At 70.0% G+C, this 110,797-nt stretch carries 106 protein-coding genes and 1 tRNA gene (1 of these 107 cut by a window edge); 44 read left to right on the forward strand and 63 right to left on the reverse strand.

Features of this window, described 5'->3' with window-relative positions; translation table 11 throughout:
* Positions 1-535: 535 nt before the first annotated feature.
* The 4 genes from IEY70_RS05315 to rpsL all read right to left on the reverse strand — a co-directional run bounded on the left by IEY70_RS05315 (position 536) and on the right by rpsL (position 4,415).
* Positions 536-973 (reverse strand): hypothetical protein, encoded by a 438-nt coding sequence (locus tag IEY70_RS05315; protein WP_189063978.1) that lies wholly within the window; start codon positions 971-973, stop codon positions 536-538.
* Positions 974-1,120: 147 nt separating this feature from the next.
* The gene (gene fusA / locus IEY70_RS05320) at positions 1,121-3,214 is read right to left on the reverse strand and encodes an elongation factor G (RefSeq protein ID WP_189063979.1); all 2,094 of its coding nucleotides are present in this window, start codon (positions 3,212-3,214) and stop codon (positions 1,121-1,123) included.
* 165 nt (positions 3,215-3,379) lie between these two features.
* Complete coding sequence (rpsG, locus tag IEY70_RS05325; RefSeq protein WP_055363464.1) at positions 3,380-3,850, reverse strand: 30S ribosomal protein S7; 471 nt, start codon at positions 3,848-3,850, stop codon at positions 3,380-3,382.
* Between the two features lie 163 nt (positions 3,851-4,013).
* The gene (gene rpsL, locus IEY70_RS05330) at positions 4,014-4,415 is read right to left on the reverse strand and encodes a 30S ribosomal protein S12 (protein WP_046843219.1); all 402 of its coding nucleotides are present in this window, start codon (positions 4,413-4,415) and stop codon (positions 4,014-4,016) included.
* 482 nt (positions 4,416-4,897) lie between these two features.
* Here rpsL and IEY70_RS05335 point away from each other — a divergent pair.
* Positions 4,898-4,987: transfer RNA gene (locus tag IEY70_RS05335), tRNA-Ser, on the forward strand.
* Positions 4,988-5,084: 97 nt separating this feature from the next.
* Here IEY70_RS05335 and IEY70_RS05340 read toward each other — a convergent pair.
* Entirely contained in the window at positions 5,085-5,537 is a 453-nt protein-coding gene (locus IEY70_RS05340; protein ID WP_189063980.1) for a hypothetical protein, read from the reverse strand.
* A gap of 274 nt (positions 5,538-5,811) precedes the next feature.
* On the opposite strand from IEY70_RS05340, the gene hflX reads away from it, so the two are divergent.
* Both hflX and IEY70_RS05350 read left to right on the forward strand, forming a co-directional pair.
* Positions 5,812-7,533: a GTPase HflX gene (hflX, locus tag IEY70_RS05345; protein ID WP_189064128.1), complete on the forward strand. Its 1,722-nt coding sequence runs from the start codon at positions 5,812-5,814 to the stop codon at positions 7,531-7,533.
* 138 nt (positions 7,534-7,671) lie between these two features.
* On the forward strand, positions 7,672-8,613 hold the full coding sequence (locus IEY70_RS05350; protein ID WP_268243898.1) for an endonuclease/exonuclease/phosphatase family protein: 942 nt from the start codon (positions 7,672-7,674) through the stop codon (positions 8,611-8,613).
* A gap of 6 nt (positions 8,614-8,619) precedes the next feature.
* On the opposite strand, the gene IEY70_RS05355 is transcribed toward IEY70_RS05350, so the two are convergent.
* Positions 8,620-8,793: a P-loop NTPase family protein gene (locus tag IEY70_RS05355; RefSeq protein WP_229777661.1), complete on the reverse strand. Its 174-nt coding sequence runs from the start codon at positions 8,791-8,793 to the stop codon at positions 8,620-8,622.
* A gap of 30 nt (positions 8,794-8,823) precedes the next feature.
* Positions 8,824-9,960, reverse strand: coding sequence for a PQQ-dependent sugar dehydrogenase (locus tag IEY70_RS05360; RefSeq protein WP_189063981.1), 1,137 nt, complete (start codon positions 9,958-9,960; stop codon positions 8,824-8,826).
* A gap of 124 nt (positions 9,961-10,084) precedes the next feature.
* Here IEY70_RS05360 and IEY70_RS05365 point away from each other — a divergent pair, with 124 nt between their 5' ends.
* Positions 10,085-10,297 (forward strand): hypothetical protein, encoded by a 213-nt coding sequence (locus IEY70_RS05365; RefSeq protein ID WP_189063982.1) that lies wholly within the window; start codon positions 10,085-10,087, stop codon positions 10,295-10,297.
* A gap of 197 nt (positions 10,298-10,494) precedes the next feature.
* On the opposite strand, the gene IEY70_RS05370 is transcribed toward IEY70_RS05365, so the two are convergent.
* From IEY70_RS05370 to IEY70_RS05395, 6 genes are all read right to left on the reverse strand, one after another.
* Positions 10,495-11,187 (reverse strand): M48 family metallopeptidase, encoded by a 693-nt coding sequence (locus tag IEY70_RS05370; RefSeq protein ID WP_229777662.1) that lies wholly within the window; start codon positions 11,185-11,187, stop codon positions 10,495-10,497.
* 88 nt (positions 11,188-11,275) lie between these two features.
* Positions 11,276-12,142: a KPN_02809 family neutral zinc metallopeptidase gene (gene ypfJ / locus IEY70_RS05375; protein ID WP_189063983.1), complete on the reverse strand. Its 867-nt coding sequence runs from the start codon at positions 12,140-12,142 to the stop codon at positions 11,276-11,278.
* Positions 12,143-12,304: 162 nt separating this feature from the next.
* On the reverse strand, positions 12,305-13,354 hold the full coding sequence (locus IEY70_RS05380; RefSeq protein ID WP_189063984.1) for an ABC transporter ATP-binding protein: 1,050 nt from the start codon (positions 13,352-13,354) through the stop codon (positions 12,305-12,307).
* Complete coding sequence (locus IEY70_RS05385; protein WP_189063985.1) at positions 13,351-15,000, reverse strand: ABC transporter permease; 1,650 nt, start codon at positions 14,998-15,000, stop codon at positions 13,351-13,353. The genes IEY70_RS05380 and IEY70_RS05385 overlap by 4 nt, the downstream gene beginning before the upstream one ends.
* 164 nt (positions 15,001-15,164) lie before the next feature.
* Positions 15,165-16,160 carry an extracellular solute-binding protein gene (locus IEY70_RS05390; RefSeq protein WP_189063986.1) on the reverse strand — a complete coding sequence of 332 codons (996 nt, stop codon included), beginning with the start codon at positions 16,158-16,160 and terminating at the stop codon, positions 15,165-15,167.
* 91 nt (positions 16,161-16,251) lie between these two features.
* The gene (locus IEY70_RS05395) at positions 16,252-17,271 is read right to left on the reverse strand and encodes a D-alanine--D-alanine ligase family protein (protein ID WP_189063987.1); all 1,020 of its coding nucleotides are present in this window, start codon (positions 17,269-17,271) and stop codon (positions 16,252-16,254) included.
* Positions 17,272-17,630: 359 nt separating this feature from the next.
* Between IEY70_RS05395 and IEY70_RS05400 the strand changes: the two genes are divergently transcribed.
* The 3 genes from IEY70_RS05400 (at position 17,631) to IEY70_RS05410 (ending at position 21,719) form a co-directional block, all read left to right on the forward strand.
* Positions 17,631-19,352: an ABC transporter substrate-binding protein gene (locus IEY70_RS05400; RefSeq protein ID WP_189063988.1), complete on the forward strand. Its 1,722-nt coding sequence runs from the start codon at positions 17,631-17,633 to the stop codon at positions 19,350-19,352.
* A gap of 278 nt (positions 19,353-19,630) precedes the next feature.
* Positions 19,631-20,653 carry an ABC transporter permease gene (locus tag IEY70_RS05405; protein ID WP_189063989.1) on the forward strand — a complete coding sequence of 341 codons (1,023 nt, stop codon included), beginning with the start codon at positions 19,631-19,633 and terminating at the stop codon, positions 20,651-20,653.
* Positions 20,654-20,699: 46 nt separating this feature from the next.
* Positions 20,700-21,719, forward strand: coding sequence for an ABC transporter permease (locus IEY70_RS05410; RefSeq protein WP_189063990.1), 1,020 nt, complete (start codon positions 20,700-20,702; stop codon positions 21,717-21,719).
* 88 nt (positions 21,720-21,807) lie between these two features.
* On the opposite strand, the gene IEY70_RS05415 is transcribed toward IEY70_RS05410, so the two are convergent.
* The 6 genes from IEY70_RS05415 to IEY70_RS05440 all read right to left on the reverse strand — a co-directional run bounded on the left by IEY70_RS05415 (position 21,808) and on the right by IEY70_RS05440 (position 27,312).
* Positions 21,808-22,260 carry a hypothetical protein gene (locus IEY70_RS05415; protein WP_189063991.1) on the reverse strand — a complete coding sequence of 151 codons (453 nt, stop codon included), beginning with the start codon at positions 22,258-22,260 and terminating at the stop codon, positions 21,808-21,810.
* The gene (gene ygfZ / locus IEY70_RS05420) at positions 22,261-23,136 is read right to left on the reverse strand and encodes a CAF17-like 4Fe-4S cluster assembly/insertion protein YgfZ (RefSeq protein ID WP_189063992.1); all 876 of its coding nucleotides are present in this window, start codon (positions 23,134-23,136) and stop codon (positions 22,261-22,263) included. It lies immediately after the preceding gene.
* A gap of 108 nt (positions 23,137-23,244) precedes the next feature.
* Entirely contained in the window at positions 23,245-24,342 is a 1,098-nt protein-coding gene (hemA, locus tag IEY70_RS05425) for a glutamyl-tRNA reductase (protein ID WP_189063993.1), read from the reverse strand.
* Complete coding sequence (locus tag IEY70_RS05430) at positions 24,339-24,899, reverse strand: precorrin-2 dehydrogenase/sirohydrochlorin ferrochelatase family protein (RefSeq protein ID WP_229777664.1); 561 nt, start codon at positions 24,897-24,899, stop codon at positions 24,339-24,341. The genes hemA and IEY70_RS05430 overlap by 4 nt, the downstream gene beginning before the upstream one ends.
* Positions 24,900-25,122: 223 nt before the next feature.
* Positions 25,123-26,655: a uroporphyrinogen-III C-methyltransferase gene (cobA, locus tag IEY70_RS05435; RefSeq protein WP_189063995.1), complete on the reverse strand. Its 1,533-nt coding sequence runs from the start codon at positions 26,653-26,655 to the stop codon at positions 25,123-25,125.
* 9 nt (positions 26,656-26,664) lie between these two features.
* Positions 26,665-27,312: a hypothetical protein gene (locus tag IEY70_RS05440; RefSeq protein ID WP_189063996.1), complete on the reverse strand. Its 648-nt coding sequence runs from the start codon at positions 27,310-27,312 to the stop codon at positions 26,665-26,667.
* Positions 27,313-27,439: 127 nt separating this feature from the next.
* Here IEY70_RS05440 and IEY70_RS05445 point away from each other — a divergent pair, with 127 nt between their 5' ends.
* Positions 27,440-28,261: a GNAT family N-acetyltransferase gene (locus IEY70_RS05445; protein WP_229777665.1), complete on the forward strand. Its 822-nt coding sequence runs from the start codon at positions 27,440-27,442 to the stop codon at positions 28,259-28,261.
* A 183-nt stretch (positions 28,262-28,444) separates the two neighbouring features.
* Here IEY70_RS05445 and IEY70_RS05450 read toward each other — a convergent pair whose 3' ends face one another.
* From IEY70_RS05450 to IEY70_RS05470, 5 genes are all read right to left on the reverse strand, one after another.
* A complete protein-coding gene (locus IEY70_RS05450; RefSeq protein WP_189063997.1) occupies positions 28,445-28,726 on the reverse strand; it encodes a hypothetical protein in 282 nt (93 codons plus the stop codon).
* Positions 28,727-28,829: 103 nt separating this feature from the next.
* Positions 28,830-29,723: a P1 family peptidase gene (locus tag IEY70_RS05455; protein WP_189063998.1), complete on the reverse strand. Its 894-nt coding sequence runs from the start codon at positions 29,721-29,723 to the stop codon at positions 28,830-28,832.
* A 121-nt stretch (positions 29,724-29,844) separates the two neighbouring features.
* Positions 29,845-30,861: a TerC family protein gene (locus tag IEY70_RS05460; protein ID WP_229777666.1), complete on the reverse strand. Its 1,017-nt coding sequence runs from the start codon at positions 30,859-30,861 to the stop codon at positions 29,845-29,847.
* Positions 30,862-31,220: 359 nt separating this feature from the next.
* On the reverse strand, positions 31,221-31,889 hold the full coding sequence (locus IEY70_RS05465) for a response regulator transcription factor (RefSeq protein WP_088246968.1): 669 nt from the start codon (positions 31,887-31,889) through the stop codon (positions 31,221-31,223).
* Between the two features lie 352 nt (positions 31,890-32,241).
* Positions 32,242-32,550 (reverse strand): hypothetical protein, encoded by a 309-nt coding sequence (locus IEY70_RS05470; RefSeq protein ID WP_189063999.1) that lies wholly within the window; start codon positions 32,548-32,550, stop codon positions 32,242-32,244.
* Positions 32,551-32,660: 110 nt separating this feature from the next.
* Between IEY70_RS05470 and IEY70_RS05475 the strand changes: the two genes are divergently transcribed.
* The 4 genes from IEY70_RS05475 (at position 32,661) to IEY70_RS05490 (ending at position 35,908) form a co-directional block, all read left to right on the forward strand.
* Positions 32,661-33,629 (forward strand): alpha/beta fold hydrolase, encoded by a 969-nt coding sequence (locus IEY70_RS05475; protein WP_189064000.1) that lies wholly within the window; start codon positions 32,661-32,663, stop codon positions 33,627-33,629.
* Between the two features lie 76 nt (positions 33,630-33,705).
* Positions 33,706-34,743, forward strand: a complete 1,038-nt coding sequence (locus IEY70_RS05480) for a sugar phosphate nucleotidyltransferase (RefSeq protein ID WP_189064001.1) — start codon at positions 33,706-33,708, stop codon at positions 34,741-34,743.
* Between the two features lie 152 nt (positions 34,744-34,895).
* Entirely contained in the window at positions 34,896-35,081 is a 186-nt protein-coding gene (locus tag IEY70_RS05485; RefSeq protein WP_189064002.1) for a hypothetical protein, read from the forward strand.
* Positions 35,082-35,179: 98 nt separating this feature from the next.
* Entirely contained in the window at positions 35,180-35,908 is a 729-nt protein-coding gene (locus tag IEY70_RS05490) for a YebC/PmpR family DNA-binding transcriptional regulator (RefSeq protein WP_189064003.1), read from the forward strand.
* A 68-nt stretch (positions 35,909-35,976) separates the two neighbouring features.
* Here the strand turns inward: IEY70_RS05490 and IEY70_RS05495 are convergent, their stop codons facing one another.
* Positions 35,977-37,476 (reverse strand): amidohydrolase, encoded by a 1,500-nt coding sequence (locus tag IEY70_RS05495; RefSeq protein WP_189064004.1) that lies wholly within the window; start codon positions 37,474-37,476, stop codon positions 35,977-35,979.
* Positions 37,477-37,628: 152 nt separating this feature from the next.
* Between IEY70_RS05495 and IEY70_RS05500 the strand changes: the two genes are divergently transcribed.
* From IEY70_RS05500 to IEY70_RS05520, 5 genes are all read left to right on the forward strand, one after another.
* Positions 37,629-38,663 carry an AfsR/SARP family transcriptional regulator gene (locus IEY70_RS05500; protein ID WP_189064005.1) on the forward strand — a complete coding sequence of 345 codons (1,035 nt, stop codon included), beginning with the start codon at positions 37,629-37,631 and terminating at the stop codon, positions 38,661-38,663.
* 104 nt (positions 38,664-38,767) lie between these two features.
* Entirely contained in the window at positions 38,768-40,588 is a 1,821-nt protein-coding gene (locus IEY70_RS05505; RefSeq protein ID WP_189064006.1) for a CHAP domain-containing protein, read from the forward strand.
* Positions 40,585-41,103: a hypothetical protein gene (locus IEY70_RS05510; protein ID WP_189064007.1), complete on the forward strand. Its 519-nt coding sequence runs from the start codon at positions 40,585-40,587 to the stop codon at positions 41,101-41,103. The genes IEY70_RS05505 and IEY70_RS05510 overlap by 4 nt, the downstream gene beginning before the upstream one ends.
* A gap of 190 nt (positions 41,104-41,293) precedes the next feature.
* Complete coding sequence (gene alaS / locus IEY70_RS05515; RefSeq protein WP_189064008.1) at positions 41,294-43,969, forward strand: alanine--tRNA ligase; 2,676 nt, start codon at positions 41,294-41,296, stop codon at positions 43,967-43,969.
* A gap of 114 nt (positions 43,970-44,083) precedes the next feature.
* The gene (locus tag IEY70_RS05520) at positions 44,084-45,478 is read left to right on the forward strand and encodes a serine hydrolase domain-containing protein (RefSeq protein ID WP_189064009.1); all 1,395 of its coding nucleotides are present in this window, start codon (positions 44,084-44,086) and stop codon (positions 45,476-45,478) included.
* 16 nt (positions 45,479-45,494) lie between these two features.
* Here the strand turns inward: IEY70_RS05520 and IEY70_RS05525 are convergent, their stop codons facing one another.
* The 4 genes from IEY70_RS05525 to IEY70_RS05540 are packed head-to-tail and all read right to left on the reverse strand — an operon-like array spanning position 45,495 to position 47,269.
* Positions 45,495-46,067 (reverse strand): hypothetical protein, encoded by a 573-nt coding sequence (locus tag IEY70_RS05525; RefSeq protein ID WP_189064010.1) that lies wholly within the window; start codon positions 46,065-46,067, stop codon positions 45,495-45,497.
* Complete coding sequence (locus IEY70_RS05530; RefSeq protein ID WP_229777667.1) at positions 46,064-46,630, reverse strand: class I SAM-dependent methyltransferase; 567 nt, start codon at positions 46,628-46,630, stop codon at positions 46,064-46,066. Before IEY70_RS05530 ends, IEY70_RS05525 begins: the two co-directional genes overlap by 4 nt.
* Positions 46,627-46,992: an MmcQ/YjbR family DNA-binding protein gene (locus IEY70_RS05535; RefSeq protein ID WP_189064011.1), complete on the reverse strand. Its 366-nt coding sequence runs from the start codon at positions 46,990-46,992 to the stop codon at positions 46,627-46,629. The genes IEY70_RS05530 and IEY70_RS05535 overlap by 4 nt, the downstream gene beginning before the upstream one ends.
* A gap of 16 nt (positions 46,993-47,008) precedes the next feature.
* Positions 47,009-47,269 carry a hypothetical protein gene (locus IEY70_RS05540; RefSeq protein WP_189064012.1) on the reverse strand — a complete coding sequence of 87 codons (261 nt, stop codon included), beginning with the start codon at positions 47,267-47,269 and terminating at the stop codon, positions 47,009-47,011.
* Positions 47,270-47,304: 35 nt separating this feature from the next.
* Here IEY70_RS05540 and IEY70_RS05545 point away from each other — a divergent pair, with 35 nt between their 5' ends.
* A complete protein-coding gene (locus tag IEY70_RS05545) occupies positions 47,305-48,306 on the forward strand; it encodes a metallophosphoesterase family protein (RefSeq protein WP_189064013.1) in 1,002 nt (333 codons plus the stop codon).
* 66 nt (positions 48,307-48,372) lie between these two features.
* Here the strand turns inward: IEY70_RS05545 and IEY70_RS05550 are convergent, their stop codons facing one another.
* Both IEY70_RS05550 and IEY70_RS05555 read right to left on the reverse strand, forming a co-directional pair.
* Positions 48,373-49,707 carry an alpha/beta hydrolase family protein gene (locus IEY70_RS05550; RefSeq protein WP_189064014.1) on the reverse strand — a complete coding sequence of 445 codons (1,335 nt, stop codon included), beginning with the start codon at positions 49,705-49,707 and terminating at the stop codon, positions 48,373-48,375.
* Positions 49,708-49,922: 215 nt separating this feature from the next.
* Positions 49,923-50,783, reverse strand: a complete 861-nt coding sequence (locus IEY70_RS05555) for a sulfurtransferase (protein ID WP_189064015.1) — start codon at positions 50,781-50,783, stop codon at positions 49,923-49,925.
* A 154-nt stretch (positions 50,784-50,937) separates the two neighbouring features.
* Here IEY70_RS05555 and IEY70_RS05560 point away from each other — a divergent pair, with 154 nt between their 5' ends.
* Positions 50,938-51,387, forward strand: coding sequence for a SufE family protein (locus IEY70_RS05560; protein WP_189064016.1), 450 nt, complete (start codon positions 50,938-50,940; stop codon positions 51,385-51,387).
* Positions 51,388-51,506: 119 nt separating this feature from the next.
* Here the strand turns inward: IEY70_RS05560 and IEY70_RS05565 are convergent, their stop codons facing one another.
* The 9 genes from IEY70_RS05565 to IEY70_RS05605 form a co-directional block, all read right to left on the reverse strand.
* Positions 51,507-51,833: a hypothetical protein gene (locus IEY70_RS05565; RefSeq protein WP_189064017.1), complete on the reverse strand. Its 327-nt coding sequence runs from the start codon at positions 51,831-51,833 to the stop codon at positions 51,507-51,509.
* Between the two features lie 46 nt (positions 51,834-51,879).
* A complete protein-coding gene (locus IEY70_RS05570) occupies positions 51,880-52,443 on the reverse strand; it encodes a hypothetical protein (RefSeq protein ID WP_189064018.1) in 564 nt (187 codons plus the stop codon).
* A gap of 96 nt (positions 52,444-52,539) precedes the next feature.
* The gene (gene rdgB / locus IEY70_RS05575; protein ID WP_189064134.1) at positions 52,540-53,139 is read right to left on the reverse strand and encodes an RdgB/HAM1 family non-canonical purine NTP pyrophosphatase; all 600 of its coding nucleotides are present in this window, start codon (positions 53,137-53,139) and stop codon (positions 52,540-52,542) included.
* An 85-nt stretch (positions 53,140-53,224) separates the two neighbouring features.
* The gene (locus IEY70_RS05580; RefSeq protein ID WP_189064019.1) at positions 53,225-54,682 is read right to left on the reverse strand and encodes a D-alanyl-D-alanine carboxypeptidase/D-alanyl-D-alanine-endopeptidase; all 1,458 of its coding nucleotides are present in this window, start codon (positions 54,680-54,682) and stop codon (positions 53,225-53,227) included.
* A gap of 156 nt (positions 54,683-54,838) precedes the next feature.
* Positions 54,839-55,852: a 4Fe-4S binding protein gene (locus IEY70_RS05585; protein WP_189064020.1), complete on the reverse strand. Its 1,014-nt coding sequence runs from the start codon at positions 55,850-55,852 to the stop codon at positions 54,839-54,841.
* A gap of 9 nt (positions 55,853-55,861) precedes the next feature.
* On the reverse strand, positions 55,862-56,827 hold the full coding sequence (locus tag IEY70_RS05590; protein WP_189064021.1) for an alpha/beta fold hydrolase: 966 nt from the start codon (positions 56,825-56,827) through the stop codon (positions 55,862-55,864).
* On the reverse strand, positions 56,824-57,213 hold the full coding sequence (locus tag IEY70_RS05595; protein WP_189064022.1) for a YbaN family protein: 390 nt from the start codon (positions 57,211-57,213) through the stop codon (positions 56,824-56,826). The genes IEY70_RS05590 and IEY70_RS05595 overlap by 4 nt, the downstream gene beginning before the upstream one ends.
* A 41-nt stretch (positions 57,214-57,254) precedes the next feature.
* On the reverse strand, positions 57,255-57,782 hold the full coding sequence (gene rraA, locus IEY70_RS05600; protein WP_189064023.1) for a ribonuclease E activity regulator RraA: 528 nt from the start codon (positions 57,780-57,782) through the stop codon (positions 57,255-57,257).
* Between the two features lie 92 nt (positions 57,783-57,874).
* Complete coding sequence (locus tag IEY70_RS05605) at positions 57,875-59,062, reverse strand: XdhC family protein (protein ID WP_189064024.1); 1,188 nt, start codon at positions 59,060-59,062, stop codon at positions 57,875-57,877.
* A gap of 130 nt (positions 59,063-59,192) precedes the next feature.
* Between IEY70_RS05605 and IEY70_RS05610 the strand changes: the two genes are divergently transcribed.
* Entirely contained in the window at positions 59,193-59,786 is a 594-nt protein-coding gene (locus IEY70_RS05610) for a hypothetical protein (RefSeq protein ID WP_189064025.1), read from the forward strand.
* 244 nt (positions 59,787-60,030) lie between these two features.
* On the opposite strand, the gene IEY70_RS05615 is transcribed toward IEY70_RS05610, so the two are convergent.
* Positions 60,031-60,819: an enoyl-CoA hydratase-related protein gene (locus IEY70_RS05615; RefSeq protein ID WP_189064026.1), complete on the reverse strand. Its 789-nt coding sequence runs from the start codon at positions 60,817-60,819 to the stop codon at positions 60,031-60,033.
* A 46-nt stretch (positions 60,820-60,865) separates the two neighbouring features.
* Between IEY70_RS05615 and ruvX the strand changes: the two genes are divergently transcribed.
* From ruvX to IEY70_RS05650, 7 genes are all read left to right on the forward strand, one after another.
* Entirely contained in the window at positions 60,866-61,303 is a 438-nt protein-coding gene (gene ruvX, locus IEY70_RS05620; protein WP_373290749.1) for a Holliday junction resolvase RuvX, read from the forward strand.
* A 161-nt stretch (positions 61,304-61,464) separates the two neighbouring features.
* Positions 61,465-63,168 (forward strand): long-chain fatty acid--CoA ligase, encoded by a 1,704-nt coding sequence (locus IEY70_RS05625; protein ID WP_189064028.1) that lies wholly within the window; start codon positions 61,465-61,467, stop codon positions 63,166-63,168.
* A gap of 136 nt (positions 63,169-63,304) precedes the next feature.
* Positions 63,305-64,312, forward strand: a complete 1,008-nt coding sequence (locus IEY70_RS05630; protein WP_189064029.1) for an alpha/beta hydrolase — start codon at positions 63,305-63,307, stop codon at positions 64,310-64,312.
* Between the two features lie 136 nt (positions 64,313-64,448).
* The gene (locus IEY70_RS05635; RefSeq protein WP_373290750.1) at positions 64,449-65,462 is read left to right on the forward strand and encodes a C39 family peptidase; all 1,014 of its coding nucleotides are present in this window, start codon (positions 64,449-64,451) and stop codon (positions 65,460-65,462) included.
* Positions 65,463-65,498: 36 nt separating this feature from the next.
* Entirely contained in the window at positions 65,499-66,371 is an 873-nt protein-coding gene (locus tag IEY70_RS05640; protein ID WP_189064031.1) for a hypothetical protein, read from the forward strand.
* A gap of 52 nt (positions 66,372-66,423) precedes the next feature.
* Positions 66,424-68,094 (forward strand): adenine deaminase C-terminal domain-containing protein, encoded by a 1,671-nt coding sequence (locus IEY70_RS05645; protein WP_189064032.1) that lies wholly within the window; start codon positions 66,424-66,426, stop codon positions 68,092-68,094.
* A gap of 276 nt (positions 68,095-68,370) precedes the next feature.
* Positions 68,371-69,963, forward strand: a complete 1,593-nt coding sequence (locus tag IEY70_RS05650) for a sensor domain-containing diguanylate cyclase (RefSeq protein WP_189064033.1) — start codon at positions 68,371-68,373, stop codon at positions 69,961-69,963.
* A 275-nt stretch (positions 69,964-70,238) separates the two neighbouring features.
* Here the strand turns inward: IEY70_RS05650 and IEY70_RS05655 are convergent, their stop codons facing one another.
* The 5 genes from IEY70_RS05655 to IEY70_RS20910 all read right to left on the reverse strand — a co-directional run bounded on the left by IEY70_RS05655 (position 70,239) and on the right by IEY70_RS20910 (position 73,108).
* Entirely contained in the window at positions 70,239-70,871 is a 633-nt protein-coding gene (locus IEY70_RS05655; RefSeq protein WP_189064034.1) for an SDR family NAD(P)-dependent oxidoreductase, read from the reverse strand.
* Positions 70,872-70,942: 71 nt separating this feature from the next.
* Positions 70,943-71,395, reverse strand: coding sequence for an SRPBCC domain-containing protein (locus IEY70_RS05660; protein ID WP_189064035.1), 453 nt, complete (start codon positions 71,393-71,395; stop codon positions 70,943-70,945).
* Positions 71,396-71,476: 81 nt separating this feature from the next.
* Positions 71,477-72,100 (reverse strand): NUDIX hydrolase, encoded by a 624-nt coding sequence (locus IEY70_RS05665; protein WP_189064036.1) that lies wholly within the window; start codon positions 72,098-72,100, stop codon positions 71,477-71,479.
* Positions 72,101-72,110: 10 nt separating this feature from the next.
* Complete coding sequence (locus IEY70_RS05670; RefSeq protein WP_189064037.1) at positions 72,111-72,644, reverse strand: 2'-5' RNA ligase family protein; 534 nt, start codon at positions 72,642-72,644, stop codon at positions 72,111-72,113.
* Complete coding sequence (locus IEY70_RS20910) at positions 72,641-73,108, reverse strand: DUF6979 family protein (protein WP_229777668.1); 468 nt, start codon at positions 73,106-73,108, stop codon at positions 72,641-72,643. Before IEY70_RS20910 ends, IEY70_RS05670 begins: the two co-directional genes overlap by 4 nt.
* Before the next feature lie 72 nt (positions 73,109-73,180).
* Here IEY70_RS20910 and gcvT point away from each other — a divergent pair, with 72 nt between their 5' ends.
* The 3 genes from gcvT (at position 73,181) to gcvP (ending at position 77,700) form a co-directional block, all read left to right on the forward strand.
* Positions 73,181-74,251 carry a glycine cleavage system aminomethyltransferase GcvT gene (gene gcvT, locus IEY70_RS05680; protein WP_229777669.1) on the forward strand — a complete coding sequence of 357 codons (1,071 nt, stop codon included), beginning with the start codon at positions 73,181-73,183 and terminating at the stop codon, positions 74,249-74,251.
* 59 nt (positions 74,252-74,310) lie between these two features.
* The gene (gcvH, locus tag IEY70_RS05685; RefSeq protein ID WP_119674173.1) at positions 74,311-74,673 is read left to right on the forward strand and encodes a glycine cleavage system protein GcvH; all 363 of its coding nucleotides are present in this window, start codon (positions 74,311-74,313) and stop codon (positions 74,671-74,673) included.
* 159 nt (positions 74,674-74,832) lie between these two features.
* Positions 74,833-77,700, forward strand: a complete 2,868-nt coding sequence (gene gcvP / locus IEY70_RS05690; protein ID WP_189064040.1) for an aminomethyl-transferring glycine dehydrogenase — start codon at positions 74,833-74,835, stop codon at positions 77,698-77,700.
* A gap of 307 nt (positions 77,701-78,007) precedes the next feature.
* Here the strand turns inward: gcvP and IEY70_RS05695 are convergent, their stop codons facing one another.
* From IEY70_RS05695 to IEY70_RS05705, 3 genes are all read right to left on the reverse strand, one after another.
* The gene (locus IEY70_RS05695) at positions 78,008-78,763 is read right to left on the reverse strand and encodes a sugar nucleotide-binding protein (protein WP_189064041.1); all 756 of its coding nucleotides are present in this window, start codon (positions 78,761-78,763) and stop codon (positions 78,008-78,010) included.
* Between the two features lie 100 nt (positions 78,764-78,863).
* Positions 78,864-79,430 carry a type 1 glutamine amidotransferase domain-containing protein gene (locus tag IEY70_RS05700; protein ID WP_189064042.1) on the reverse strand — a complete coding sequence of 189 codons (567 nt, stop codon included), beginning with the start codon at positions 79,428-79,430 and terminating at the stop codon, positions 78,864-78,866.
* Between the two features lie 189 nt (positions 79,431-79,619).
* Entirely contained in the window at positions 79,620-79,949 is a 330-nt protein-coding gene (locus IEY70_RS05705) for a cupin domain-containing protein (protein WP_189064043.1), read from the reverse strand.
* A 262-nt stretch (positions 79,950-80,211) separates the two neighbouring features.
* Between IEY70_RS05705 and dnaG the strand changes: the two genes are divergently transcribed.
* Positions 80,212-81,984 carry a DNA primase gene (gene dnaG, locus IEY70_RS05710; protein WP_189064044.1) on the forward strand — a complete coding sequence of 591 codons (1,773 nt, stop codon included), beginning with the start codon at positions 80,212-80,214 and terminating at the stop codon, positions 81,982-81,984.
* 309 nt (positions 81,985-82,293) lie between these two features.
* Here the strand turns inward: dnaG and zapE are convergent, their stop codons facing one another.
* The gene (zapE, locus tag IEY70_RS05715; RefSeq protein ID WP_189064045.1) at positions 82,294-83,295 is read right to left on the reverse strand and encodes a cell division protein ZapE; all 1,002 of its coding nucleotides are present in this window, start codon (positions 83,293-83,295) and stop codon (positions 82,294-82,296) included.
* A 40-nt stretch (positions 83,296-83,335) separates the two neighbouring features.
* A complete protein-coding gene (locus IEY70_RS05720; protein ID WP_189064046.1) occupies positions 83,336-84,034 on the reverse strand; it encodes a S4 domain-containing protein in 699 nt (232 codons plus the stop codon).
* 95 nt (positions 84,035-84,129) lie between these two features.
* On the opposite strand from IEY70_RS05720, the gene IEY70_RS05725 reads away from it, so the two are divergent.
* The 3 genes from IEY70_RS05725 to IEY70_RS05735 all read left to right on the forward strand — a co-directional run bounded on the left by IEY70_RS05725 (position 84,130) and on the right by IEY70_RS05735 (position 88,624).
* Positions 84,130-84,621 (forward strand): DUF3197 domain-containing protein, encoded by a 492-nt coding sequence (locus IEY70_RS05725; RefSeq protein ID WP_189064047.1) that lies wholly within the window; start codon positions 84,130-84,132, stop codon positions 84,619-84,621.
* Positions 84,622-84,791: 170 nt separating this feature from the next.
* A complete protein-coding gene (locus IEY70_RS05730; protein ID WP_229777671.1) occupies positions 84,792-87,422 on the forward strand; it encodes a sensor domain-containing protein in 2,631 nt (876 codons plus the stop codon).
* 209 nt (positions 87,423-87,631) lie between these two features.
* The gene (locus tag IEY70_RS05735; RefSeq protein ID WP_189064049.1) at positions 87,632-88,624 is read left to right on the forward strand and encodes an MBL fold metallo-hydrolase; all 993 of its coding nucleotides are present in this window, start codon (positions 87,632-87,634) and stop codon (positions 88,622-88,624) included.
* A gap of 187 nt (positions 88,625-88,811) precedes the next feature.
* Here IEY70_RS05735 and IEY70_RS05740 read toward each other — a convergent pair whose 3' ends face one another.
* The gene (locus IEY70_RS05740; RefSeq protein ID WP_189064050.1) at positions 88,812-91,781 is read right to left on the reverse strand and encodes an insulinase family protein; all 2,970 of its coding nucleotides are present in this window, start codon (positions 91,779-91,781) and stop codon (positions 88,812-88,814) included.
* Positions 91,782-91,927: 146 nt separating this feature from the next.
* Here IEY70_RS05740 and IEY70_RS05745 point away from each other — a divergent pair, with 146 nt between their 5' ends.
* From IEY70_RS05745 to IEY70_RS05765, 5 genes are all read left to right on the forward strand, one after another.
* Positions 91,928-92,962, forward strand: a complete 1,035-nt coding sequence (locus tag IEY70_RS05745) for an Ig domain-containing protein (RefSeq protein ID WP_189064051.1) — start codon at positions 91,928-91,930, stop codon at positions 92,960-92,962.
* Positions 92,959-93,507, forward strand: coding sequence for a hypothetical protein (locus IEY70_RS05750; protein WP_229777672.1), 549 nt, complete (start codon positions 92,959-92,961; stop codon positions 93,505-93,507). Before IEY70_RS05745 ends, IEY70_RS05750 begins: the two co-directional genes overlap by 4 nt.
* Positions 93,504-94,043, forward strand: a complete 540-nt coding sequence (locus IEY70_RS05755; protein WP_229777673.1) for a hypothetical protein — start codon at positions 93,504-93,506, stop codon at positions 94,041-94,043. Before IEY70_RS05750 ends, IEY70_RS05755 begins: the two co-directional genes overlap by 4 nt.
* Before the next feature lie 89 nt (positions 94,044-94,132).
* A complete protein-coding gene (locus IEY70_RS05760) occupies positions 94,133-94,351 on the forward strand; it encodes an RNA-binding S4 domain-containing protein (protein ID WP_189064052.1) in 219 nt (72 codons plus the stop codon).
* A gap of 2 nt (positions 94,352-94,353) precedes the next feature.
* Complete coding sequence (locus IEY70_RS05765) at positions 94,354-94,899, forward strand: DUF1684 domain-containing protein (RefSeq protein WP_373290754.1); 546 nt, start codon at positions 94,354-94,356, stop codon at positions 94,897-94,899.
* Positions 94,900-94,914: 15 nt separating this feature from the next.
* Here IEY70_RS05765 and IEY70_RS05770 read toward each other — a convergent pair whose 3' ends face one another.
* A complete protein-coding gene (locus tag IEY70_RS05770; protein ID WP_308425512.1) occupies positions 94,915-95,616 on the reverse strand; it encodes a ComF family protein in 702 nt (233 codons plus the stop codon).
* A complete protein-coding gene (locus tag IEY70_RS05775) occupies positions 95,550-96,068 on the reverse strand; it encodes a hypothetical protein (RefSeq protein ID WP_229777674.1) in 519 nt (172 codons plus the stop codon). The genes IEY70_RS05770 and IEY70_RS05775 overlap by 67 nt, the downstream gene beginning before the upstream one ends.
* Before the next feature lie 284 nt (positions 96,069-96,352).
* Here IEY70_RS05775 and IEY70_RS05780 point away from each other — a divergent pair, with 284 nt between their 5' ends.
* Positions 96,353-96,631: a hypothetical protein gene (locus IEY70_RS05780; RefSeq protein WP_189064053.1), complete on the forward strand. Its 279-nt coding sequence runs from the start codon at positions 96,353-96,355 to the stop codon at positions 96,629-96,631.
* A 339-nt stretch (positions 96,632-96,970) separates the two neighbouring features.
* On the opposite strand, the gene IEY70_RS05785 is transcribed toward IEY70_RS05780, so the two are convergent.
* The 5 genes from IEY70_RS05785 to gatC form a co-directional block, all read right to left on the reverse strand.
* Entirely contained in the window at positions 96,971-97,438 is a 468-nt protein-coding gene (locus IEY70_RS05785; RefSeq protein WP_189064054.1) for a hypothetical protein, read from the reverse strand.
* On the reverse strand, positions 97,435-97,962 hold the full coding sequence (locus IEY70_RS05790; RefSeq protein WP_189064055.1) for a DinB family protein: 528 nt from the start codon (positions 97,960-97,962) through the stop codon (positions 97,435-97,437). The genes IEY70_RS05785 and IEY70_RS05790 overlap by 4 nt, the downstream gene beginning before the upstream one ends.
* Positions 97,963-98,025: 63 nt before the next feature.
* Positions 98,026-99,993, reverse strand: a complete 1,968-nt coding sequence (locus tag IEY70_RS05795; RefSeq protein WP_189064056.1) for an endonuclease — start codon at positions 99,991-99,993, stop codon at positions 98,026-98,028.
* A gap of 80 nt (positions 99,994-100,073) precedes the next feature.
* Positions 100,074-101,351 carry a serine--tRNA ligase gene (gene serS / locus IEY70_RS05800; protein WP_189064057.1) on the reverse strand — a complete coding sequence of 426 codons (1,278 nt, stop codon included), beginning with the start codon at positions 101,349-101,351 and terminating at the stop codon, positions 100,074-100,076.
* Positions 101,352-101,421: 70 nt separating this feature from the next.
* Positions 101,422-101,715: an Asp-tRNA(Asn)/Glu-tRNA(Gln) amidotransferase subunit GatC gene (gene gatC / locus IEY70_RS05805; RefSeq protein ID WP_189064058.1), complete on the reverse strand. Its 294-nt coding sequence runs from the start codon at positions 101,713-101,715 to the stop codon at positions 101,422-101,424.
* Between the two features lie 55 nt (positions 101,716-101,770).
* Here gatC and IEY70_RS05810 point away from each other — a divergent pair, with 55 nt between their 5' ends.
* A complete protein-coding gene (locus tag IEY70_RS05810) occupies positions 101,771-103,252 on the forward strand; it encodes a serine hydrolase (protein ID WP_189064059.1) in 1,482 nt (493 codons plus the stop codon).
* Positions 103,253-103,359: 107 nt separating this feature from the next.
* Entirely contained in the window at positions 103,360-103,953 is a 594-nt protein-coding gene (locus IEY70_RS05815) for a flagellar hook assembly protein FlgD (protein WP_189064060.1), read from the forward strand.
* 56 nt (positions 103,954-104,009) lie between these two features.
* On the opposite strand, the gene IEY70_RS05820 is transcribed toward IEY70_RS05815, so the two are convergent.
* Positions 104,010-104,597: a GNAT family N-acetyltransferase gene (locus IEY70_RS05820; protein WP_189064061.1), complete on the reverse strand. Its 588-nt coding sequence runs from the start codon at positions 104,595-104,597 to the stop codon at positions 104,010-104,012.
* Between the two features lie 88 nt (positions 104,598-104,685).
* On the opposite strand from IEY70_RS05820, the gene IEY70_RS05825 reads away from it, so the two are divergent.
* Positions 104,686-105,906, forward strand: a complete 1,221-nt coding sequence (locus tag IEY70_RS05825) for a toxic anion resistance protein (RefSeq protein WP_189064062.1) — start codon at positions 104,686-104,688, stop codon at positions 105,904-105,906.
* A gap of 129 nt (positions 105,907-106,035) precedes the next feature.
* Here the strand turns inward: IEY70_RS05825 and IEY70_RS05830 are convergent, their stop codons facing one another.
* From IEY70_RS05830 to IEY70_RS05840, 3 genes are all read right to left on the reverse strand, one after another.
* A complete protein-coding gene (locus IEY70_RS05830) occupies positions 106,036-106,218 on the reverse strand; it encodes a DUF1540 domain-containing protein (protein WP_189064063.1) in 183 nt (60 codons plus the stop codon).
* A gap of 229 nt (positions 106,219-106,447) precedes the next feature.
* Complete coding sequence (locus IEY70_RS05835; RefSeq protein ID WP_189064064.1) at positions 106,448-106,954, reverse strand: hypothetical protein; 507 nt, start codon at positions 106,952-106,954, stop codon at positions 106,448-106,450.
* A 448-nt stretch (positions 106,955-107,402) separates the two neighbouring features.
* A complete protein-coding gene (locus tag IEY70_RS05840; RefSeq protein WP_189064065.1) occupies positions 107,403-109,295 on the reverse strand; it encodes an ABC-F family ATP-binding cassette domain-containing protein in 1,893 nt (630 codons plus the stop codon).
* 58 nt (positions 109,296-109,353) lie between these two features.
* Here IEY70_RS05840 and IEY70_RS05845 point away from each other — a divergent pair, with 58 nt between their 5' ends.
* A protein-coding gene (locus IEY70_RS05845; RefSeq protein WP_189064066.1) for a FecR domain-containing protein crosses the window boundary here: on the forward strand, positions 109,354-110,797 show its 5' portion. Its footprint extends 200 nt past the window's final position; the window shows 1,444 of its 1,644 coding nt (coding positions 1-1,444); its start codon is at positions 109,354-109,356; its stop codon lies beyond the right edge, outside the window.

Consider the following 110,797-nt stretch of genomic DNA (forward strand, 5'->3'; position numbering starts at 1 on the left):
ACGTGACCGATGGTGCCCACGTTCACGTGGGGCTTGGTGCGTTCAAACGTTCCCTTAGCCATGTTCTTACTCCCTCCAAGAGGTGGACACACGCAAAACCGGCCCTTTGATCGGGTTCCCCCCGCGCATCCCGCAGGGTTCTGGTGGCGTGACCCACATTGGGTTGAATCTCGCCAGGGCGGTGTCCCGCCAAGCTGGCACGCTGCGCCGGAGTCATTCCGTTCCTTCGCCATGGGGGTGGACCCGCGGCTGGACCCGTGAATCACACGGCGCACCGAAGAGTCAGGGTACAGGTTTTCTGCTCTGAGTACAAGTGGTGATGACGCTGGCGGGGTGTGCGCCGGAGCGCTGTCCGGCCCGCGAAGGCCGTGTCATGCGCGTCGCAGTCCGTCTTTTGGCTGTGGGAGTACGCCAGGCACCCGGAGGCGTTTCGGCTGGCGTCCATTCAAGACGGACGGCACCCGTGTGGATGCCGCCCGTCTCCCCCGGCCCGTCTCCCCCGGCAGGTCACCGGGCGGCCCAGGGTGCGCCCTGCTCAGCGGACGGTGTACGCCTGCACCTGCTTGTCGAAGGCGCCGATCAGCATGATGATGCCCAGGATCGGGCCGAACGGCAGGGCCAGCAGGCTCAGGACTGCCAGCACAATGGCGGACACGCGCCCCCACGCGCGCCCTTCCAGCACCGCGCGGCGCGTGAAGTACAGCCACAGGATCAGCGCGGCCGTCAGGGCAAACGCGATCCACAGGACCAGCGTGATCTGCTCGGGTGCCAGCTGCACCGGCGTGCCGGTCGTCACGCCGTCACGGCTCAGCATGTCGAGCATGTCGTTCAGGCTGGGCGCCGCAAACGGCAGGGTCAGCAGCGAGAACGCGTTGTAGAACAGCGCGATCAGCAGCGGCACGGTGATGAACGCCAGCCGGGGCGGTGGCGGCGGCAGCGGTTGATCGGTCTTGGATTCAGGAGGCACAGTCATCACCACTCAGAGTAACGCCCCGCCCAGCCCATCCGCCCTTGCGATAGAAGGCAGGGAGGCAGACCCTTTCGAGTCTGCCCCCCCACGGTGGTGCTGCCCTGGCCCGGCCGCCCCCCGCCAGGGGAGGGAGCCGGTCACGGCCTCAGGTTACTTCTTGATGAGCGCCTGGGCGATGTTGTTGGGCAGCTGGGTGTAGTGGTCGAAGAACATGGAGTAGCTGGCGCGGCCCTGCGTCTTGGAGCGCATGTCGGTCGCGTAGCCGAACATCTCGCTCAGGGGCACGAAGGCCTTGACGATCTGCGCGTTCCCGCGGGCTTCCATGCCCTGGATCTGGCCACGGCGGCTGTTCAGGTCGCCGATGATGTCACCCATGTACTCCTCGGGGGTGGTCACCTCGACGCGCATGACGGGTTCCAGGATGGCGGGGCTGCCCTTCTGGACGGCTTCCTTGAGGCCCATGGAGCCGGCGATCTTGAACGCCATTTCCGAGGAGTCCACTTCGTGGTAGCTGCCGTCGTAGATGGTGACTTTCACGTCGACCACCGGGAAGCCCAGCATGGGGCCGCTCTGCATGGCTTCCTCGACACCCTTCTGGGCCGGCCCGATGTACTCCTTGGGCACGGTGCCGCCGACGACGGCGTTCTCGAAGATGAAGCCAGCGCCGGGTTCCAGGGGTTCCACGCGCAGTTTCACGTGACCGTACTGACCGCGACCACCGGACTGGCGGGCGAACTTGCTGTCCACCTCGACCTGCTTGGTGATGGTTTCACGGTAGGCCACCTGGGGCGCGCCGACGTTCGCGTCGACCTTGTACTCGCGCTTCAGGCGGTCCACCAGGATTTCCAGGTGCAGTTCGCCCATCCCGGCGATGGTGGTCTGGCCGCTTTCCTGGTCGGATTCCACGCGGAAGGTGGGATCCTCTTCGGCCAGTTTCTGCAGGCCGATGCCCATCTTTTCCTGGTCGGCCTTGGTCTTGGGCTCGATGGCGAGCTTGATGACGGGCTCGGGCACGTCGATGCTTTCCAGCAGGACCTTGTCGTCGCCGTCGCCGATCAGGGTGTTGCCGGTCCCGGCGTCTTTCAGGCCGATCACGGCGCCGAGTTCCCCGGCCTTGAGTTCCGTGACTTCCTCGCGGCTGTTGGCGTGCATTTTCAGCAGGCGGCCCACGCGTTCACGCTTCTCTTTGGTCGCGTTGTACACGTAACTGCCGGACTGCAGGGTGCCCGAGTAGATGCGCACGAAGGTCAGGCGGCCCACGTAGGGGTCGGCCATGATCTTGAAGGCCAGCGCGGCCAGTTTGCCTTCGGGGTCGGCGGGGAACTCCTGGGTGTCCTCGCTGTCTTCGATCTTGCCCTTGATCGCCGGAACTTCCAGCGGGCTGGGCAGGTAGTCGATGACGGCGTCGAGCAGCAACTGCACGCCCTTGTTCTTCAGCGCGCTGCCGCACAGCACCGGGAAGATCTTCTTCTCGATGGTGCCCTTGCGGATGGCGGCCACGAGTTCCTCGACGGTGGGTTCCTCGCCTTCGAGGTACTTCATCATCAGGTCTTCGTCGACTTCAGCGGCAGCTTCGATCAGCTGCGCGCGGATCTCGACGACCTTGTCGGCGTACTCGGCCGGGATGTCGGTTTCCTCGATGTCGGTGCCCAGGTCGTTGGTGTAGAAGTGGGCGCGCTGACGGACGACGTCGATGATGCCCTTGAACTCGTTCTCGGCACCCATGGGGTACTGGATGGGGGCGGCAACGGCGCCGAGGCGCTCCTTGATGTCGTTCAGCACGAGTTCGAAGCTCGCGCCGGTCTTGTCCATCTTGTTGCTGAACGCGATGCGGGGCACGCCGTAACGGTCGGCCTGACGCCACACGGTTTCAGACTGGGGCTCGACGCCCTGGCTGGAGTCGAACACGGCCACGGCGCCGTCGAGCACGCGCATGGAGCGTTCCACTTCGATGGTGAAGTCCACGTGACCGGGGGTGTCGATGATGTTCACGACGTATTCCTGGTCGGTGCCGCTGCGTTTCCACTTGGCGGTGGTGGCGGCGGCGGTGATGGTGATGCCGCGCTCGCGCTCCTGCTCCATCCAGTCCATGGTGGCGGCGCCGTCGTGCACTTCGCCGATGTTGTGGGTGCGTCCGGTGTAGTACAGGATGCGCTCGGTGGTGGTGGTCTTACCGGCGTCGATGTGCGCGGCAATCCCGATGTTGCGGAAGTGGGTCAGATAGCTCTGGGCTTTGGTGGTCATAAGACTCCCTGATTCTGTCGGGTGACGTGTCTCGTCACCGTCAGCTCGGCACGTATTCGGCGTGAGGTTCGCGGCGAGGCGTGAGCCTCATGCGAAATGGACGGCGGGCGGGCCGCCGTCCGTCTCGCTCCCTTCAGCCCCCCTCGCGGGGGACGTGAAGCGGGATTACCAGCGGTAGTGCGCGTAGGCGCGGTTGGCTTCCGCCATGCGCTCGATGTCGTCTTTCTTCTTGATGGCGCCGCCACGGCCCTGCGCGGCGTCCATGATTTCACCGGCGAGACGCTCGATGGCGGTGCGCTCGGGGCGGCTCTCGACGGCGGCCATCATCCAGCGCAGCGTGAGGCTCTGCTGGCGGCGGGCGCTGACCTCGACGGGCACCTGGTAGGTGCTGCCGCCGACGCGGCGGCTGCGGACTTCGACGCGGGGTTTGACGTTGTCGAAGGCCTGCTTGAAGATCTTCAGGGACTCCTGGCCGGTGCGTTCCTGCACCAGTTTCATGGCTCCGTAGAAGATGCGGCTGGCGAGGTTCTTCTTGCCATCCTGCATGATGCGGTTGATGGTCGCGCTCACCAGCACGTCCTGGTAGACCAGGTCGGGCTGAATGACGCGCACTTCTGCTTGGCGGCGACGTGCCATGTTGACTCCCTTTGGCCCCGTCCGGTCCACTGTTGACCGGGCGGGGGGTGCGCGCTCAGGCGCGAATAACTTGCTTCAGTGGCGTTCCCGCGTGGGAAGGCCGGTTCACGGCGAAGGTCACGCGGACGCGGGCAGCCGCTGGGGGCGGCCCGGTCGGGCGTGGTTACTTCTTCTTCGCGCCCGCGGCGGCGCCGGCCTTGGGCTTCTTGGTGCCGTACTTGGAGCGGCTCTTGTTACGGTCCTTGACGCCCTGGGTGTCGAGGCTGCCGCGCACGATGTGGTAGCGCACACCGGGAAGGTCCTTCACACGGCCGCCGCGGATCAGCACGACGCTGTGCTCCTGCAGGTTGTGGCCTTCACCGGGGATGTACGCGGTGACTTCGAAGGCGCTGGACAGGCGGACGCGGGCGATCTTACGCAGCGCCGAGTTCGGTTTCTTGGGGGTGGTGGTCTTGACGACCGTGCACACGCCGCGGCGGAAGGGGCTGCCTTTGAGGGCAGGGACCTTGCTCTTCTTCTGGATCGTCTTGCGACCCTTACGGAGCAGTTGCTGGGTGGTAGGCAGGGTGAATCACTCCTAGGTTCTTAAGCAGTTGCTTGCGGGAGGGCGGGTCCGCCCACGCGTACGGGGCGGCGCTGGGTTGCGGGATGAGTCTGGAGGTGATCACTCACCGCCGGGTCTCGGGCCACCGTTCGCACCTGACTTCCGCGTGCGGAAGGGTCCGGTGTGGGGGCCTTGCTGGAACTGTCGAGCCGGGGTGGCATGCCGAAAAACCCCCCTGGTGCAACCCGGAAGCCGGGGCAGTTTTCAACCTTGGCAGGATACTCCCCACGCACCCCTGCGCGCAAGGGTGCAGGCGAGCAGTCACCGAGCAGTCACCCGGCCATGATCCAGCCATGAACCGGCAACGGCCCGAGACCCGGCAGTGGCCCGACCGGGGCCGTCACGGCAGGGCGACCCGCAAGGACCGGCGGGTGGGGGCTGTTGCGCGGGCGGGCGGCTGTGCTACACTCCCGGACGCCCGTTCAGGCGATCATCACAGGTGCGGAGAGGTGCCAGAGTGGTTGAATGGGTCAGTCTCGAAAACTGAAGTACGGGCAACTGTACCGTGGGTTCGAATCCCACCCTCTTCGCCAGACACGAGCGCCGGACATCCCCTTTCAGGACGTCCGGCGCTCGCTTTTTCTTTTCTGCCCACCCACTCTGCTGCCCACCCACTCTTCTGCCCACCGACTATCCGGTTGGCAGGGTGTCCAGGATGAAGCGCAGCACGGCCGCCTCGCGCGCCGCGTGCACGACCGCGCCCTGGGCCTCGCGCAGCCCGGCGGTGTCCAGGGGCCGGTACAGCGCGTCGTACAGCGCCTGTCCGGCGCCCGCCAGTGCCACGAGTTCCGCGCGCCACGCGGCGTCGTTGGCCGGTGCCCAGGTGTGGGGGTCGGTGGGGTCGCTCAGCAGGGCGTGCGGGTCGCTCAGGGTCGCGGCCGTCAGTTGCAGGGCGTGGCGCAGGGCCATGACGCGCGCCGCCACACTGGGCTGACCGGAATGCGGCGCGCGGGCCTGCGCGGCCGTGAAGGCGTGCGCGGCGTGCAGCAGCCCCTGGCCGGGCTCGCTGAACAGGCCGCGCAGGCCGCCGGGTCCGTACAGCACTTCGCGCAGGGTGTCACGCAGGAGTTCACGGTGAGGCATGCACGGATGGTACGTCAGGTGGCGGATGCGGTCCGGACCTCCCCTCCCCTACCGTGGGGGCACGATGATCAAGACCTTGCGGTGAATGCACACGTTCCGCCCTGGCCCCCTGCCGTAAACTGGGGTCAATGCCGGAACCCACGCTCCTCTCGCTGCGCGGACGATGTCCGGGTGGCCTGAAAGTGCGTCGTCCCACCCCGCCACGTATGCCCCCGGCCGACAGCTGTCCAACCGACACCCGTCGCGGGGCACCCCTACAAGGAAGTGACCGAAGATAGATAAAGTACACGGCAACACCTCGGGCCTGCGGCCCGCTCAACTGAAATCCCTGGGCAACCTGTACCGCCGCCGGATCGAGCCGGGCCGCGTGGGCTCGCCGGAACTCGCGCGGAACCTCGCGGAACTGTCGAACGACATCCGCCGTGAGGTGAGCGTGCTGATCGACCGGCGTGGCCGCGTGATCAGCGTCAGCGTGGCCGACGCCAAGGGCACCGAGTTCCCGGACCTGCGCATGGGCGAGAACCGCCTGAGCGGCTTTCACCTGCTGCACACCCACCCGCGCGGCGGCGGCCTGAGCAAGGGCGACCTGTCCACGCTGTTCCTGCGCCGACTGGACGCCGTGACGGCCGTCGAGGTGCGCAGTGAGGGCCAGCCGGGACTGGTGCACACGGCGCACCTGACGCCCCCCGGCACGGTCGGCGAGGAGGAGGACTGGCGCATCCTGCCGCCCGTCCCGACCTTCCAGATCGACGAGTTCGACCTGGGCGCGCAGGTGCAGGCGCTGGAGGAGGAAATCGCCCGCGCCGCCCGCACGCGCGTCTCGAAGAAGGACCACGAGCGCGCCATCCTGGTGCAGATCGACCAGGGTGAATTCGACGCCGAGGAACGCCTGGCAGAACTGGCCGAACTGGCCCGCACGGCCGGGGCGGAGGTCGTGCACCGCGAACTGGTGTACCGCAAGAACCTGAAGGCCGGCACGCTGGTCGGGGCGGGCAAGCTGGAAGAACTGACCAGCCGCGCCTACCACCTGGACGCGGACCTGCTGATCTTCGGGCAGGAACTCGGCCCGGCCCAGGCACGTGAAATCGAGGCCGCCACGGGCCTGAAGATCATCGACCGCACGCAGCTGATCCTGGATATCTTCGCGCTGCACGCGCAGGGCGTGGAATCGCGCCTGCAGGTGGAACTGGCGCAGCTGCGGTACATGAAACCCCGCCTGCTGGGCGCGGGCGCGGCCCTGTCCCGCATCGGCGGGGGCGGCGGCAGCGCGGCCGGCGGCGCGATCGGCACGCGCGGCCCCGGTGAGACGAAACTGGAGCTTGACCGCCGCCGCATCAACGACCGCCTGAGCTTCCTGGAGAAGCAACTGGAGGGTGTCGCGCAGCGCCGCGAGGAACGCCGCAAGACCCGCGAACGCAACGCCGTGCCCGTGATCTCGATCGTTGGGTACACGAACGCGGGCAAGAGCACCCTGCTGAACACCTTCACGCACGCCGCCGAGGAACCCCGCCGGGTGCTGGCCGAGAACAAACTGTTCGCCACGCTGCGCCCCACCAGCCGCCAGGGCTACCTGGAAGGCATCGGGCCGGTCGTGCTGACCGACACCGTGGGCTTCATCCGTGACCTGCCCAAGGACCTGACCCGCGCCTTCCGGTCCACCCTGGAGGAAATCGGGGACGCGGACGTGCTGCTGCACGTGGTCGACGCCGCCAGCCCCGGCGCGGACACCCGCCTGGACGCCGTGAACCGCATTCTGGAGGACCTGGGCTTCCGGGACCTGCCGACCGTGATCGCCCTGAACAAGGCCGACGCCGCCGACCCCGAGACGCTGGAACGCCAGATCGAACGCACGGACGGCGGCATTCCCGTCAGCGCGCTGAAGAACATCGGAACCGCCGACCTGAAAGAGGCCCTGACGGACGCCGTGGCGCTGGTGCAGCGTCAGGAACTCGCCGCGCGGGAAGAGGCGCGGGATCTGGCCGCCCAGTACCGCTGAGCCCAGTACCGCTGAGTGCAGTACCGGAAAGCAATCAGTGACGACGGGGGGAGGGGCAAGGCAGCCTCTCCCCCCTTCCCGTGGGTGGCCCTCTTTGGGTGGACGGCGCGCCCTGCCCTGTGCGGCAGACTGCGTCCCATGAAGTTCGCCTGGACGACCCTGCTGCTGGTGGGCCTGACCTGGGCGCTGGGCGAATGGCCGGCCGAGCGGACGTTGCCCACGCTGCTACTGGCGTACGCGCCGCCGCTGCTGTGGGTGCTGGTGACCCTGCCGGCCCTGGCGTGGGCGCTGTGGCGGGGTCGGGGGCGGCGACCAGCGCTGGCGGCCCTGCTGCTGGCCGCCTGGGGCGCGGGACTGCTGCACTGGACGCCACGACCACCGGGACCGCCAGAGGGCGCGCTGCGGGTCGTGACCTTCAACGTGCTGGGCGGGGCGCGCACCACGCCCACCGAACTGGCAGGCCGCCTGCGCACCCTGAACGCCGACGTGATCCTGCTTCAGGAGTCGCGGTTCGCGCAGCCGGACTTCCGGGCGGCGTTCCTGCGCGCCCTGCCGGGGTACACGGTCACGGAGGCACGGGAGGTCATGACCCTGACGCGCCTGCCGCTGCTGGGCAACCGCACGGAAGCGCTGCCCGGCAACCGCCGCGAACTGCTGGTCACGCGCCTGGACTGGCAGGGCGAGCCGCTGACGGTCGTGAACGCGCACCTGGGCACCGTGCAGGTCAGTTCTGTCCTGACGGGTGATCTGGCACGGGTGCGGCGCACGCGGGACGCCCGCGCCGGGCAGGTGCAGGTGCTGAGGGACGTGGCGGCACGCACACCGGGACGGGTGTTGCTGGGCGGCGACCTGAACACCCCGCCGCGCGGGCAGGTGTACCGCGACCTGCGGGCCGTGTTCGGGCCGGACGCGCATGACCGGGTGGGGCGCGGGCCGGGCTGGACCTTCCCCTCGCTGCACCTGCGGATCGATCACCTGATGGGCCGGGGCCTGAGCCCTGCGCGGGTGCAGGTGCTGCCCTGGGCGCTCAGCGACCACCGGCCCCTGCTGGCCGAGTACCGCATGGAACAGCCCGACTGATCCCCTTTAGCGCGCCGGGCTTCCCTGCGCCCGGAACAGCGGCAGTGGCGTTTCCTGCCAGCCGGGGCCGTGATTCCAGGCGTCCTGTTCCCCGTGCGGGACGCCTAACCGGGCGGCGAGGGCGCGGGCGAAGGTGGTCTTGCCGCTGCCGGTCGTGCCGATCACGATGATTCTGCGCATCCCTCCAGTACAGCAGACCGGGGCGGGCCATCAGCGACCGGGCGTGAGTTTCAGCAGGCGGCCGCTGGAGTACTCGGCGACGTACAGTTCGCCGCGTTCGTCCTCGCCGAAGGTGCTGGGGTTGTCCACGCGTCCCAGGGTGCGTTTCGTCCAGGCCTGACCCCGGGCGGGCGCGGCCCACACGGTGCCGCTGGCGAAGTCCGCGAACACGTACTGGCCTTTCAGGGCCGGAATGGCCGCGCCCCGGTACACGAAGCCGCCCGTGACGCTCTGCCCTTCCTGGCGGCCGTACACCAGCACCGGGTCCACGAAGCCCTGCGCGGAGCAGTTCGGCTCGAAGCACTGCCGGCCCTCGCGGGGGCGCCAGCCGTAGTTCTCGCCGCCCCGGCTGGCGCGCGGCTGGAAGTCGATCTCCTCGAAGGCGTTCTGGCCGACGTCCGCGATGATCAGGTCGCCGGTCTGCCGGTCGAAGGAGAACCGCCAGGGGTTGCGCAGGCCGTACGCCCAGATGTTCGGGTTCGCGCCCGTGCGGGTCAGGAAGGGATTGCCGGGCGCGGGCCGGGCGGCGTCGCCGCGTACGTCGAAGCGCAGCAGTTTCCCCAGCGGCGAGGAGAGGTTCTGGGCGAGGTTCTGCGGGTCGCCGCCGGACCCACCGTCGCCCAGGCCCAGGTACAGGAACCCGTCCGGGCCGAAGGCGAGCTGACCGCCGTTGTGGTTCGAGTACGGCTGACGGGCCGTGAACAGCGTCTTCGCGCTGGCCGGGTCGGCGGTCGTGCCGCTGGAGGCCGCCACGTAGCGCGCCAGGACGGTGTTCCCGGAGCGGTCGGTGTAGTGCACGTACAGGCGGCGGTTGGTCTTGAACGCCGGGTCGAAGGCCAGTCCCAGCAGGCCGCGTTCGCCGCCCGCGCGGGTCAGGGACCGCAGGTCCAGGAACACCTGCCGCTGCACGCGCCCGCCCGTGACGACCCGTACCCGGCCGTCCTGCTGCGTGACGAACAGCCGCCCGGAGCCGTCCCCGGCGTGCGTGAGGGCCGTGACCTGCATCAGGCCGCTCACGAACGGCTGGAAGGTCACGGACGGCGCCGCTGTCTGGGCCGCCGCACCGGGGCCAGCCAGCAGGACACCGGACAGGAGGACGGCGGCGCGGATCGGGAATCGCGGGGTCATGCTCCAGTGTGCCGTGCGGGCCGCGCGACCGGCGTGAAGGGGCATGAAGGGCGCTTCATGCCGCTGTGCGCTGCCGCCCACCGGGACGCGCCAGACTGACCCATTCATACCCAGGAGGTACACCATGACTGGACCGTACGACCGTCCGCCCGCTCCCGCGACCGAACCGACCGACACGCCCCCCACCATGCCCGAGCAGATGCCCGGACGCGGCGATATCGGCGAGATCAACGACCCGCCCGTGAACCCGGACACGCCCGGCATGCCGGAGCCCACCCCCACCGATAACCCGGACACGCCGGGCCTGCCGACGCCGTCGCCCATGCCCGCGATGTAAACCCGTTGCAGCTTGAAGGGTCATACGGATTCCGTTTGTTTCGCCAACAATCCGGAACTTCACCGGATTGCCGGCTCCACGTCCGGAACCCGTCTTGCTCCCACTCGCTTCGCTCGGATTGAACGGGCTTTGCAGCCCATTCAATCGGAGTCCGTATCAGGAGTCCGCAGTAGATTCCTGACCCTTCAAGCTGCCGTTCAGAGCGTGTGCCCGTGCGTCCGCAGCCACGCGCGGTGGGCCTGCCAGTCGGGCATGAGGCGGGCCACGTGCGCCCAGTAGCGCGCCGAGTGATTGAGTTCCAGCAGGTGCGCGGCCTCGTGCAGCGCCACGTAGTGCAGGACCGGCAGTGGTGCGCGGCTCAGGCGCCAGTGCAGCCGGATGTCGCCGCTGGCGGTGCAACTGCCCCAGCGGCCCCGTGCGCCTGCGACCAGCACGCGCCGCAGCCGGTTCTGTGCGCCCAGCCTCGCGGCGTAGGCCGTGACCAGCGCGCGGTACGGTTCGTGCGCGGCGCGGCGCGTCCAGGCTTCCAGGGCGGCCTCGGCGTGCGCGGCGGGCAGGTGCAGGGTGTCGCCGTGCCGTTCGGGGCGGGTCACGCCCGCCGAGAGGTGCAGGGTCAGGGTGTCGCCCAGGAACGGCAGGGGTTGCCCGTCTGCCAGGACCGGGGGGGCGGGCGGCGTCACGCGGGCGTACTGTGCGAGGTGCCCGGCCACCCAGTCGCGCCGGGCATTCAGGATCTCCAGCAGGTGCGTGTCGGACACGCGGGTGGGGGCGTACAGCGTGACCCCGCCGGGTTTCACCTGCAGGGCCACGGTGCGGCGCCTGTCGCTGCGTTTCACGAGCACGGGAATCCCGGCCACCTGCCATCCGTTCGGGTTCGTTGCGCCGCTCACGTCCCCCAGCAGAGCGCAGTTCGGGCCGGGGCGCCGTGATTCACGTCACGCACCCCGGCCCGCTCACTGGCCGGATTTCCGGTCCGGTCTACAGCTGGTTGTAGTTCACGGCGAAGGTGTCGCAGCTGTTCGGGTCGCCGCTCCGGAAGCCCTTCGTGAACCAGTTGGTGCGTTGCTGGGCGCTGCCGTGCGTGAACGAGTCCGGCACGACGCGGCTGCCCGACTGACGTTGCAGGTTGTCGTCCCCGATGGCCTGCGCGGTGTTGATGGCCTCGCGGATGTCCTGCTGGTCGATTTTGGCAGTGGTCTGCACCTTGTTGCCCCACACGCCGGCAAAGCAGTCGGCCTGGAGTTCAAGGCGCACGGAGTAGCTGTTCGCCTCGGCTTCGGTGCGGGCGCTGCGCTGCTTGCGTTCGACCTGATCGGCGATGCCGAGTTCGTTCTGCACGTGGTGCCCGACCTCGTGGGCGATCACGTACGAGTACGCGAAGTCGCCGCCGCCGCCGAGTTGCCGGTCCATCTGCGTGAAGAAGCTGGTATCGAGGTAGATCCGCTGGTCAGCCGGGCAGTAGAACGGGCCGACCGCCGCATTGGCCGCGCCGCAGCCGCTCTGGGTGCCCTGGGTGTACAGGATCAGGCGGGGTTTGGTGTAGGTGCGTCCGGCCTGCTGGAAGATGCCGCCCCAGACCTGATTGGTGCTGCCCAGGATGTTATCCACGAACTGGTACGCCTCGTCGTTCGCCTGTGGCTGAGCCGACTGCGACTGACTCTGGGTCTGGGTGGTGCCGGTGTCGCCGCCCAGGATCGCGCCGGGGTCGATCCCGAAGAACATGGCGATCAGGGCGATGATCAGGCCGCCCACGCCCCCGACGGCAATGCCGCCGCCGGGCAGGCCGCCCCGGCCGCGCCGGTCCTCGACGCCGCCTCCGCTACCGGGAAGATTTTTCCAGTCCATACAGGCTCGTGTCTCCTTTGCATGGCCGCCCCCAGCGTCCGTCTCGCGCGGCGTGCTGGGTTGTTGGCAGCTCAGGACACAGTGTATGGGTGGTGGCCCCCGGCTTCGCTGACCGTGCCTTTATGGATGCCGGAAGAACCGGGCGCGGGGCGCTGTCCGGGGTTACCCGGAGGACTGCACGGCGCGGGCCGGGTGCGTGACACTCACGCGGGCGGCGCTGCCTTCCGGGCGGACGGTGTCGCTGGGCGTGTGCACCAGCAGTTCCTGCCCCGCCGCGAGGCGCACGGTGTACGTCACGTCGTGCCCCTTGAATTCGCGGGCGACGATGGTGACGGGCGCGCCCTGCGGGTCGTCCGTGAAGGTCAGGTGTTCCGGGCGGACGCTGACCAGCACCGGGCCGCTGGCGGACTCCATGAGCGGCACGACGCCCAGCGCGGTGCGGGCCATGAAGCGGTCGGCGGTGCCGCCCAGCAGGTTGCTGCGGCCCAGGAAGTTCGCCACGAACGCCGTGCGCGGCCGGGCGTACACCTCGTGCGGGGGGCCGCTCTGCTCGACGCGGCCGCCGCGCATGACGACCACCCGGTCGCTGAACGCCAGCGCTTCCTCCTGATCGTGCGTGACCAGGATGGCGGTCGTGCCGGCGCGGCGCAGGATGGCCCGCACCTCCTGGCGGGTGGAGTGCCGCAACTGCGCGTCGAGGTTGCTGAACGGTTCGTCCAGCAGCAGCAGGCTGGGGCGCGGGGCGAGCGCGCGGGCCAGCGCGACCCGCTGCTGCTGCCCGCCGCTCAGCTGGTCCGGGCGGCGCGTCTCGAAGACGGTCAGGCCCACCAGGGACAGCGTCTCGCGGGCGCGGGGGAGCCGTTCGTGGCGCGGCAGGTGCCGCAGCCCGAACAGCACGTTCCCCAGGACGTTCAGGTGCGGGAACAGCGCGTAATCCTGAAAGACCAGGCCCACGCCGCGCCGTTCCGGCGGCGTGAAGGGCGCGGTGACGCTGCGTCCCTCGATGCGGATGTCGCCGCTGTCCGGGCGTTCCAGTCCGGCGATCAGGCGCAGGGTGGTGGTCTTGCCGCACCCGCTGGGGCCCAGCAGGGTCAGCAGTTCGCCACGGTTCACGCCGAGGTTCAGGTCGTCCACGACGGGCGGCAGGCCCGGCGCGTAGCGTTTGCCGAGGCCCAGCAGTTCCAGGGTGTGGGGGTCGGGGGTGCGGGTCATGCAGGGTCGTCCTTGGGAGTGGAGGGCGTGGCGGGCGGGCTGGCGGCGGGCTGGCTGGCGGCGGGCGGGCTGGAGGGGGGTGGGCGGGGCACGCGGCGGTCCTCGCGGCGCAGGATCAGCAGGGTCAGCAGCGCGCCGCTGACGGCCAGCGCCAGCGCGTAGGGCGCGGCCGAGGCGTACTGCGCTTCCTCGGTGTACGACCAGACGTTGCGGGACAGCGTCTCGAACCCGATGGGCGACAGCAGCAGCGTGAGCGGCAGTTCCTTCAGGACGCTCAGGAACACGAAGGCCGCGCTGACCAGCAGGCCCGGCCGGACCAGCGGCAGCGTCACGCGGCGCAGCGTCTGCGGGGCGCTCAGGCCCAGCAGACGCCCGGCTTCCTCCAGGCGGGGAGTGGCGGTCAGCAGGCTGGTGCGGACCGGGCCGACCGCCTCGGCCAGGAAGTGCAGGGTGTACGCGGCGATCAGCAGCGTGAACGTCTGGTATAGGGGCGGCGCGACCCGCAGCGTGAAGAACACCAGCGCCAGCGCGAACGCCAGCGGCGGCGTGGCGTACCCCAGGTACGCGGCCCGTTCGGTCAGGCGGGCCAGCGGGCCGCTGTGACGGCTGCCGATGTACGCCAGCGGGAACGCCAGGGCGGTGGTGGTCACGGCGGCAACCGCAGCGGCGCCCAGCGCCCCCTGGAACGCCTCGAGCAGGGCACTCCAGGCAAAGGGATTCGTTTCCAGCCGCAGCCAGTACACGATGGTGCCCAGCGGCACGACCAGCGCCGCGCCCGCCAGCACCGCCAGGAACACCCAGGCGAGCGGCGCGGCGCGGCCCAGCGGGACGGTGCGGGGCGGGCGGGTGCCGCCGGGCGACACGCGTGACAGGCGCACGCCGCGCATCAGGCGGGCTTCGAGCAGCAGCGCGGCGCCCGTGACCAGCAGCAGCGCCAGCGCCAGCCACGCCGAGTACACCCGGTCGTACGCGGCGGTGTACTGCTGGTAGATGGCGGCGCTGAAGGTGGGGTAACGCATCAGGCTGACCACGCTGAAGTCCCCCAGGACGTGCAGGGCGATCAGCAGCGCGCCGGACAGCCACGCGGGGCGCAGGTACGGCAGCGTGACCTCCCGGAAGGTCTGCCAGGGCGTGCGGCCCAGCAGGCGGGCGGCGTCCTCCAGGGCGGGGTCCTGGGTGCGCAGCGCGGCGTGCAGGTTCAGGAACAGGTACGGGAACGTGAACAGCGTCAGGACGCCCAGCGCGCCCCAGTACCCGCCGGGGCCGGGCCAGCGGATGCCGGTCAGGGCGTCGATGGTGCCGCCGGCGCCGCTCGCGGCGATCAGGGCGTACGCGCCCACGTAGCCGGGAATGGCCAGGGGCAGCACGCCCAGCAGGGTCAGCAGGCGGCGGGGGCGCAGGGTGGTGCGCGCCGCGAGGTACGCCAGCGGCAACGCGATCAGGGTGGTGCCGCCCAGGACGCCCAGCGTGAGCAGCAGCGTGTTCGCCAGCAGTTCCAGGTTGCGGGTGCGGAACACGATCTCGCGCAGTTCGCTGCTCTCGGCGCCCAGGGCGCGCAGCGCGAGGTACACCAGGGGCAGCAGGACGCCCAGCACGGCCAGGATGGCCGGGAGCAGCAGCAGGGGGTGGGGTCGGCGTGCGTTCATGGAAGTGGGGGCGGGCGGGGCCGGAGCCGTCGCAGCCGGGTCACGATAGCAGACCGGATTGGTCAGGATTCAGGGCGGGCGTCCCGCTGCGGTCAAGCAGACCGCCGCCCCCCCACGGGTCGTGGGTCGGGGCGGCGGTCAGGGCCGTGATCAGGGCCGGGGGATCAGAGCAGGCCGGCGTCGCGCAGCAGCTTCTGGGCCTTGTCGATGTTCTTGGGCAGCACGGTGGGGTCGATGCGGGGGCTGCGCTTGCTCACGTCGCTGTAGGGCAGCATGGTCGTGGGCTGCAGGATGTTCCCGATGACCGGGTACTCGAAGTTCACGCTCAGGAAGAAGGTCTGGGCGTCCTTGGCGACCAGCGCGCTCAGGAAGCGGGCGGCGCTGGCGGTGTTCTTGCTGGTCTTCAGGATGGCGGCGCCCGTGGCGTTGCCCAGGTTGCCGATGTCGCCGTTCTTGAAGAAGTACGTGTCGATGGGGTAGCTCAGGCGGTTCACGCGCTGGATGTAGTAGTGGTTGGTGAGCGCCACGTCGATCTCACCGGCGCGCATGGCTTCGAGCATGCCCACGTTGCTGGTCTTGTAGTCCTTGGGTTGCAGGGCCTTCATGCCCTCGATCCACTGGCGGGTGGTGGCCTCGCCGTACTTGCTGATCATGGCGGCCAGGAAGTCCTGGAAGCTGGGGTAGCTGACGGTCCAGCCGATGCGGCCCTTGAGGCTGGTCATCTTGGGCAGGTCCAGGATGGAGTCGGGCAGCTGTTCGGGCTTGATCTTGCCCGTGTTGTAGGCCAGGGTGCGGAAGCGGACGGTGGTGGGCAGCCAGGTGCGGTCGTCGGGCAGGTAGTCGCTGCTGACGTTGCGGGTCAGGGCGGTGCCCAGTTTGGTGAACTTGCCTTCCTCGGCCAGTTCGCCGAGCGCGCCGACCGAGTTGCCCCAGTACACGTCGGCGGGGCTCTTGCTGCCTTCCTCGCGCAGGGCGGCGACCAGTTGCGCGTCGGTGCCGTAGCGGACGTTGACCTTGATGCCGGTCTGGCGTTCGAACTGCTGCACGACCGGGTCCACGAAGGTCTTGGCGCGGCCGGAGTACACGGTCAGGGTCTTGGTCTGCGCGAGGCTGGTGCCAGCGAGCAGCAGGGCGGTGACGGCGAGCAGGGTACGCTTCATACCCGAAATCCTAAGTAAATCACTCGGATTAGTAAGGTACAAACGTCCCTGCCTCGCAGCGCCCCGTCAGCCCGGCGACCCGGCCTGCGCCTCAGCGCTCCTCAAGGGCCAGCCCCACCAACCGCGTCACCAGCTCGCTGTAACTCAGGCCCGCCGCCTCGAACAGCTTCGGGTACATGCTGGTCGTCGTGAACCCCGGCATGGTGTTCACCTCGTTCAGCAGCAACTCGCCGGTCTCCTCGACATAGAAGAAATCCACGCGGGCCAGCCCGGCGCAGTCCAGCGCCAGGAACGCCCGCAGCGCCTCGGCCCGCACCCGCTCGGCGACCTCCGGCGGCAGCGGCGCCGGAATGTGCATGGTCGCGCGGCCCTCGGTGTACTTCGTCTCGTAATCGTAGAAGTCCGCGTCGAAACGCAACTCGCCCACCGGACTGGCGATGGGCGCGTCGTTCCCCAGGATGCCCACCTCGACCTCGCGGGGCTTGTGGCTGGTCATGGCCTCCAGAATCACGCGGCGGTCCAGCCCGAACGCCAGGTTCAGCGCGCCGTCCAGTTCATCCGGCGCCCCCACCTTGCTGATGCCCACGCTGGACCCCAGGTTCGCGGGCTTCACGAACAGCGGAAAGCCCAGCTCGGCCGCGCGGTCCCGCACACCCTGCGGGTTCTGCTGCCACTCGCGGCGCACGGCCAGCCGCCACGCCACCTGCGCAATCCCCGCCGATTCCAGCACCTGCTTGGTCATGACCTTGTCCATGCTGACCGCCGAGCCCAGCACGCCGCTGCCCACGAATGGAATCCCGGCCAGGGTCAGCAGGCCCTGCACGGTGCCGTCCTCGCCCATCGGGCCGTGCAGCAGCGGAAAGACCGCGTCGTACCCCTCGGCACTCGCCACGCGGTGCAGCACGAGGTCCCCGCCGGTCGCAGCCTCGCCGCTCTCCAGGGCGCGCTGCGTCTCGGTGGGCGGCAGCCAGCGTCCCTGCTTGCTGATCACCACGGGCGTCACGTCGAACTGGTCACGGGGCAGGGCGCTCAGGACGCTCCGGGCACTCATGAGACTGACTTCGTGTTCACCGGACTGGCCCCCGGCCAGCAGCAGAATGCGCTTCTTCACGCGGCGCAGTATGCCACGCGCCCGCCCGCCCCCTCGGCTGTCCGCAGCGGCGCGCCCCGTCCAGGTGTGCGGGCCAGCCGCACCGACTGAACGCGCTGGCCAGATGCCCGGTCAGACCTGCGTAAGCGCCCCGGTGTCTGCTGAATAGCACGGGTACAGAAGATGCATCAGCGGCGCGGCGCAGGGCGAAACGGCTCTTCATGCCACGCGGCCCACATCCTCATACCCCTGAATCCTCACAACACGGCCGGGCCGTCTACGCTATGATGCGCGGCGTTAATCCCCAGACAGACCCAGCCACCGAGTCGAGCACCCCCGCTTCACCCGTGGGTTCCTGTCAAACCACATCAGGAGACCGAATGAAGAAAATCGCTGCACTCAGCACCCTGCTTATCCTCACCTCCGCCCTCGCCGTCTCCCCCAAGGACACCCTGGTCGTCCAGGAAGCCAGCGACATCCCCACCATGGACCCCGGCGTCACCTACGACACCGCCTCCGGCGCCATCACCGAGAACCTGTACGAGACCCTGCTGACCTACAGCGGCGCGAGCCTCACCAAGCTTGAGCCCCTGCTGGCCACCAAGTGGGCCATCAGCAACGGCGGCAAGACCTACACCTTCGACCTGCGCAAGAACGTGAAGTTCCACAGCGGCAACGCCATGACCTGCGCCGACGCCGAGTACTCCTTCGAGCGTAACCTGGTCACCAACAGCGCCGAGTCCGGCAACTGGTTCATCGCCGAGAGCCTGCTGGGCACCGGCGCCAACGCCAACGACGACAAGACCATCACCTGGGCCCGCATCGACAAGGCCGTCGAGTGCAACAACAGCGGCCAGCTGGTCTTCACGCTGCCCGCCGTGGACCCCGCCTTCCTGGCGAAACTGGCCTACACCGGCCAGAGCGTCGTGGACAGCAAGTACGCCGCCAAACTGGGCGAGTGGAGCGGCAAGGAAGCCGACTGGAAAGCCTGGGTCGGCAAGGACCTGACCAACAGCAAGCTGAGCCAGGCGCCCAGCGGCACCGGCGCGTACAAGTTCGTCCGCAAGGACGCCAACGCCTTCCTGGCCACCGCCTTCGACGGCTACTGGGGCAAGAAACCCGCCATCAAGAACATCGTGATCCAGAAGGTCCCTGAACTGGCCGCCCGCCAGCAGGCCTTCCTGCGCGGCGACGCCGACATCATCGAAGGCGGCGGCCGCGCCGTGGACGAAGAGCAGATCAAGGGCAAGCCCGGCGTTCTGTGGATCGACAACCTGTCCAACACCGTCGCTCAGGCGTTCTTCATGAACGAGAACATCAAGAGCGGCGGCCTGCTGGGCAGCGGCAAACTGGACGGCAAGGGCATCCCCGCGACCTTCTTCAAGGACAGCAACGTCCGCCGCGCCTTCAGCTACGCCTTCAACTACAAGCAGTACATCGACGACGTCCTGAACGGCAAGGGCAAACAGCGCACCATGCTGCTCCCCGACACCTTCCCCGGCTACGACGCCAAGATCGGCACGTACTCCTACGACAAAGCCAAGGCCGAGCAGTACTTCAAGCGCGCCTGGGGCGGCCAGGTCTGGAAGAACGGCTTCGTCATGACCGCCAACTACCGCGCCGGTAGCGTGCCCTCGCAGACCGCGATGGAAATCCTGAAGAAGAACATCGAAGCGCTGAACCCCAAGTTCCGCATCAACATCCAGGCCAAGCCCTGGAGCGAGATGCTCAGCGACTCCAAGACCGGCAAGGAAGCCATGATCGTCATCGGCTGGGCGCCCGACTACGCCGACCCTGACAACTTCATGTACACCTTCTACTCCAGCAACGGCTACTACTTCCCCCGCAGCAACTGGAAGGACGCCCAGGTCGACAAGTGGCTGGAGCAGGCCCGCAACACGGTCAACACCGCCGAGCGTAACCGCCTGTACAGCCTCGTCGGCAAGAAAGCCTACGAGCAGGCCCCCTACATCCTGATGCCCGCCGGCATCGCCTACACCTTCGTGCGCGACAACCTGACCGGCGTCAGCGCCGCGAACTACAACCCCATGACCTCCTTCAGCAGCACCGGCACCCTCTGGAAGGACCTCGGCAAGAAGTAATCCGGGTCTGACACAGCGGTGAGGGCGGGGCAGCCCCCAACAGGGTTGCCCCGCCCTCATTGCTGTTTCCGGGGCACCCCCCTGCGCCGCGTGCCAGACGCCGGGTTCCACTGAGCGGGACATCAGCCCGCTTGACTTTGCGCGCCGGGTCTGTTTTGGTCTAGGCTGATTGATGGTCTGACCCACGTCCATACAACACGCCCGTCTACTGCGTTTCAGCTTCTCTCCCTCCACGGACCACTGTAAGGTCCGGCCGGAGGCTTCATACCGAGGCCCACATGCTTAATTTCATCGTGCGGCGAGTGCTCCAGATTCCCGTGGTGATGCTCGTCCTTTCCCTGATGATCGTCGGACTGACGCAACTGCTCACGCCTGAGCAGCGCGCCGCGCCGTACATCAAAAGCGAACAGGCGGCCGCCCGCCTGGAACAGATCATCGAACAACGCGGCCTGCGTGACCCCTTCCCGGTGCAGTACGGCCGCTGGCTGTCCGCCACGCTCCAAGGTGACCTGGGCTACTCGAAGGCCAGCAGTCAGGACGTGATCACCACCATCGGTGAGCGCCTGCCCCGCACCCTCGAGCTGACCATCGTGACCGCCATTCCGATCCTGCTGCTCAGCATCTGGCTGGGTACCCTGAGCGCCCTGCACAAGGACAAGTTGATCGACCAGGTGCTCCGCGTGCTGGTGGTGCTGGGGTACTCCCTGCCCAGTTTCGTGGTGGGGATCCTGATGCTGGCGGTGTTCTACGCGTACCTGGGCTGGTTGCCGGGCGCCGGGCAGGTCAGCGTGCTGAACACCTTCGCGCTGGGTGACCTGCAACGCTACACCGGCCTGCTGAGCCTGGACGCCGCCCTGAACGGCCGCTGGGACATCGCCTGGGACGTCATTCAGCACCTGATCCTGCCCGCCGCGACCCTGGTGATCGTCCTGAGCGCCAGCATCATCAAGGTCATGCGCAACAACATGCTCGAGGCCCTGACCAGCGACTACGTGCGCACCGCGCGCGCCAAGGGCCTGTCGAGCCGCGTCGTGAACAACAAGCACGCCCGCCGTAACGCCCTGCTGAGCATCGTGACGCTGGGCGGCTTCCTGATCATCGGCCTGCTGAGCGGGTCGCTGATCACCGAGACGATCTTCGCGTACCCCGGCGTGGGCCAGTGGGTCGTGCAGGCCGCCATCGGCGTGGACCTCGCGGCCGTGCTGGGCTTCGCCATGCTGTCGGCCGTGATCGTGGTCGTCGTGAGCACCATCGTGGACATCCTGTACGGCGTGATCGACCCCCGCGTGAGGTTCGACTGATGCCCGCCCAGCCCCACACCCGCCACGCCACCCGGAGGGACCCCCGATGACGACCGCCCCCGCCAAGATCGAGCAGCGCAGCTCCTGGCAGCAGTTCTGGACCAGCCCCGCCATGCGCAAGATGCGCCGCAACCCGCTGGCCATCACCGGACTGGTCATCACGCTGCTGTTCGGCCTGATGGCCCTGTTCGCCCCGCTGATCGCCAAACCCAGCGGCAACTGCATCCGCGACCTGAACATCACCGAGGCCAACGAGGTCTACAACCCCCTGAAAGCCCCGTTCTGGCAGGCGACCCTGGCACCCCCCAAGAGCTGCTACCTGATCGAACGCCTGAGCTTCCAGCAGCAGCCCAGCGCCCCCAGCGCCGACGCGCCGATGGGCACCGTGAACGGCTACAACATCTTCTACGGCCTGATCTGGGGCACCCGCACCGCGCTGAAACTGTCGTTCATCATCGTGGGCATCACGCTGGTCGTCGGCATTGTCGTCGGCGCGATCAGCGGTTACTACGGCGGCTGGATCGACAACCTGATCCAGCGGTTCATTGACGTGCTGTTCTCGCTGCCGCCCCTGATCCTGACCGTGGTGATCCTGACCATCCTGCGCGCCCGCCTGATGGGCGGCGGGGCCGAATACGACCCGACCGTGCCGATGATCGTGGCGTTCTGCGTGACCGGCTGGGCCGGCTACGCCCGCCTGATCCGCGGCGAGGTCCTGCGCACCCGCCAGCTGGAGTACGTGGACGCCGCCCGCAGCCTCGGCGCGCGCGACATGCGCCTGATCCTCAAGCACGTGGTGCCCAACAGCGTGGCCGCCGTGTTCACGACCGCCGTGCTGGACCTCGCCACCGTGCCCCTGAGCATCGCGGGCCTGTCGTTCCTGGGGTTGGGGTTCGAACCCGGTTACTCCGAGTGGGGTCAACTGGTCGACTTCGCGCGCGCGTGGCTGAAACCCGACTACTGGTACGTGCTGGTGTACCCGGCCGTGTTCATCGTGCTGTTCAGCCTCGCCTTCAACCTGTTCGGCGACGGCCTGCGCGACGCGCTGGACCCCAAGTCCCGCTGAAGCAGACCCCACCAGAGCACCACAGGAAAGTCCCCCACCTGCGTAGCGCGGTGGGGGACTTTCCTGTCGGCTGGGGCAGCCGGGCTGTTCAGGTGGCCGGAGCCTGCGCCGGGCGCAGCCAGCCGGGGAACTGCCACCACACCAGCGCGTGCGCCAGCAGCGCCACACCCCACAGCGGCAGCAGGGCCGCGCCGGAACCCAGGAACGCGCATCCGATCAGGAACGGCACGCCGGGCGCCGTGGCCGCCTGAATCGCGCCGGTCAGGGCCGCCTGCGACGCACTGAGCTGCTCGTCCCGCGCCGAGCGGCGCGCCAGGTACGCCGCCACACCCGCCAGCACCGCAGCCAGCACGGTCGCCGCCAGCACCCCGCCCACGCTGCCCAGCGTCAGGGGACGCACGGCGGCCAGCAGCAACCCCAGCGGCAGCCCCGGCACGGCCAGGGTCGCCAGGGCCAGCAGGTACGCGCGGCGGCAGGCGCGCAGCAGGCCCGCGCGGTCACCGCCGCGCAGGTCACGGGTCAGAGAATCGAGTGCGCCCACTCAGGTGACCGGGGCGGCCAGCATGACCTGGGCGGGCACGCCGTCCACCAGCACGGCCGCGCCGTCCACGAGTTCCTTGCGCAGCCGCGCCACGCTACCGCCGGCCGCGTACAGACCCGCCTGTCCCACGACCTTGCCGTCAGCGGTCACCTCGGCCCCGGCAGGCCACTCCTGCGGCCCCAGCAGCCGCGCCAGCCCGTGACGGGCGTTCCCGCGCGCCTCCAGCCGCGCCATGATCTCCTGGCCCACGTAACAGCCCTTGCGGTAACTGATGGCGGGCAGCGGGCCGCCCACGTCCAGCCCGATCTCGGGCGGCAGGGTGCCGGTCAGCGCGTCCCGGATGACATCCGGAATCCCGGCCCGGACCCGCGCGGCGTCCAGATCGGCCAGCGGCACCTCCAGGCCAGTCAGGGCCGAGAGGACCGCCTCCTCGTGCCGCACGAGGTAATGCAGGTCCACGCCCGCCGTGCCCGTCCGGTTCACGCGGCCACCCAGGACCGTCCCGCCGCCCAGCTCTAAAGTCTGCGCCGCGCCGCCCGCCACGTCCCAGCCGGGCAGCGTCCCCTCGTGCCAGACGTGTACGGTCCGCAGCTGCTCACTGACATCCTGAATCTCCACCTGATCGAAGATCACGTACCGTTTCAGACGGGCCTCCAGCGCCGGTGCCTGCCCGGCATCCAGGTGCAGGTACACGTCGTCGGCGCGGCGGTACGCACGGGCGAACTGCTCGATCTGCCCGCGCACGTTCAGGAACGCGCACGCCACCACGCCCGGCGTCGGCGCGCCCCGCAGGTCGTTGGTCATCTGCCCATGCACGAAATCAACGCGGTCCGCGCCGGTCACGCGCAGACTGCTCGAAGGAATCCGGGTCCACATGCCGCCCAGCGTACGGGAAAGCAGGGAAGGCATGTGGAACGCGGATGACAGGCAGCGCGGGCCGCTCGGATTGAACGGGCTTTGCAGCCCATTCAATCGGAGTCCGTATCAGTCGCTGGCGAGGGCCAGTTCGCGTTCGCGTTGCCGGGCCTGCCGGGTCAGGTGCCAGCGGCTCAGGTCGGCGGCGGCGTCGCGGATGATCGCGCCGGCCTGCGGGAGTGCGGCGCGGCGGCTCTCCATGTTGCGGGCGACGATGCCGGTCAGGTCGTCGAGGTTGCGCAGGTGCGCGCCGGGCACACCCGCGATGTCCGGGTCGAGGATGCGGGGTACGCTGATGTCGATCAGGAACATCGGGCGGCCCGGACGCTGCCGCAGGGCCTCGGCGACGCCCTCGCCGTGCAGGACGTAGTGGGGGGCGCCGCTGCTGGCGATCAGCACGTCCGCCTCGGGCAGCACCTCGTGCAGGTACTCGGCGGCGCAGGCGCGGCCCCCGACCTTGTCGGCCAGCTGGCGGGCGCGTTCGGCGGTGCGGTTGACGACGATCACGTCCTGCACCCCGGCGGCCCGCAGGTGCGTGAGGGTCAGTTCGGCGGTCTCCCCTGCCCCGAGGATCAGGGCGGTGCGTCCGGCGAGGCCCCCGAGGGCGGCCTGCGCGAGTTCGACGGCGGCGCTGGAGACGGACACGACCTTGTCGCTCATGCCGGTCTCGAAGCGCACGCGTTTCCCGGCGGCCAGGGCGCCCTGCGCGACCTTGTTCAGGAGGGTGCCGGTCAGGCCGCGTTCGCGGGCGTCCATCCAGGCGCGTTTGACCTGCCCCTGGATCTGCGTCTCGCCGATGACGAGGCTGTCGAGGCCCGCCGCGACGCGGTACAGGTGCGTGACGGCCGCCTCGCCCTGGTGGCAGTACAGGTGCCCGCCCAGCGCGTGCCCCCAGGCGCCCTCGAAGGCGGCGAGGGGGTCGCCGGTCAGGCCCGCCATGTACACCTCGGTGCGGTTGCAGGTGGAGAGCAGCATGACTTCCTGCGCGTGGCGGGCGAGGTGAGAGAGCAGCGCGCCCTCCTCGCCGGCGCGGACGGCGGCGCGTTCGCGGATCTCGACGGGGGCCGTCTGGTGGTTCAGGCCGACGACGGCGATGTCCAGCTGGCCGGGCAGGGGCGCGCCGGGCCGGGCGAGGAAGGCCTGGGCGGTGGGGCAGGCGAGGGTCATGCGGGTACTCCTACGGCGCGGCGGATGTCCCGGCGCAGGGCGCCGAGGGCCGCCTGTCTCTGCGGTTCGGGAAGGGTGAGGGCCGCCTCGCGCTGCCCGGTCCAGGTGCCGAGCTGTTCGGGGGTGGGCAGCAGGTCGCGGGTGCGTTCGGTCAGCGCCTGCGCCAGCATGGGCAGTTCCCGGCCGGTGCTGACGGCGACCTGCACGCCCGCCTGTTCCGCCACGGCCGGGAAGCGCAGGTTGCCACGCGTGGCGTCGCTGGCATCGTTGACGAGCAGCCCGAGGTCCCGCGCGTCGCGGACGACCTGGGCGTTCACGCCGGCGTGACTGGTGGCAGCCACGACGAGGGCCGCGCCGCGCAGGTCGCCACTGCGGTACGCGCGCGGCTGCCAGTCGGCGGTCAGGGCAGCCAGTTCGGCGCAGCGGTCCGGGGCGATGACCTGCACGTGCAGTCCGGCGTCCAGCAGGGTGCGGGTGCGGCGCAGGGCGACGGCGCCTCCGCCGACCACGACGGCGCGCGCACCGTGCAGGTCGAGGAAGGCGGGAAGCAGACTCATGAGGCGCAGCATAGCGCGGGCCGGGCGGGGCAGCCGTCCCCGACCGATCGGTCGGGAAGGCGACTGGGACGCCTTGAAATACGGATTCCGTCTGTTTCGCCGACAACCCGGAACGGCACCGGGTTGCCCACTCCACGCCCAGAGAGGCGTTTTTCTCCCACTCGCATCCGCTCGGAGTGAATGGTCTTTGCAGCCCATTCACTGGGAGTCCGTAGAACGTGCCTCAGTCGGTAACAGCGGCTGCGGCGACGGCCTGCTCGGCCGCATCGGCCAGGGCGTCCAGGCTGGCGGTGTGAGCGACGGTGATGTCCGTGAAGCCCGCCTCGCGCGCCGCGTCGGCCGTCTGGGGACCCATGACGGCCACGCGCAGGTCCGTGCCGACCAGTGCCGCGAGGTGCCGGGCGGCGCTGCCAGACGCCAGGGTCACGACCGCCGCGCCGCGCAGGCGGTCCATGGACAGGCTGTCGGGCCGGGCGGGTTCCGTGCGGTACAGCTCCGCGCGGTCGTAGGTCAGGCCGCGCGCTTCCAGGGCGCGTTGCAGGTCGTCTTCGGCCAGTTGCGAGGTCAGGTGCAGCAGCGTGTCGCCGGGCGCGGCGGGCAGTTCGGCGCCCAGGTGGCGGGCGCCGGGCGTACCGGGCACGAAGTCGGCGCGCAGGCCCACCGCTTCGAGGCTGCGGGCGGTGCTGGGGCCGACAGCGGCGAGTTTCACCCCGGCGAGGTGGCGGGTGTCCAGGCCCAGGGCGTGCAGGTGCCCGATCAGGGTGGTGACGGCGTGGTTACTGGTCAGCAGGAGCCACTGCACGCCGCTCAGGTCGCGCAGGCGGGCGTGCAGCGCGTCTGGGTGCGCGGTGGGTGCGAACTCGATCAGCGGGACTTCCAGTACGCCCGCGCCGCGTGCGCGCAGCAGGTCGCCCAGGCCGCTGGCGCCGCCGCGCGTGCGGGTCACGGCGACCGTCTGTCCGGTCAGCGGGCCGCCGAAGCCGGGGCGGGTGTCGAACCATTGCAGGCTGTCACGCAGGCGCACGACCTTGCCCACGACCGTCACGGCCGGGGCTTCCAGTCCAGCCTCGCGGACCACGTCGGCAATGGTGGCCAGGGTGCCGGTCACGGTCCGCTGGCGGGGCGTGCTGCCCCACTGGACGGTCGCGGCGGGTGTCTGCGGGTCGCGCCCGGCGGCGATCAGGTCGGCGGCGATCTGGTGCAGGTTGCGTACGCCCATCAGCAGGACCAGGGTGTCCACGCCGGACAGCCGCTCGTAGTGAGCGCCGCCCTCCTGCGTGTTGCCGGTCAGGACGGCGAAGGACCGGGCGACCTCGCGGTGCGTGACGGGAATCCCGGCGTAGGCGGGCGCGGCGATGGCGCTGCTCACGCCGGGCACGATCTCGAACGGCACGCCGGCCAGGGCGCAGGCCTCAGCTTCCTCGCCGCCACGCCCGAACACGAACACGTCACCGCCCTTCAGCCGGGCCACGCGCTGCCCGCCGTTCGCCTGCGCCTGTGCCACGATCAGCGCGTTGATCTGCTCCTGGCTGATGTACTCGGAAAAGCCCTTCTTGCCCACGTAGATGGTGTGCGCGTCCGGCGCGTAGCGCAGCAGGTCCGGGTTGGCGAGGTAGTCGAACAGCACCACGTCCGCCTCCATGAGCGCCTGCATGCCGCGCACGGTCAGCAGGCCCGGATCGCCGGGACCCGCCCCGATCAGGGACACGAAAGCGCGGGACGGTGCGGCGGGGGAAGCGGCGGGAGCGTCGGTCATGCCTACAGGCTAGCGGGCGGCGGGCGGGACATATGCGTACTCGCGGGTGCGGTGGTCCCGCGCGGCGACCTGCCCGCCACTCAGGTGGGCGGCGCCGGTCAGGACCGCCTGCCAGTTCAGGCGCTGGAACAGGTGCGCGGCCAGCAGGTACGCGGCCCGGTCCGGCCAGCTCGCGGCCCGCACGACCGTCTCGATCTCCAGCCGCAGCGCGCCGGGGCCGGTGTCCAGCGCGCGGAACGTGACCGTCCCGGCGTCCGCGTGCAGCCGCAGCGTACGCAGGCGCAGGCGGGTGGGTTCCATGACCTGCATCTGCACGCGCGCCCGGCGGGTGAAGGTCAGCAGGATCCGCAGGCGCGTGCCGGGCCGGATGGGCGGCCCGCCCTGCGACGGCAACGGTGCGTCCAGCCCCCGGAACCACGCGGTGACCTTCGGCGCGAGGTCCGGCAGGCGCTGCCCGACGAGCGCCGTCACGGCGGCCGCGTCCAGCGCGGCGCCCTGCACGTCCACGCGGTAGAGGCGCTGCGTGACCGGCCCCACGCCGTCCGGCAGGTCGGTGGGCCGCAGCGGATCACGCGGATTCTGAAGGTACGCCGTGTAGCCGAGCGCAGCGGCGAGCAGCAGTGGCGGGCGAAACGCGACACGGAAGAGGTCTCGCATGCCGGGCAGTCTTCACCGGCAGCGGCCGGGCGCGGCCTTCAGGGAGGTGAACAGGCCTTCATCCGGCCCCTGCATGCTGGCGGCGTGGGCGACAGCCGGACGGGGACACCGGCCGTACACTCCGTTCATGCCTCTGCCCGCGCCGCCTGCCCCGTCCACGCCTGCCCCGTCCACGCCGGGACCGCCCAGCCTGCCCCGACTGGCCCGCGCGGAGGCCGCCGCGCACACCCGCTACGGCCAGCACCCCGGAGGGTCCGTGGCGACGTTCGGTCCGCTGGTGGCCGTGCACGACGCGCCGGACTCACCGTTGAACAGCGCGTGGCACGACGGCAGCCGCCCGCCCACCCCGCAGGAACTGACGGCGTTCGAGTCGTTCTGCGCCGCGCACGGGCAGCGGCCCACCCTGCACCTGCTGTCCCACGCCGCGCCGACCCTGATCCCGCTGCTGGCCGAGCATGGATACACGCTGGCATACGTGCTGCACGCCTACCTGCACGACCTGAGCGAGCTGCCCCCCACCCCGACCCTGCCCGCACAGCCCACCACCGACGCCGACGCCTGGGCCACCGTGTGCGCCGCGGGCTTCGGGCCGGGCAGCGAGGCCATCATGCGGCGGGTCGCGCAGACGCCCGGCACGCGCCTGTTCCTGGCTGGCCCGCCGGACGGGCCGGGCCTGGGCGCGGCCGCCCTGTCGGTCACTCGGTTCGGCGCGGCCGGACCCGATGATCAGGCGGGAGTGGCGGCCGCGCTGCACGGCACCTCCACCCGGCCAGACCAGCGGGGCCGCGGCGCACAGACGGCGCTGCTGGCCGCCCGCCTGCACGCCGCCGCGCAGGCCAGTGCGGACCTGACCAGCGTGTTCGTGACCCCCGGCACGCCCAGCGAACGCAATGTCCTGCGGGCCGGGTTCCGGCTGGCGGGCCTGCGCCTGACCTTCGCCCGCTCCTGAACCGCCGGAATGAACGGGTCACCGTGAACCGTTCCAGCAGGGTGGAGATCATACGGACTCCGATTGTTTCGTTAACAGATCGGAACACCACCGATCTGTCAACTCCACGTCCGGAACCCGTTTTGCTCCTACTCGCTCCGCTCGGATTGAATAGCTTTACAAGCCATTCAATCGGAGTCCTTATCAGTCGGCGGCGGTCGCGTGGACGTCCGGCAGGTCCAGGTGATGGGCGGGCGTGTCGTGCAGGCCCGCGAAGCGCAGGTGCCGCTGGCAGATGAACCACATCTCGTCGCGGTCGTTCGCCAGGATGAAGTACGCGTCCGAGGTTTCCGAGGGGTTGTACACGCCCAGCACCCGGTACGCGCGGGCCTCGCTGAACCCGCTGGACAGGGGCAGGGGCTGCGGAGCGCGGGGGCCGCCGAGTTCAACGATTCGCACGAACAGGTGAGGGTGAAAGGCGATCATGCCTCAGAGTGACCCGCCGCGCACGGGCGGAACCGGGTGGGGGAACACAAGGTCAAGGTTGGGCCAATCCTGGATGGTCACGCCCTCAAGAGCCCGGCCGGGTTCAGGGGTTGCGGGCGGCGCGCACGGCGTCCCGGACGGCGGCACACACGGCCTCCTGCACGAGTGCGACCAGCAGTAACGGGTCGGCCGGGGGCAGGGTGGCGGCGCTCAGGACGAAGGCGCTGTCGCCGTCCCAGGGCGTGTGGCTGGGGTGGATGACGCGGGCCAGCGCGGCCTGCGCGGCGTCCGCGAGGCGGCGGCACTCGCCCTTGCTCAGGGTGTGTTCGGTGACCACGGCGATCAGGGTGGTGTTCTGCACGTCGCCCGGCGTGAAGGCGGCGGCGCCCGGCCCGACGCCGGGTCCGGCCAGCACGCCGCCCCGTTCGTCCAGCACGTCCCCGATGGGGTTCACGACGGCCAGCGCGCCCACCCGCACCCCGTGCCGTTCGAGCAGGACGCTGCCCAGTCCGCCCGGCACGCCGCCCCCCAGGTACTTCCCGGCGGTCGCGCCGGTTCCGGCCCCGACCAGACCGCGCGGGACCGGGTCGGCGCTGGCGGTGCGGGCGGCGTGTTCGCCCTGCGCCTCGCCGGGGCGGATGTCGGCGCGGCCCACGCCCAGGTCGTAGATCACGGCCGCCGGAACGAGCGGCACGCGTGCCCAGGGCGTCTGGTGCCCCACGCCGCGTTCCTCCAGTACCCGGACCACGCCGCCCGCCGCGCTCAGGCCGAAGGCGCTGCCACCGGTCAGCAGCAGCGCGTGAATGCGTTCGATCTTCTTGTCGGTCGAGAGCAGCACGCCCTCGCGCGTGCCGGGACTGGGCCCCAGGAACGACGCGGACGCCACGGCGCCCTCCGGGGGGCACAGGATCACGGTGCAGCCCGTGCGGGCCTGGGTGTCGGTCCAGTGGCCCACCTGGAAACCCGGAACGCCGGTCAGGGTACGGTTCTCGCTCATGGGCCTCAGCAGAGCACAGGTCTTCCGGAAACGACAGACCGGAAACGACACACCCCACACGACAGAGAGGCGCGCCGTGACTCTGGTTCACGGCGCGCCTGTGGGCGGGTGGGGTGTGCGGTCAGCTCACGTCGGGGGTGGGGTCGTTGCGGGTGCGCCAGAGGCTCAGCAGGACGCCGCCGCCGAGGATGCCGAGCGTGACGGTCAGGCTGATGGCCGGGTCGACCTTGCCGAAGAACTGCGCGTAGAAGATCTTGGCGCCGATGAACACCAGTACCAGCGCCAGCGCGGGCTTGAGGGCCTCGAAGCGGTGGACCATGGCGGCCAGCGCGAAGTACAGGGCGCGCAGGCCCAGGATGGCGAAGATGTTGCTGGTGTACACGATGAACGGGTCCTGCGTGATGGCGAAGATGGCGGGGATGCTGTCCACGGCGAAGATCACGTCGGCGAATTCCACGACCAGCAGGGCCAGCAGCAGCGGCGTGGCGTGCAGGCGCAGGCGGCCCTGGGCGTCGGGCAGGCGGGTCAGGAACTTCTGGCCGTCCAGGTTGGGGCTGATGGGCAGGAAGCGGCGCAGGAAACGCACGACGGGGTGGGCCTGCATGTCGGGGGTCTCGTCGTCGCCGCCGCGCAGCAGTTTCACGCCGGTCAGCAGCAGGAACGCGCCGAAGATCCACATGATCCAGTCGAACTGCGTGACGAGCGCGGTGCCCAGGCCGATCATCACGCCGCGCAGGATGATCACGCCCAGAATCCCCCAGAACAGCACGCGGTGCTGGAGGTGGCGGGGAATGGCGAACGACGCGAAGATCACGCTGATCACGAAGACGTTATCGAGTGCCAGGGCCTTTTCCAGCGCGAAACCGGTCAGGTACGCCATGCCGCTGGCCGGTCCCAGCGTGGCCCACACCCACCCGCCGAAGGCCAGCGCGACCGCGATGTAGAAGGCACTCAGTTTGAGGCTGCTGCCGATTCCGATGACCTGATCCTCGGCGGCCACGCCGGCCGCGTCGGCGCGGCGGCGGCGCAGGCGGTCCAGCACGCCGAGGTCGAAGGCCAGCAGGGCGCCGACGAGGGTGATGAAGACCAGCCACATCCAGGTGGGCTGTCCGAGCCAGGGGGTCATGAGTGCGTCCACGGTGTTCCTCCGGTGGGCGCGGCGCGAGGGGGTCGGTCACTGGCGGGAATGTCGTGCCACAAGACACGAAAACGCCCGGCAGGAGCCGCGGTTCGCGCCGCGTTCCTGCCGGGTCTCTGCCTTTGCTGCGCCTGACCGGGAAACCTCTGGTTTCCGTATTGACGATCAGGTGCACCCTGCCGAAGCTGGGCGGCTTACTCCCCCGGATTGACCTTCAGTATTCCCGAACGGGAAGCACTTCGGATGAGAGATTGGTAAAGCCCAATCGGAGGACTGGCAGCCCGGAGGACCGGCAGGCCCACGCAGCACAACACCCGCCCGGAGCGCGGCGGCGTTCGGGCGGGTGCGGAAAGGCAGGATCAGGGCGTCTTGAGGGCGTACCCGATGCCGCGCACGGTCCGGATGATCCCGTAGCCGTCGAGGTCGCGCAGCTTGGCGCGCATGTTCGCCATGTGCACGTCCACCACGTTGCTGTTGCTGGGGAGTTCACCGTTCCAGACCTCGCGTTCGATCTCCTGGCGGGAGTACACGCGGCCCGGCTGGCGAGCCAGGAAAGTCAGCAGGTCGAACTCCTTGGGCGACAGGCGCACCTCGTGCCCGTTGTAGTGGCACAGGCGTTTCTGCGGGTGGATCTCCAGCGGCCCGATGGAGATGACCTCGCCGTGCTGCTGGTGCCGCAGCTGCACCTTCACGCGCGCCACGAGTTCCTCCGGGTGGAAGGGCTTGGTCATGTAGTCGTCCGCGCCGGCCTCCAGCAGGTTCACCTTGCGGTCCACGGCGTCCATGGCGGTCAGGATGATGATCGGCACGCTGCTGGTCTTGCGCAGGCGGCGGGCGATCTCGGCACCGTCGAAGTCCGGCAGGCCCAGGTCCAGGATCACCAGGTCCGGGTTGCTCTCGCGGGCGCTGGTCAGGCCGGTCACGCCGTCCGGCGCGGCCAGGACCCTGTACCCGGCCTGTTCGAGTTCGTACTGCACGACGCGGGTGATATCCGGGTTGTCTTCAATAAGTAGGATGCGTTGCTCCATAGCTGCCTTTTCGTCTCCTCATCCCTGGGATGTTCGGTGGCCCGGCTGGGCGCTGCCCTGGCAGGCCAGGGACGCACGCAACCGTGGGTGTGTCCGCTTCGGATGCCGGTGCACCTGTTTCCGGCCCATCGTAGGGGCCGGGAAGGCCCCGGGGGGCTCAGGTGCGGTTTATGCTCCCTTAACAGCCGTCAGGCAGCAGTCACCAGGCAGAAGTCGTCAAGTCCCCCACCCAGGGGCGCACCCCTTATACGGACTGCCGTCTGTTTCGCCAGCAACCCGCCCCCGCACCGGCCCTGCCGGCTCCGCGTACGGAGAGGCGGTTCTCTTGTACTCGCATCCACTCGGATGAGTATCAGGTCGGGCCGGGCACGATGATGTCGTCCACCTGCACCTCGTGGCGGAGCAGCAGCGTTTTCAGGCGTTGCGTGGCGGCGGCGGCCAGCGCCTGATCCTGCGGATGGAACACCAGGGTCAGGCGGGCCGCCGCGCCCGGCCGGGGTTCCTGCGCCTGCACCTGAAGCGGGCGGCGGAAGGCCGGGTCGCGCATCAGGTCGCGCAGGATGCGGGTGAAGGTCAGTTCGTCCACGCCGCTCAGCGTGAACGCGATGCCCAGCGGCGCATGCTCGCCGGACGTTCCGGCCCCGGACGACGGATCGGTCATGCGCGGCAGCGTAGCGCACCGGCCCGCACCCCGGACCCGACCCGCCCGCCGTCGGGAACCGTGCCGCGCGCCGCTGCGGGTCGCGGGCCGCGCCGACTAGAATGCCCGGCATGAGTGACCTGCCGCCCCCCGACGCTGCGCCCGACGATTTCGCCTTCCCGGAAGACTTCCCGGACGGTGCGGATCAGGTGTACCTGGAGCACCTGAACGGCGCGGACCTGTACTTCGAGGTGACGGGCGACCCGGCCGGCGGTGAAGCCCCGCTGGTGTTCCTGCACGGCGGCCCCGGGTACAACAGTTACTCGTTCCAGGCGGCGTTCGGGGACCGCATGCCGCGCGCGGCCGTGTTCCTCGATCAGCGCGGCTCGGGCCGCAGCGGCCCGCTGGAGGACACCGAACAGGGCGCCGACACCCTGGACCTCGACACGCTGGTCGGCGACCTGGACGCCGTGCGGGACTTCCTGGGCGCCGAACGGATCGTGCCGCTCGGGCACGGATTCGGGGCGCTCGTGGCGCTGGAGTACGCCCGCCGCCACCCCACCCGCACGGCCCGCGTGATCGTCGTGAACCCCTGGGTGCACTACCCGGACCTGGCGCGCACCCTGCTGGAAGAGGCCAGCGCCCGGCGCGGCACGCCCCTGGACGACCCGGCCGAGCGCGTGCGGGCCGACACGCCCGACGGGCAGCACGCCCCGGTCGGCGCGGCGCGGATCGAGGCGGCCTTCGAGTTGCTGAACGCCCGCGACCTGCTGAACGCCCTGCAGTTCCGGGACGCCCCGACCCGCATGCGCCTGGAATTCATGGACGCCGAGGGGCAACTCGTGGGCGGCGGCGAGGTGCAGGAAGCGCTGGTGAACCAGGGCCTGTGGGAGTTCGAGTACCCGCCGTTCCTGACGGAGATCCGCCGCCCGGTGTTCGTGATCTCGGGCGCGCACGACCGCACCAGTTACCCCGAGCAGGTGCAGTGGGTCGCGGACCTCGCGGACGGCGACGTGACCGTGCTGGACGCCGCGCACTACCCCTGGCTGGACGACGAGGACGCCTTCGCGCAGGCGCTGGACGACGCCCTGACCCGCTGAGGCCAGCGCGCAGGGGCCGCGCCGACGCGTTCTCAGACTCGCTCATGGCGCGGCCCGTATACTCCTGTGTGATCTCATGAAAGGCCTGATTCTTGCCGCCGGGCGCGGCAGTCGCCTGCTGCCCCTCAGCGCGACCCGCGCCAAGCACGCCGTTCCCGTGGCGGGCCAGCCCATCATTGCCCACGCCGTGCAGTCCCTGCGGGACGCCGGCATCAGCGACATCGGCATCGTGTGCAGCCCGTCCAGCGAGACGGACCTGCGCGACGCCACGCAGGGCAGCGGGCACCTGACCTTCATCCGGCAGCGCGAAGCTCTGGGCACCGGGCACGCCGTCCTGAGCGCCCGCGCGTTCCTGGAAAACCAGCCGACCCTGCTGTACCTGGGCGACAACCTCTTCCAGGACCGCCTGACGCCTATGATCAGCACCCTGCGCGACGCGGACGCCGTGATCGGCGTGAAACAGGTGCCCAACCCGCAGGCGTACGGCGTGGCCATCGTGAAGAACGGCCGCCTGCTGCGCCTGGTCGAGAAACCCCGCAAACCCGAGAGTAACCTCGCGGCGTGCGGCGTGTTCAGTTTCGGCCCGGCGCTGCTGGAGTACGTGCAGGACCTGCTGCCCAGCGACCGGGGCGAGATCGAGTTCCCGCAGGCGCTGAGTGCCCTGATGGCCGCCGGAGGGCAGGTGCGCGCCGTGGAATTCAGCGGTTTCTGGAGTGACGCCGGCACGCCCGACGACCTGCTGAGCGCCAACTCCTTCTTCCTGTCACGCCTTCAGGGGCGCATCGAGGGCCGCGTGGACCGCAGCGTCGTGACTGGCCCGGTCGTGATCGAGGCGGGCGCCGCCGTCGAGGACAGCGTCATCACCGGTCCCGTCTGGATCGGCCCGCACGCCCTGGTGCGCGGCGCGACCATCGGGCCGGGCGTGAGCATCGGCGCGCACGCCCGCGTGGACAGCGCCCGCGTGCACGCCAGCCTGATCGACGATTTCGCCCGCGTGCTGCACCCCACCCTGCCCATTCACCGCAGCCTGATCGGCCGTCACGCGCTGGTCACCGCGCCCAGCGACACCGGCCTTCAGATGGTCATCGGGGACCGCAGCGTCATGCGCATGTGACACTGGCCGATAGCCGATAGCCGATAGCCGATGGCTGATGGCGCAGGACAGACAGCAGCGCGCAGAGAACAGAGGCGAGCCGTGCCGACCCTCAACCCTCCCCCATCCGGCACACACCCGGCCGCGCCCGGCCACGGCTTACGCTGAGCGGCATGACACAACGCGACGGGCAGGACGACCGGCCACAGGCGGACACCGCCGCTTCCGGCGAGGTGCTGATCAGCGGACTGGACACCGGGCCGCGCGCGCAGGACCGCGAGAACCTCTCGCCGACCGACCATCAGGCGCGCTTTCAACCGGCGCACCCCAACCGCGAACCCACCGACGAGGACGGCTGAAGGCGGCCCCCGCGCCCCGCTGCGCTAGAATGCCCCCTGCACGCGCCCCCGACCCCCAGGGACCCGGTGGGCGCAGTTTCACGTAAGGAGTGTTCAACATGGCCGGTCACAGCAAATGGTCGCAGATCAAGCGCAAGAAAGGCGCGAACGACAAGAAACGCAGCGCGATGTACTCCAAACACATCCGCGCCATTCAGGCCGCCGTCCGCTCCGGCGGCAGCGGCGACCCCAGCGGCAACCTCAGCCTGAAAAACGCCATCGCCGCCGCCAAGAGCGACACCGTCCCGGTCGACAACATCGAGAACGCCATCAAACGCGCCGTCGGGGCCGGTGAAGGCGCCGCCGAATTCAAGGAAGTCACGTACGAAGGCTACGGCCCCGGCGGGACCGCCATCCTGATCGAGGCACTCACCGACAACGTCAACCGCACCGTCGCCGACATCCGCGCCGTGTTCAACAAGCGCGGCGGCAGCCTCGGCACCAGCGGCTCCGTGGCGTGGCAGTTCGAGAAGAAAGGCATCCTGCTCCTGACCGACACCAGCGAACAGGCGCAGGAAACCGCCATCGAACACGGCGCCGAGGACATCCAGGAATCCGAGGAAGGCCTCGCCATCAGCACCGGCCCCAACGACCTGTACGCCGTGCAGGACGCCCTGACCGCCGCCGGCTTCGAGATCGAGAACGCCCAGGTGGACATGGTCCCCAGCAACACCGTCGCCGTCGCCGATGACGACGCGAAAAAACTGCTCATCCTGATCGACGCCCTCGAAGAACTCGACGACGTGCAGAACGTCTACAGCAACGCCGACCTCCCCGACGAGGAGTGAATGGTTGAAAGTTGATGGTTGATGGAGGGTCTGTCCTCCATCAACCATCAACTTTTGACCATCAACCCTTACAGCACCAGGGCCTGGGCGTTCCCGCCGAGGCGGTCCCAGAGGGTGAAGGCGGCGCGGGCGCCGGGGCGGATGATGCCCTCGTCGTCCCAGCCGGCGGCGAGGGCGGGGCCGCGCGTGTGGGCGTGCAGGACGTCCAGTTCGGTCAGGGCCTCACTGGGCGCGAGGCGCGCGCCGCTGTCGTCCACGCGGGTGATGGCGGCGGCGAAGTTCGCACGGTACTCGGGTGGCGCGACCGGGGCGTCGCTGCCGAACGCGAGGACCGCCCCGGCGTCACGCAGGGACCGGAAGGCGTAACTGAGGCCCTCCAGGTGCGGCATGAGGTCGCGGATCATGGGGCCGTCCGCCTGGAGGTGGATGGGTTGCACGCTGGCGGTCAGGCCCCGGAAGCGTGGGAGGTCCTCGGCGCGCAGGTGCTGGGCGTGCTCGACGCGCAGGCGGATGCCGCGCGCCCCGGCGTGGGGGCGCAGGTGGTCGTAGGCGTTCAGGACCTCGGTGTTCGCGCGGTCCCCGATGGCGTGCGTGACCGGGGTCAGACCCAGTTCGATGGCCTCGCGGCCCAGTTCCGCGATCAGGTCCGGCGGGTCCAGCGGCATGCCGGTGCCCGAGCCGTCCGCGAAGCCGGGCGCGTGCAGCCACGCGGTGCGGCTGCCGAGTGCGCCGTCCGCGAAGAACTTCACGCCTCCCCACTGGAACAGCCCGCCGGGCGTGCGGCTCAGGCCCAGCGCGCGGGCGTGCCCCAGGCGGTCGTGCGGCAGGCACGCCCACACCCGCAGCGGCAGTTCGCCCCGCTGCGCCAGCGTCTGGAGGGCGCGGGGCGCCTCGACCGGCTCGAAGGCCGTGGTGTGCGCGCTCACGTACCCCCGCGCAGCCAGATCGTCCGCCCCGGCGCGGGCCGCCGCGAGGTACTGCGCGTCACTGGGAGCCGGAATGACGCGGGCCACGAGGTCAGACGCGAGTTCCAGCAGGCACCCGAGGGGCCGCACGATCCGCCCGCCCTCCGGGTCCGGCGTGCCGTCATGAATACCGGCCAGTCGCAGAGCCGCGCTGTTCGCCCAGCTCAGGTGCAGGTCCCGCGAGTACAGCAGCACCGGGTGATGCGGGCTTACCTCGTCCAACAATGCCGCCGACGGGTACCCGTTCAGGCCCAGTTCCGACAGCAGGAACCCCCCGCCGCGAATCCAGGTGCCGGGCGGCGTGTTCATCACCCGCTGCGCCACCCGCGCCTGCACCTCCGCGACACTGCGCGCCCCGTGCAGCGGCACCTCCGAGAGCGAGAACCCGTACGTGACCAGATGAATGTGCGCCTCCGCCAGCCCCGGCGTGAGCAGCAGGTCCCGGTGATCGAGCACCTGCGCGCCCGGCGCCAGCGCCGCCATGTCCTCACGCGACCCGGCCGCCAGGACCCGCCCGCCCCCCACCAGCACAGCCTGCACCTCTGGCCGGGTGTCGTCGAGGGTCAGGGTCCGGGCGTGAATCACGGTCAGCGGGTGCGTCATGTCCGACAGCCTACGGCACCCGCCCCTGCACCCGCCCCGCACGCGCGGAACGCCGCGCCAGCGCGTCCAGCCAGTCAAAACACCCACCTGCCGGGTGTACCGCGCCGCGCCTGCGCCCCCAGTTGGCCCGCCGTCCTGTTAAACTGAGCGGCATGCCCCGCATCCTCGTGGTGGACGACGACTCTGCCATCCTCAAACTCGTCAGCGTGATCCTCTCCCGCGCCGGGCACGAGGTGCGCACCAGCACCCATCCCGTCGAAGCCCTCGACCTGCTGAAAGTGTTCACGCCGGACCTCGTGATCAGCGACGTGGTCATGCCGTACATGACCGGCCTGGAATTCCTGGAGAAACTCCGCGCGCACGAGCAACTGTCCGCCATTCCGTTCATGCTGCTCTCCAGCCACGCCGAACGCGGCGACGTGCGGCGCGGCATGAACCTCGGCGCGGACGACTACCTGCCCAAACCCTTCACCCCGCAGGACCTGACCACCGCCATCGACGCCCGCCTGCGCCGCGCCGGACTGACCCTCCAGGGCGAGAGCGGCATGCAGGCCAAGGGCCTGGGCACCGCGCAGGTCGTCTGGCAGGGCAGCGCCGTGTCCTGGGTCAGCCGCAAGGCCCTCGAACTGTTCTTCTACCTGCTGGAACACAAGGAAGTCACCAGCTGGGAAGCCGCCGAGGCCCTCTGGCCCGAAAAGGACGAGGCGCGCGCCAGCAGCCTGTTCCACACCACCCTGCACCGCCTGCGCCGCAGCCTGAGCAACGAAGCGGTCGTCAGCGCCAACCGCCGCTACGCGCTGGCCAGCGACCTGAACCCCGAGTACGACGTGCAACGCTTCGAACTGCTCGCCGCGCAGGCCGAACAGGGCAGCCTGGGCCTCGAGGAACTCCGGGAACTCGTCACGCAGTACGGCCACTACCTGCCCGGCACCGACAGCCCCTGGGCCGACGACGTCCGCTCCCGCCTCGAACAGAAACAACTCAGCCTGCTCGGCGTGGCCGCCCGCGCCGCCACCGAAGCCGGACGCGACCGCGACGCCGCGCAGTTCCACCAGCGCGCCCTGGCCATCGACCCCATGAGCGAACCCGACTGGCAGGGCCTCGCCCGCGCCCTCGACACCATCGGCGACCCCCGCGCCCGCCTCGCCGCGCAACGCGAAGCGTGGTGGGCCGTCGACCTCGACTGAACCAGCCCACACAGAACAGGCCCGGCCGCCCATGCGCCGGGCCTGCCTCATTTGCGCCGCGCTACCCCCAGACCACCCGGTACGCTAGGTGAACCGGAGGTCACATGTTCGATACCAGAGAGCCAAAGACCGTACCCAGCAAAGCACCCAAACCCAAAACCCCCACCCCCACCACAGCACCCCGCCCGCTCAAAGCCAACCAGCAACGCTGGGAACGCACCTTCCGGGGCGCGGCCAAAGGCGTCACCTTCCAGCTGCGCATCATCCGCCGACCCGACGGGCACCTCACCGCCCGCTACCAAGCCACACCTGGCAAGGGCAGCGGCTGGCACCTTGAAGGGCAACTCCGCGACGACAACACCTTCACGCTGAAAGGCACCGAGAACAAAGCTGAATTTCAGGGAAAAATCAGCCCCGACGGCAAAACTGTCACCAGTAGTTTCACAAACATCACGACCAGAGATACATTCACGGTCTCTGAAATTACGTTACGCATGGCCGCTTGGATAAAGCCTGCTCAAAATCAACAAGGCAGCTCTTCATCTTCGGATATAATTCCCGAACAGGCCAACAACCGTACAATAGATTGGGAGCAAACACTGACTCCGGCGATGCGTAAGAAGCTCCCAGCCCTATCCGAGCCCAAATTTTTAGATCAATTAGATGAAATGTGCAAAAGAATCGGAATTCCAAGAGATCTTTTATTGGCAGTTATGACTTTTGAATCAGCAGACCATAATCATGGAACACGAGGACTAGATTCAAAGGCTGATAATGGGCTGGGTTATTATGGTCTGATTCAGTTCGGCCCAGAGGCAGCCAAGGATTTTGGTCTCGTGTCCGCCAAAGAATTCCAAAAAATGAGTGCTACTGAGCAATTGCCTTATGTAGAAAAATTTTTGAAAACCCATGGAGTGCCTCAGGCAGTCGCAAAAGCCAAGGCAGAAAATAGAAATATCACTCTTGAAGAGATATATATGAGTATTTTGGGCGGCAATGCGAATAAATCCTACAATTCAGTATGGAAAACCAAAACTTCAAACCCCAAAGGCTATAAGAATAATAGCGGGTTAGATTCAAATGGTGATTTTGCTATAACTCCCACAGAAGCCGCAGATGCCGTGCGACTCCACTGGAGAGAAGTTTACGGAAACAATATAGACGAACGAAGCAGACATCTCGAAAGACAATGGTACACCGCCCGCAATCCAGATACAGATAGAGACGAGAGGAAATGGAGGGCAATATACCATTCTGAAGTTTTCTCAGATAATCTGAACAATACATTCAAAAACCAGCCGTCAGTTCAGCGGGATCAGATTCAAAATCCCCGGCAATCTGGCACAGTCAAAGATACCAGTGCCGAAATAAAAAGAACTATACGCGCCAACAAGGATTGGGGAGCCGAAATCGGTTCACTCGATGGAGTCAAGGCATATTACAATGACGGAGTGCAATCGTCAGAGGAAAGCGCGTCAGGGAATCGGAATTATTCAAAGGATGGCAATAAGTATGAGTACGGCCTGAAATGGCAATGCGTAGAATTTGTCAGGCGCTACTATTATGATAGCCTAGGTGTTGAATTTGCCCCCAGATCGGGTAATGCGGAAGATTATTTTGATAAGAATACTCCGAATGGCAACGTTAATACCCAAAGAAAACTGACCCAGTTTAAGATAGGATCCACAGAGAAGCCAAAATATCAGGATTTAATCATCTTCGGCCCCAATCCATTTTCTTCCGTTGGGCATGTAGCGATCGTATCAAGTGCCTCTGACGATAACTTCACCATAGCGCAACAGAATGTAGGAACTAAGTTTACAGACACAATAGGCTTGGAGCATAGCTCGGTTGCTGGCAAGAAAATCTATAAGATATCTCAATCTCATAGTTACCTGAATGTAATGGGGTGGCTAAGGAAATGAAGCGCACTATATTGCCAGTTTTTTTAATAATTTCTTGCTCAGGTTCCGGTTCTTCAGCAGAAAAATCCATAGCCGCAAGCTTATTCTGTACAAATTACAAATGTGTACTTACGGGCAGCACTGATGGGGTATACAGGTATAGAATAGGTAATCAAATTATCACAAAGAATACACAACTATTTATAAATTCCAACAAAAACTATTCCAATCGATACAGCATTCTTCTTGGCGAAGGGAGTCTATTATATGGCCCAAATCCGAATGACTGTAAAATGGTTGATCTATTCTATAAATTCTACGGTCTGAAGGATCTGGAAATCAAGAGTGATATTTTTGCCGCGAACGCACTAGTGGAGAGCGACATCGTAGATTACGCAAAAATAAGAGATTTTAAATCTGGCGGAATTCAGCTGGTCGCATACATTCGAAGCTCCCCGGATCCAAGCATGAAGCCAGAAAAAGGGCGTTTAGAGTTCGGAATTATGCCAAAAACGCAATATCCCCCATCAAAATAAAATCTAAACTCGAAGGTCGCAATATCAAATATTCACATGCTGCGCGCCTGAAATCCTCTTACTTGTGCCTGGGCATTCTGCCTGGGCGCTTTTGTCTGCCTGGGTGGGTCAGTCGGCAGGTCCGGCGGCCGGTTACGCGGGGTATCCGTGCTGGGTGTACGGTCTGGGTGGGCGCGCTAGACTTTGCGGTATGACTGGTCCGCTTTCTACCGCACAGATTCGCGAGAAGTACCTGCAGTTCTTCCAGAGTAAGGGGCATCTGCACCTGCCGAGTTACAGCACGGTCGCGCCGGATCCGACGACGCTGTTCACGGTGGCGGGCATGCAGCCGTTCAAGGAGCAGTTCATGGGTGCGCCGGCCGTGTTCGACGGCGTGGCCAGCAAGCGCGTGACGACGGCGCAGAAGTGCGTGCGGGTGGGCGATATCGAGAACGTGGGGCGCACGCGGCGGCACCTGAGTCTGTTCGAGATGATGGGGAACTTCAGTTTCGGTGATTACTTCAAGCGGGACGCGATTCACTGGGCGTGGGAGTTCCTGACGGGCGCCGAGTGGATGGGCATGGACGGCAGCAAGCTGTACGTGACGATCTACGAGGATGACGATGAGGCGTTCATGTACTGGACGCAGGAGATCGGGATTGACCCGAGCCACGTGCACCGCTTCGGGGCGGATGAGAACTTCTGGCCGGCGGACGCGCCGAAGGAAGGTCCGAATGGGCCGTGCGGGCCGTGCAGCGAGATCTTCTATGACCGTGGCCCGAAGTACGGGGATGACAGCTGGGCGGATTACGCGGTGACGCGTGAGAGTGCGCGGTTCCTGGAGATCTGGAATCTGGTGTTCCCGCAGTTTGACCGGCAGGAGCCGCTGGCGGACGGGACGCCCGTGCTGCGGGACCTGCCGTTCAAGAACATTGATACCGGCATGGGGCTGGAGCGCGTGGCGAGCGTGGTGCAGGACGTGCCGGACTTCTACAGTAACGACGTGTTCCTGCCGATCGTGACGCGCGTGGCGGAACTGAGCGGGCAGCCGTACGAGGGTGAGGTGAGTGTGTCTCACCGGGTGGTGGCCGAGCACATCCGCAGCGTGAGCATGGTGATCGCGGACGGGAGCGTGCCCAGCAACACGGGGCGCGGGTACGTGGTGCGGAAGATCCTGCGCCGCGCGTGCCGTCACGCGTACCTGCTGGGCCTGCGTGAGCCGAGCCTGTTCAAGCTGGTGCCCATCGTGGCCGAGCGCATGGGTGACGCGTACCCGGAACTGCGGGAGAACCTCGCGAAGGTCGAGGCGACCGTGCGGGCCGAGGAGGAGAGCTTCCTGCGGACGCTGGAGGGCGGCATTCAGCGCCTGGGTAAGCTGCTGAGCGGCATGGAGAGGGGCGCGACCCTGTCCGGCAACGACGCGTTCGTGCTGTACGACACGTACGGCTTCCCGGTGGACCTGACGAAGGAGATCGCCGAGGAGTACGGGATCAGCGTGGACGAGGCCGGGTACGCGGAGAGCCTGGAGAACGCGCAGAACCTCGCGCGGGCGGGCAGCAAGTACGGCAAGAGCGAACTGTTCGGCGGGAATATGGAGGCGCTGGACGGCCTGTCCCCCACCGTGTTCGTCGGGTATGACGACCTTCAGGCCGAGGGTGAGGTCGTGGCGCTGGTCGGTGCGGGTGAGCGGCTGGCGCACCTGAGCGCCGGGAGCGAGGCGACCGTGGTGCTGTCCCGCACGCCCTTCTACGCCGAGGGCGGCGGCGAGGTCGGCGACACCGGGCGCATCGAGTGGGACGGCGGCATGGGGGTGGTGCGCGACACCCGCAAGACGCCGCAGGGCGTGTTCCTGCACGACGTGCTGGTCGAGTCCGGCGAACTGAAGGAAGGCCTGAACGTGCGCGCCGTCGTGTCGGGCGAGCGGCAGGCCATCCAGCGGCACCACACCGCCACGCACCTGCTGCAATCTGCGCTGCGGGCCGTGCTGGGAAGCGGCGTGCAGCAGAAAGGCTCGCTGGTGGCGGCCGACCGTCTGCGCTTCGACTTCTCGCACGGCGCGGCCCTGAGTGCCGACGAGATCGCAGCGGTGGAAACCCTGGTGAGCCGCTGGGTGAGCGCGAACTTCGCGGTCACGTGGCAGGAGATGCCCATTGCCGACGCCAGGGCGGCGGGCGCGACCGCACTGTTCGGCGAGAAGTACGGCGAGACGGTGCGCGTGGTGCGCGTGGGCGGCAGCGTGGAGTACGCCGGGCAGACCGTCAGCTCCATGGAACTGTGCGGCGGCGCGCACGTGACCCGCACCGGCGACATCGGCGCATTCGTGATCCTGGGTGACGAGAACGTGGCCGCCGGGGTGCGCCGCGTGGAAGCCCTGGCGGGCGAGCAGGCCACCGCGTGGGTGCGCGAACGCCTGAACGCTGCCGCGCGGGCCGCCGCGCTGCTGAACACCAGCCCCGACGGCCTGGAAGCCCGCGTGACCGGCCTCCAGACGCAACTGAAGGCCGCCGAGAAGGAAACCGTGACCGTCCGCCGTCAACTGGCCGAGGCGCAGATGGGCGGCGGGGCCGGCGGGGCCGCGCAGACCCGCGAGCTGGGCGGCTTCAGGGTCGCCGCGCTGAAACTCTCGGGCATCGAGGGCAACGAGTTGCGCGGCGCCGCCGACAAACTGCTCGACCAGAGCGGCGCGGACATGGTCGTGCTGGCGGGCGACAAGGGCCTGGTCGTGAAGGCGACCAAGGACGCCGTGACGCGCGGCGCGCACGCCGGGCAGCTGATCGGCAAGCTCGCCGCGGCAGGCGGCGGCAAGGGTGGCGGCCGCCCCGACATGGCCCAGGCGGGCGTGACGGATGCGGACGCGGCGCTGGCGGCACTCGACACGGCGTTCTGAACCCGTCGTTCTGAACCTGTGGTGGTGGGGGCGTCCTGGGCTGACCGGGACGCCCCCGCCTCTGTCCGGCCCAGGGGTCCTGCGGCTGGGGCCGGGGCGCGCTACGCTGCCCTCATGCCTCTTCTTGATGCGGTGCGCGCCCTGGCTCCCTACCTGCCGTCCTGGCTGGAGTTCCAGCGGGATCTGGCGCGGGTGCCGGGCGTGCAGGTGGCGGTGCGGGTGGGTGGGGAGCTGGCAGCGTCGTTCGCGCTGGGCGTGGCGAACGAGGCGACGGACGAGGCGCTGACGCCGGGGCACCTGTTCCGCATCGCGTCTCATTCGAAGACGTTCACGGCGACGGCTGTCTTTCAGCTGATCGAGGCCGGGATCGTGCGACTGGACGACCCGGCGGGGCACTGGCTGCCGGAGCTGGAGGGGTCGCCGGCGGCGGCCATGACGGTGCGGGAGTTGCTGGGGCACCAGTCGGGCATCAACCGGGACGGGGCGGACAGCGATTACTGGCAGCAGCTTCACGCCTTCCCGGACCGGGCGGCGCTGCTGGACCTGTGCCGCGCGCCGGAGGTGTTCGCGCCGAACACGCATTTCAAGTACTCGAACATGGGGTACTCGCTGCTGGGCCTGATCATCGAGGCGGCCAGCCGGGAAACATACGGGGACTTCGTAGCGGCGCACATCACGGGGCCGCTGGGGCTGCGGAACCTGGGGCCGGAACTCCCGGCGGCGCGCGAGCCGGAACTGGCAGCGGGGCACAGCGGGCGACTGGCGGGGAACGACGCGCGGCGGGTGCTGCCGTCCAGCGACACGCGGGCGATGGCGGCTGCCACGGGCTTCTACGGCACGGCGGAGGACGTGACGGCGTACCTGTCGGCGCATGCGCCGGGCCGCCCGGAACTGCTGTCGGACCGGTCGAAACGGCTGATGCAGAGGAAGGAATCGGAGGTCACGCGCCCGTCGCGGCGCTGGTACGGGCTGGGCTTCATCCTGGACGAGGTGAACGGGCGGACGCTGGTGGGGCACTCGGGTGGCTTTCCGGGGCACATCACGCAGTCGTGGCTGGACCCGCAGTCGGGGCTGTCGGTGTCGGTCCTGACGAACTGCCTGGGCGGCCCGGCGACCGAGTGGGCCACGAACCTCGTGCGGCTGATCGATCTGGCCGCGAAGGTACCCGCGAAGGCCGAGGCGGACGCGCCGGACACCGACCTGGACGGCTTCACGGGCCGCTTTGCCACTGACTGGGGTGTGTTCGACGTGGTGAACCTGGGGGGCCGCCTCGTGTCGCTGGTGCCGCAGGGCGACCCGGGCCTGAGTGTCACGGAACTGACCGTGGTGGACGCGCACACGCTGAAGCCCGCGCCGGAAGCGGGATTCGGCGCGGTGGGCGAGGCGTACCACTACCAGCGGGACGGGGCCGGTCAGGTCGAGTGGGTCCGGCAGGGCGGCGGGCGGGCGTGGCCGGTCGCGGCGTACCGGGCGCGGGTGGGCCTACCGCCCCTCCCCTCCCTGGGCTGACCGCCGGGGGGCCGTGTCAGGGGTGCCGGTCTGGCCGGACCTCTGCCACCAGCCGGATCAGGGCCACCTGCCCGACCGCGAACCACGCGCACAGCAGCGTGACCAGCGCCCCCAGGCCCACACCCAGCCACGTCAGGCGGCGTTGCAGGGCCTGCACGCGCGCCAGCCACTCGCTCACGCTCCGCCGCGCCTCGGCCAGGGCCGGGAGCGGCGGGCGGTCGCGCAGGCCGGTCTCCCACTCGCGGGCCAGGTTCACCCCGGCGTCCAGCGTGGCGGGCGGAATGAACACGTCCAGCAGTGGCGTGCGCCGCGCCGCCTCGGCCAGGGTGCGCAGGGTGCGGGCGGCCTCCTGCGTTTCCGGGCGGCCCAGCAGGTCCAGCGGGGCCAGGGTCGCCTGCGCGTCCGCCAGTTGCCGGTCCAGCGTGCCCAGCGACTGCGCCGCGCCGTTCAGGGCCGCGCGGGCCGGGGCCAGGGCCAGGAACACGCCCAGCCACGCCCCGAGCGTCAGGAGGGCCGCCAGCCACAGGCCCGTGATGCCCAGTCGCCGCAGCGCGCGGCGTCGGCGGACCCGGCTGCCCGGCGCCGTCATGGGCTGGCCGGGGGCCTGCGGCAGTCGAGGATCAGGCTGGTGAACCCCGGTGCGCCCACACCCGCCCGGAACGCCGCGTTCCGGTGGTCAAGGTGGCGGCTGCGGTAGACCGGGCCGTCCAGCACGTCCCAGTCCGCGTGGTGGAAGGTGTGGGCGGTGTCCCACCATTCCAGGGGCTGCACCGTGAAGCCCGCCTGCGTGAACACGGGCGTCAGGGTCTCCAGCGTGTACAGCACCCGGTGGTCGTGCGCCGGACCGGGACCGTTCACGGCGACCACCGCCTGGTACGCCGGGTCCGGGTGATTCCCGTCCGGAACGGCGACGCGCAGCCGCCCGCCGGGCTTCAGGTACGTGTAGACCAGCCGCGCGGCGCGTTCGCCTTCCGCTACCGTCAGGTGCTCCCAGACGTGCTCGCACAGGAACGCGTCGGCCCACCGGTTTCCGAAGTACGCGGCAAAACTGGCGGGCTCCAGCAGATTCAGGTCAGTCTGCTGGGTGGGTGTCCAGCCGTCCCAGCGCTGCTCTCCGGCACCGATCATGACCCGCAGCGGCGTGGGCGTCACAGGCCCAGCCCGGTGCGCTGCGCCCGCGTCATGCCGCGCACGACGAGCGCGTGACTGCCCACGATCAGTTCGCGCAGCAACTCTTCCGGTACGCGGCCGTCCAGGGTGACGGTGATCCAGTGGCGTTTGTTCAGGTGGTAACCGGGCGTGACCCCCGGGAACGCGGCGCGCAGTTCCTCGCCGCGTTCCGGCGTGACCTTCAGGGACACCGTGACCGGGTCAGCCTGCACGTCGGTCAGGGCGTACATCTTCGCGCCCGCCCCGCCCACCTTGAATACCAGGGTGGTCGGGTCGAACGGGAAGGTCTCATGCGAGTGCGGCAGCGCGGCGCACGCCGCCCGAAGTTCCGTGATGGACTGCATGACCGCAGGATACCGATCAGCTTTCCGTGTCCGGGTCGATCCCCTCGGCGGTGTCCAGCGCCTTGTTCGCCTCGGCCATGCTGGCGTCCGCGCCGCCCATCAGCGCCTCGACCTCGGTGCTGCTCAGGGCGTCCCCGGACGGTGCAGGCACCGCCGGGGCGGGCGGCAGGTCCGCCGCCGCCGGGGCAGGCCCCTGTTCGGCAGAGCGGTGTTCCGGCGCGGGGGTGGTGTGGGGGGCCAGGGTGGGGTTCAGGCTGGGCGCGTCGTCGCGGGTCATGCCCCAGGGTGCGCCCTGAGCGTCCGGGGCACCTGATGATTTCCTCAAGAAGCCGTGATGAACTGCCGGGCGTGCGCTCCCCTGCCCTGCCGCTGCCCCTGCTGCTGTTGCCGCTGCTACTCTCGGCCGCCCCTGTTTCGCCTGCCCTGCCTGATCCGGTGCGTGTGGCGATCCTCAGCGACTTCAACGGGCCGTACGGCAGCACCAGCTACCCGCCCGCGCTGGGCCGCAGCGTGACGCGCATCGTGAACGACTGGCGGCCCGACGCGGTCCTGTCGGCCGGTGACCTGATCGCCGGGCAGAAGGCGTCCCTGACGGACGCGCAGGTGCGGGCCATGTGGGCGGCGTTCGACCGGGACGTGCACGCGCCCCTGAACCGCGCCGGGATTCCGTTCGCGTTCACGCCCGGCAACCACGACGCCTCGCTGCCCCGCGACCGCCGCGAGGCGCGCACGTACTGGCAGGCGCACCCGCCCGCGCTGACGTTCGTGGACCGCGCGGACTTCCCGTTTCGCAGCAGTTTCACGCTGGGCGGCGGGACGGTGTTCGTGGCGACCCTGGACGCCAGCGGTCCCGTCGTGGACGCCGCGCAGCGCGCGTGGCTGGCCGCGCAGCTCGCCTCGGCGCCCGCCCGCGCCGCCGGGATCCGGCTGGTCCTGGGGCACCTGCCGCTTGCGGGCGTCAGCGAGGGCAAGAACCGCGCGGGCGAGGTCATCCGGGACGCCGGGCCGCTGCGGCAGGTCATGCAGGAGGGGCGGGTGCTGGCGTACGTCAGCGGGCATCACGCGGCGTACTACCCCGGACAGCTGGGCAGCCTGAACGTCCTCGCCAGCGGCGGCATCGGCGGACGCAATTACGTGGGGTACCCGGGCACGGCCCGCAGTACCGTCACCCTGCTGACCCTGCACCCCGCTGCGGGCAGCGCCACCTTCCAGACGGTGGACGCGGACACCGGCCAGCCCGTTCAGACCAGCAGCCTGCCCGCCCGCCTGGACGGCCTGGGCGGCCCGCTGAACCGCGTGAACGACTTCCGCTAAGGCAGGCGGCAAGAGAACACCGCCCGCCTCCACCCGGTCAGGGCAGGGGCAGGCGGTCGGGCCTGCTTACTGTTTGGGCATCAGGTGGTACAGCTCCAGGCCGCGCGCGGTGCGGTCCTTGAAGCCTTTCCAGTAGGTGTCGTCGGCCTTGGGGGTGCCGTCGGCGTTGCGGCTGTACTTGGCGTTGTTGGAGACGGGGACCGGCACGTTCAGGTACTCGGCGGCGCTCTGGTCGCCCTTGAGTTTCAGGTTCAGGAACGCAGTCACGAAGTGCTGGTTGATGTTGTTCAGGCGGGCGCTGTCCCAGGCGGGTTCGGCGTAGTGCATGTAATCGCCGAAGGAGGCGAAGGATTCGGCGGGCGCGGGGTTCGGCGCGACGTTATGCAGGGCGTTCTGGTACACCAGCATGTAGCGTTCGGCGTTCACGGCGTTCTCGAACAGCGGTTTGACGCCGTCCTCGTACCAGGACACGTCGTCGCGGTCGCCCACGACGAACAGGGTGGGCACCTTGAGGTTCTGCAGGCCGGCATCTTCCCAGAAGCCGTACTTGCCGCCGAAGTTCACGCCGATGCCCTTCACGGCGGCGGCTCCGCCCCAGGGGGCGAAGGCGACGACGGCCTTGATGCGCGGGTCAGGCGTGTAGTTCCCGGCCTGACGCGTGGCGAAGCCCGTGCCGGGGATCAGGGGGGCCATCTGCGGGCCGTACCCGGCGCCGGCGGCGTTCAGGGCGCCGTAACCGCCCATGGAGTACCCGACGATGGCGGTCTGGTCGGCGTTCACGACGCCGCTCAGGGGCGAGCCGCTGCCCGCCGCGCCCAGGCGGGCCATCTCGCTGATGACGAAGTTGTCGTCGAGCGCGCGGTTCAGGAGGGTGCTGGCGAAGGCGGCGCGGTTGCCGTGGGTGCTGTCGGTGTGGTCGATGGCCGCCACGACGTAGCCCTTGCTGGCGAGGTTCTCGGCGAGGTAGGTCATCAGGACGCGGCTGCCGGCGTACCCGTGCGAGAGGATCACCAGCGGGAACGACTGGCCGAGGGGAGTGGCGTCGCGGGTGGCGCGGCCGGGGGTCAGGAAGGGTTTGTCGGGGGCGCTGCCCAGCACGTCGCTGTAGGTGGTCTGGCCGCTGCCGCTCTGCCCGGCGGTGGGGTACCAGACTTCGGTGGTCAGGGGGCGGTCGTAGCGGGGCACGACGCCGTCCTTGGCGTTCACGATGTCCAGCTGGTCCCTGTTCACCAGCGCGATGGTGCGCACGCCCACGGCGTACTGGCCGCGCGCGGCGAGTTCGGGCGCGTCGGGGCGCAGGTCGCCGGGCACGGTCAGCGGCGGGAGGGTCGGGGTGGTCTGGGCGTGCGCGGCGGGAAGGGACAGCAGGGCAAGGGTGAGGAACAGGCGGGATGGTTTCATGGATGCAGCCTCCACATGCAGTCCGGGCGGCTCAGGCAGGTTCCCTGGGACGGCGCGGACCGTCAACTGGTTTGTGATTCAAAGCGCATCATACTCTGGAGTCGGCCTGTCAGGGTGCCGTCATGCCCGGACAGCGCCCACACGTAAAAAAACCCCCGCGCGCGGCGGGGGCTGTGACGGGAGCTGTGTGACGGGAGCTGTGACGGGAGCGGGGTTCAGCTTTCGCTGTAGCTTTTCTCGATGGGCATGCCCACGGCGTTGCCCCACTCGGTCCAGCTGCCGTCGTAGTTACGCACCTTCGGGTAGCCCAGCAGTTCGCGCAGCACGAACCAGCTGTGGCTGCTGCGCTCGGCGATGCGGCAGTACGCGATGACGTCCTTGTCGGCCGTGACGCCCTCACCCTCGTACAGGGCCTTGAGTTCGTCGGCGCTCTTGAAGGTGCCGTCCTCGTTGGTGGCTTTCGCCCAGGGAATGGAACGCGCGCCGGGAATGTGGCCGCCGCGCAGCACGCCTTCCTGCGGGTAGTTGGCCATGTGCGTGACCTTGCCGCTGAACTCGTCGGGGCTGCGCACGTCGACCAGCGCGCCCTTGCCTTCCTGAACGGCGCTCAGGTGGGCCTTGACCTCGTCGCGGTAGGCGCGGAGGCTGTCGTCGCGGGTCAGGGCGGGGTACTCGCTGGCCTGCACGCTGGGGGCGTCGGTGGTGGTTTCGCGGCCCTCGGCCATCCACTTCTGGCGGCCGCCGTTCATGAGTTTCAGGTTCTTCACGCCGCTGTAACTCAGGAACCAGTAGGCGTAGCTGGCCCACCAGTTGCTCTTGTCGCCGTACAGGATGATCTGATCGTCGGCCCCGATGCCCAGGCGGCCCAGCAGTTCGCTGACCTTGTCGGGCGTGATGAAGTCACGTTCGACGGGGTGCCACAGGTCGGTCTGCCAGTCGAGTTTCACGGCGCCGGGGATGTGGCCGGTGTCGTACAGCAGGATGTCCTCGTCGACCTCGATCAGGCGGATGCCGTCCTTGTTCAGGTTCTGCGCGACCCATTCGGTGCTGACCAGTACGTCTTTTGCGTATTCCATGTGTGTTGCCTCCTGTGGCTGGGGTGTGCCCGGCAGGGCCGGGGTGAGACGGATGACCTCCGGGATTGTACTCTGAGACGCCACTAATTGACAAAAGAGGTCAACTGGACAGGGTCACCCAATCCCACCCCCCACCCGGCGCTACAGTACCCCCATGAGCGACAGCGCCCCCGCCCCCCTGCCCGAGAAGCTCCAGAGCATCGTCAGCATGTTCCGCAGCGCACCCAAGGCCCTGCGCCTCCAGGCCCTGCTTGAATACAGCAAGAAACTCCCCGGCCTGCCCGAGAAGTACGTCGAGCACCCGGAATTCCTGCAACCCGTCCCGGAATGCACCAGCCCCTTCTTCCTGGTCACCGAACGCGACGAGACGGGCGGCGTGAACATGTACTTCAAGGTGCCCGAGGAAGCCCCCACCGTGCGCGGCTACGCCGGCATCCTGCACGAGGCCCTCAGCGGCGCCACGCCCGACGAGATCCTGAGCGTCCCCGACCAGTTCTACATGGACATGGGCCTGACCGAACTGATCACCCCCATGCGCCTGCGCGGCATGGGCGCCATCCTGATGCGCCTGAAGAACGACGTGCGCGAACACGCCCAGGCGTAAACCAGAGACCCACCCCGCAGGCCGCCCGGTGCAAACCCGGCGGCCTGACTGCTGCCAGCCGGTGCGCCGGGAGCTCCGGCCGAGGGGGTTACGACGCTACGTTCCAGAGCTGGGGCGATTCAGGGCGGGGGGGCTAGCGTGACCCGGCCCCGCGCGTCCACGCGGCACTGCCAGACGGAACCGTCACCGAGGGTCAGGACCGCGCTGGAAGTGACGGGTCGGCCATCAATCTTCAGGGTGCTGGCGTACCCGGCCGGCACCACGTCGGGCATGACCGCAGGTTCGGGCGATACGGGTGCGAGACCCTGCCGACGAGCCTGGGTCTCGCACGAAGTCAGGATGTCCGGTGCCGGCACAGGGGCAGGCCACCAGAACCACAGCGCACCGCCCACGATGCCCAGCAGGGCCAGACCCTTCCAACCGGTCATCCAGGGTCCGAAGTTCATCCGTCCAGCGTACCTGTTCAGTCTGTCCGTCGTGACTGACGGCCGTTCAGTCCCTGGGCAGTACGGCGTCCAGGAGCAGGACGGTCAGGCTCAGGCCCAGGCCGTAGGCGACGTGCGCGCCCAGGCGGTTGGCGTGCCCGCGCGCGGGACTGCCGGCCGGGCCGTCCTGAAGGCCCAGCAGCGGCACGAGGCCCTCGTCGACCAGCGCCCACAGGCCCACGCCGAACGCCGCGCCCTTGACCGGGTTGCCGCGCCCGGCGAGCGCGCCGTACAGGCCGCCACTGACGGCGCCTATACCCCAGTGGACGGCCTCGCTGAGGGCCGCGCGGGTCTGCTTGCCCGGCGCGTGCCCGGCCACACCCTCGTAGGCGAGGCGGCCCAGGGCGGCGGTGCTGCTCTCACCGGGTTCGTGCACCTGCCCGAGCGGGGCGATGGAATGCTGATCGGGTTTCGGCTTCTGGCTACCGCCCCCGTCGCTGCCCTCACCGTCACTGCTACCCTCGACGAGCGGCGCGGCGCGGGTCCAGTACTGGCCCATGGCGAGGGTCCCGGCGGCGCCGCCGACAAGGCCGATCAGGATGCTGCGGTAGATGCTGTGACGGTCACTCATGCGGCCCACCGTACGGGGCCGGGGGCCGAGCGACTGCCGCGCGGCCCCCAGAGTGAAGATTTCCCTGCTGTTGTCCCAGCGGTCCCTGAACGCAGGTCAGCCGAGCTGGCTGACTTCCCGTTCCGGCAGTCCGGCGTGGTGCGCGGCCCGCAGCGCCGCGAGCGCCTGCCCCCGGTGGCTGAGGGCGCGTTTCTCGGCGACGGTCATCTCGGCCAGGGTGCGGGTGTCGCCGTCCGGCACGAACAGCGGGTCGTAACCGAAGCCGTTCTCGCCGCGCGGGCCTTCCAGCAGCGTGCCGGGCAGTTCGCCCCGGTACGTTTCGAGGTGCCCGTCCGGGTACGCGAGGATGATCACGGACACGAATTTCGCGCGGCGGTTCTTCTGCCCGCGCAGGCGTTCGAGAATCAGGACGTTGCGTTCCGTGTCGCTGCCCACGTTGCCGTAGCGGGCGCTGTACACGCCGGGTTCACCGCCGAGCGCCTCGATCTCGATGCCGCTGTCGTCGGCCAGGGCCGGGAGGTTCAGCATGTGCGCGGCGGCGCAGGCTTTCAGGGCGGCGTTCTCCTCGTAGGTCGAGCCGGTCTCGTCGGGCAGCGGCAGCCCGTCCAGGCCGCGCAGCGTCCAGCCGAGCCCGCCCAGCGCCTCCTGAATCTCGCGGACCTTGCCCGCGTTACCGGTCGCCACGACCACCGTCATTCCTGCCCCTGCTGCCCCGTCACTCATCACGCCCGCAAGTCTAGACGATAGGGCCGCGCGGCACGTGAAAATCCCGACAGGAACGTCAGTGAGCCTGCACCATCGCCTGCACCACGCGGTCCTGCACGGCCCGCAGGGTCAGGATGGGCGTGTCCTCGGGGCCGTTCATCAGGATGGCGAAGGCCAGGGTGCGGCCACTGCGGCCCGTCACGTACCCCGCCAGGGCGCTCACGCCGGGCAGCGTGCCGGTCTTGGCACGCACGTCCAGGTTCAGGCCGCGCATCCGCAGGGCCAGCGTGCCGCCCCGCCCGTCTTGGGCGGGAACGTCCTCGCCCGTTCCGGCCTGCGGGAGCGCCTCGATGAACGCGTTGCCCCGGTCGCGGTACAGCGCGCCGGGCAGCAGCCGCACGGGCTGGGCGGCCTTCAGGGCGATGTCCTGCGCGGCGGGCGTGGGGTACGGCAGGTCGTGCATGACGGTCAGCAGGGTGCCCAGCGCGCGGGGGCTCAGGCGGGACTCGCGGCTCAGGCCGCTGCCGTCGGCGAGTTTCAGCCCCGCGAGGTTCACGCCGATCTGCCGCAGGAACGCCCGCTCACGGGCCAGCGCGCCGCTCAGGGTGCCGTTCCCGCCGGGCGGGTGCGCCAGCGTGGCCAGCAGACCCTCGGCCAGCAGGTTGTCACTGGGCCGCAGGGTGCGCGCCAGCACGACCTGCGGCGACTCGCTGCGCACCACCGCCACGCCCTGCTCGGGCCGCCGGGCGACCGGCACGAACGCCTCCGGTTCGGCCGGGGGGTCCCCCGCCGCGTTCTGCGGGACCGGCGGCAGGTACGGCGTGAACGGCGCGGCCCCCCCCGGCACGTCCGACGCGACCCGCACGCCCGCGCGGCGCAGTTCGGCAATCAGGGCCGCGCCCAGCCGCACGCGGGCCTGCAGGGCACTCAGCGGCGGGTCGTCATGCCAGCCGTCCAGACGCAGTCCCGTCATGGGCACCCCGACAATCAGCGAGGCGAAACTCGCGGCGTCCAGGGTCTCGTCCAGCCGGACCTCGCCCACCTCGCGCAGCCCACGCGCGTACGCCTGCCGCGCCAGGGCACGCAGACTGTACCCGCCCTTCAGGCTGAGCGTGGGGTCGCCGCTGCCGCGCAGGGTCACGGCCTTCACGCGCGCCTGCACGCCCCGCGCGCCCACCTGCGCGGCCGGGACGGTCAGCTGCGCCGTCCACGCGCCGTCCGCGCCGCCCACGCTGTGCAGGACGGCGGCGGCCGTGACCAGCTTGGTCGTGCTGGCCGGAATGAACGCCCCGTCCGGATCCTGCGCCTCCAGGACCGGGCCGCCGTTCACCTCGCGCAGCAGGATGCCCACCCGCACGCCGCGCGGCAGGTCCGCCAGCGCCGCCCGCACGCCCGCGCTGAGGCCCGGTTCGCGCGTCAGGTGAATGACCGGCACGTCCGGCACCTGGGTGACCGCCGGGGCCGCCGCCAGCGTGGGAGCCACGGCCGCGCCCCCTGGCAGCAGGAGCAGCGAACACAGCAGAAGACGGCGCATCCCCCGCAGGATACCGGTACCAGCCGGAACGAACGCACACACCGGCCCGGCGGCGCGGCCTGATACGGATTCCGTTCTGCTTCCTACTCGCCTCCGCTCGGACCCAGCGGTCTGTGCAGCCCATTCACTCGGAGTCCGTATGAGATCAGGGCCGGGTCACATCACGCTGTCACTCTCGCGCAGCAGGATCGGCGCCTGGAAGGCCGCAGGCAGCCACGCCGTCTGCTCGTGAATCGCCTGGGGCGGGCAGGAGCGCAGGCAGGCCATGCAGCCCGTGCAGGCCGGGAGGTTCAGCAGCAGGCGCACGCCCCCGTCGGGTTGCAGGTCGCGGGTGATGGCGTCGGTGGGGCACACGTTCGCGCAGACAGGACAGTCGATGCAGGTGTCGTCGACCAGCGGGGCGGGCCAGTGCAGGCCGACCCCCTCGGGCGGGGCGGGTTTCAGGGTGCGGGCACGCCACTGCCATTCCTGCGGGGTGCGGTCCTCGGGCACGCTCCAGTCCACGAACGGCAGCGGGCTTTCCGGGAGGCTCTGCGCGACCTGCTGCCCGGCCGCGCGGAACACCGCGCCGAACGCGCCGCGCCGCGAGACTTTCAGGGCGCGGCCAGCGTCTTCCGGCGTGACCGCACGGACCGTGACCTGCGCGGCGCGGCCGGTCGGGGCGCGAAGCCGCTGCGTTTCCTCCAGCACACGCTCCAGGCGCGCAGGCACGTCGGGCGCGCCGAGCGCGCAGGTGTCGCACGCCCCGTGAATCAGGGTCAGGGGGGTGTTCCACGCGCCGGCTGCCGACAGCAGCGCCGGGGTCACGCGGCCCAGGCAGGGCAGGCTGGGGCCGCCCGCGCCGCTCTGCGAGCAGGTCAGGCTGGCGTCCTGCGCCGGGGTGCCCGGCTGGGACTGCTGGTCCTTCACGCTCTGGAGGGACGGCAGCAGGTTGTACTCCAGCGCGCCGGTCGGGCAGACCTGCACGCACAGGCCGCAGCCGGTGCACAGGTCCGCGTCGATCTGGATGCTGGCCCCGACCATGCCGACGTTGATGGCCTCGTGCGGGCAGGTGGCGTGACAGGCGTCGCACCCGCCGACCGCCTGCCGGTCCAGCAGGCAGCGGGGCGGCGTGAACCGCGGAACGTGATTCCCGGAGTCATCCAGGCGGGCCAGAACACCTTGCAGCATGAGCGGAGTCTACGCGTCCGGCGGCCCGGAAGCCCGTGAGGCCACGCCAAGTGCGGCGCGCACGGCGTCCGCCACCTCGTGCGGGTGGGTCCAGTGCAGCTGGTGGCCGCCGCCGGGCAGGTCGAGCTGCGTGGCGTCCGGCAGCAGGGGCGTCAGGCGGTCGGCGTGCTGCGTGGGCGGCGACAGCCGGTCCTGCCGGCCCGCCAGCACCGTGACCGGCACCGTCAGCGCCGGGTAGTGGGCTTGCAGGGCCGCGAGTTCCCGGCCCAGGGTGCGGTTCTCGCCGGCCAGAGCGTGGACCTGCGCGCGGCGGCGCGAGAAGGCCAGCATCAGCGTGTGCCACATCGGCGGGACCGGGTGCGGGTGGAAGGCGCGGCGGCCCTCGATGCGCGCCACGACCCGCCCGACCGGCAGCAGCAGCGCGCGGGTCAGCAGCGCCTCCAGACCCGGCACGAGCGGCACGAACGCCAGCGGGCGGGTCAGGCCGCGCGCCGGGTGCGACAGCGGCGCGATCAGCACCAGCGCCGACACCCGCTCGGGGTGCCGGGCGGCCAGGGCCAGCGCGACCGCCGCGCCGTACGAGTGCCCCAGCACCGTCACCTGCGGGACGTTCAGGTGGTCGAGCAGCTGCGTCAGGCGGCGCACGTTCAACTCCAGCGTGACGGGCGTGCCGGGCCGCGCGGGCGTGTACCCGTGGCCCGGGCGGTCCGGGGCGATCAGGTACGCGCCGTCCAGCAGCGGCCACAGCGGGCACAGCGGCCAGTCCAGGGTGACGCCGTCGCTGCCGTGGATCAGCAGCAGGGGCGGCGCGCCAGGGGGGCCGCTCAGCAGCGTGTGGGTGGGGCCGTCCGGGAGCGGCAGGACCGGGCCGGGCGGCGGGATGCGGCGCGGCAGGTGCCGGGCGTGCCGGGACGTGACCGCCACGCCCAGCGCCAGCAGCGGCAGCGCCGCCCACGGCCAGCGGGCGCGCGTCACGGCATGTTCCGCCGGGTGGGAACGCGCAGCGTGATGAACAGCACCCCGGCCAGTCCGATCAGCACCCACACGACCTGCCCGACCAGCACGGGAATGCGGCCCAGACTGAACGCCACGGCCAGCACGATGCACGCGCACGCGATCCACTTGGCGCGCAGCGGCATGCCCAGACCCGCGCGGTAATCGCGGATCAGGTCACCCACGACCGGGCGGGACAGCAGCCACGCCTCCCAGCGCGGATCGCCGCGCGAGAAGGCGGCGGCCGCCAGGATGAACCACACGGTCCCCGGAAAGCCCGGCAGGATCAGGCCCAGCACGCCCAGGCCGCACAGCACGAACCCCAGCGCCACCCACAGCACACGGAAGCGGGAGGGCGGGCGGGTCATGCCTGCCAGAGTAGCGCCTGTCCCGGCGTGCGTGCCGGGGTTCAGGCGGGGTCGTGCGCGTGCGGCGGCAGGATCAGGATGCCGTCCTCGTCGGCGCTGATCAGGTCGCCGGGGTTCACGGTCACCCCGGCGAAGGTGACGGGCACGTCGCGTTCACCGGCAGCCACCTTGCCGCTGCGGCGTGGGTGCACGGCCAGCGCGCGAATGCCGACGTTCAGGCCCTGCAACTCAGCGGTGTCGCGCACGCAGCCGTTCACGATCACGCCCGCCCAGCCCCCCTGCTCGGCCAGTTCGCCCAGTTGCCCGCCCAGCAGCGCGCAGTTCAGGCTGCCGCCGCCGTCCACGACCAGCACGCGGCCCTCGCCCGGCGTGCCCAGCAGCTCGCGCACCAGCGGGTTGTTCTCGTGAACGCGCAGCGTGACGGCCCGCCCCGTGAAGCGCGGGCGGCCCCCGAACTCGCGGAACACGGGCGCGAACACCGGGGCGTCCGGGTACAGGTCGCTCAGGTCGGTGGTGGGCAGGTCGGCCAGCGGCAGGTCGGTCGGCGTCAACTCCGGGGTGTGGGTCATGCCCCAGTCAAGCAGGCGCGCGGCGTGCGCGGCCGGTACCCGCGCGGGAACGCCCCTGCAACCCGCCCAGGGACGCCCGGCACACGGAAGGATCAGGCGGGGTGCGGGGCGGCCGGGTGGGTGGGCGCGTGGTGGATGCGGCCCGCGTGCCCGCTCAGGAACGATCCGTCGTACCCGCGCCGCCACGCCATCAGTTCCGCCAGGATGCTCAGCGCGACCTCCTCGGGCGCCTCGGCCCCCAGGCGCAGGCCGATGGGCGAACGCAGGCGCGCGAGTTGCGCGTCCGTGAACGTCACACCCTCGCCTTCCAGCGTGGCGAGCAGGTCCAGCGCGCGGCTGCGGGGACCCAGGACGCCCACGTACTCCGCGCCGGACTCCAGCGCGTGCCGCAGACAGACCCGGTCCCGGTCCACGTGGTGGTTCATGACGATCAGGTGCGCGCGTGGCAACGGCGTGAACGCCGCGAGGTCCTCGGGGCTCAGGTCGTGCAGGGTCGCGCCGGGAAAGCGGCCGGGCGTCAGGTACGCGCCGCGCGGGTCGATCACGTGCACGTCGTAGCCCAGCGCGTGCGCCTGCGCCGAGAGCGGCATGGCGTCGTGCCCGGCGCCGTACAGCACCAGTTGCGGCGGCGGGCTGCTCAGGTCGATGAAGACCGGCGTACCCTCCGCGCCGTCCGCTCCTGGCAGGGTCAGGGTCGCGGCGCGCGGTTCGCGGCTGCCCAGGCGTTCCAGCGCCGCCGCCACCGCCGGAGCGTGCAGGTCGCTGCTCAGGGTGCCCAGGACCTCAGCGCCGGAACTCTCGCCACCGGGCAACTCGCCACCGGGCAACTCGCCACCGGGCAACTCTCCGCCGGGCAGGACCAGCACGCGGCCCTCGCCGCGCAGCGGCACGATCAGCGCCGCCGCGCGGCCCGCCTCCAGCGCCGAGAGCCACGCGCCCGTGACCGGGTCGTGGGCGTCCACGCGTTCCACGCGCACGTCCACGCTGCCGCCGCAGCCGATGCCCAGGCCCCAGGTGGCGTCCTCGGACAGGTCGTAGTGCGTGACGGTCGGCACGCCCGTGCGGATGACCTCAAGGGCCACCTCGACCACCTCGGCCTCCAGGCAGCCGCCGGACAGCATGCACACCTGCGCGCCGTCATCCAGGACCAGCATGCGCGTGCCCTCGCGGCGGTACGCGCTGCCGTGCACGCCCACGACGGTCGCAATGGCCGCCTGTTGCCCCCGGCCCAGGGCGTCACGCAGGGCGCCCAGCAGGGCGCGGGTCTCAGCAGCATTCATTGCCGCTCACTGTAGCGCCGCCAGGGTTGGCGCAAGGTGGCCCCCTTCCCTGCCCCCCGGCGCGGTTGCCCCAAGGTTTCCTGGGCGGCCCCTCACGCGCCCGCACCCGCGCGTGCGGCACACTGGGGGCATGCTGGACAACATCCTGAATACCGTCAAACGAGGCGCCGAGCGGGTGCAGCGCCGGGGCGAGGAAGTCGCGCACGCCACGCGCCTGCGCATGGAAGTCTTTCAGCTGTCGCGGGAACTCGACGGCCTGTACGCCCGCCTGGGCCGCGCGTACCACGCCGGGGCCGACGTGGAGGTCCTGGGCGGCGTGCGCGAGGACATCCGCCGCGTCGAGGAAGAAATCCGCGCCCGCGAACGCCTGATCACCGAACTCGGCGCCGACCCCGAACAGGACATGCCCGGCCCGGCCACCGACACCGGACTGGTCAGCGCGGCCACGCCTGCAAACGCGCCCGCCCCCCGGACCGAACCGACCGTTCCCGCCGCCGTTCCCCACCCGACCCCGGAGGTCCGCATGACCAAAGACACCGACACGCCCGCCACCGTCCCCACCACGCCCGACCCGACCGTGCAGCACAGCGACGAGAACCTGCCCCTGGGCGACCAGACCGCCAGCATGGGCAACGAGGCCGCCCGCGACCAGATGGCCCGCCACGACAACATGATCGAGGAAGGCAAGGCCGCCAGCCGCAACCCCGACCCGCTGGACAAGTGAACGGCTGATGGTTGATGGCTGATGGCTGATGGCTGATGGTCAACAGCGTCTGCGCGCCGAACCGACCCGCGTCAAGGCCACCCGCCTCTGCCCTGCCTACTGATCCAGTTATACGGATTCCGTTTGTTTCGTTGACAACCCGGAAGGGCGCCGGGTTGCCAACTCCACGTCCGGAATCCGTTTCTCTCCTTCTCGCATCCGCTCGGATTGAACGGCTTTATAAGCCATTCAATCGGAGTTCGTATTACTTCACGTCCCGTACGAACTGTGCGGGGCGTTTTTCCTTGAAGGCGCTCACGCCTTCCTCGTGTTCCCAGTGGTCACCGGCGAGTTGTTGCAGGCGGGCTTCCTCGTCGAGGGCCTGGTCGAGGGTGCCGGTCATGGCGGCGTTCAGGGCCTGCTTGGTGAGGTTCAGGGCGTTGGCGGGGCGCGCAGCGAGGCGTTCGGCGTAGGCCTGCACGTCCTGCGCGAAGGTGTCGTCCGGGAAGACCTGTTCGCACAGGCCCAGGCGCAGGGCGTCGTCGGCCCGGACGCGGTCGGCGAGGGCCATCATCTCGAAGGCGCGGTGGTAACCCACGAGGCGCGGCAGGAACCACGTGCTGCCGGAGTCCGGGACGAGGGCGATGTTGCTGAACACCTCGATCAGGCTGGCGGACTGCGCCCACAGGCGGATGTCACCGCTGAGCGCGAGGCTCGCCCCGGCCCCGGCGGCCACGCCGTTCACGGCGGTGATCACGGGTTTGCCCAGGCTGCGGATGGTGCGGATCAGGGGGTTGTACGTGGCGTTCAGGTGCTCGGTGAAGGTCATGCCGCGCCCGGACACGTCCCCGAGGTCCTGCCCGGCGCAGAAGCCGCGCCCGGCCCCGGTGATCACGACGACGCGCACGGCGCTGTCGGTGTCGGCGGCGCGCAGTTCGGCGGTCAGGGCGAGCAGCAGCTCGTCGTTGGCGGCGTTCAGGCGGTCCGGGCGGTTCAGGGTCAGGGTCCGTACGCCCGCGCGGGTGTGCGTGGCAATAACGCTCGTTTGGGTCATGCCCGTCAGGGTACCGCCTGCCGGGGCGCGCGGTACACTCGCCCGCGTGAGCGACCCCCACCCAGACTCCCTGAACGCCGATCAGACCGGCACCCCGAATGCGGCCGGGCGGCCCGTGATCCTGGCGCTGGATGTCAGCAAGAACCGCATCGGGTTCGCGGTGAACGCGGGCACGCTGGCGTTCGGGCGGGGCAGCGTGGACCGCAAGCGGTTGCCGCTGGACCTGAAGGCCGTGCGCCTGAAGGTCGCCGAGACCGGCGCGACCCTGCTGCTGCTGGGGTTGCCGCTGCGCACCGACGGCGCGCACAGCCCGGCCGCCGATCGCGTGCGGGCCTTCGGGAAGATCCTGACCGAGAAAGGCTACGTGATCGCCTACCAGGACGAGCGGTTCACGACCCGCCGCGCCCGTGACCTGGGTGCCGCCGACGAGGACGAGGCGGCCGCCGTGCAGATCCTGGAACTGTACCTGCTGGGCCGCTCCTGAACGCGGGCCGGGGGTGGGGTGTGCCTCACGCAGAAACGCACTGACGCTGGTCCGGGTACAGAACAATCCGGCCACGCCCGTATAATCGCGGTATTCAAAGGATCAGGTGCACCTGCCGGGCCGCCCGTGGCCCGCAGCGCAGGGCACCCACGGAGGTTTCAATGCAGGGCAACATGATGGACGTTCAACTGACCGTACCGACCATTCTCGAACGCATCCGCACGCAGTACGCCGCCCGCGAGGTCGTCAGCCTGCTGGTCGCCGGACGGGACGAGCAGGGCAACCCGGTGGCGCACAAGCACCGCACCACGTACGGGCAGGTCGCGGACCGCTCGCTGCGCCTCGCGGCCGGGCTGCTGGGCCTGGGCCTGCAACCGGGTGACCGGGTGGCGACGCTGGCCGTGAACTCGTTCCGGCACCTGGAGGCGTACCTGGGCGTGCCCAGCGCCGGGCTGGTGCTGCACACCGTGAACATCCGCCTGCACCCCGAGCAGATCGCCTGGATCCTGAACCACGCCGAGGACCGCGTGCTGCTGATCGAGAACGTGTTCGCCGCGATGATCCCCGCCCTGAAGGCCGCCTGCCCGAAACTGGAACATGTGTTCGTGCTGGGGCCCACGCCGCAGCCCATCCCGCTGCCCGGCGTGGCCGACTACGACACGTTCGTGGCGGACAGCGCCCCCCTGGCCCGCTACCCGCAGATTCAGGAGACCGACGCGGCCGCCATGTGTTACACCAGCGGCACCACCGGTAACCCCAAGGGCGTGGTGTACACGCACCGCTCCACGCTGCTGCACTCGATGGTCAGCGCCCCCAAGGACGCCCTGAACGTCGGTGAGGCCGACAGCGTACTGCCCATCGTGCCCATGTTCCACGTGAACGCCTGGGGGCTGCCGTACACCTGCGCCATGTACGGCGCCAAGCAGGTGTTCGCCGGGGTGTTCGCGGACGGCCGCAGCGTCGCCAGCCTCCTGCGGGACGAGCAGGTGACGATCACGGCGGGCGTGCCCACCATCTGGATGGGCCTGCTGGGCGAACTGGACCGCGCCGCCGCCGACGGGGAACCCTACGACCTGAGCCGCGTGGAACGCATGATCGTGGGCGGCAGCGCCGCGCCCGAAAGCATGATCCGCGCCTTCTCGGACCGCCACCACCTGAGCCTGCTGCAGGCCTGGGGCATGACCGAGACGCACCCGCTGGGCACCGCCAGCGCCGTCCCGACCGGCGTGGACCCCACCAGCGACGAGGGCTTCGCCCTGCGCGCCAAGCAGGGCCGCACCGTGCCCCTGATCGAACTGGAAATCCTGGACGATGACGGCAACCGCCTCCCGCACGACGGGAAGACCATGGGCCGCCTGATCACGCGCGGCCCCTGGGTGGCGAACAGCTACTTCAAGGGCGAGGGTCAGAAGAACTTCTTCGACCTCGACGGGCAACTCTGGTTCGACACGGGCGACATCGCCACGCTGGACGAACGCGGCTACATGCACATTCAGGACCGCGCCAAGGACCTGATCAAGAGCGGCGGCGAATGGATCGGCAGCGTCGACCTGGAAAACGCCATCATGGCCCACCCGGCCGTCGCCATGTGCGCCGTGATCGCCATGGACGACCCCAAGTGGGACGAGCGGCCCCTGGCGATCGTGACCACCCGCCCCGGCCAGAGCGTCACGCACGACGAACTGACCGAATTCATCGCGCCCAGATTCGCCAAGTGGTGGCTGCCCGACGCGACCGTCGTCACCGACCAGCTGCCCATCGGCGCGACCGGCAAGATCCTGAAACGTGAACTGCGCGACCAGTACCGCGGGTACAGCAGCAATCCCGGCCTCGTGCCGCCCGCCAGCCCCGACCGCAGCGAGTAAGCGGGAAGCAAGCAGGGCGCGGGAGGCGGGAAGCGGTGAACGACTGACCGCTTCCCGCCTCCCATCTCCCTGACCAGTTTCCCTGACTGCGGCCCGCGCACGGCGTCCCGCGCACCGCTCCCGTACACTTGCGGGCATGGCTGTTTCGGTGGATGGGCAGTGGGTGACGTTCTCGCCTCCGGCGGGTGCCGTGGGCCTGATCGGGGACATGACGGACTGGCGCAAGCGCGCGCCGCTGCCGGTGGTGGATGGCGGGCCGCTGCGCCTGCGGTTGCCGCGTGGGGCGTGGGTGGAGTACGCGTGGGTGGACGCGGCCGGCGAGGCATTCGCGGACCCGGACAACGCGCAGAAGTCCCTGAATCCGTGGTGGCCGTATCCGCGCGCGGCAGTGGTGGGCGAGTACGCGCGGCACCCGCTATGGCAGGCGCCGGACGCGACCCTGAAGGGCACAGCGCACCGCCTGACCTGGGAGGGCACGGTATTCCCCGGCACGCGCCGGGCGATCGTGTACACGCCGCACGGGTACACGGGGGGCGCGCTGCCGGTGTACTACGTGCAGGACGGCGTGGCGTTCTACCGCACCGGGAAGCTGGGCGACGTGATGGACCGCGCGGTGCAGGCCGGATTGACAGAGGGCGCGGCCCTGGTGTTCGTGGAGCCGGGCGACCGGAACGGGGAGTACTACCTGAACCCCCGCTACCTGGACTTCCTGACGGAGGAGGTGATGCCGCGCGTGGAGGGGCCGCTGGTGCAGGCGTCCGTGCGGGGCCTGTGGGGCGCGAGTCTGGGCGGGCTGATCAGCCTGTTCCTGGGCGCCCGGCACCCGGAGCTGTTCAGCCGGGTGGCGGCGCACAGCGGGGCGTTCATCGCGCGGCCCGGCGCGACCCGTGACGGCGTGATCGACACCACCACCGCCGGGGAGTGGCTGCTGGAGCAACTGCGTGACACTCCCCCCACGCACCTGACGACCAGCCTGGATACCGGCACGCTGGAATGGCTGACCGGCCCGAACCGCCGCATGGCGGGCCTGTTCGCGGACCTGGGCCTGGACCACCAGTACCGCGAGTACCCCAGCGGGCACAACTGGGTCACGTGGCGCGAGGCGCTGCCCGAGGCGTTCCTGTACCTGCAAGGCGGCGCGTAAGGGCGCGCGGGCCGGGCACTCCTCATCCCCCCGGCGGCGCGGCGCGGCATAGTTCGGGGCACACATGCGACTTCCTCTGCTCGTCCTTTCAGCTGTCCTGGGCCTCTCGGGTGCGGGCGGCGCTGGAGCCGTCACGATGACCTACCCGAACAGCACGACCATCCTTCATGAGCAGCCCGACGACTGGGCGGGCGCGCAGGCCAGCGGCGTGACCGCAGGCGCGGGCGGCCTGAGTCTGAACGCGGGCGCGGCGAGCGGCACGCTGACCTCCGGCACGCTCAGGGCGGCGGCCTTCGATGAACTGGTGCCGTCGTGGAACGCCGTGACCCCGGCGGGCGGCAGCGTGAGCGTGGAGGTCCGGACGGAACTGACCGGCGGGAGGTGGTCCCGGTGGTTCAGTTTCGGCAGCTGGAGCAGCGGCCCCGAGCGGGCCAGTCTGGACGGGCAGAAGGACGCCGCCGGGCAGGTCCTGACCGACACGCTGCGCCTGAACGCGAAGGCGACGGCCTTCCAGTACCGCGTGACCCTGCGCGGCGCGGGGACCCGCGTGACCCTGCTGGCCTTCAACGCCTCGGACCGGGCGCGGCGCGCGGCGGGCCTGGGCACGCCCGGCAACCGGGCCGCGTGGGGCCGCGAGGTGCGCGTGCCCATGCGCTCGCAGATGCTCTACCCGGACGGCGGCGAGGTCTGGTGCAGCCCCACCAGCGTCAGCATGATCATGGCCCACTGGGGCCGCACCGTGACCGTCCCGGACGCCGCGCGCGGCACCTTCGACCGCGTGTACGACGGCACCGGCAACTGGCCGTTCAATACCGCGTATGCCGCCACGCAGGGCATGCGGGCCTTCGTCACGCGCCTGCCCAGCCTCGCGCAGGCCGAGCGGTTCACGGCAGCCGGAATTCCGCTGGCGGTCAGCCTCGGCTGGAAGGTCGGGGAACTGCCGGGCGCGGCCATTCCCAGCAGCAGCGGGCACCTGATGGTCCTGACCGGCTTCGACGCGGGGGGCAACCCGGTCCTGAACGACCCGGCCGCGCCCACCGACGCGGGCGTGCGCCGCACGTACCCCCGCGCGGCCTTCGAGAAACTCTGGCTGACCCACAGCGGCGGCCTGAGCTACGTGATCGCCCCCCCCGGCACGCGCCTGCCCTGAGCGCTGCACGGGGGGCGCGCGGGTAGACTCGCGGGTATGGAGTTCCCGACCGTCTGCCCGGCGTGCGCCCGTGAGAATCGCGCGGAGTTCACGGACAGTTCCGTGCATGACCTGACCTGCGCGCACTGCGGGGCGCGGTACTGCGTGTTCCTGCGTAAGCAGCGGTTCGAGGTGCTGTTCGATCTGGGTACGCGGGCGCTGATGGATGGCTACGCGCGCGAGGCGGTCGCGAGTTTCGCGGCGGCACTGGAGCGGTTCTTCGAGTTCTACGTGTGGGCGTTCACGCTGGAGCGCGCCGCGAACGCCGAGCAGGAGTTCGGCGCGGCGCTGTCGGGGCTGGAGGGCACGTGGCGGCACGTGGCGAGTCAGTCCGAGCGGCAGCTGGGGATGTTCGCGCTGGCGTACCTGCTGCGCGAGGGCCGCGAGCCGGATTTCCTGACGGCGCGGGGCCTGGGCACGGACTTCCGCAACCGCGTGATTCACCGGGGTGCGCTGCCCACGCGCGCCGAGGTGGAGGCGTACGCGGCGCTGGTGTTCGCGCTGATCGACCGGTTGCTGACCGAGCTGGGGCCGGGCGCGGCGCACGCGGAACTGGCGCAGGAGCAGGTGTTCGCCTCGCACCTTGCGGCCCTGCCGGATGGGGTGACGGCGGTGTTCGAGGAGCATCCGGGGATGTTCCGCGCGCGGCGGTTCGGGGGGCTGGCGCCCACGCCGAAACGTTCGCCCCTGCCCGGGCTGGTGCCGGGTCAGGTGCCGGGGCAGCCGCGCAAGCCCGGGAAGGCCGTGAACGACGCGCGGGCGTACCAGCAGGCGTTGTTCCGGCAGGCCCTGGAGGAACGCGGGGCGCTGCTGCGGTCGTTCAAGGGGCCGCCGCCGGGCGGGCCGGGCAGCGGGCCGGGTCCGGAGTAGCGCGTCTGGGCAGGCGCTGGGTGCGGGGCGGGCCTCTCCCCTACACTGCGTCATGTCTGGTGTGTCTACGGGTGTGTCTGAAGTGAATGTGGTGGATCGCCGCCGTCTGGTGCGGGTGGCGCGCGGTGAGGAACCCGGCGACCTGCTGGTGCGGGGCGCGCAGGTGGTGCAGCCCGCCACGCGCGAGGTGTTCGCGGCGGACGTGCTCGTCGCGGACGGGCGGATCGCGGCGCTCGGGTCCGGGTTTCAGGCTGCGCGGGTCGTTGAGGCGCGCGGGGCGTTCCTCGCGCCGGGCTTCATCGACGCTCACGTGCACATCGAGTCGAGTCTGCTGACCCCGGCGGGCTTTGCGGGCGCGGTGCTGGGGCGCGGCACGACGGGCGTGGTGGCCGAACCGCACGAACTGGTGAACGTGCTGGGGGCCGGTGGCCTGGAGTGGATGCTGGAGGCGGGCCATTCGTCGGGGTTGCGGGTGTGGGGGTCAGCGCCGTCGTGCGTGCCGGCCAGTCCGTTCGAGGCGGGCGGCGCGGTCGTGGACGCGGCCGCCACCGCGCGGATGCTGCGCGTGCCGGGCGTGCTGGGTCTGGCCGAGATGATGAACTACCCCGGCGTGCTGGGCGGTGACGGGAGCGTGTGGGACGTGCTGGGCGCGGGGCGCGCGGCGGGCCTGCGGCTGGACGGGCACGCGTCGGGCGTGACGGGGCGGGACCTGATGGGGTACGCGGCGGCGGGACTGCACTCGGATCACGAGGCGACCACGCCCGACGAGGCCCGCGAGCGCCTGCGGGCGGGCCTGTGGCTGATGGTCCGTGAGGGCTCGGCGGCGCGGAACCTGGAGGCGCTGCTGCCGGTGCTGCTGGAACGGCCCCGGCGGGCCATGCTGGTCAGTGACGACGTGAGCGTGGACGAACTGCTGGAACTGGGGCACCTGGACCGGCTGCTGCGCACCTGCGTGGCGGGCGGCCTGCACCCGGCGGACGCGGTGGCGCTGGTGACCTGCAACCCGGCCGAGTACTGGGGGCTGCACGACTTCGGGCTGGTCGCGCCGGGGTACCACGCGGATTTCGTGCTGCTGCGGGACCTGTCGGACTTCGGGGTGCTGGAGACCTTCGTGGGTGGGCAGGAGGCGCGGGCCGGGACGGTCACGCCGCCGCTGCCGGGTGGGGGCGTGAACCTGGGGGCCGGGTGGGACGCGGCGACGTTTGACGTGCCGGCGCACTGGCCGGTCATGCAGGTCAGCGCGTCGCAGATCACGACCGGTGTGGGCGAGCCGGGCAGCGGGGACGCGCGGCTGGTCGTCGCGGACCGCTACGGGCGCGGCGAGTGGTCGGCGTGCCTGACCTCCGGCACCGGCATGGAGGGGGGGACGCTGGGCATCAGCGTGCTGCACGACGCGCACCACGCGGCGTTCCTGGGCGGCACGGACGCGGACGTGCGGGCCGCCGGGCGGGCGCTGGAGGCGATGGGTGGCGGCGTGGTGGTCGTGTCGGGCGGCGAGGTGCGGGCCAGTCTGCCGCTGCCGTTCGCGGGCCTGATGACCAGCCTGCCCCCCGCAGAGGCGGCCGCGCGCCTGGGTCAAGTCACGGCGGCGTGCCGGGCGCTGGGCTGCCGCCTGCCGTACCCGGTCACGACCCTGAGTTTCCTGGGCCTGACCGTGATTCCGGCGCTGAAACTCACGCCGCGCGGCCTGCTGGACGTGAATGCCTGGGCGTACCTGCCCTGAACCCGCCGACCGGCACCTGAACGCACCGGCTCCTGAACGGACCGGCACCCGAACCGACCGGCGCTGAACGCCGTCCAGGCGCGGCCACACCTGCCGCCGCGCCGCCGCCCGAACTGCACCCGGTGAGGGGATACCCCCCAGGCCCGGCAGCCGTTAGACTACCGTGAGGTTTTTCCCATTTCTCAATCGTCACCACAGGTCCCAGAGTCCCGTTCGCTGACGCCCACGCAGGCCCTGAAGGCCTTCTCGTGGTCGCGCGGGTGGCTGCTGTCGGCATTGATCGTCACGCAGGCCCTCACGCTGCTCGTGGCACTCTGGAGTGACCGGCAGAACTCCGAGCAGGCCCTGAAGACACAGGCGCAATCCTCGCTGGAGCAACTGGTGCGGGTCACGTCCGACAACGTCCGCAGTTACCTGCAGAGCGCCGCGCAGATCGTGCAGGTCAACCGCGCGAACATGGCCAGCGGCCTGATCAGCGCCGACGACCCCAGCGGACAACTCATGAACTTCCAGGCACTGCTGGACAGCGTGCCGCAACTGAACGGCGTGCTGGTCGGACACGCGGACGGGCGGTTCACGTTCGCGCGCCGGGACGGTCCCGACAACACCGAACGCTTCACCCGCGTGATCGAGGTCCGCCCGGAACGGCGCGTGCTGACCAGCACGTACAACCAGACCGGCACGCTGACCAGTCAGTCCAGCGAACCCAACGACTACGACCCCCGCACCCGCCCCTGGTTCACGCTGGCGCAGCAGAAGCCGGGCGCGGTCGTGTGGACCGAACCGTACATCTTCGCGTCGTCCGGGCAGCCGGGCGTGACGGTCGCGTCGTCGCTGGGCACGCCCGGCGGGTCGCTGGTGATCGGCGCGGACGTGCAACTGCGGCAACTCGCGGACTTCCTGACCGGCGTGCAGATCAGCGCGAACGGCCGCGCGTTCATCACGGACGCCGGCGGGCACGCCATCGCCACGTCCCGCGCGTGGCCCGGCGAGCCCGGCATCGGCGTGCCGCTGCTCTCGGAAGTCGCGGACCCCGCCCTGCGCGCCCTGCTGGACGACCGTGGCCTGCCCGTCACGCACGAGGGCCCCCACTGGTACGAGGTGAACGGGCAGCAGTTCGCGGCCGTCCTGCGGCCCGTCGAGGTGCAGCCCGGCGTGAACTGGATGGTCGGCGTGTACGCGCCCACCACCGACTTCACAGCTGGACTGAACGGGTCGCGCAGCCCGCTGCTGTTCGTGCTGCTGGTCAGCCTGGGCGGCAGCCTGCTGGCGTGGCCGATCGTGCTGCGCGCCACGCGCCCCCTGGCCGAACTGCAACGGCAGGCGACCACCGATTACCTGACCGGCCTGCCCAACCGCGCGAGTTTCATGGCGCAGCTGAACGAGACGCTGCGCGACCCGCCACACGGCGCGGCGCTGGGCGTCGCCATGTTCGACCTGGACGGCTTCAAGCAGGTGAACGACACCTTCGGCCACCACGCCGGGGACGAGGTGCTGCACGCGGTGGGTGCGCGCATGCTGGCCGCGCTGCGCGTCGGGGACACGCTGGGCCGCCTGGGCGGCGACGAGTTCGCGCTGCTGATCCAGGCGAACTCCCGCGAGGAAGTGCGCCTGCGCGTCGAGGGCGTGCTGGACGCCATCGCCCGGCGCCCCATCATCGTGGACGGCGTCTCACACGAACTGGCCTCCACGGCCGGACTCGCCTTCCATGACACGGGCACCCGCACCACCCACACCACCGAACCCCGCGCCGAGAGCAGCGCCCAGCTGATCAGCCGCGCCGACACGGCCCTGATCCGGGGCAAACGCCGCGAGAAGGGCCGCGTGTGGGTCGAGGGTGAGGTCACCATGCCCACACTGTTCAGGTGACGGAAGGCAGCGGGCACGCACCCTGAAAACAGCTACCCGGCGCCAGCCTGATCAATGGTGCGGACACTGTTCGGGCGCCAGAGGGGAACAGCATGGAAAGCGTCTTCTGTAACGCCATTCCTGCTCACCCCCTCCCAGCCTCCCCCCTCAAGGGGGAGGGGTAACCACTGCGTGTTCATCGCTGGTCTGCCCTGAAGTCATGAACCTGTCCGCACCATTGCTCATACGGACTCCGATTGAATGGCCTTTGCAGCCCATTCAATTCGGAGTCAGCCTTATAGGCCGATCGTCAGTTCGGGTTGCGCGGGACCGGCGCGGTCGGCGGCGATGGCCTGGGCCACCACGTCCGGCGTGACGGCGCCTTTCGGCACGCGGCCCACCTGCGCCCACAGGCCCGTGTCCACGGCGGGCGGCAGGACCAGCGTGATCCCGACACCCCGGTGCTCCAGCCGCGCCACCTCGGCCGCGCGGGCCAGGGCGGCCTTGCTGGCCGCGTACTGACTGAAGCCCCGCGCGGTCACCAGTTCCGGCCGCGCGCCGATCAGGTACACGCGCCCGCCCGCGTTCAGGTGCCCCAGCCCGTGCTTGAGCACCCACAACGCCCCGAAGTAATTGGCGTTCCACACCGCCCGCACGTGCGTGGGATCGGCATCCTTGAGCGGTTCGGGCAGGGCCGCGCCCGCCGCGTACACCAGCGTATCCAGCGGCGACACACCCTCCAGCAGCGCCCGGACGTGACTCTCGTAGCCCACGTCCGCCGCGCGGTGGGCCGCGCCCAGTTCGGCAGCCAGCGCCGTCAGGACGGCCTCATTACGCCCGGAAAGGGTCAGCGTGTGACCTGCGGCCGCAAAGGCCCGCGCTGTCGCCGCGCCGATCCCGCCCGTCGCGCCCAGAATCAGGGTGTTCATGCAGGTAGTAGGCGCCGCCCCGGACGGCGGGACCGTCAGCTGGAACACCGAACCAGCCCGGCAGCCATCCTTCAGCTGGGCGACAGGTGATCCCGCAAGGCCCGCGCCTGCGCCTCGAACCCCGCCTGCACCCACCGCATGGGCACCAGCGACGCCGCCGGACCGTGAAAGACTTCCTCGGTGGCGTAGGCCGCGCCGCCGTTCGGCAGCTGCCGGAGGGTCTGCACCCGCTCCGACCGCAGCAGGCCCCAGCGGGCCAGGGGGCTGTCGTACCGCCACGCGACCAGCGCCGCGCCGCCCGCCGGGGGCTGCACGCGCGTGACCAGCTCATCGGAATACATGAACCGGCCCCCACGCCAGGGCAACTTGAAGCGCATCCGCACGCCCTCGGCGGCGCGGCTGGCTCCCGTGACCTCCACCACGAACGGATTCCAGCTGCCGTAGGCACTGAAGTCCACCAGCAGGTCGAAGACCCGCTCCAGGGGGGCCTGCACGGTGATCTCGGTCCGGGCGACACGGGGCATGAGAGCGAGTCTACCGGTCAGCGCAGCCCCGCTGTACCGGGACGGACCATGCGGCTCAGCTCAGGTGAACCGGCATCAGCTTCAATCGCAGTGAACTGTGCTGTGCGGGTCGCGGGCCAGCGCCACCACGCGCCGCACCTGACCCGGCAGGTTACGCGGCAGGCTCAGGGGCGGCAGGGCATCCACGGGGAAGAAGGCGCTGTCCAGCGTCTCCAGGTTCTCCGCGTGCGCCGCTACGCCCGCGCCGGTCAGGTCGCACTGCACGAACAGTTTGTACACCGCCCACAGGTCCGGCGGGTGCGGGTGCTGCGCCTTGTCCATCACGGCCAGCAGCCGCACGGCACGCACGGTGCGCCCGGTCTCCTCGAAGACCTCGCGCACGGCGATCTGGGTGGGACTCTCGCCGGGGTCGGCCCAGCCGCCGGGAAGGCTCCACGCACCGTCGCTGCGTTCGCGGGTCAGCAGGACCTCGCCCGCCGCGTTCAGCACGACGGCCCGCACGTCCACCTTTGGCGTCAGGTACCCCTCCTCTGCGCGCAGCAGCCCGGTCACGGTGGCGGGGCTCTGACCGGTCTGCTCGGCCAGCAGTTCGGCGGTCAGGTCCCGCAGGCGCGCGAAGCGGGTCAGGTCGAACGGATCACGGGAGTACGTGAGGCCCTCCTGGGCGATGGCCTGAAGTTCCCGGAGCTGCGCGAGGGTCGGCATGCCCGCCACTCTACGGGTCGGGCGTACTGCCCAGCGTCCACCCTTCGACGGGCTGGTAGGCCCCGCCGGGGCCGGGTTTGCGCATCCAGACGAGGTCCGTGGCGGTGAACGTCAGGGGCTGCGGGAACGCCAGCCGCGCGGCGTCCAGTAGGGCATCCAGATTCACGTCCCGCCGCCCGAGGGCCAGCGTGAGGTGCGGGGTCATGTGCGGTCCCTCGTACCCGAAGCGCCGGGTGGGCCGCAGGGCGTCCAGCAGGTCGAGGTGCAGCTGCACGGCGCCGGGGCTGCGGGCGGGCAGGTGCAGGGCGCTGCCGTTCGGGAACACGCGCGGCGCGATCAGTTCGACCGGGACGGGCGGGGTCGCCGCCGCGACCGCCGGGACCAGTGCCAGCCAGCACAGATGGTCGTCCAGGCCACTGCGGGCCTTCACGGTGACGTGCGGGACCGCCGCCGCGTCGCGCACACCGTGGGCCTCGCGGAACGCCACGACCTGGGCCTCGATGTCCGGTGGGGGCCGCAGCGCCAGCAGGTGCGACGGGCTCACGGGGCAGTTGGGATGATCGGGACGGGTGGGTCGGTCAGGGCGTCGCGCGCCATCAGTACGTGCAGGACGTCCAGGATGCCCGCGTGATTCTCCCGGTCAGTACCGGAGTGCGCGCGGGTCGCGGCCCACCACGCCCGCTTGCGGTTCAGGAGGCTGGGGTCGGCCTGAGCGACCTTCCAGGCGTGCAGGGCATGACGGGCGTTCAGGGTCAGGGGGCGAGCGTCGGCCTTCGCAGGCACGCCCCGCACGTACCCGTGCTCGGCCAGCGAGACGAACGTGGAGCGGGGACAGCCCTTGTTCAGGGTACTGGGCGTTCCCTCCACCAGACGCTGCGCGGCGGCCCAGGCGTCGCGGGGGGTCAGCCCCTGCCGCGTGCCGTCCAGCGCCCGGTCAGTCAGCTGCTCGTACACCGTTCCGACCTGACGTTTTTCAGCCTGTGGAACGCCTTTTTTCCCGGTCGTCATGCCCCAGCGTACACCCCACGGGCGTCCGGGCGGCCCGGACGCGCCGGGGGTGGGTCGGCTACAGTTTCAGGTGTGAACCAGTCCCCCACCGAGCCGCTGAAGCGGACGCCCCTGCATGCCGCGCACCTGCGCGCCGGAGCCCGAATGGTGCCCTTCGGCGGGTGGGACATGCCCGTGCAGTACGCGGGCGTGAAAGCCGAACACGACGCCGTCCGCAACGCCGCCGGTGTGTTCGACGTGTCCCACATGGGCGAATTCCGCGTGCAGGGCAGCGGCGCACTGGCGTTCCTGCAACACGTCACCACCAACGACGTCAGCAAACTCAAGCCCGGCCGCGCGCAGTACAACTGGCTGCCCGGCGTGTCCGGCGGCCTCGTGGACGACATCTACATCTACATGGTCGCGCCAGACGAGTACCTGACGGTCGTGAACGCCAGCAACATCGCCAAGGACTGGGCGCACCTCAGCGCGCACGCAGGCGAGTTCGACGTCACCCTGACCGACGAGAGCGACCGCTGGGGCCTGCTGGCCGTGCAGGGACCCCAGACCGAAAGCCTGCTGCAACCCCACACCGACACCGACCTGAGCAGCAGGAAGAAGAACGCCTTCTTCCCCGCCAGACTCTTCGGCTTCGACGTCATGCTGGCCCGCACCGGGTACACCGGCGAGGACGGCTTCGAAGTCTTCACGGACGCCAGCGAGGCCGAGACCATCTGGGACAAACTCCTGGCCGTCGGCTTCACGCCCGCCGGACTGGGCGCACGCGACACCCTGCGCCTGGAGGCGGGCTTCCCCCTCTACGGGCACGAATTCAGCGACACCATCCACCCGCTGAGCAGCACGTACAGCTGGGTCGTGAAGGACAAAACCCACATCGGCCACGAACACATCCGCACGGCCCCCACCCAGACCCTGATCGGCCTGAAACTGGACCGCGTGCCCGTCCGCGAAGGCTACCCCGTCAAGGTCGGCGGTGAAGTCGTCGGGCACGTCACCAGCGGCACCAGCAGCCCCACCTTCGGGCACCCCATCGCCATGGCCCTCGTGAACGCCGAGCACGCCACTCTCGACATCTTCGACGTCGAGGTGCGCGGCAAGGACCACCCCGCCACCCGCGTCCAACTGCCGTTCTACAAACGCTGACCCGCCCCCCACGTAGGCCCGCACACACCCCCCACCCCCGAAACCCGGAGAATACGACCATGACCACCACCCCCACCGAACTGAAGTACGCCGCCTCCCACGAATGGCTCGCCGCCGACGGCACAGTCGGCATCACCGACTTCGCGCAGGACCAGCTGGGCGACGTCGTGTACGTCGAACTGCCCGAAGTCGGCCGCGTCGTCGAAGCGGGCGAAACCATCGCCGTCGTCGAGAGCGTCAAGACCGCCTCTGACATCTACGCGCCCGCCAGTGGCACCATCACCGCCGTGAATGACGCCCTGAGCGGCACGCCTGAACTCGTCAACAGCGCCCCCTACGAAGGCGGCTGGCTGTTCAAACTCGACGTGACCGGCGAGGGCGACCTGATGGACGCCGCCGCGTACGAAGCCGCGAACAACTGAGGCAACCCCTCACCACAGCCCCTCTCCGCAAGCGGCTCATCCGAGTTCCCGTGGGAGAGGGACGTTCAACATTCTTTTTTCTCCCTCTCCCCCTGTGGGAGAGGGCCGGGGTGAGGGGGCGTGTGACCCGCTTCACCGCCCCACCCCCAGGAGTACTTCATGACCCGTTCCCTGACTGATCTGCTGCAGACCGCTGATTTCCTCGACCGTCACGTCGGCCCGACCGAGGCCGAACAGACCGCCATGCTGGCGGAGCTGGGCGTGGGGAGCCTGGATGAACTGAGTGACACGACCCTGCCCGAAAGCATCCGTTTCACGGGAGACCTGAACGTGGGCGGCCCGGTCACGGAAGCGCAGGCGCTGGCCGACCTGAAGGCGGTCGCGGCGAAGAACCGGGTGTTCCGCAGTTACATCGGCATGGGGTACAGCGGCACGCACACGCCGGGCGTGATCCTGCGGAACATGCTGGAGAACCCCGGCTGGTACACCGCCTACACCCCGTACCAGGCGGAGATCAGCCAGGGTCGCCTGGAGATGCTGCTGAACTTCCAGCAGGCGATCATGGACCTGACCGCCATGCCCGTCTGCAACGCTTCTCTGCTGGACGAGGCGACCGCCGCCGCCGAGGCCATGACCCTCGCGCAGCGCTCGATTAAGGGGGGCGCGGGCAAGAGCAAGGGCAACACGCTGTACGTGGCGCAGGACGTGCACCCGCAGACCATCGACGTGATCCGCACCCGCGCGGAGTACTTCGGGTTCGAGATCGTCACCGGACCCGCCGACGCCGAACTGCCGGAAGGCACCTTCGCGGCGCTGGTGCAGACGCCCGGCACGTACGGCGACCTGCACGACCTCTCCCCCATCGCCGAGCGCGTGCATGCCAGCGGCGGACTGCTGATCGCCGCGACGGACCTCCTCGCCAGTGCCCTCGTGAAGCCCGTCGGTGAGATGGGCGCGGACATCGTGATCGGCAGCGCGCAGCGCTTCGGCGTTCCGATGGGCTTCGGCGGGCCGCATGCGGCGTTCCTGGCGTGCCGCAGCGACTTCCAGCGCAGCATGCCCGGCCGCGTGATCGGCGTCAGCCGGGACGTCAAGGGCCGCCCCGCGCTGCGCATGGCGATGCAGACGCGCGAGCAGCACATCCGCCGCGAGAAGGCCACCAGCAACATCTGCACCGCGCAGGCTCTGCTGGCGAACATGGCCGCCGCGTACGCCGTCTACCACGGCCCCGAAGGCATCAAGACGATTGCCGAGCGCACGCACCGCCTGACCGGCATCCTGGCCGCCGCGCTGCGTGACGCGGGCCTGACCGTCAGCGGGAGTTTCTTCGACACCGTCACCTTCGAGGGGGACAGCGCCGCCATCCGCCCCCGCGCCGAGGGCAAGGGCATCAACCTTCGCTACGAGGAGAACCGCGTCAGCGTCAGCCTGGACGAGACCGTCACCGTGGCCGATCTGGGCGACCTGATCGAGGTCATCACGGGCAGCGCCGCCGACGTGCTGGCGCTGGACGCTCAGGCTGTGGACGGCATCCCCGCCGGGCTGAAGCGCACCTCGGACTACCTCTCGCACCCGGTGTTCAACACGCATCACAGCGAGCACGGCATGCTGCGCTACCTGAAGAGCCTAGAGAACAAGGATTACAGCCTGACGCACGGCATGATCCCGCTGGGCAGCTGCACCATGAAACTGAACGCCACGACGGAAATGATTCCCGTGACGTGGCCCGAGTTCGGCCAGCTTCACCCCTTCGCGCCCAAGGATCAGACGGAAGGGTACGCGGAGATGCTGGCGGAACTGGAGGCGTGGCTGGCGGACATCACCGGGTACGACGCCGTGAGCCTCCAGCCGAACAGCGGCGCGCAGGGTGAGTACGCGGGCCTGCTGGTCATCCGCAAGTACCACGAGAGTCGCGGCGAGGCGCACCGGAACATCTGCCTGATTCCCGCATCCGCGCACGGCACGAACCCCGCCAGTGCGGCCATGATGGGCATGCAGGTCGTGGTCGTGAAGACCGACGCGGACGGCAACATCGACATGGACGACCTGAAAGCCCAGGCGGAGAAGCACAGCGAGAACCTGGGCGCGCTGATGATCACGTACCCCAGCACGCACGGCGTGTACGAGGAACGCGTGACCGAGGCGTGCGAACTGATCCACCAGCACGGCGGGCAGGTGTACCTGGACGGCGCGAACATGAACGCCCAGGTCGGCCTGACCAAACCCGGCCTGATCGGCAGCGACGTTTCTCACCTGAACCTGCACAAGACCTTCGCCATCCCCCACGGCGGCGGCGGCCCCGGCATGGGCCCCATCGGCGTGAAGGCGCACCTCGCCCCGTTCCTCCCGAACCACGCCGTGCGCCCCACCAGCGACAGCAGCACGGGGGCCGTCAGTGCCGCACCGTACGGCAGCGCCAGCATCCTCCCCATCAGCTACCTGTACATCCGCCTGCTCGGCGCACGCGGCCTGAAAGTCGCCACGCAGGTCGCCCTGCTGAACGCCAACTACATCGCCCACCACCTGAAAGGCGCGTTCCCCGTCCTGTACACGGGCCGGAACGACCGCGTGGCGCACGAGTGCATCATCGACCTGCGCCCCCTGAAAGCCGCCAGTGGCATAACCGAGGAGGACGTCGCCAAGCGCCTCATGGACTACGGCTTCCACGCGCCCACCATGAGCTTCCCCGTGCCCGGCACCCTCATGATCGAACCGACCGAGAGTGAACCAAAAGCGGAACTCGACCGGTTCATCCAGGCGATGCTCGGCATCCGCCGCGAGATTCAGGACGTGCAGGACGACCTGATCACCGCCGCCGACAGCCCGCTGAAGCACGCGCCCCACACCCAGGCCGACCTGATCGACATGGACTGGAACCGCGCGTACAGCCGCGAAACCGCCGCCTACCCCACCGCCACGCAGAAGCAGTGGAAGTACTGGCCCAGCGTCAACCGCGTGGACAACGTGTACGGCGACAGAAACTTCGTGTGCAGCTGCCCACCCGTCGAGGACTACATCGAGGCGTGAGCCCTGAGCGTCCGTAAATCAGAGAGCCTCCCCAATAGGGAGGCTTTCTTCTGTGCCCCATTCAGTCCTGACTACTGGGGGGACGCCAGCCCCGAGCCGTCGTGCGCGAAGCGCGCGGGCCTTCCAATGGGGTCGGCAGGATGGCGTCGAGGCCGGATACGTCACCGCCCGTTACAGGTGCGGCGCGGCAGTAGAAACTCTTGCCGAGCGCAGCGACCACTCCCCCTGCCCCTCTGGGGTAGGGGGCTGGGGGGTGGGGCAGCATGCAACTCAGCCGGAATAGGCGCCTACTGATCTCAAGTGACGTTTACGCCAGCCCGAGGCGTTCGCGCAGGCTGGGCAGGCGGGTGGTGTCGTCCACGAGCCGCTGGTCGTGCGTGTAGTCGTCCGTCTCCTCGACTACCCAGTCGCGGTTCAGGTGCCGGGCGAGGCCGCGCACGAGTTCCGGGAAGGTGAGGGCGTCGTGGGCGTTGCTGTCCAGGTGGACGGTGCCGGTGGTGCCGTCCTGCGCGAGGGTAGCGAGGGCGTGGGCGGTGTCGGTCATGAACGAGGTGGCGGGGGTCCAGTGGCGGCTGGCGCGTATAACGCCGTTCTGGTCGTGTTGCGCCTGGAGTTGCTGGGTCATGTTGTTGCCGGTGGCGGTGGGGTGGATCTGCCAGCCGATGCGGGCGATGACGGCGTGGGGGTTAGCGGTGCGGATGGCGTGTTCGGTGCGGGCTTTGTGGTGGCCGTAGTCGCTGTCGGGCTGGGCAGGCTGGGTGGGGTGGTGGGGGCCACCGGCCTGGGCGCTGTAGACCATGGCGGTGCTGGTGTGGACGAAGGGGATGCCGGTGGCGTGGGCGTGCGCGGCGAGGGCGTGCGCCCAGGCTTCACTGCCGAGCGCGAGGTGCAGGATGCCCTGGGGGTTCAGGGCTTGCAGGTAGGCGTGCGCGGCGGCGCTGTCGTCGGCGGGGGTGGTGTGGCGGTCCCAGCCGGTGACGGTGTGCTCCTGTGCTTGCAGGGCGTGGGCGACGTGAGGGGCGAGGGTGCCGGTCAGGCCGGTGACGAGCCAGGGTCGGGTCATGGGGTGCAGTGTACGGACAGGACCGGGGGAACAGGGCGGGGGGCCGCGCCCCGGTGTGGAGTGCGGCCCCCCGCCCATCTGTGCTGTCTGGTCTGCGTCTTCAGCGTTTGCTGCTGTGGTCGCCTTCCTGGAATTCTTCGATCATTTTGGCGTTGAAGGCGGGGATGTCGTCGGGGTTGCGGCTGGTGACGATGCCTCTGTCCACGACGACCTGTTCGTCGACCCAGTCGGCTCCGGTCAGGCACAGTTCGTGTTTCAGGCTGGGCCAGCTGGTCATTTTCAGGCCTTTGCTGATGCCGGTTTCGCTGAGGCTCCAGGGGCCGTGGCAGATGGCGGCGATGGGTGCGCCGTGGTCGTAGAACGCGCGGACGAACTTCATGGCGTAGGGGTCCAGGCGGAGTTTGTCGGGGTTGACGGTGCCGCCGGGCAGGAGGAGGCCGTCGTAGTCGCTGGGGTTGGCCTGCGTGACGGTGTGGTCCACGTCGTACTTGTCCTGGGGTTCCATGTCGCCTTTCATGCTCTGGATCTGCCCGGCTTTGAGGCTGATGAGGTGCGTGGTGGCCCCGGCGGCTTCCAGGGCTTCGCGGGGTTTCACGAGTTCGACCTGTTCGACGCCGTCGGCGGCGAGGATGGCGATGGTTTTGCCTTTCAGGGGTTGGTCGGTCATGTGTTCAGCGTGGCGTGTGGGGGGGTGGGGGGCGTGATGGGGGGCTGAAGGGGGGTTCATTAGGGGTTGAGCGGGGCTTGAGTCGGGGCGTGAAAAGTCCCTCTCCGTGGGGAGAGGGAGGGACTCGCAGAGCTGCGCAGCAGAGGCGCGAAGCGCCGGAAGGGTGAGGGGTGTTCGGGTGGGGGCGGCTTACTTGTCGGTGCCGGGGGTGTTCACTTCGACGGCAGTCAGGGTTTCGGTGACGCGGAAGGTGTGGGGGGTGCCGGCGGGCACGAAGTAGGAGTCGCCGCTCTGGAGGGGGATGGCCTGTCCGTCGATGATCAGGTCGACTTTGCCGTTGATGACGTACCCGAGGGTTTCGTAGTCGTGGGTGTGTTCGGGTTTGTCGGGATTGGGTTGTTCGTTGTGCCACAGGCGCATGCTGCTGTGCTGGCCGCGTGCGAGATGGTGTTCGCCGTCCTGGCCGTGTGTGGTGTTGCTCTGGCTGACTTTGTAGCTGGTGTTGGTGTCGGTGGGCATGGGTTCAGCGTGGCGTGTGGGGGGGTGGGGGGCGTGAGGGGGGCCTTCAGGGGTGGTCATGGGGTCTGAAGGGAGTGCTGGGCGTGCGTTCACGTGGGTGGGTGCGTGCTGCACGGGCCGCGCCGTGGCTCTCATGTTTTTGTTCGTGTCAGACGCACATTTCGGGGTGTAGCGGTGTGGGTGGGGGGTGGGGTACACTGCGGGTCTACCGGGCCGCCTGCGCTGTTGTGCGGGCGGCCTGTGCGGGGGGGGGTGAGGGTGCATGGGAACGAAAGAAGAGGTTCGTTCACGCTTGAACATTGCGGAGGTGGTGGGTGAGTACGTGCGCCTTTCCCCTGCCGGGAAGGGTCGCCTGAAGGGGCTGTGTCCGTTTCATAAGGAGAAGTCGCCTTCGTTTCAGGTGGATACGGATCAGGGGTACTTCTACTGTTTCGGCTGCAAGGCGGGCGGGGACGTGTTCAGTTTCGTGCAGCGCACGGAGAACCTGAGTTTCGGGGATTCGCTGCGCAAACTCGCGGAGCGGGCCGGGGTGCAGGTCGAGGCGAAGTACGGGGAGCGCAGTAACCGCGACCTGTACGACGTGAACGCGTTCGCGCTGGCGTACTTCCGGGAGCACCTGACGGGCGTGGCGGGTGAGGGGGCGCTGGCGTACCTGCGGCGGCGTGGCCTGACGGACGCGACCATCGAGTCGTTCGAGATCGGCTTCGCGCCCGAGGGCTGGGACGGCCTGCTGAAGCACGCGCGCGTGAAGGGCCTGACGGAACGGCAACTGCTGGAGGCCGGGCTGCTGATCGAGAACCCGGAGTCCGGGCGGGTGTACGACCGCTTCCGTGGGCGCGTGATGTTCCCCATCCGCGATCATCTGGGGCGACTGGTGGGCTTTGGTGGGCGGGTGCTGGACGACAGCAAACCGAAGTACCTGAACACCCCGGAAACGGATGCGTTCCGGAAGGGTGAGCTGCTGTACGGGCTGGACAAGGCCCGCGCCGGGCTGGGCAGCGGCGCGGAACTGACGGTCGTGGAAGGGTACATGGACGTGATCACCATGCACCAGCACGGCTTCACGGGTGCCGTGGCGAGCCTGGGCACCGCCCTGACCGCCGAGCACGCCACGCTGCTGGAACGGCTGGGCGCGCAGAGCCTCGTGCTGCTGTTCGACCGTGACGAGGCGGGCCTGAAAGCCACGCTGTCCGGGCTGGATCAGGTGCTGGGCGCCAAGTTCCGCGTGCGGGCCACCAGTGTGCCCAGCGGCAAGGACCCCGCCGACACCCTCCTGTTCGGAGGGGACGAGCAGCTGCGTGAGGCCATCGGCGGCGGCCTGGACGAGGTGCACTACCGCGTGCAGGCCGCCATCGAGAAGCACGGCGTGGGCACCAGCGAGGGCAAACGCCGCATCCTGATGGAACTCCTGCCGCGCATGCAGAACCTCGACCCGCTCGACGACATCGCCGAGGGCGTGCGCACCGCCGCGTGCGAGACGCTGGGCATCAAACCCGAAGCGCTGCTGGAATGGATTGCCAGCAAGGCCAAACGCCGCGTCCTGACCGACACGCACCTTGCGGGCATGAGCAACCACCGGGGCGAGGAGGACCGCGAGATGGCCCTGCTGCGGCAACTGCTGGTCGACCCCAGCCTCCGCGCCAAGCTGGACGGCACCACCCCCTGGCGTAACGAGATGGTCCGCAAGGTCATGCTGGCCCTCCAGGGCGCCCAGAATCCCGACGACGTGCTGGACATCTTCCGCGGGCAACCCGAGGAGCAACTCCTGATCCGCCTGATGTTCGAAGGCCGCGACGCCGGCAGCATCAGCCGCGAGAACAGCCACCAGTACGAACAGAAAGTCGGCGCGTACGCCGCCACCGCCGTCGACGACATTCAGGTCAGCATGAGCATCGACGCGCTGCGCGCCGAGGTCACCACCCTCAAAACCCAACTCCCGACCGCCCCACCCGCCCAGCAACTCGACATGCTCCGCCAGATCCAGGACCTGCAACGCGCCATCGAAGCCGAAAAACGCAGCCGCCGCAGCGCGTAAAGCGGGGGGAGCAGGGTGGAAGGGCGACCCCTCAGTCAGCTTCGCTGACAGCTCCCCTCAAGGGGAGCCAGGAGGCTGGCTGACGTAACCGTCGTCACCACCAAGCCCGTCGTGCGCGAAGCGCGCGGGGCGCACGCGGCGAAGTCGAAGGATGGCGTGTGAGGCGTGGCCGTCCCCGCCCAATCCCCACCACGAACGCCCGCGAAATACCTGCCCAGTGCCAACGCAAGCTCCCCCGTCCCCCCTGGGGATGGGGGCTGGGGGGTGGGGCAGCCCGCCGCAGGCGCCCACCCAGGAACCGGCCCTCCCCTACTGTCGGGCCTCTTGAAGCATCTCGGACATGCGGGACAGGCAGCGGCTGTACTTCTTGGCGTACGCGCCGTGCCGGTACGTGTCGCTGAACAGGGCGGTGAGGCTGGTGCCGGTGAAGGTGGCGTTCAGGCCGAGGTCGTAGAGTTTGTCGATGAAGTGAACGAAGCGCAGGGCGACGTTCTGGTCGGGGGTGGGGGTCAGGTCGGTGATGGCGACGGCCTGCACGTCTTGCAGGAGGCGGCTGAAGCGGCTGGGGTGGACGTTCAGCAGGTGGCGGCTGAGGTCGCGGTAGCTGAGGCGGGCGAGCGTGGCGGGGTTCTGCCGGGCTTCCCAGGTGCTGTACTCGTCGGGGGTCATGGTGTCTTCGGGGCGTACGCCGCGCTGGCGGTAGTCGGGGCCGTCGATGCGGTAGGTGTCGAAGCGGTCGGCGATGCCCTGGATCTGGCGTTGGAAGTCGCTGGCGTTGAAGCGTCCCTGGCCGAGGGCGCCGGGTTCGGTGTTGCTGGTGGCGATGACGCTGGTGCCGCCGGGCATGAGTTGCCCGAGGAAGGTGTTGGCCATGTGGGTGTTGCCGGGGTCGTCGAGTTCGAATTCGTCGATGAGGAGGAGGTCGTGGGTGCGGAAGGCGTCGGTGGCGCGGGTCATGCCGAGTGCGCCGATGATGTACATGAGGTCCTGGAAGCTCATGAGGGCGCGGGTGCCGTCGGTGGCGTGGTAGGCGCTGGCAAGCAGGTGGGTTTTGCCGACGCCGAAGCCGCCGTCGAGGTACAGGCCGCGTCCTTCGGGTTTGGCGCGGCGGAACAGGCGGAAGCCGCCGGGGCGGACCTGCGCGCCTTTCAGGAATGCCTGGATGGCGGTGCGGGCCTGCGCCTGGCTGGGGTAGTCGGGGTTGGGGGCGTACGTGTCGAGGCGCACGTGCTGGTAGCGGTGGCTGGGGGTGAGGTCGTGGGTGAGTTGTTCGGGTTGCAGGGTGGGGTTGCGGGTGGTGAGGTCGATCACGGGCGGGGCGTCACTTGTGGGGGGGTCATTTGTGGGGGGGTCATTTGTGAACGTCGAGTTCGACTTTGTAGTTGCCGCGCCGGGTTTCGTTCACGACGCGTTTGAAGTCGATGCGGCCGAGGCCGTCGGCGCTGAGGCTGTCGCCTTCGCGGATTTCGCTGCTGGCACGGGCGGGGGCGCCGTTCAGGCGGACTTTGCCGCCGTCGATGCCCTGCTGGAAGTACGCGCGGCTGACGCCGAAGCCTTTGGCGCCGACCACGTCGACGCGCATGCTGGGCACGACGACTTCGCGGACCTTGCTGCTCTTGCCGGCGCTCTCGCCGATGGGGGCGACGGTGACGTGGCGGCCGCTGAGTTCGGTGAGGTCGGCGATGGTCTGGGCGGCCTTGCCGGTCGCGGCGATCAGGAAGCCGCTGCGGTCCTCGCGCAGGTCGCCGAGCTGGTCCTCGTCGAGGCCGAGGCGGCGCAGGTGCACGCTGAAGTCCTGCACGTCCCAGTGGGGGGCGGCGTCTTCGGGGGTGACGTGGTAGACCTGCACGCCGCTGTCCACTTCGGGGATGTGGGCGGGGTGCAGGGTCAGGATGACGCGGCGGGCGTCGGGGAAGCCGCCGGCGATGCGGTGGTTGAGGTCGTCGCCGGTCAGGAGGCGGCGGTCGATGTCGTCACTGTCGAGGAAGGGGGTGCGGATGACCCGGCCTCCGCGTGCCTGGGCGACCAGGGTGGAGAGCTTCTGCTTCATGGGTTGCAGAATAGTGCGCCGGGCGGTGTGCGCGCCGTGAGGGGGGTTGCAGGCCCGGCCCCGGCCGCTCGTCGGGGCGGGGCTTACACTGCGGCATGAACATCACCGATCCGCTGGGCGTGCCGGGCGCGCCGCTGGAGACACTGGACGCCGTGCTGGAGTACGTGGGCCGCCCGGAGGTGCGCGGCACGCTGGGCGGGTCGCGGCTGGTGCTGGTCACGGACCGGACGGGCGAGCGGGTGGGCGCGGGGTACGGGGCGCTGCTGCTGGCAGGGTCGCTGGTGGGCGCGGGCGGGTCGGGGCGGGTGGTGCCGGTGGCGTGGTCGTTCGGTCCGGCGTTCGGCGCGGCGGGCGGGGCGGCGCTGTCTGGCCTGCTGGGTTGGGCGGTGGGGGCGGGCGTGCTGCTGCGCGAGGCGGTGGTGGGCGCCGGAGAGGCGCGGGCGCTGGGTGATCCGGACGGGGCGCTGGTCGCGCGGGTGGTGGCGGCCAGCAGTCCGGTCGAGCCGGGCCTGTACCTGGGGGCGGGCTGGGAGGCGCGGCTGGTGGCGCGCTCGGCAGAACGCGCGGCAGAACAGACGGCAGGCTAGGGGGGGCTGGAGCACAGAGGCGATCCGTGTGGGTGCGGGCGGGCGGGCCTTGCATGAAGCCCGTAAGAGTTGCCGTGGCAGGATTCTTGACGTGAGTGCTGCCCGCCGCCTTCCCGTTCACGTCTTTCATGCGTTCATGCCCCTGGCCCGGAACGCGAGGTAACCCCGAAGTGACTCCACTTGCTGCTTTTTCTGCCGTTCACGCGACCCTGAGTGATCTGCTGCGCGTGCATGCGCCGCAGGCGACGCTGCTGGCTTCCCTGGGTGACGAGGTGCTGCGCGTGCGGGCCGACGCGGCGGCCGTGTCGGTCGGGCCGGACCTCGTGCCGCCCGACGAGTGGTTCGACCGGGGCGAGATGACGTGGCTCACGCGGGACGGAGCGCTGCTGGGCCTGCTGTGGGCCGAGTCGGGCGTGATTCCCGAGGCGGCGGTGCAGGTGCTGACCATGCTGCTGGCCGCCGCGCGCGTGGACGGCACGAACCGCGAGACGGAGGTGCTGGTCACGCAACTGCCGGTGGCGACGGCGTGGCTGACGTCGGAACTGGCGTTCCGGAAGGTCAGCCGGCCGTTCCTGGAGTTGTTCGGTCTGTCCGAGGCGCAGGTGGTGGGTCACGGGGTGCAGGAGGTCTTCGCGGGCCGCCCGGCGTTCCTGGAGGTGCTGTCGCAGGCGGGCGCGGGCCGGTCGGTGCGCCTGCCGGACGAGCAGGTGCGCCGCGCGGGCGGGCTGGTGTGGGTGCGCGGCGAGGCCCGCCCGTACTACGGGGGGTCCGTGGCGGGCGTCATGCTGACCCTGCAGGACGTGACGGGCGAGTACGAGCGGGCCGCGCGGGTGTCGGCGCTGCTGGATACCGACACGCCGTCGGCGCTGCTGTCAGAGTCGGGGGCGGTGTTGCAGGCCAGTCACGGGCTGCTGGAACTGCTTCCGGCGGCGTCGCCGGTCGTGACGGGCGCGCCGCTGTGGGCGTGGCCGTGCTTCGCGCACGTGCCGTCCGACACGGTGCGGGATCTGGTGCGGCTGGCCGCGACGGGCGGCGCGGCCCGCGCGGACGTGGAATTGCAGGGGGGCGGCACCCTGACCCTCAGCGTGCGCCGCACGACCGAGGAGGGCCTGCTGGTCGCCGAGGGCGCGGCGGGCAGCCGGGACGGGCGGGCGCCGCTGGGCGTGATGACGCAGGTGCTGGCCCTCTCCGAGGACGCCACGATCCTGGTCGATCACCTGGGCCGCGCGCAACTGGTCAGTGAGCGGGCGTCGGCGCTGCTGGGCGTGGAGGCCGCGCGGCTGGTGGGGCTGGGCGTGTCGCGGGTGCTGGGTGAACTGGGCGTGCGGATGTTCACGCCCGAGGGCGACCCGCTGGTCGTGCCGGAATGGAAGGACGTGACCCTGCCCTTCCGCCGGGAGGTGCTGCTGGCGCTGCCGGACGGCACGGTGCGGCAGATGGAACTGCGCGCCACGGGCGTGGGCGGCGAGGCGGGCGGGGCGCGCGGCAGCGTGCTGCTGACCCTGAGGGACCTGACGGCGCTGCGCCGCGCGCAGGCGAAGATCCGGCACGACGCGCGGCACGATTCCCTGACGGGTCTGCTGAACCGCACGGGCCTGCGCGAGGCGCTGAACGCCGTTCCGGAGGCCGGGACGGTCGTGTGCCTGGACATCGACGGGTTCGGGGCGCTGAACGCCGCGCTGGGCCGTACCGGCTGCGACCGCCTGCTGATTCAGGTGGCGGCCCGCCTGAACGACATGGCGAACGAGCAGCGCGGACTGGCAGCCAGACTGGCCGACGATTCCTTCGCGGTGACGCTGCCCGGCGTGGACGCGGCGGGCGCGGCCGGGCGGGTGCGGGCCACGTTGCAGCAGGTGCCGCTGCGGGTGGGTCAGCGGGACGTGGCGGTCAGCGTGGCGCTGGGTGTCGCGGCCCTGAAGGCGGGCGCGCCGGGCGACGCGGCCCTCGGGGACGCCGAGGTGGCCATGCAGCACGCCAAACGCCAGGGCCGCGATCAGGTCAGCGTGTTCAACCCGGACCTGCGCGAGCAGGTGGCCCGCGCCTTCGAACTGGAAGAGGCGCTGCGCGGCGCGGTCGAGGGCGAGCAGTTCACGCTGCTGTACCAGCCGGCCATCTCGCTGCGCGAGGGCCGGGCGGTGAGTGCCGAGGCGCTGCTGCGCTGGAACCACCCGACGCTGGGCATGCTGAGCCCCAACCGCTTTCTGGACCTGGCGAGCCGCAGCGACCTGATCACCAGCATCAGCGAGTGGGTGGTGCAGGAGGCCGTGCTGGGCCGCTCGGCGGTACGCGCGGCCCTGCCGGAACGCTTCGCGGACTGGACGGTCAGCGTGAACCTGGGCCTGGAGGAACTGCGCCGCAGCAGTGGCCTGCGCCGCCTGCTGCCGCTGCTGTCCGCCGAGGGCGCACCGGACATCGAGGTGGCCGCCGGGAGCCTGCTCGATCACAGTCAGGAGACGCTGGGCCTGCTGGAGCAACTGCGGTCCCTGGGCGCGCGCCTGAGCGTGGACGACTTCGGGGACGGCGCGAGCAGCCTCGCCTCGCTGACGCGCTTCCCGCTGAGTGCCGTGAAACTGCACCCCACCCTGACGGCCCGCCTGCCCGGCGACGACAAGTCCCTGACGCTGGTGCAGGCCACCATCGACCTGGCGCACCGCCTGGGCCTGAACGTGGTGGCGGTGGGTGTGGAGACCCCCGATCAGCTGGACGTGCTGCGCGGCCTGGGCTGCGACGCCGCGCAGGGGTACGCGATCACGCCGCCGCTGGGTAGCGCGGAACTGCTGGACTGGCTACGCCACCACTGATCCGGACTCGGGTTGGATGGCCTTTGCAGTCCATTCAACCCGAGTCTGGATCATGAATGGTCGCTGAAGGTCTGGGCGTGTGCGCGACTGCTTTCTGGCGGGTCGGCAGTCCCTTAACGTGAAGGGGTCTGCCTGCCCGTCCATCCAGTCGCCTTCCCGGATGTCCTCCCCAGGTGTCCGCTCCTCACTCCACTGACCGAGGTACCGCCATGACCAAGCCCCGCACCAAGACCGACACGGCCACTGACCTCACCACTGGCCCCACCCGCCGCGACGCCCTGCGCCTGCTCGGCACGGCCGGGGCACTGGCCGCCGCCGCGCCCCTGGCGTCTGCGCAGACGGCCGCACCTGCCCCGGCGGCCCCCACCGCCATGAACGGCAACGGCTTCTACCGCCAGAAGATCGGGGACATGACCGTCACCGTCATCAGCGACGGCACCACCCCGCTGGCCGCACTGCTGCCCACCTGGGGCGCGAACCCGGACCGTCAGGCCGAATTCATGGCGACCCTGGCCGAGTACAGCGTGGCGGCCACCGACACCGTCAACCACTTCAACCCGGTGCTGGTCGAACTGGACGGCAAACGCATCCTGATCGACACCGGTCGGGGCGGCGCCAACGGGCAACTCGTGGCCAACATGCGCCGCGCGGGGATCGAACCGGACACCGTCAGCGTGGTGTTCATCACGCACGGGCACGGCGACCACATCGGCGGCCTGACCACCGCCGGGAAACCCACCTTCGCGAACGCGCAGCACGTCATGGGCGAGGCCGAATTCAACTTCTGGGCCACGCAGGCCAACCCGAACGACGCCGTGAAGAACAACCTGATCGCCCTGAAAGACCAGTTCAAGCTGATTCAGCCCGGCCAGGAGATCGTGCCGGGCCTGACGACCGTCGCCACGCCCGGCCACACCTTGAACCACCTGAGCGTCCTGGCGCAGAGTGCCGGGCAGGGCATCATGATCCTGGGGGACGCCGGCGGGCACTTCCTGATCTCGCTGAAGCACAGGGGCGCGTACGTGGGGTTCGACACGAACGGCGATCAGGCCGCGCAGACCCGTCAGGAGATCTTCGACCGGATCGTGAACGGCAAACTGTGGGTCACGGGGTACCACTTCCCGTTCCACGCCATCGGGCACCTGCGCCGCCTGGGCGAGGGTTCCTACGAGTTCGAACCCACCGTCTGGAACTGGAGCTGAACCAGGGAAGAAAGTGGGAAGAAGGCAGTGGGATGCATCCTGATCGGACGCCCGCGCTGCTGACCGCCACCCACTGAGAACAGAGCAGGCCCGCACAGAACCAGATCCGTGCGGGCCTTTTCCGTTGTGTCCGGCAGTGGGGGGCGGTTGGAGCCGTCCCCCACTGCCTTTCGTACTCTCTCCCCTGTTACACGCCCTGCACGTCGAAGGTCAGGCCGAGTTCGTTCAGGGTGTCGTCGTTGGGGTCGCGGCCCGTGACGACGGCGTACGCGGCGCGGTCGGGCGTCAGCCAGGTGTCCATGACGCGGCGCAGGTCGTCGAGGGTGACGGCCAGCAGGCGGGCCTTGAAGGCGTCCTGCACCTCGGGCGTGTAGCCGGCCTGATCGCTGTAGAAGCGCATGCGTCCGGCCGTGTCGGGGCTGGTGAGAGGATCGAGGACCTTGCTGGCGCCCAGGATCGCCTCGGTCAGTTCGCGCTGCCCCAGGGGCGTGTCGAGGAAGGCGCGGGCGTCGCGGAACACGCGGTAGGTGCGGGCGATGTTCGGGTCGCGGTAGCTGCTCATGGCGAACACGCCCTCGCGGGTGTCGAAGCTGGCGGCGCCGCCGTACGCGCCGCCCTTCTCGCGGATTTCCTTGAGGAGGTAGTTGCTGCGCAGCAGGCGCGACAGGACCAGCAGGGCCGGGCTGTCCGGGTGGGTGTACGGCACGGTCTGGAACGCCACGGCGTTGAACGCGACGGGCGAGTCGGTCGTGCGGGCCTGCGGGCGGCGGGGGGCGGGAGTGGGGGCGGGGCGGCCGACGGGGGCGCTGCCCGTGAACAGGTCCGTCACGCCGCTCAGGTCCAGGTTCAGGTCCGGTTCGGTGGCGGTCAGGGCCAGGACGGGCGTGCCGGTCAGGATCAGGTCGCGGATGCGGCCGAAGCGGGCGATCAGGTCGTCGAGACCGCTGATGCCGCCGCTGTGACCCTCCACGGCCCGGCCTTCCACGATGCCCTTGAGGGTGTTCAGGGCGCTCAGGCCGCCGAAGCGTTCGCCCAGGACCCCGGCGGGACTGACCTGCGCCCCGGCGAGCCGTTCGGCGTAGGCGTTGCCGCTCTGCACGACGCTGGCCTTCAGGCCCGCGAGTCGCTGGCGCAGCAGTTGTTCCAGGCGGTCGCGGGTGAATTCCGGCGCGGCCAGCAGATCGCGGATCACCTCGGTCAGGGCGGGGGCGTTGCGGGCCAGGGCCTTGCCGCTGAAGCTGAGGCTCAGGCGCAGGGCGTTCAGGTCGTCGGGGCGCACGCCGGCGCTGACGCTGGCGCTCACGCCGCCCGTGACGGCCTCCATGCGGCGCGCCATGGCTGCGTAGTCCTGCCCGGCCGCGCCGCCGCGCGTGACGGCGAAGGCGTACAGCGGCAGGGCGTCCAGCAGGTCGTCCGGCACGTCGGGCAGGCGCACCTGCACGTCCAGGTAGGTCAGGCCGCCGGTCGGCTGGGGAATGCGGGCGATCAGCGCGGCCCCCGCCTGCCCGGTGTGGTACGGCACGCGCGGCACGCTGGGCGGCACGTCCGAGAGGCTCAGGGTGGGCAGGGTGTCCAGCGGGTGTTCCTGCGCCTGCAACTCCTTGAGGCGCAGGCTCTCGGTCACGATGCGCGCGCGGTCCTCGTCGGTGAAGCCCGCGCTCAGGCGATCGATCAGGGCCTGCTCGTCGGCCTCGGTGCGCGCGGCGAGTTCCGGGTCCGGCGCGAGTTCCAGCGTCACGCGGTGCGGGTTGTTCAGCAGCTCCCGCTCGATCATGGGTTCAAAGACGCGCCCGGCGTTCAGGTCGGCGCGCAGGCGGTCCAGTTCGGCTTCCAGGCGCAGGCCGGTCAGCGGGTCGCCGCCGTACAGCCACGGCCCCAGCATCCGGAACATCACCTGAAGCGCGAACGGGTACCCGGCGTTGCTGACTTCCTTCTGCCCGATCTCGAACTGGTGCAGGCTGCTCTCGATCAGCTCCGGATCGATGCCTCCCTCCGCGACAGCGCGCAGGGTGTCCAGGACCAGCGTCTCGACGGCCTGTACCTGCCCGGCCCCCAGGCCCTTGAGGCCCACCGCGAACGCCCCCTCACGGAACGAGTCGCGGTAACCGCTGAGGTCCGCGAGGCCCGCGCCCAGCCCGGACTCGATCAGCGGGCGGGTCAGGGGCGCGGCCGGGTTGCCCAGCAGCACGTCGCTCAGGACGCTCCAGCGCAGGTTGGCGTCGGCGTCGCTGCTCAGGCCCAGTTTCCACAGGACGCTGACCTGCGAGCCGCGTTCCGTGTCGGTGCCGGGGTACTCGGCCCGCTCGCTGCGCGGCGCGGTGAACGGCGTCTGGTCGGGAATGCTGACATCCAGCACCTGCGCCGTGAACTGCCCCATGACGTGCGCCTCGATGGCGTCCAGGATGCGCTCCAGCGGGAGTTTCCCGTAGGTGTAGAAGAAGGCGTTGCTAGGGTGGTAGTGCGCCGCGTGGAAGGCCCGCAGGTTCTCGTAGGTCAGTTCCGGGATGTTCTCGGGCGCGCCGCCGGAGTTGTTCGCGTACGTCAGGTCCGGGTACAGCGCCTTCCCGAACGCCCGCCACATGACGGACCCGGGGTTCGCCATGCCGCCCTTCATCTCGTTGTACACCACGCCCTGCAACTTCAGCGGGGTCGTGGGATCGTCGGGCGTCTGGAATTCGAAACGGTGCCCGTCCTGCCGGAAGGACTCGTAGCGCATCAGCGGGAAGAACGTGGCGTCCAGGTACACCGACAGCAGGTTGAAGAAGTCCTGCTCGTTGCGGGTGCTGAACGGGTACGTGGTCCAGTCGTTGCTGGTCATGGCGTTCATGAAGGTGTTCAGGCTGCGCGGCAGCATCGCGAAGAACGGGTCCGGCACCGGGTAACGCTGGCTGCCCATCAGGACGATGTGCTCCAGGATGTGCGCCACGCCCGTGCTGTCCTTCGGGACGGTCGGGAAGGTCACGGAGAACGCGGCGTTGTCGTCGTCGCGGATCACGTGCGCGTGCCGGGCGCCCAGTTCGTGCGACAGCAGCACCAGCGTGCCCTGCATTTCCGGGAGGGTCTCGACCCGCTCGACGGTGTAACGGCCCAGGCGCTCGCCCACGCGGGGCGCGGCGGGCAGCGCGTGGGCGAGCGCAGTAGTTGGCAGTGAAGTCATGCCCCCGAGTCTAATCCCGCGCCCCCGCCCGGAACGCTGGGATGCGCGACGATTCCCGCTGCCCGGCCCCCGCCGGGGCGGATGTCATGCGAATCTCTGCGAATCTCACCGCCCCGGCGGGCGGCGGCGGGTACACTGCGGGGCATATGGCATTTCACCGCGTGGCCGCCCGGGTGGTCCTGGCAGGTCTGTTGACCGTTCCGCTCGCGTCGTGTGGGCAGGAGATCACGGGTTCGTCCGCCAGCAGCGCGACCGACATCCTGTACTTCGCCGACAGTCCGTCCGGCATGCCGCCCCTGTACGTGAACGAGACGTACTCCGCGCCCGTCACCGTGGCGGGCGGCGCGGGACCGTACGCAGCGCGCGTGACGGGCGGCACGCTCCCGCCGGGCCTGAAACTGAGCGGCCTGACCCTGAGCGGCACGCCCACCCGGACCGGCACCTTCGCGTTCACGGTGGAGGTCACGGACGCCAACCTGAGCACAAAGAGCAAGGAGTTCCGCGTGACCGTGCAGGACCTGCCGGCCCTGAGCCTGACGCCCACGCTGCCCGGCGGCGAGATTCGCGGCAACACCCGCATTCCCGTGACGATCACCGCTCCCCGCACGGTGCGCGCCGCGCGGCTGGTGTGGGACCTCCCGGCGGGCGTGAGCGTCAGCGCCGCGCAGCCCGGCGAGTCCGGCGGCGTGCTGTTCTGGCGGCAGGACGGGCAGCGGGTGACGGTGGACGTGGGCTTCAAGAACGTGCCCCGCAGCGGCGCGCGCGTGGCCCTGCTGACCCTGAAGGTCACGAAACCCGTGACCCTGACAGCGGCCAACCTGGGTTTCGAGGCGCGCGACGGGCAGGGCAAACTGCTGAGCGAGAAACTGACACCCGACGCACAGAAAGCCCGTGACGAGGCCGCCGCGAAGGCCAGCGCGCAGAAGGCAGCGACTGAGAAGGCGGCCGCCGAGAAGGCCGCAGGCGAGAAAGCCGCCGAGAAGGCCCCCGCTGCGCCAGCGGGTACGGCCGGGCAGGACGGCGCGCCGGTTGCCCCGGCCACCACGGTTCCGGCAGACGTTGCTCCGGCCGGGACGCCCGCGCCGCCCGCGACCGAACCGCCGACCACGGAGCCGCCGACCACCCAGCCGCCCACGACCGAGCCTCCGGTCACGCCGCCCGCTTCCGGGGGGCAGCCGTGAAGGCCCGCGCGCTGCTGGGCCTGCTGCTGGTCCCGGCCCTGCTGCTGCCGCCGGGCGCGCAGGCCACGACCGCGCCCACGCTGACGCTGGCGCAGCAGGCGAAGAAGGCCGAGGTGATCGTGCGCGCCACGCTGGGCCAGCCGGCCGACGTGCAGGAGGGCGGCGTGACGTACGCGGCGTACCCGCTGACCGTCACGGAAACCCTGGCGGGCGACCCGGCCGGACTGCCGCAGCGGGAGGGCGTGCCCACGCTGTACTTCCTGAAGGGCGTGGCGGACCTGCCGGACCTGCGTGCCGGTCAGGACGTGATCGCGCTGCTGTACACCGCCCGGCTGGACAGCCCGCTGGTGGGCTTCAACCAGGGGTGGTACCCGGTCGTGAACGGAGTCATCGTGAACGGCGTTCCCGTGTCCGGCGAGGCGGCGCCCGCCGTGACCCCGCCCGCCCCGGCGTCCGGCAGCCCTGCCGTGACGCCCGAGGCGGCGATCACGGACCCGGCGAAGCTGCGCGCCGCGATCCTGGCCGCGCGGGAGGCCCGTCCGTGAGGGGCGCCCGACTGGTCACGCTGCTGCTGGCGGCCGCCCTGACCGGCCACGCCGGGGCGGCCAGCGTGAAGCTCCGCCCGCAGGGCGAGGCGCTGACGCAGGCCGTGCGGGCGGCACTGGCGGCGATCAGCACGCCGGAACTACCGGTCACGCTGGACACCAGCGGCGGCCCGCTGCTCACGCTGGGCGGCAGCGGGACCAGCGCCGCGCCGTTCAACCCGGACGTGGCGGCTCGGGTGTTCGTCAGCGGCACGGAGCGCCGCATCGAGTTCAACCCGCGCGGTCCGCTGCCGCTGGCGGAAGCCGTGCAGACCGAACTGGCCCGCGAACTGGGCCTGAGTGCCTGGACGCCCGCCGCCGCCCGCACCGGCCTGAGCGGCGCGGACCTGAACGGCGACGGCCGCATCGACCTGACCGACCTGGCGATCCTGATGAACAACTACGGCAAGAGCACCACGACCGGCGACCTGAACCAGGACCGCCGGGTGGACGACGCGGACCTGCGCCTGTTCAGCCAGCAGTACAACCAGCGCTGACCGGGAAAACGCTGAACAGGGCGCACTGACTGGCCGGAGGGGCGGCGCGCTACAGACCACGCGCTGCCCGCCCTGCTACGCTGCCCGGCATGACCGATTCCAGTTACTCTCCCTACGATCCGGACACCATCGACCTGCAGGACTTCCTGAAGATGCGCGGGCTGGTCGAGACGGGCGGCGAGGCCAAGTTCCGCGTGCAGGGCGGCGAGGTCCGCCTGAACGGGCAGATCGAGACCCGCCGCCGCCGCAAACTGCGCCGGGGCGACATTGTCGAGTACGCCGGGCAGCGCGTCACGGTGGACTGGTAAGCGTGGGTCTGTACGAGGAGGCGGTGCTGGACTTCCGGAACCGCAAGGACCAGCATTTCGCGGCCGGGAACGGCCCGGTGGACCCGAAGTCGTTCCATGGCCTGCGGTACTTCGCGCCGGACGAGTCGTGGGCGTTCACGGTGCTGCTCGACCGCCTGCCGCAGGACGTGGCGGCGGAGTTCCCGCTGGAGACGAACACCGGCGAGACGCGCGTCATGGCCCGCTACGGGCAGGTGACGGTGCCCCTGCCGGGCGGCGAGCGGACCCTGAGCGTGTTCGCGCCGCTGGGCGACGAGCAACCGGCCCGCGTGTTCATTCCGTTCCGGGACGCCACGAGCGGCGCGGCCGAGGGCGGCACGTACGGCGCCGGCCGCTACCTGGACGCCGCGCTGGACCGGCAACTGGGCGGCGAGGGCGCGCTGGTGCGGGTGGATTTCAACCTCGCGTACCACCCGTACTGCGCGTACGGGGACGGCTGGACCTGCCCGCTGCCCCCGCGTGAGAACTGGCTGCCGGACGCGGTCACGGCGGGCGAACGACTGCCCTGACCGGGGAACCGGCGCTCAGCGGGCGATGACGGCGGCGTACAGCTCCGTCACGCCCGCCTCTTTCAGGGTGTCCTGGCAGGCGAGCAGGGTGTTGCCGGTGGTGAACACGTCGTCGATCAGCAGGACCGGGCCGCCCGGCAGTGCGTCCGGGCGGGCGCGGAACGCGCCGTGCATGTCCTCGCGCTGCGCGGCGTGACGGCGGGCCTGCTGAGCAGTGTGGCGGGTGCGTTGCAGGCCCGGCACGCACGGCACGCCCAGCCCCGCGGCCACGGCGCGGCCCAGCAGTTCCGCCTGATTGAAACCCCGTTGCCGCTGCCGGGCCGGGTGCAGCGGCACGGGCACGACCGCCCCCACGTTCCAGTGGGCGGGCACACCTTGCGCGAGGGCCTCGCCCAGCACGGCAGCGAGGTCGCGGGCCTCCCCGAATTTCAGGGTGCGCACCACGCGGCGGTTCACGCCCCGGTACGCGCCCAGCGTCACGAGGTGCGGGACCGGCTGGACACGCAGGGGACTGTGGGCCTCGACGCGGGCGTGCAGGTGGGCGCGGCAGGCGGCGCACAGTCCGGCGGCGCGGCCCAGTTGCCCGCCGCAGCCGGGGCAGGCGCGGGGTAGCAGGGCGCGCAGCGCGTCCCCGAACAGCTGCGCGGCGTTCAGGAACCCACCGCCTGAAGTTCGTCGATGAACAGCGGCGGCTCGTTGTCCTGAATGCGTTGCCACGCGGCGTTCAGGCCGGTCGGGTCGAGCATGGGCGCCGCCAGCGAGAAACTGGCGATGTGGTGGGCACACACGCGCCGCACGCCGCTCTCACCCAGGCGGGCGCGTTCGGCGGGGGTCAGCAGAGCGGCGAACGCGGCCGGGTCGCCCAGCGCGGGGTGGCTGCCCTCGCGGATCGCGGCGCGCAGGAACGCGGCAACCTCGGCCGGGTTCAGCCAGAAGCCGAACATCAGTTCGTCGGACAGGTCGTCCAGGCGGCGCATCTGCGCGCTGCCCATGCCCCGGCGGATCAGGGACCGCGCGAGATCCTGGCGTTCCAGGCGCAGCGCGGCGTACTGCGCCACGGTCAACTGCTCGCGGGGCGGCGCGACCCGGCCGCCCACGGCGCGGCGCAGGCGGTAGGCCAGGACGTACTCCTGGTACTCGCGCAGCAGTTCGCTGACGGGCGTGGTCACCCCTTCAGTGTACGTGGCCGGGCGGGTCAGTTCGTGCGTTTTCACGCACGTTTGATCGGCGCGCGGCAGTCTGGACCGGTCAGGGCGACCGGCAGGGCCGCGCGGGATCACACGGAACACAGACAGGCGGGACAAAGGACACATCCGCAGCGCTTAAGCTGTGCGTCACAACACCCTCAGCTTGCTTCCGGCTGTTTCCGTAGCCTCCGTTTCCGGCGTTCACCTGCCTCTGCCTGCCTTCCTGCTCCATTCCCCCGATCCACCCAGAGGAGAAGACCACTTCCATGCATCCGCTCAGACAGCATCATGAATTCGAGTACCGTTCCCGCAGCGGCGAGGACCTGCTGGGCCGCGTGGACATCTGGACCGACGTGGCCGCCACCCGCGCCGTGCTGGTCCTGCGTGACCTGCCGGTCGGCGAGGCCGCGTGCGCCCTGAACGCCCTGAACGACACGGTCCTGCCGTACCTGCTGCGCCCGGACACGCGGCTGCTGATCCTGGCGCTGCACCCACTCGAGGCGGGCGTGAAGGCCCGCGCGCTGGTGCTGCCGCAGAGCGCCTAAGTACGTTGAAGCTACCATTGCGAGATTCCGGGAAAGCGCCGGAATCTCTCCATTCCCGCTTCAACGTACTTCTTCTGCTACGCGCTCCGCGCGGTTTATCTAAAAGATAAACGCAGTGTACTTAGCGCCTGAGCGCAGGACGGACGGGCCGCCCCGCACCTGTTCAATTCAGGTGCGGGGCGGCCCTTGATACCTGCTTACGTCATACGGACTCCGTCCGTTTCGCTGACAGCCCGGAAGAACACCGGGCTGCCAACTCCACTCCCAGAGTCCGTTCTACTCCTACTCGCATCCGCTCGGATTGAACGGTTCTGGCGAACCATTCAATCGGAGTCCATCTCACTCCAGCACGAAGCGCACGCCTTCCTCGAAGGTCACGCGCGCCACGTCGGCGCGGGGCAGCACGGCGTTGCGTTTCCAGGGCATCCATTCGGTCTGCCCGGCGGCGCTGCGCAGGAAGCCGCGCACGCCGACTTCCACGTAGCGGGCGGGGCCGCCCAGCAGGGCGCTCAGGCCGGCGCGCAGGGCTTCGGGGTCGCGCAGGGGGCCGGTCAGGCGGGCCGAGGGCACCTCGTCGGGCGCGTCACCGCCGGACTGGTCGGCGTGCAGCGCGGCCGGGTGGGGGCGGTACAGGTCCACGGTGAACCCGTCCAGGGTCAGCAGCGCCGCGCGGGCCTGCGCGGCCGGAAGCGGCTGCGTGAACGCCACATGGATGTCCAGTTCGAAGCCGCGCACGCCCTTGTCGGTGCGGGTGCTGGTGGGCGCAGTGCTGGTAGGCGGGGTGGTGGGATTGGCAGGGTCGGTCATGCGCTGGCGCTGGCTTCCAGTTGCTTGCGGTGGTTGTTCAGGTGGATGGCGACCATGCGCATCCAGTCCATGGCGTCCAGTTCCCCGAAGAACGGGTGCCACAGCGTGCGGCCCGGCGTGGGGCGCAGGTCCGTCACGGCGCGTTCCAGGGAGGCGCGGCTCTGCGCCCAGCGGGTGTCCAGGTCCTCCCAGGCGAGACCCGCCTCGCTGGGGCGGGTGTGGGGCGGGGCGACGCGGCGGCCGTCCGGGGTGGTCTCGCCGGGCGGGCGGGGCGAGGGGCGCAGTTCGCGGTCAGAGAGCAGCAGCGCCACGCCGCGCGAGATGGAGTCGTTGATCAGGATGACGTGCTCGGCGTCCTGCGCGGGGCTCCACTCGCGGCCCGGTTGCACGCGGGTCCAGTCGGCGTGGCGGGTGCGCAGCTGGGCCTCGAAGCGGTCGAGTTCCTTGGTGAGGCGGGCGCGCACGTCGTCGGGCGTGGCGCCCATCACGGCCAGCACGGCCGGGTCCGTCAGGGGTTGTGTCATGCCGTCAGTGTAGCGTCCGGTGCGCGCGGGCACCCTGCTTTCCCGGCCGTACGTGGGGGCTGCTCAGCGGCCCAGACCTTCCGTGAAGTCGGTCGTGGCGGCCCAGTCCGGGTGGTCAATCAGGGGGTTGCGGTTGCCCTGCGCGGCGTGAATGGCGGCGTTGCGGTGGCGTTCCCAGTCGCCGGGCGGGTGCGCGGCGTGCCATGCCAGCAGCGTCTGAATGTGCCGGGGCGCGTACTGGCGGACCACGCCGGGGTAACGCAGCAGGAAGTACAGCGTGGCGCGGGCGGCGGCGCCCCGGCCGTGGGCGGGTTCGAACTCGCCGGGTTCGCGGCGGCCGCAGTCGCTACGGATCGCCTCGCCGTAGTCGGGGAAGTCGAAGTACGGCGTGTTCCCCCGGAAGGAGTTGCAGTCGGGTTCGCAGGCGAACAGGTGGTGCAGGTCGCCGCGCATGGGCTGCCGCTTCGCGAACCAGCTCTGCGGCACGACATGCTCGCAGTTGTACGGCAGGGCGTCCTCCAGCGCGTCGGCGTTCAGGCCCTCGGCGGCGGCGAGACGGTCACGGCGGGCCTGGGCGGCGCGGTCCGCCTCGATCAGTTCGGCGGGCGTGTGCTCGCGGGCCGAGTACAGGCTGCGCAGCTGCCCGTCGGGCCACACGTCCACCCAGGGGTACAGCTGCTCGGCGGGCGCGTACGCCAGCGTGCGGGCGTGCGTGCCGGTCACGAGTTCAGAGAGGGCCAGGAACCGCTGCTGCGGCGTGGCGTCGGCGTTCAGTTCGGCGTTCAGCGGGGCGTAGTAGGCGCGGGCGGCGTCCGCGTCGGCCGGGTCGAGGTACGGGCGGTCCCGGCCCGGCGCGGGCCGCCCCTCCGGCGCTTTCAGCCGTAGCGTGAGCGTGACGGGCAGGGTCACGCGGCCGTCCGGATCGGCGTTCAGGGCGTTCAGGTCCAGTTCACCCAGGTCCAGGGTGGCGCGGTCCTGGGCGGAGCGAGTCGTCGCCATCGTCCTCTCGGGAGCGGGGCGGGGCGGGCGGGGCGCGGCGAGCAGTTCCGCGATCAGGGGGTGCGAGGCGTCCGGGCGGGCGCGCAGGTCCTCCAGGATGCGGCTGATGCGGACGCCCTCGTTTGCGATCCAGTCGATGTCGCTGTCACTGTCGCCGGGCGCGGTGGGCCGCCCGTCGCGGCGCAGCACGCGGCCCTGCGCGTCGGTGCGGGGCACGCCGCTGTGGTGCAGCGCCACGACCTCCCAGGCGTCGTTGAAGACGGGGCTGCCGCTGCTGCCGGGGGCGGTGTCGGTCTCGTAGTGCAGGAAGTCCGGCAGGCGGTCCACGAGGCGGTTCTCGCGCAGCGCCACCTGTTTCGGTTCGCCGCTGGGGTGCTGGATGATGCTCAGGGCCTCGCCCAGCACGTTGCGGTCGGCCCCGCCGAAGCAGGGAATCCACCCGAACGGCGCCGTGTCGCCCCCCACGGCCACGACCGTGTAGTCCAGCGCCTCGCTGGTCAGGAACAGCGTATCCGGGTCCAGGGGCAGGGTCACGCGGTCGCGCAGGGTGCCGTCCGGGCGCAGTTCGTAGTCGAATTCGGCGGCGGCCGTGCGGGCGTCGTCGGGTCCGGTCAGGACGTGGTTGTTCGTGATGAGCAGGCGGGGGCTGCACAGCCAGCCGGTGCCGTACCCGGTGGTGCGGCCCCGCCGGTCGCGCAGAACCACGCGGGCCACGGCGCGGGCGGCGGCGCGCGCGAGGTCCAGGTACGCCACGCCCACCAGGTCGTTCGCGCCGAGCAGGCGTTCCACGTTCTGCCGGGTGTCCTGCGGCAGGCGCGCAGTGAGGTCCGCCAGCGGTTCGTGCCCCTCGACCAGCGCGCGGGCGTCCGGCATGGGCACGCCCAGCCGCGAGAGGCGGGCCTCGACCCGCGCGGCGGAATCGGTCTCGATCAGGCCGCGCACGTTCAGGCGCTCCAGTTGCTCGGTCCGCTGCGCCCGGCGGTTCAGGAACCGGGCCTGGGTGTCGTGCACCAACTCCGCTGGAATGTCCATGCGGTCAGCATATCATTACGCCGTGAACGTAACGGGCATGGGGAGTGGGTCGGCCACCCCCACTCCCCAGTTCCTCCCGGTCAGCGGACGGGCTGGCCGATCACTTCCTTGCCACCCAGGTAGGGGCGCAGCGCGGCGGGAATGCGGATGGTCCCGTCGGCCTGCTGGTGGTTTTCCAGCAGCGGCACCAGGATGCGGGGCGCGGCGACACCCGTGTTGTTCAGGGTGTGCGCGAACACCAGTTTGCCGCCCGCGTCGCGGTAGCGCAGGCCGGTGCGGCGGGCCTGCCAGTCGCCCAGGTACGAGCAGGAGTGCGTTTCGCGGTACACCTGCTCGCTGGGCACCCAGGTCTCGATGTCGTACATCAGGACCTTGCCCGCGCCCATGTCGCCCGTGCAGTTCTGCACGACGCGGTACGGGAGTTCCAGCGCCGCCAGGAGTGCCTCGGCGTTGCCCAGGATCTTCGCGAACCATTCCAGGCCGACTTCCTCGCTGGCCTCGCACAGCACGTACTGCTCGACCTTGCGGAACTCGTGCACGCGGATCAGTCCGCGCACGTCCCGCCCGGCCGATCCGGCCTCGCTGCGGAACGCGGCGCTGATCGCGGCGAACGTGACCGGCAGCTGGTCCAGGCTGAGTTGCTCTCCGGCGTACAGGCTGTTCACGGGGACCTCGGCGGTCCCGGCCAGCATCAGTTCGTCGCCCTCGATCTTGTACACCTGATCCTCGCCGCCGGGGAAGTGCCCGCTGCCCACGAACGCGTCCGGGCGGGCCAGGGCGGTGGTGGACAGCGGCGTGAAGCCCCGCCCGGCCAGGAAGTCCATGGCGAACATCAGGACCGCCATCTCCAGCATGACCGCCTCGCCCTTCAGCAGGTAGCTGCGGCTGCCGGACACGCGGGCCACGCGCTCCGGGTCGCTCCAGCCCTGCTTCTCCAGCAGGTCCACGTGGTCCAGCGGCGTGAAGTCGAACTCGGGCAGCGTGCCCTCGCGGCGCAGTTCGACGTTCTCGCTGTCGTCCTTCCCGACCGGCACGGAGGGGTGCGGGATGTTCGGCACGCGCAGCAGCATGACCTTCAGGCTGTCCTCGTGGGCGCGCAGGGCGGGTTCCAGGCCCCTGATCTCCTCGGCGAGGTCCTTGCCCTTCTGGATCAGGGCCGGGCGTTCCTCCGGGCTGGCTTTCGGCACGAGTTTCGCGTTGGCGTTGCGTTCGGCCTGCATGGCTTCCACGCGCTGCTTCAGGTCCACCAGTTCGCGGTCCACGCGCAGCAGGTCGTCGATGTCGATGTCCACGCCCTTGACCTGCGCGGCGTGCCTGACGGCCCCGGCGTTCTCACGGATGAATTTGAGGTCTAGCATCACAGCCTCCAGAGACGGTCAGCAACCGTCAAGTCAAGCGAGGGGCCGCCCCTGAGCGCCCTGCCAGTCATCAGTCGGCCTCCACGGTGCGGGGCACGCGGATGTGACCGTCGGGCATGCTCTCGGGGGCCAGGGCGGTCACGGCGGCCTGCGGGAAGACCGCGCCGGGCACGTCGTCGCGCAGGACGTTCACGAGGTCGACCGGGCGCTGCATTTCCTGCACGCCGTTGGTGTCGGCCTCGCCGAGCAGGTCGAAGTACCCCAGCACGCGGGTCAGGTCGCCCTGCATGGCGGTGCGTTCCTCCGGGGTCAGGTGCAGCCGGGCAAGCTGCGCGAGGTGGTCTATCTGGGCCGCGTCGATCATGCCCCGAAGTATAGAGGCGCGGAACCCGGACCCGGCGGCCCGCGTACCGGGTGCCATGCGACCTTCCTGGCGTGCCCCGGTGTTCCTGAGCGTCTCTCTGCTGGCGTCCGCGCAGGCGCAGGCCACCCCGGACATCCGGTCGGCCGTGACGCGGCTGTTCAGCGGGCCGGTGCAGGCGGAGTGGCTGGCCCCGGACTTCCAGGCGGCCCTGAGTGCCGAGCAGCTTCAGGTGGCGCTGGACGGCCTGCGCGCGCAGCTGGGCGCCTTCCAGCGCACCGAGATGCAGGGCGGAATGGCCGTGGCCGTGTTCGAGAAGGGACAACTGGGCGTGCAGGCCGCGCTGGACAACCAGGGGCGTTTCACGGGCCTGCGCTTCGTGCCGCTGGTGGCCAGCGCCGACGCGACCGGGGCAGGCTCGCCGCGTGAGCTGCTACAACGCATCTTCGGGGGGCCGCTGGACCCGGCGCTGTTCGCCCCGGCGTTCCTGGAGGCACTGCCCGCAGAGCAGCTTCAGGCGTTCCTGGACGGCCTGCGCGCCCAGTACGGCCCGCTTCAGGACGTGCAACTCAGTGCGACCGGCGCCACCCTGATCTTCGAGAACGGCCCGCTGACCGTCCGGCAGTTCACGCTGGACGCTCAGGGCCGCGTGACCGCGCTGGTCGTTGCGCCCGTCACGCCAGAAGTGACCTTCGGCTCGCCCGACGAGGCGCGTGCCGCCTTTGCCGCGCTGCCCGGACAGGTCAGCCTGCTCGTGCAGGAGGTGGGCGGATCGGGGGCCGCCCCGCTCGTCGCCCTGAACGCCGCGCGGCCCCTGGCGGTCGGGTCCACCTTCAAACTGGCGATCCTGGCCGAGTTGCAGGCGCAGGTCAACGCCGGGCAGCGCGCCTGGACCGACGAACTGACCCTGACGGACGCCGACCGCAGCCTCCCCAGCGGCACGTTGCAGGACGCGCCGACCGGCAGCCGCTACACGCTGCGGGACCTCGCGGCGCGCATGATCTCGCAGAGCGACAACACGGCCACGGACCTGCTGCTGAACGCCGTGGGCCGCGCGGGCGTGGAGGCCCGGTTCGGTCAGCGGCCCATGCCGGGCACCCGTGAAGCCTTCGCCCTGAAGAACCCCGCGAACGCCGCGCTGCTCGCCGAGTACCGCGCCGCCGTCCTGAACGCCCCGGCGCGGCGGGCGGTGCTGGAACGCGCGCGCGTGGCCCCGCTGCCCGCTCCGGAAGCCTTCGCGGGCGGCCCCCTGGCGCGGGACGTGGAATGGTTCGCCAGCACGGGACGCCTGTGCCGCCTGATGGGCGAGGTCGCCGCCCTGAAGGAAACGCAGCTGAATCCCGGCGTGGCCGACCCCGCCGAGTTCCGCAGCGTCAGCTTCAAGGGCGGCAGCGAGCCCGGCGTGCTGAACCTGACCACCCAGGTCACCACCCCGGCGGGCCGCACGTACTGCGTGAGCGCCACCTGGAACGACACCCGCACCCTGAACGACCCGCAGTTGCTGGCGCTGTACGGCGGCGTGCTGCGCCTGCTGCGCTGACACTGCCCCCACCCCACACCGCACCTGTCCTGAAGGTTGCGCCTTCCCTGAAGGTTCGCTCAGGGTTCCTCACCCGGCGTCAGGCGGGGCCGCGCACAGTGAAGGGCATGACGCCCCGCATCCGCACGGCCCTGCTGTCCACCGCCCTGCTGTCCACCGGCCTGTTGGGCACGCTGTCCGCCCAGGCGCAGACGAGCATCTTCAACATTCCGGCCCTGCCGCCCCGCAGCGCCGCGACCCCCACCACGCCCGCACCTGTCACCCCGGCACCCATGACCCCTGCACCCACCGCTCCGGCCCGACCGGCCCTGAACCCCATGCTGGCCGCCCCGCACGCCGCGAACCTCAGCGGTCCCGGCAGTCTGCGCGCCGGGCAGGACACCACCTGGACCTTCAACCTGACCAACCTGGGCGAGACCGCCATCGACCTGCAACACGGCGCGTGCGACGTGCGTTTCGAGGTCCTGAACGCCGCCGGGCAGGTCGTGCGCGCCAACCCCACGAACACCGTCTGCACCATGCAGCTCGTCATGACGAACGTCGCGCCGGGCGAGACCATGGACGTGCAGAGCGTCCGCTGGAACGGCCGGGGCAGCGACGGCAAGGCCCTGCCCGCCGGGGAGTACACCATCCGCGCGTACTTCAACGGGGCGGGCGTGAGCATCCTCGCCGAGGACTACCCGGTCACGCTGGAAAACTGACCATCAACCGGGCAGCGGGCCGCCCCACACGCGGCCCGCTGTTTCATGCCGGTCTGTCAGGGCGCCTGACCAGCTGCCCGGTCGGTTCGCAGTTGCGCGAGTTTCACGCTGTCCCAGCGCTGCCCGGCCCACGCGCGGGCCTGCGGGATGCGGGCGCACTCGCGGAAGCCCAAGCGGGCCGCCGCGCGGATCATGCGCTCGTTTCCGCCCCAGGTGGTCAGGGTCAGGACGTGCGCGTCCGTCTCGGCGAAGGTCGCTGCCACCCACAGGTCCAGTGCCCGCGTACCCAGCCCGCCGCCCCAGTGCTGCGGGTCGAAGATCAGCACGCCCAGGTCCCACCAGCCGCCGCCCGCCGGGGCTTCCTCGGCGCGGCTGACCTGCCCGATGCACGCGCCGTCCAGCGCGACGATCCGCCCGTGCGGGTCAGGCGCGCGGCCACCCTCGCGGGCCGTGAAGTCCGTCAGGGACAGCGTGGACGGCCCGCTGGCCGCATGGAAGTACGGGGCGTCCCAGCGTTGCCATTCCGGGTCGCTCTCCGCGTGCAGCCAGCGCCAGAGGGTGGGCAGGTCGTCGTCGCGGCGGCTGCGCAAGGTCAGGGCGGGCAGGGTCAGAGTCGGCAGGGTCAGGCTGGGCTGTGTTGGCATTGGCGCGCAGCGTACCCTGGCCGGGGGCCTGTGGGCATACGCCTTCTGCCGGATGCAACTCCTCACGTTCCGGGTGCGTAATGGGGATATGAGCGATGGTACTTCCGGTCCGCTGACTCCCCCCGACTCCCTGCTGAAAGCGCCGGACGCCGTCCCGGCCGTGCGGGCGCAGGAAGCGCCGGAGATGGTGCCCCTGTCCGCCGAGGACCGCGCGCGGCTCGACCAGATGGCCCGCGCGTTCGCGCAGGACGTGCTGGTCGCCGGGGCGCACACCCCGGAATTCAAACGCAAACTGGACGCCGTGCATGAACTCGGGCTGCCCGAACAGCGGGCCGCCGCGCAGAGCAGCAACCGCATGCTGGACCGCCCGCTGCGCGCCACCAAGGTCGGGGCGCTCGCCGAGGGCAGCGACATCCTGCGCGGCCTGACCGACCTGCGCCGCACCGTGGAAGACCTGGACCCCAGCCGCGCCGCCACGCCCCGCCGGTTCCTGGGCCTGCTGCCCGGCGGCAAGAAGGTGCAGAACGCCCTGGACAAGTACCAGAGCGCGCAGTCGCACCTGAACGGCATCCTGGAGGCGCTGTACCGCGGGCAGGACGAACTGCGCCGCGACAACGCCACCATCGAGACCGAGAAGGTGCACCTGTGGGACACCATGCAGAAACTCCGGCAGTACGCGCACGTCGGGAAGGCCGTGGATGAGGCCCTCACGCAGCGCCTTCAGGAGTTGCAGGTCACGGACCCCGAGAAGGCCCGCATGGTCAGCGAGGAACTGCTGTTCGCAGTCCGGCAGCGCGTGACGGACCTGCTGACCCAGCTGGCCGTGAGCATCCAGGGCTACCTGGCGCTGGACCTCGTGCGACGCAATAACCTGGAGCTGATCAAGGGTGTGGACCGCGCCACGACCACCACCGTCAGCGCCCTGAAGACCGCGCTGATGGTCTCGCAGGCGCTCGGGACGCAGCAGGCCGTGCTGGGGCAGGTGACGGCCCTGAACGACACGACCGGCAAGATGATCGGCTCGACCGCCAGCCTGCTGCGCCAGCAGAGCACCGAGATCCAGCGGCAGGCGGGCAGCGCCACCGTGGACCCGCAGATCATCCAGGCGGCGTTCCGGGACGTGTACGGCGCGCTGGACGCCATCAGCTCGTACCGGCAGCAGGCGCTGGAACGCTTCCAGGACACCATGCAGGTGCTGGACAAGGAGGTCGCGCAGGCGCAGACGTACCTGGACCGCGAGCGGCAGCAGGCGTCCCGCGAACTCGCGCAGGACCTGAACGTCACGCCACAGGGCGAGCTGAAAATCTGATACCGACCCCGTACCGCACGCACCCGACGCGACCGCAGGTGGTGCTTGCACGGTAGATCATACGGACAGAAGCGGGCCGGGCACCCCTCTGGGAGGCGTCCGGCCCGCTTCTGTGCAGGTCTGTTGCGTTCAGTTGTCGGCGCGGGCGCTCTGGCTTTCGTTCATGGCGTCGGCCGGGGCGAAGGTGATGCACTGGGCGGTCTGGCCGCTCATGCTGATCTCGACCTGCCCGGCGGTGCAGTTCATGTCTTCGTTGAAGCGGCAGGTGGTGGCGTCGCAGCGGCTGACCATGCTCTGGGTGTCGTAGTTCATGGGACCCTCCTGCCTTCAGCGTGCGGCCGGGGCGGGCAGGGGATGGTGAGCTGCGCTGCACGGTGAAGGGAAAGGCCGGATTCCGAGTAAACAGGTCTGTTTTCTCCGTTCCAGGCGCTTTTGAGGCTGCTGGAGGCGACTCCGGGTAGACGCTGGGCCGGTCGGGGCTGGCAGGCCCGCTCATGCCCTTCACATGCCCGGCAACGGAGCCTCCGGGCCGGAGTGAGCTTCAGTTGAGCAGGCTGGCGCGGATGCCCTGGGCGCAGGCGACGCGGTGCGCGACCTGCGCGGCGTCCAGTTCGCCGTGTTCGCGCAGTCCGGCGGCCAGGACCTCGATCTCAGTCCAGGCGCGGCGCAGTCTGGCGCGGGTGCGGCCCCGCAGGACACTCAGGTAGGCGTCCAGGGTGTCGCGTTCGTCCGGGTCGGTCAGGGCGCAGTCGAGGAGCATGCGGGCGTCCCGGCCGCCGTCAGGGGTGGGCGTGCCGCTCAGGTGAGCGGCCTCGGCGGGGGCCAGGGCGACCATCACGACTTCCTCGGCCAGCGCGCGGTTCAGGCGCAGCGCGGCCGGGTCCGGCGCGGCGGCGTACGTGACGCCGTGCAGGGTCACGCGTTCCAGGCGCAGCGGGGCGCGCGGGTGGGTGTGCGCCAGGAACGCCTCGGCCGCCCGGTGCAGCGAGCGGGCGTGCGCGGCGGTGGGGGCGGTGGCCTGGGGGGTGTGGGTGTGGGGGCTGGTCATAATCCTGACTTCCGGACTCAGGATAAGGGGCTGGGAGTGAGATTCGTAAGCACCGTCCGGGGGGACTGTCCGGGGGGGCCGGACCCGTCCAGCCTGTCGCCTGCCCTCCCGACTCTCATACGGGTTCCGTCTTTTCCGCTGATCAATAGTGCGGGCAGGTTCATCCCTTCAGGGCAGACCAGCGATGAACACGCCGTGTTTACCCCTCCCCCTTGAGGGGGGAGGCTGGGAGGGGGTGAGCAGGCATGGCGTTCCAGAAGACGTTTTCCATGCCTGTCCCCTCTGGCGCTTGAACACTGTCCGCACCATTGCTGATACGGGTTCCGTCTGTTTCGTTGACAACCCGGAAGGGCGCCGGGTTGCCAACTCCACGTCCGGAACCCGCTTCGCTCCTGCTCGCTTCGCTCGGATTGAACGGCCTCTGCAGCCCATTCAATCGGAGTCCGTATCAGCCGCCCTTCTCCTCGACCTCGGCCTGCCGCTCACTCCAGGCGGTCATCTTCGCTTCCAGCTGCACTTCCAGGTCGTGCGCGGCCTGTCCCAGCGCCACGAAGTCCGCGTCGGCGGGGGCGGCGTTCAGGGCGGCCTGCGCCTCTTCCAGCTGCGCTTCCAGGCGGGCGATGTCGGCCTCGATGGCCTCGACCTCGCGCTTGAGGTGCCACAGGCCCTTCCCCTTCGGCGCGGCAGGCCTGGGGGCGGCCTTCGGGGCGGCGGCCAGCGCCTCGGCTTCCAGTTCGGCGGCCGTGCGGTGCTTGGCCTTGTAGTCCTCCCAGCCGGGGTACTCGAAGAACTGCCCGTCCTCGATCAGCCAGATGCGGTCGGCAAGGCCCTCGATGAAGGCGCGGTCGTGGCTGACCATCATCAGGGTCCCGCCGAAGTCCTCCAGCGCAACTTCCAGGCTCTCGACCATCTCCATGTCCAGGTGGTTGGTGGGTTCGTCCATGACCAGCAGGTTGTGGTCCTCCTGCGCGAGTTTCAGCAGCGCGAGGCGGGCGCGTTCGCCGCCCGACAGGATGCGGGCCTGCTTGTCGTGCTGGTCGTACGGGAACATGAACGTGCCAAGCAGATCGTGCGCCTGCGGGTCCTTCTGTGTGTACGCGCGGGCCACGTCGTACAGCGTGTCGTTGGGGTCCACGCCGCGCAGCGCCTGGTCGTAGTAGCCGACCGTCACACGCGCGCCGGTCAGCAGGCGCGTGCGGGGGTCGTCGCTCTTCTCCAGGCCCAGCAGGGTCCGCAGGAAGGTGGTCTTCCCCGCCCCGTTGCGCCCGATGATGGCGATGCGTTCGCCCCGGCGGATCTGCACGCTCACGTCCCGGAACAGGGTGCGGCCGCCGGGCAGCACGCGCGTCACGTGCCGGGCGTCCAGGATCACGTCGCCACTTTCCGGCGCGTGGAAGGTGATGCGGGCCGTGCGTTGATCGGCGGGCGGGGCGGCGGTCGCGCGGCTCTGCATGCGGTCCACGCGGGCCTGCATGGCCTTGGCGCGCCGGGCGAGTTTGCTCATGCCCAGGCCCCAGATCTTCATGCGGTCCGCGCTGGCCTGCAGGCTGGCGATCTGCTTGCTCTCGATGGCGTGCCGGGCGGCCTGCTGTTCCTGCTCGACTTCCAGAAGTTCGCGGAACTTGGTGTAGTTCCCGGCGTACATCTTCAGGGTGCCGCCGCGCAGGTACGCGGTCTCGCGGGTCACGGTGTCCAGGAAGGTGCGGTCGTGACTGATGACCAGCACCGCGCCCGGATAGCGGCCCAGGAAGGCTTCCAGCCACTCGACCATCACGATGTCCAGGTGGTTGGTGGGCTCGTCGAGCAGCAGCACGTCCGGGTTCTCGACCAGCAGCGCCGCGAGGCCCAGCCGGGTGCGTTCCCCGCCGCTGAGGCTGGCGGCCAGGTCGTTCTCGCGGCCCCGGAAGCCGAAGGCGAGGGTCACGGCGTCCCTGCGGCTGCGGCGCTCGAAGCCGCCGCGCCGCGCGTAGTTCTCCAGCAGCGCCTCGTGGTGCAGGATGCTCTCGGGCGTGCCGCTGCTCATGGCGTCGGCGGCGGCGCTCAGTTCGGCCTCCAGTTCGTCGAGGTCCTGGAAGGCGGCGTTCAGGACGCTGTCGATGGTCGCGCCGTCCGGGAACACCGGGTCCTGTTGCAGCGACCGGACCCGCACGCCGGGCGCGCGTTTCACAGTGCCCCCATCGGGGGAAAGCTGCCCGGTCAGGAGTTTCAGCAGCGTGCTTTTCCCGGCCCCGTTCCGGCCGACCAGACCCACCCGGTCGCCCGGCTGCACGGCAAAATTCACTTCGCTGAGCACGGTCAGCGGACCGTACTCCTTACTGGCATCCACGACGGCAACAAGCACGCCCCGCAGTATACGCGCGTTACGAAATTGTCAGATTTTTCTCGTAAACTATGACGTGATGAAGGTGACGGCCCGCCCCGCAGTGCTCAAGTTCCACGTAAACCTCCGGGTCGCTCCCCTGACGGCGCTGCTCCTGCTGGGCAGCGCCGCGTTCACTGCCGTCCCGCTGGGACAGGCCGGCGCCCAGGCAGCCCCGACGAAGGCAACACCGACCACTCCGCGCCTCACGCAGGCGCAGGGCAGCGTGGAACTGCTGGGCACCTCGGGCACCTGGGCGCCGGGCGGCACGCCGGGCACCGAGCTGAGTACCTCGCTGCGCACCGGCACGGGCCGCGCCGAACTGACCTCCGGCGCCGGGCAGGTCGTGGTGGGCAGCGCGTCACGGCTGCGCCGCTACCTCGATGAGGCGGACCTGCTCGACGGCCGGTTCTTCCTGCGCGGCCCGGTCGCCGTGCACGTGCAGGGCGTTCACGTGGTCATGGAGGGCGCCGGGCAGATGCGGGTGGACCTGAACGGCAGGGCGACCCGCCGCGTGGCCGTCCTGCAGGGGCAGGCGCGCCTGAGCCTGAACGGGAAACTCGTGACGGTGCGCGCCGCGCAGCAGGTGGACCTGGGCAGCGGGAAGGTCACGGCCTTCCGCGAGCAGGACCCCTGGTACGCCTCGCAGTACCGGGGGCTGGGCAACGCGAACATCGAGGCGACGCGCGGACAGGTGCGCGTGGACCGCGCCGGGCAGAGCCGCGTGGCGGTCATCGGGGACGCGCTGGACCCCGGCGTGACCCTGAACACCGCCGCCGGCGCGTGGGCCGAGGTGGGCTTCACGGGCGGCGGGTACCTGCGCCTGAACGAGCAGAGCGAACTGAGCGTCCTGGCCGTGGAACGCACCGAACGGGGCCGCGAGGTCCTGCTGAAACTCTCGCGCGGCACCGCCTGGAACGTCGTGCAGAAGGGACAGGGCGGTTACCGCCTGGACACCCCGGTCGTCAGTACCGCCGTGCGCGGCACGGTCTTCCGGGTGGATGCCAGCGGCGTCGTGAAGGTCTTCGAGGGTCAGGTGGCCCTGCCGGGCGAGGGGGATCAGGCGGTCAGTGCCGGGCAGCAGCGTGCCGAGGCGGGCGGCGTGGGCACGTTGCAGCCCGACGCGCTGGACCGCTTCAACCAGTCGCTGGACGCCGAACGCGCCCGGCCCCTCACGCTGGACGTGCCGCGCGGCCCGCTGCAACTGCAGGACCTGACCCTGCTCGCCCGCAGCCTGCCGGACGCATCCGTGCAGGCCAGCGTCGCCGGGCGCACCGTCACGCTGGGCGGCGCGGACGGCGTGTTCCGCCTGGAACGCCTGGAAGACACCCTGCCGGAAGGCACGTACGCCGTGGCCGTCACCGCCACCCGCTTCGGGCAGACCCTGACGCGTCAGGTGCCGCTCCTCATCGACCGGACCGCGCCGGTCGTGACCGTGCAGGCCCGCCGCGAGGGCCGCGTGCTGACCCTGACCGGCCGCGTGC

Origin of the sequence: Deinococcus seoulensis, assembly GCF_014648115.1 — a bacterium.
Classification (GTDB): Bacteria; Deinococcota; Deinococci; order Deinococcales; family Deinococcaceae; genus Deinococcus; species Deinococcus seoulensis.

What these genes read in the sequence shown, in the direction of transcription:
- IEY70_RS05315 (WP_189063978.1), bottom strand. Translation starts at nt 973, where the DNA reads ATGACTGTGCCTCCTGAATCCAAGACCGATCAACCGCTGCCGCCGCCA.
- fusA (WP_189063979.1), bottom strand. Translation starts at nt 3,214, where the DNA reads ATGACCACCAAAGCCCAGAGCTATCTGACCCACTTCCGCAACATCGGG.
- rpsG (WP_055363464.1), bottom strand. Translation starts at nt 3,850, where the DNA reads ATGGCACGTCGCCGCCAAGCAGAAGTGCGCGTCATTCAGCCCGACCTG.
- IEY70_RS05340 (WP_189063980.1), bottom strand. Translation starts at nt 5,537, where the DNA reads ATGCCTCACCGTGAACTCCTGCGTGACACCCTGCGCGAAGTGCTGTAC.
- IEY70_RS05350 (WP_268243898.1), top strand. Translation starts at nt 7,672, where the DNA reads ATGAAGTTCGCCTGGACGACCCTGCTGCTGGTGGGCCTGACCTGGGCG.
- IEY70_RS05355 (WP_229777661.1), bottom strand. Translation starts at nt 8,793, where the DNA reads ATGCGCAGAATCATCGTGATCGGCACGACCGGCAGCGGCAAGACCACC.
- IEY70_RS05360 (WP_189063981.1), bottom strand. Translation starts at nt 9,960, where the DNA reads ATGACCCCGCGATTCCCGATCCGCGCCGCCGTCCTCCTGTCCGGTGTC.
- IEY70_RS05365 (WP_189063982.1), top strand. Translation starts at nt 10,085, where the DNA reads ATGACTGGACCGTACGACCGTCCGCCCGCTCCCGCGACCGAACCGACC.
- ypfJ (WP_189063983.1), bottom strand. Translation starts at nt 12,142, where the DNA reads ATGGACTGGAAAAATCTTCCCGGTAGCGGAGGCGGCGTCGAGGACCGG.
- IEY70_RS05380 (WP_189063984.1), bottom strand. Translation starts at nt 13,354, where the DNA reads ATGACCCGCACCCCCGACCCCCACACCCTGGAACTGCTGGGCCTCGGC.
- IEY70_RS05385 (WP_189063985.1), bottom strand. Translation starts at nt 15,000, where the DNA reads ATGAACGCACGCCGACCCCACCCCCTGCTGCTGCTCCCGGCCATCCTG.
- IEY70_RS05390 (WP_189063986.1), bottom strand. Translation starts at nt 16,160, where the DNA reads ATGAAGCGTACCCTGCTCGCCGTCACCGCCCTGCTGCTCGCTGGCACC.
- IEY70_RS05400 (WP_189063988.1), top strand. Translation starts at nt 17,631, where the DNA reads ATGAAGAAAATCGCTGCACTCAGCACCCTGCTTATCCTCACCTCCGCC.
- IEY70_RS05405 (WP_189063989.1), top strand. Translation starts at nt 19,631, where the DNA reads ATGCTTAATTTCATCGTGCGGCGAGTGCTCCAGATTCCCGTGGTGATG.
- IEY70_RS05410 (WP_189063990.1), top strand. Translation starts at nt 20,700, where the DNA reads ATGACGACCGCCCCCGCCAAGATCGAGCAGCGCAGCTCCTGGCAGCAG.
- ygfZ (WP_189063992.1), bottom strand. Translation starts at nt 23,136, where the DNA reads ATGTGGACCCGGATTCCTTCGAGCAGTCTGCGCGTGACCGGCGCGGAC.
- hemA (WP_189063993.1), bottom strand. Translation starts at nt 24,342, where the DNA reads ATGACCCTCGCCTGCCCCACCGCCCAGGCCTTCCTCGCCCGGCCCGGC.
- IEY70_RS05430 (WP_229777664.1), bottom strand. Translation starts at nt 24,899, where the DNA reads ATGAGTCTGCTTCCCGCCTTCCTCGACCTGCACGGTGCGCGCGCCGTC.
- cobA (WP_189063995.1), bottom strand. Translation starts at nt 26,655, where the DNA reads ATGACCGACGCTCCCGCCGCTTCCCCCGCCGCACCGTCCCGCGCTTTC.
- IEY70_RS05440 (WP_189063996.1), bottom strand. Translation starts at nt 27,312, where the DNA reads ATGCGAGACCTCTTCCGTGTCGCGTTTCGCCCGCCACTGCTGCTCGCC.
- IEY70_RS05445 (WP_229777665.1), top strand. Translation starts at nt 27,440, where the DNA reads ATGCCTCTGCCCGCGCCGCCTGCCCCGTCCACGCCTGCCCCGTCCACG.
- IEY70_RS05450 (WP_189063997.1), bottom strand. Translation starts at nt 28,726, where the DNA reads ATGATCGCCTTTCACCCTCACCTGTTCGTGCGAATCGTTGAACTCGGC.
- IEY70_RS05455 (WP_189063998.1), bottom strand. Translation starts at nt 29,723, where the DNA reads ATGAGCGAGAACCGTACCCTGACCGGCGTTCCGGGTTTCCAGGTGGGC.
- IEY70_RS05465 (WP_088246968.1), bottom strand. Translation starts at nt 31,889, where the DNA reads ATGGAGCAACGCATCCTACTTATTGAAGACAACCCGGATATCACCCGC.
- IEY70_RS05470 (WP_189063999.1), bottom strand. Translation starts at nt 32,550, where the DNA reads ATGACCGATCCGTCGTCCGGGGCCGGAACGTCCGGCGAGCATGCGCCG.
- IEY70_RS05475 (WP_189064000.1), top strand. Translation starts at nt 32,661, where the DNA reads ATGAGTGACCTGCCGCCCCCCGACGCTGCGCCCGACGATTTCGCCTTC.
- IEY70_RS05480 (WP_189064001.1), top strand. Translation starts at nt 33,706, where the DNA reads ATGAAAGGCCTGATTCTTGCCGCCGGGCGCGGCAGTCGCCTGCTGCCC.
- IEY70_RS05485 (WP_189064002.1), top strand. Translation starts at nt 34,896, where the DNA reads ATGACACAACGCGACGGGCAGGACGACCGGCCACAGGCGGACACCGCC.
- IEY70_RS05490 (WP_189064003.1), top strand. Translation starts at nt 35,180, where the DNA reads ATGGCCGGTCACAGCAAATGGTCGCAGATCAAGCGCAAGAAAGGCGCG.
- IEY70_RS05495 (WP_189064004.1), bottom strand. Translation starts at nt 37,476, where the DNA reads ATGACGCACCCGCTGACCGTGATTCACGCCCGGACCCTGACCCTCGAC.
- IEY70_RS05500 (WP_189064005.1), top strand. Translation starts at nt 37,629, where the DNA reads ATGCCCCGCATCCTCGTGGTGGACGACGACTCTGCCATCCTCAAACTC.
- IEY70_RS05505 (WP_189064006.1), top strand. Translation starts at nt 38,768, where the DNA reads ATGTTCGATACCAGAGAGCCAAAGACCGTACCCAGCAAAGCACCCAAA.
- IEY70_RS05510 (WP_189064007.1), top strand. Translation starts at nt 40,585, where the DNA reads ATGAAGCGCACTATATTGCCAGTTTTTTTAATAATTTCTTGCTCAGGT.
- alaS (WP_189064008.1), top strand. Translation starts at nt 41,294, where the DNA reads ATGACTGGTCCGCTTTCTACCGCACAGATTCGCGAGAAGTACCTGCAG.
- IEY70_RS05520 (WP_189064009.1), top strand. Translation starts at nt 44,084, where the DNA reads ATGCCTCTTCTTGATGCGGTGCGCGCCCTGGCTCCCTACCTGCCGTCC.
- IEY70_RS05525 (WP_189064010.1), bottom strand. Translation starts at nt 46,067, where the DNA reads ATGACGGCGCCGGGCAGCCGGGTCCGCCGACGCCGCGCGCTGCGGCGA.
- IEY70_RS05535 (WP_189064011.1), bottom strand. Translation starts at nt 46,992, where the DNA reads ATGCAGTCCATCACGGAACTTCGGGCGGCGTGCGCCGCGCTGCCGCAC.
- IEY70_RS05540 (WP_189064012.1), bottom strand. Translation starts at nt 47,269, where the DNA reads ATGACCCGCGACGACGCGCCCAGCCTGAACCCCACCCTGGCCCCCCAC.
- IEY70_RS05545 (WP_189064013.1), top strand. Translation starts at nt 47,305, where the DNA reads ATGATTTCCTCAAGAAGCCGTGATGAACTGCCGGGCGTGCGCTCCCCT.
- IEY70_RS05550 (WP_189064014.1), bottom strand. Translation starts at nt 49,707, where the DNA reads ATGAAACCATCCCGCCTGTTCCTCACCCTTGCCCTGCTGTCCCTTCCC.
- IEY70_RS05555 (WP_189064015.1), bottom strand. Translation starts at nt 50,783, where the DNA reads ATGGAATACGCAAAAGACGTACTGGTCAGCACCGAATGGGTCGCGCAG.
- IEY70_RS05560 (WP_189064016.1), top strand. Translation starts at nt 50,938, where the DNA reads ATGAGCGACAGCGCCCCCGCCCCCCTGCCCGAGAAGCTCCAGAGCATC.
- IEY70_RS05565 (WP_189064017.1), bottom strand. Translation starts at nt 51,833, where the DNA reads ATGAACTTCGGACCCTGGATGACCGGTTGGAAGGGTCTGGCCCTGCTG.
- IEY70_RS05570 (WP_189064018.1), bottom strand. Translation starts at nt 52,443, where the DNA reads ATGAGTGACCGTCACAGCATCTACCGCAGCATCCTGATCGGCCTTGTC.
- rdgB (WP_189064134.1), bottom strand. Translation starts at nt 53,139, where the DNA reads ATGACGGTGGTCGTGGCGACCGGTAACGCGGGCAAGGTCCGCGAGATT.
- IEY70_RS05580 (WP_189064019.1), bottom strand. Translation starts at nt 54,682, where the DNA reads ATGCGCCGTCTTCTGCTGTGTTCGCTGCTCCTGCTGCCAGGGGGCGCG.
- IEY70_RS05585 (WP_189064020.1), bottom strand. Translation starts at nt 55,852, where the DNA reads ATGCTGCAAGGTGTTCTGGCCCGCCTGGATGACTCCGGGAATCACGTT.
- IEY70_RS05595 (WP_189064022.1), bottom strand. Translation starts at nt 57,213, where the DNA reads ATGACCCGCCCGCCCTCCCGCTTCCGTGTGCTGTGGGTGGCGCTGGGG.
- rraA (WP_189064023.1), bottom strand. Translation starts at nt 57,782, where the DNA reads ATGACCCACACCCCGGAGTTGACGCCGACCGACCTGCCGCTGGCCGAC.
- IEY70_RS05605 (WP_189064024.1), bottom strand. Translation starts at nt 59,062, where the DNA reads ATGAATGCTGCTGAGACCCGCGCCCTGCTGGGCGCCCTGCGTGACGCC.
- IEY70_RS05610 (WP_189064025.1), top strand. Translation starts at nt 59,193, where the DNA reads ATGCTGGACAACATCCTGAATACCGTCAAACGAGGCGCCGAGCGGGTG.
- IEY70_RS05615 (WP_189064026.1), bottom strand. Translation starts at nt 60,819, where the DNA reads ATGACCCAAACGAGCGTTATTGCCACGCACACCCGCGCGGGCGTACGG.
- IEY70_RS05625 (WP_189064028.1), top strand. Translation starts at nt 61,465, where the DNA reads ATGCAGGGCAACATGATGGACGTTCAACTGACCGTACCGACCATTCTC.
- IEY70_RS05630 (WP_189064029.1), top strand. Translation starts at nt 63,305, where the DNA reads ATGGCTGTTTCGGTGGATGGGCAGTGGGTGACGTTCTCGCCTCCGGCG.
- IEY70_RS05635 (WP_373290750.1), top strand. Translation starts at nt 64,449, where the DNA reads ATGACCTACCCGAACAGCACGACCATCCTTCATGAGCAGCCCGACGAC.
- IEY70_RS05640 (WP_189064031.1), top strand. Translation starts at nt 65,499, where the DNA reads ATGGAGTTCCCGACCGTCTGCCCGGCGTGCGCCCGTGAGAATCGCGCG.
- IEY70_RS05645 (WP_189064032.1), top strand. Translation starts at nt 66,424, where the DNA reads ATGTCTGGTGTGTCTACGGGTGTGTCTGAAGTGAATGTGGTGGATCGC.
- IEY70_RS05655 (WP_189064034.1), bottom strand. Translation starts at nt 70,871, where the DNA reads ATGAACACCCTGATTCTGGGCGCGACGGGCGGGATCGGCGCGGCGACA.
- IEY70_RS05660 (WP_189064035.1), bottom strand. Translation starts at nt 71,395, where the DNA reads ATGCCCCGTGTCGCCCGGACCGAGATCACCGTGCAGGCCCCCCTGGAG.
- IEY70_RS05665 (WP_189064036.1), bottom strand. Translation starts at nt 72,100, where the DNA reads ATGCCGACCCTCGCGCAGCTCCGGGAACTTCAGGCCATCGCCCAGGAG.
- IEY70_RS20910 (WP_229777668.1), bottom strand. Translation starts at nt 73,108, where the DNA reads ATGACGACCGGGAAAAAAGGCGTTCCACAGGCTGAAAAACGTCAGGTC.
- gcvH (WP_119674173.1), top strand. Translation starts at nt 74,311, where the DNA reads ATGACCACCACCCCCACCGAACTGAAGTACGCCGCCTCCCACGAATGG.
- gcvP (WP_189064040.1), top strand. Translation starts at nt 74,833, where the DNA reads ATGACCCGTTCCCTGACTGATCTGCTGCAGACCGCTGATTTCCTCGAC.
- IEY70_RS05695 (WP_189064041.1), bottom strand. Translation starts at nt 78,763, where the DNA reads ATGACCCGACCCTGGCTCGTCACCGGCCTGACCGGCACCCTCGCCCCT.
- IEY70_RS05700 (WP_189064042.1), bottom strand. Translation starts at nt 79,430, where the DNA reads ATGACCGACCAACCCCTGAAAGGCAAAACCATCGCCATCCTCGCCGCC.
- IEY70_RS05705 (WP_189064043.1), bottom strand. Translation starts at nt 79,949, where the DNA reads ATGCCCACCGACACCAACACCAGCTACAAAGTCAGCCAGAGCAACACC.
- dnaG (WP_189064044.1), top strand. Translation starts at nt 80,212, where the DNA reads ATGGGAACGAAAGAAGAGGTTCGTTCACGCTTGAACATTGCGGAGGTG.
- IEY70_RS05720 (WP_189064046.1), bottom strand. Translation starts at nt 84,034, where the DNA reads ATGAAGCAGAAGCTCTCCACCCTGGTCGCCCAGGCACGCGGAGGCCGG.
- IEY70_RS05725 (WP_189064047.1), top strand. Translation starts at nt 84,130, where the DNA reads ATGAACATCACCGATCCGCTGGGCGTGCCGGGCGCGCCGCTGGAGACA.
- IEY70_RS05735 (WP_189064049.1), top strand. Translation starts at nt 87,632, where the DNA reads ATGACCAAGCCCCGCACCAAGACCGACACGGCCACTGACCTCACCACT.
- IEY70_RS05740 (WP_189064050.1), bottom strand. Translation starts at nt 91,781, where the DNA reads ATGACTTCACTGCCAACTACTGCGCTCGCCCACGCGCTGCCCGCCGCG.
- IEY70_RS05745 (WP_189064051.1), top strand. Translation starts at nt 91,928, where the DNA reads ATGGCATTTCACCGCGTGGCCGCCCGGGTGGTCCTGGCAGGTCTGTTG.
- IEY70_RS05760 (WP_189064052.1), top strand. Translation starts at nt 94,133, where the DNA reads ATGACCGATTCCAGTTACTCTCCCTACGATCCGGACACCATCGACCTG.
- IEY70_RS05780 (WP_189064053.1), top strand. Translation starts at nt 96,353, where the DNA reads ATGCATCCGCTCAGACAGCATCATGAATTCGAGTACCGTTCCCGCAGC.
- IEY70_RS05785 (WP_189064054.1), bottom strand. Translation starts at nt 97,438, where the DNA reads ATGACCGACCCTGCCAATCCCACCACCCCGCCTACCAGCACTGCGCCC.
- IEY70_RS05790 (WP_189064055.1), bottom strand. Translation starts at nt 97,962, where the DNA reads ATGACACAACCCCTGACGGACCCGGCCGTGCTGGCCGTGATGGGCGCC.
- IEY70_RS05795 (WP_189064056.1), bottom strand. Translation starts at nt 99,993, where the DNA reads ATGGACATTCCAGCGGAGTTGGTGCACGACACCCAGGCCCGGTTCCTG.
- serS (WP_189064057.1), bottom strand. Translation starts at nt 101,351, where the DNA reads ATGCTAGACCTCAAATTCATCCGTGAGAACGCCGGGGCCGTCAGGCAC.
- gatC (WP_189064058.1), bottom strand. Translation starts at nt 101,715, where the DNA reads ATGATCGACGCGGCCCAGATAGACCACCTCGCGCAGCTTGCCCGGCTG.
- IEY70_RS05810 (WP_189064059.1), top strand. Translation starts at nt 101,771, where the DNA reads ATGCGACCTTCCTGGCGTGCCCCGGTGTTCCTGAGCGTCTCTCTGCTG.
- IEY70_RS05815 (WP_189064060.1), top strand. Translation starts at nt 103,360, where the DNA reads ATGACGCCCCGCATCCGCACGGCCCTGCTGTCCACCGCCCTGCTGTCC.
- IEY70_RS05820 (WP_189064061.1), bottom strand. Translation starts at nt 104,597, where the DNA reads ATGCCAACACAGCCCAGCCTGACCCTGCCGACTCTGACCCTGCCCGCC.
- IEY70_RS05825 (WP_189064062.1), top strand. Translation starts at nt 104,686, where the DNA reads ATGAGCGATGGTACTTCCGGTCCGCTGACTCCCCCCGACTCCCTGCTG.
- IEY70_RS05830 (WP_189064063.1), bottom strand. Translation starts at nt 106,218, where the DNA reads ATGAACTACGACACCCAGAGCATGGTCAGCCGCTGCGACGCCACCACC.
- IEY70_RS05835 (WP_189064064.1), bottom strand. Translation starts at nt 106,954, where the DNA reads ATGACCAGCCCCCACACCCACACCCCCCAGGCCACCGCCCCCACCGCC.